We start from the raw sequence: 92364 nt of genomic DNA on the forward strand, positions 1-92364 counted from the left end.
GCGCACGGCGTGGACCTGCGGTGCGGGGTCAAGGTCACCCGGCTGGAGGGCGACGCGCAGGGCCGCCTGCGCCGGGCGCACTTCGACGACGGCAGCACCGTCGACGCCGATGTCGCGGTGGTGGCACTCGGCGGCATCCGCAACACCGAGTGGCTGCGGGAGTCGGGGCTGGCGGCGGGCAGTTGGGGGATCACCTGTGACACGGGCTGCCGCGCCCTCGACGTCCTAGGTCGCGCCCGCGACGACGTCTTCGCCGCGGGGGACGTGGCGCGCTGTCCGAACCCGGTCTACGAGTACCGGCTCATCTCGCTGGAGCACTGGGCCAACGCGGTCGAGCAGGCCGAGGTCGCCGCCCACAACATGGTCCACGGCCAGGCGGACCGCCGGCCGCACCTGGCCGTCCCGCTGTTCTGGTCGATCCAGTTCGGCGTCAACATCAAGTCCGTCGGCGTGCCGACCTTCGCCGACGAGGTGGTCGTCACCCAGGGCTCGGTCTCCGACCACCGGTTCGTCGCCGCGTACGGCTACCGGGGCCGCGTCACGGCCGCCGTGAGCTTCGACAACGGCAAATCGCTGAACCACTACCGACGGCTGATCGAGCGGGCCGCGCCCTTCCCGCCGCCCTGCCCGACGCCGGACCGGCCCGTCGACATGAAACCGGTGCCCGCCGGGTTTCCGGTACCCGCCACGTGCCCGGTGTCCGCCGGATTCCCGCCGCCCGCCGGCTTCCCCAGCCCCACCCCGGTCGCTCAGGGCGCCGCCGTGGTCGTCACCGGCCATGATCCGGATGAGCCCCGCAGCACGACCGCGCACCGGCATCGGCGGGTGCCGGGCCGGACGGTCACGTCCGGGAAGGTCACCTCCGGGAAGGTCACGTCCGGGAAGGTCACGTCCGGGAAGGTCACGTCCGGGACGCCGCCGGGCACGCTCCAGCGGATCTACGACCAGTCCTCCCGGGCCGACCCGTACCCGCTCTACGCCGAGCTGCGGCGGACGCCGGTGGCCCGTCAGGAGGACGGCAGTTACGTCGTCAGCACCTATCGCGAGATCACGGACGTACTGAACGATCCGCATCTGAGTTCCGACGCACGCCACCTGTCGAGGCCGTCGCCCCCGGCTGAGGGCGGAGTGACGTCGTCGTTCATCCACATGGACGCTCCCGAGCACGACCGGCTGCGGCGGATGGCGATGCGGCACTTCGGGCCCCCGCGCACGCCGGGCCTGGTGACCGGGTTCGAGGGGTTCCTCACCGCCGCCGTCGGCAACCTGATCGACGGTCTCGCGGAGAGGGAGCGGATCGACGTCGTCGACGATTTCGCCTTCCCCCTGCCCGTGACCGTGACCTGCCACTTGCTCGGCGTGTCACCCGAGGACGAGCCACGGTTCCACCTCTGGGTGAACGACATCATGAGCTCGGTCGACCACGACCCCGAGACCGACCCGAAGGAGAACCTGGACAAGGGCGTACAGGCCCGCGAGGACCTGCGTCGGCGCCTCGGTGAGCTGGTGGCACAGCGGCACGGCCGGCCGGCGGACGATCTGCTGTCACGGCTGGCCAACGACGACGGGCCCGACGGCCGGATGACCGACGAGGAAATCGTCGCCACCGCCAAAGTTCTCCTCGTCGCGGGTCACGAGACCACCGTCAACCTGATCACCAACGGGATGCTGACGCTGCTGCGCCACCCGCAGGTGCTGCGGCGGCTGCGCGACGAACCGGAGCTGGCCGTGCCGCTGGTCGAGGAACTGCTGCGCTACGAGCCCCCGGTGCAGATCATCCCCTGGCGGGCGGCGTACAGCGACATCACCGTCGCCGACACCGTCATCCCCAAGGGCTCGCGGATCATGCTGATGCTGGCCTCCGGCAGCCGAGACCCGGACCGCTTCCACGATCCCGACCGGTTCGACCCCGACCGGCGCGACAACCAGCACCTCGGTTTCGGCAGCGGCATCCACCACTGCTTCGGCAGTCCGCTGGCCCGCCGGGAGGCCCAGATCGCCCTCACCGAGCTGGTACGACGGCTCGACCACCCCAGCCTGGTCGTCGACCCGCCGCCGTACCGGCGCAGTCCCGTGCTCCGGGGTCCGATCCATCTGGACGTCGAGCAGGGGGGCGGGGTCGAGCAGGGGGACGGTTGACGCGGTCTCCGAGGGCGGTCGCGAGATCCGCTCAGCCTCGGTGTGCTGCCAGGGCGGCCGGCTCGCCGAGGAGTCCGGCCGCCGTGAGCCACGCGGCCGTCACCGCGCCGTGGGCCTCGGCGGTGCCCGCCGCCCGGTCTCCGGGCAGCGTGATCGGTGCCCCGACGTGGACGTGCAGGGACGGGCGGCGCAGCGGTGCGGTGACCAGTCCGGCGATCTGCTTCCCCGTCCTGCCCGAGGTGATGCGCCGGGCTCCCGCCTGGCCGACGGGGACGACGGGCGCGCCGGTGCGTGCGGCCAGCCGCGCCAGGCCGCCGCGGAAGGCGGCGGGCGCGGCTTCGGCGGCATCGGTACGGCGTGGCAGTCCGCCTTCGCCGTAGATGAGGACCATGCGCCCGTCGCCCAGGGCTGCCGCGGCGAGGTCGAGGCAGCGGGCGGCACGGCGGTCCCTGCGGTGCACCGGGATGTGGCCGTCCCGGCTGAGCACGCGGCCGAGGAGGGGGACGCGCCACAGGCCCGCGGCGGCCATGACGACCGGTTCGGCGCCAAGACGGCGGAGCGCCGCGAGAACGACGGCCGGGTCGGCGAGGGAGGTGTGGTTGGCGACGATGATGCTGCCCGGCGCCAGGGGGGCATCGGTGTCGGCGGTCACGGTGAGCCGGCCGACGGCCGGCACCAGGACGTCGGCGAGGCGGCTGAGCATGAGGTCTCCCGGTTTCCAGCGATGTGCTCTTCATCCTCGCGGACCGGAGAGGCCGGCACCTGAGCGCTTTCACTCAGCTTCACAGGTCCCCGTACTCAGCCTGGGCGGCACCTCCGCCCGAGCGGCGCGGAGGACCCGGTGCGTCTGCCCGGCCCGTGCCGGCAGCCGTGCTCAGCGGGCCGAGGCCCTGTGCATGAGTGCGTCGCGGTCGGAGACCAGCAGGAACGGCAGCAAGTCCCGCAGAGCGCTCGCGAACGCCCGTACCCTGACCTCCGTCAGGCGCGCGTTGGCGGCGGTCCCGGGCAGGTGGTTCGGCGGCCCGAGACCGCACTCGGCGTAGAGTCTCTCCACTTGCAGCCAGTGGCGTTCGGGGAGGGGCTCCGCCGTCGATTCCACGAACGCCGAGACCCCCACTTCGTGGATCCACAGGTGGTGGCAGACCGTGATCTTCAGGCCGTGACCGAGGTACGCGAGACCCCCGTCGACGTCGGAGGGCCCGCTGAACCCGGCCACCGTCAGGAAGTGCAGAGCCTCCCGCCCCACCCGGCGGACCACTTCCTCCCCCGTCTCCCGTTTCCCCATGCCGTCACCCTCCAGCGGAGCCGTCGCCACCGCCAGACCGTGCGCCGGGAAACTTGGCGGTCGCGGCAGCACCCCGTGTGGATCGTTCAGTTGACGGGCGGTTGCCTGGTGGGCCGGTGTTCGCGTCGGCCGTGGTCGGGGCGGCGCGGGTGAATGACCTCGTGCAGCCCTCTAGGCGTACCGACCAGTCGGTACTAGCCTCTGGCCACGTTCTCGGAGCCGGGCCGCCGCGCACCCTCGTCGCCCCGACGCAGGCACCGGTCTTCCGGGTTTCCCTGGGAGGAGCCGTATGTCCGCCACTACGACGCCGTTCGACGCCAACGGACCTGCGCCCGACGCAACCACCGCGCCCGCGCGCGGCCCGCTGGCCCGGCTGTACCGCCGGGAACTGGCGGACTACCCGCCCACCGGCCGCCGCATGGCGTACCTCGCGATCGTGGTCGTCACCACGGTCGTCCTGTACTACATGCTGTACATCCAGTACGCGGTGGCGACATCGATCATCACGCACTTCGGCATGACGTACCGCTACTTCATCTGGGTCTCGGTGATCGGCAACGCGATCGGGGCCTTCGCCTCGCTCGTGGCCGGTCTCGCGGACCGCTGGGGCCGGGCGAACCTGGTGGTCTACGGGCTGCTGACCGCGGCGTTGCTGGTCTTCTTCGGGCTGCCGCACGCCGCGGACAAGACCACCTATCTGGTGCTCTTCGCGCTCGTCAGCTTCGTCGAGGGCATCGTGCTGGTGGCGACCCCGGCGCTGATCAGGGACTTCTCCCCGCAACTCGGCCGGGCCACCGCGATGGGGTACTGGACGATGGGTCCGGTCATCGGCTCCCTGGTGGTCACCACCGTCACCAGCAACACCCTCGACAGCGCCACCTGGCAGGACGAGCTGCGCTACTCCGCGATCGCCGGGTTCGCCGTCTTCGTCGTCGCCGTCTTCGCGCTGCGGGAGCTGTCCCCGGCGCTGCGCGACCAGATCATGGTGACCCTCCGGGACCGGGCGCTGGTCGAGGCACGCGCCAAGGGGCTGGACACCGAGGCGCTGCGGCGCGGCGAGTGGCGGCAGATGATGCGCCTCGACGTGCTGGGCTCGGCCTTCGCCATCGCCGTGTTCCTGCTGCTGTACTACGCGGCGGTCGGCAACTTCGTCGTCTACTTCGCGACCGTCTTCGGCTACAGCGAGCAGCGCACCAACGCGCTGGCCAACTGGTACTGGGCGGCGAACGCCATCGCCCTGGTCCTGGTCGGCCTGGTCTCGGACCGGCTGAAGGTGCGCAAGCCCTTCATGATCGTCGGCGGTGCCGGCTCCGTGGTGGTGACCGCGGTCTTCGCCACCCGGGCCACCCATCTGACGACCGACTACTACACCTTCGCCTGGCTGTTCGTCGGCATCGGCGTCTTCAGCGGCATCGCCTACGCGCCCTGGATGGCGAGCTTCACCGAGACGGTCGAGAAGCACAACCCGGCGGCGACCGCGGCAGGTCTGGCGGTGTGGGGATGGACGGTGCGCATCGTGGTCGCCGTCTCCGCGGCCTTCATCCCGGTGCTGGTCACCTCCGTGACCCCGCTCGTGGAGCACGGCGCCGAGGTGACGGCCGCCTCGGCGCAGGCGGCGCCCGCGCTGGCCGTCGTCAAGGCGCACCCGGAGCTCTTCGCCGAGCTGAACAAGTACACCCCGGCCGCCGTGCCGCCCGCCCTGCGGGCCCGCGCCGTGAAGGAGGTCGGCGCCGCCGATCTCGCCGTCGTGCAGAAGGCGGCGCCACAGCTGAAGGTGCTCGACGAGTACGGCGCCAGAGTCCAGAAGGCCTCGAAGGACGGGCCGGGCGAGTGGCGCACCTGGTGGTGGATCTGCGTCGGCGGACAGGTGCTCTTCCTGCCCTTCGTCTTCGTGATGGCGGGCCGCTGGAGCCCGCGGAAGGCCCGCGTGGACGCCGAGGAGCACGAGGCCGCGGTCAGCCGCGAACTGGCCGCCCTCGCCGCCGAGAAGTGACCCGTCGCGTCCGGCCGTCCGTGGACAGGGCGGCCGGACGCGGCAACGGTCGCGAACGACGCGCGTGCCGTCGGCGCGTCGACGCCGGCCCAGGGCGCTCGGTGATCAGTTCGCGGCGGCTGGTGATCAGTTCGCGGCGGCTTTGGTATCGTCGGCGCGTCGGACCGCCCAGCGCCGCCGCGGTCCGCGGAACCACGGCATTCCCAGCCGGTGACACGGGACTTCGAACCGTCAGCCCGGCCCCAGTCGCCAGGACCAGGCGTGTCCGAGGCGGGGCATGCTCTCTCATCCAGAGGCAGACCGTCATGCGCAAGTCCCGGACCGGCTCCCGTCGTGCCGCCGTATCCCTCGCCGTCGTCCTCGCCGCGGCCTCCCTCTTGGCCGTCGGCTGCTCGGGCACCGGCACGGGCACCTCACCGAAGGCCCAGGGGGCGAGGGTGTCCGCGCCGCCCGTCCACGCCGGCGTCGACTACCAGCTCGGCGGCGCCTACACCCCGCCGAAGGGCGTCTCGGTGGTCTCCCGCGACCACACGGCGTCGCCCGCCCCGGGCCTGTACAACATCTGCTACGTCAACGCTTTCCAGGCCCAGCCCGGCGCGGAGCGGGAATGGGACGCCGACCTCCTGCTGCGGGACCGCTCCGGCAAGGTCGTCATGGACGAGGACTGGGGTGAGGCGATGCTCGACATCAGCACCCCGGGCAAGCGCGCGCGGATCGCCGAGAAGGTGGACGACTGGATCGACTCCTGCGCCGACAAGGGATTCGACGCCGTGGAGCCGGACAACTACGACAGCTACACCCGTGCCCCGCGCGGCCTGCTGACGGCCGCCGACGCCGAGGCGTTCCAGACCCTCCTGGCCCGCCACGCGCACGCCCGGCACCTCGCGATCGCCCAGAAGAACACCCTCGAACTCGCCGAGGACCGCAAGCGGGTGGGCCTGGACTTCGCGGTGGTGGAAGAGTGCGGTCAGTACGACGAATGCGGGTCCTACGTCGACGCGTTCGGTGACCACGTCATCGTCGTCGAGTACACCGAGAAGGGCATGGCGAAGGCCTGCGCGGGCTGGGGCGACCGGATCAGCGTCGTACGCCGGGACCTCGACGTCACACCGTCCGGCCACGACGGCTACGTACGCGAGACCTGCGACCGGCACTGACCACGGCCGGGGCCGAGAGACACGGAAGGGGCGGTGCCGAGCCGGCGCGCGATCCGGAACGTGCCCGGTGAGCCCGTGGAGCGGCCCGGCCGCCGCAGCGCGGGTTCGGACCCAGGGCCGTGCGGCGGATGGGCGGGGACTCAGTTGGTGAGCAACGTGCCGTTCGGCAGGCCGAGTTCGGTCTCGGCCACGGTGCGTGGCATGTCCGCCGTGGGTGTCCTGCGGTGATCGGCGCTGGTGTTGATGTACGCGCTGGCGCCGTCGATCGCGACGAGGATGCGGGTGGCCGCGCCCCAGGGGTCCGCGCAGGTGAAGGCGCCGGCCGCGGTCCCGGCGGCGATGAGCTCCTCCAGGCGCCGGCACCAGAGCAGTTCCTGCTTGATGACGTGCTCGCGCAGCACCGGGCGGTAGCGCGAGAGGTGCCGCGCGTTGAGCCAGAGCCTGCTGACGTCGTCGAACTCGACGCTCGACGTCTGGCCGAAGAAGCTCCGGAAGGCCGGTAGGGGGCCGGCCGGCTCCGGCGGCAGCAGGCCGTCGAGCTCCTTCATCGTGGCGTGGGTGAACGCCTCGGCCACCAGTTCGTCCGCCGCGGGGAAGTAGTGACCCACGAGTCCGGGCTGCACACCGAGCTCGTCGGCGATCCGGCGCAGGGTGATGCACTCCAGGCCCTCGGTGAGCCCGATCAGCGCCGCCGTGGCGACGATCTCGTTGCGGCGTTCGGCGGGCGCCTTGCGGACGCGCTTGCCGGGAGCTCTTGACGTCATGCGGCGAATGCTATTGAGTGGGCGACCAATAAAGCAATTGGTCACCCGCCCAATAAGCGGCATCGGCCGGAAACCACCCTTCGCGGAGGCCGCGGCGGCGCGGCGGCCGATCCGCGGCCGACCCCCGGCGGTCCGGGCTCGGCGGTCCGGGCTCGGCGGTCACCGCGGGCCGGCGGTCACCGCGGGCCGGGGGTCACCGCGGGCCGGTCGGCCCGTGCGGCAGCATCGTCAGGAGACCCATGTGAACGACTCCCCCACCGATGCCGGTGAGCTCGCCGAGTACGGCTACGAGCAGGAGCTGCGACGGACCCTGTCCGCCTGGGCCGTCTTCGCCATCGGCTTCGCGACCATCTCCCCGGTGGTCGGCATCTACGCCGTCGTCCAGCTGGGCTTCGTGTTCGCGGGCCCCGCGTGGATCTGGGCGGTGGTCGTCGCCTTCCTCGGCCAGCTGCTCGTCGCCGTGGTCTACGCGGAGCTGTCCTCCCAGTTCCCGATCACGGGCGGTGTCTACCAGTGGGTCCGCCGGCTGGCCGGGCCCCGGCTGGGCTGGCTGGTCGGCTGGATCTACCTCGCCTCGGCGGTCGCGTCGCTCACCACGGTCGCCTACCTCGGCGCGAGCTGGCTGTACCTGCTCCTCGCCGACGGCACACCCTCGGCGGCCGTCCACGTCCTGCTCGGCGTGGTCTTCGTCGCCGTGGCACTGGGGATCAACCTGCTCGGGGTCGATCCGGTCAAGCACTTCCTGAACGCCGGGATCATCGCGGAGGGTGTCGCTTCGATCGCGGTCAGCGTGTTCCTGCTGCTCTTCGCCCACCACAACGGCTTCGGCATGCTGTTCGACTCCCTCGGGGCGCAGGGCGCCTCCGGTGGCTCGGTGACGGCGGGTTTCCTGACCTGCGTCGCGGTGGCCGGCTGGGCCTTCCTCGGCTTCGACGCCACCACGCAGGTCGCCGAGGAGACCGAACAGCCCCGGCGCAGTGTCCCGCGCGCCCTGCTGCGCGCGTACCTCTTCGTCGCCTTCACCGTGCTGCTCACCGGGCTCGCCGTCACCCTCGCCCTGAAGCGTCCCGGCGACGCGGTGTCCGGCGCGGTCGTCGACCCCGTCTTCGAGGCGGTGACCACGGGGCTCGGCGGCTGGAGCGAGAAGCCGTTCATCGTCGTCGTACTGGTCGCGTTCTTCGCCTGCGCGATCTCCATCCAGACCTACATCGGCCGAGCCGTGTACGCCTTCGCCCGCGACCGCCAGCTGCCGTTCTCGCCGGTGCTGGCCACGGTCGGGGCCCGGCAGATCCCGTACGTCTCCCTCGCCGCCACCGCCGTCCTCGGCGCTCTCGGGCTGCTGCTGGGTCTCAACGGCAACGCCGCTGCCACCTTGATCTCGTTCGGCTCCGGCGGGTTCTACTTCGTGTTCCTCGCCGTCGCCGTGGTGGCGCTGGTCGCCCGGCTCAGCGGCCGCTGGAATCCGGCCGACGGCCAGGTACGGCTGGGGCGCACCGGGCTGGCGGTGAACGTGCTGGCGGTGGTCTGGCTGCTCTTCGAGGCCGTCAACATCGCCTGGCCGCGCACCGAGCTCGCCCCGGTCGGCGGCAGCTGGATCCAGGTCTGGGCCGTGGTCCTGGTCTTCTCGGTCCTCTTCCTCCTCGGCCTCGGCTACGTCCTGGTCGCCCGGCCCCACACCAGGCTCGCCGCTCCCGCCCCGAGCCACCGCACCGAAGAAGTGAAGGCCTCCTGATGTCGTCGCAACTCTCCCCGGCCGTCGTCCTCGACCCCGAGACGGGACTGGACACACGTGAGGTCGCGGTACGGCCCGCCGGACCCGGCGAGGTCGAGATCGAGGTCCGCGCGGCCGGTGTCTGCCACTCCGACCTGCACGTGGTGTCCGGCGACTGGCCGGCCGACCGGCCGCTGGTCCTCGGGCACGAGGCGGCGGGTGTGGTCACCCGCGTCGGCCCCGGCGTCACCTCCGTGCGGCCCGGCGACCACGCGGTGCTGTCCTGGTTCGCACCCTGCCGCCGGTGCCGTCGCTGCGTGGCGGGCCAGGCCTGGCTGTGCACCGGCACCAAGGCCGTCGCCAACACGCTGCCCGACGGGACCACGCCGTTCACCGGCACCGACGGCGCGCCGGTCTGGCCCTACCTCGGTCTCGGCGCCTTCACCGGCCGGCTGACGGTCCCGGAGAGCGCCGTGGTGCGCGTTCCCGACGAACTCCCCTTCGGTATCGGCGCGTTGCTCGGCTGCTCGGTGACCACGGGGGTCGGCGCGGTGGTCAACACGGCCGGGGTCCGGCCCGGCGAGTCGGCGGTCGTGATCGGCACCGGCGGGGTGGGGCTCTCCGTGGTGATGGGTCTGCGGCTGGTCGGTGCCGATCCGATCGTCGCGGTGGACCTCTCCCCCGAACGCCTCGCCGTGGCCCGCCGTTTCGGCGCCACCCACACCCTCGACGGCGCGCATGACGATGTCGTGGCCTGGTGCCAGGAGCAACTGGGCGGTGTGGACTACGCGTTCGAGGCCATCGGCAGTCCGAGGGTGATCGAGACGCTGCCCGGCATGCTCACCTCGGGCGGCGCCGCCGTGCTGGTCGGCATGGCCGCGACCGGCGCCACCGGCTCCTTCGACCTGTTCGACCTGGCCGACCAGGGCAAGCGCATCCTGGGCTGCAACTACGGCTCCAGCGTCGGGGAGATCGACATCCCGAAGCTGGCCCGCCTTTACCTGTCCGGCCGGCTTCCCCTGGACGAACTGATCGGCAGGAGCCGCCCGTTGAGCGAGGCCGCGGAGGCCTTCGACGACCTCAGGTCCAACACCGGGGTACGCACGATCCTCGAACCCTGACCGACTCTCCCGACACACCCCCCACTTGGAGGCACCATGTACGCCGTCACCGACCCGACCACCGGCGAGGTCGTCGAGACCTACCCGACCGCCACCGACGCCGAGGTCGCCGCGGCCGTCGACGCCGCCCACGCCGCCACCGCCTGGGGCCGGTCCGGCTCCGTGGCCGAGCGCGCCGCGCTGCTGCGCAGGCTGGGCGACCTGCACGCCGAGCACAGCGCCGAACTCGCCGCGAGCATCGTCCGGGAGATGGGCAAGCCGCTCGCCGAGGCGGAGGGCGAGATCGGCTTCTGCGTCGACATCTACCACTACTACGCCGACCACGCCGAGGAGTTCCTCGCCGACGAGCCCCTCGACGTCACCTCCGGCACCGGCACCGCCGTCGTACGGCGCGGTCCGGTGGGTGTGCTGCTCGGCATCATGCCGTGGAACTTCCCGGCCTACCAGGTGGCCCGGTTCGCGGCCCCGAACCTCGCCGTCGGCAACACCATCGTCCTCAAGCACGCCCCGCAGTGTCCGGGTACGGCGGCGCTGCTGGAGCGGCTGTTCGCGGAGGCGGGCTTCCCGGCGGGCGCGTACGTCAACGTGTACGCCACCAACGAGCAGATCGCCGACGTGATCGCGGACCCGCGGGTGCACGGCGTCTCCCTCACCGGCTCCGAGCGGGCCGGGGCCGCGGTCGCCGAGATCGCCGGACGGCACCTGAAGAAGGTCGTCCTGGAACTCGGCGGCTCGGACCCGTTCGTGGTGCTCTCCACCGACGACCTGGACTCCGTCGTCGAGGCGGCGGTGGCCGCCCGTCTCGACAACACCGGCCAGGCGTGCAACGCCGCGAAGCGGTTCGTGGTCGTCGCGGACCTGTACGACGCGTTCGTGGAGCGGTTCACGGCCCGGCTGCTCGACTCGGCCACCGGGGCGCCCCTCTCCTCGGCGGCGGCCGCCGAGACCCTGGCCCGGCAGGTCGGCGAGGCCGTGGCGGAGGGTGCCGTCCTGCACGGGTCCGGTGAGCGGCGGGGCGCGTTCTTCCCGGCGGGTGTGCTCACCGGGCTGACCACCGAGCACGCGGCGGCCCGTCAGGAGCTGTTCGGACCGGTCGCGATGGTCTTCCCGGCCGCCGACGAGGACGACGCGGTACGGATCGCCAACGACACGCCGTACGGCCTCGGTTCCTACGTCTTCACCACCGACCCGGAGCAGGCCGCGCGCGTCGCGGACCGCATCGAGGCCGGCATGGTCTTCGTGAACGGCGTGGGCGCGGAGGGCGCCGAGCTGCCGTTCGGCGGAGTGAAGCGGTCCGGCTTCGGCCGGGAGCTCGGGCGTCTCGGCATCGAGGAGTTCACCAACAAGAAGCTGATCCGCACGGTGGCCTGACCGGCACGGTGGAGCCGCGGTCCGGCAGGCCTGACCGGCACGGTGAATCCGCGGTCCGGCAGGCGTGACCGGCTCGTGCCTCACCGGTGCGTCGATCCATGTCGACGGCGGCTTCACCGTCCGGCACCCGCACTCGGCGGTGCCGGGGTCCGCACGGCGGCCCTGCGGGGAGCCCACCGACGCCGAGCCCGTTCCGGGCGGGCGGTCATGCGGACGTGGTCCCGGCGGGGCGACGCGCCAGTAGGGTGGGGAGGCTGTCGTCGTCCCCCCAACACCTCGTCCTTCACGGGGAGATGACCGACAGCGGTCAATCGGCTCACCGCGTAAGGATGAAGCAACAGGTGCGAATAGCGGGACGGTACCGGCTGAACGGCGTCATCGGGCGGGGCGCGATGGGAGAGGTCTGGCAGGCGTACGACGAGGTGCTCGGCGGCCCGGTGGCGGTCAAGCTCCTGCTCGCCCAGAACTCCGATCCCACCGCCCCCGCCCGTTTCCGCCTGGAGGCCCAGACCGCGGGCCGGCTCCGCCACCCCCATGTGGTCGGCGTCGTCGACTTCGGCGAGCACGAGGGCGGCCTGTTCCTGGTGATGGAACTGGTCGAGGGCGACAGTCTGGCCCGTGTGCTCGCCCACTCCGGTTCCCTGCCGGCCGGGGAGGTGGCTCGTATCGCCGCCCAGTCGGCCGCGGGGCTCGCCGCCGCGCACGAACACGGCATCGTGCACCGGGACATCAAGCCCGGCAACCTGCTGCTCGACGCCGACCGGTCCGTCAAGATCGGCGACTTCGGCATCGCCCGTTTCGTGGACGACCCGGGCGCCCTCACCGCGGCCGGCCAGATCGTCGGAACGAGTCTGTACATCGCCCCCGAGCGCGCCCTCGGCAAGCCGGCCGGGCCCGCGTCCGACGTCTACTCGCTGGGCTGCGTGCTGTACCAACTCCTCACCGGGCGCCCGCCGTTCCATGCCGAGAGCGCCATCGCCGTCCTCCATCACCACCTCGACACGCCGCCCGTGCCACCGCGAGAACTGGGCGTCCGGATTCCCCCCGCCTTCGAGAACTACCTGCTCGCGCTCCTCGCCAAGCGCCCCGAGGACCGGCCCACGGCGCGTCAGGCGGCCCAGTGGTTCGCCTCGGACGCCTGGCGGGGGCGTCCCGAGCCGCTGCCGGCGGCCGCACCGCGCCCCGTACCGCACTCGCGTGAAGCCCCCTCGGGGGCGCTCGCGGCGATGCGGGCCGGCACGGGCGTGCCGCTGGGTTCCGCGACCACGTACGCCTTCCCGGCCGGCGGTTCCGCCGCCGTCCACCGGACGCGGCGACGACAGCGCACCGGGCACCGTACCCTCGGCGTCCCCCGTTCGAGGCTGGTGGGCGCCGTCGCCGCCGTGGCGGTCTTCCTCGCGGCGCTGCTGGTCGGCCTGGCATGGCTGTCCCCCGATCACAGCTCGGCGGACACGCCGTCGGGTGACCGGCCGGGCGGCACGAACTCGGCCCCGGCCACGCCGTAGCCGCGAAGGTCCCGCGGCCCCGGTGGTCGCGTCGTCAGCGCGCGCCGGGTGTGCCCAGTGCCGTGAGGCAGTCGGCGACGGCGTCTGTCATGGCGTCCCGGGCCGGGGCCAGGTAGCGGCGCGGGTCGACCAGGTCCGGGCTCTCGGCCAGGGTGGCCCGGACCGCGCGGGTGAAGGAGACGTTGAGCAGCGTGCCGATGTTGATCTTCGTCATGCCGTGGGCCAGGGCGGCCCGCAGGGTCTCGTGCGGCACCCCTGACGAACCGTGCAGGACCAGCGGCACGGGCACCTCGTCCCTGAGCCGGGCGATCAGTCCGAGGTCGAGCGCGGCGGTCCTGGAGACCATCGCGTGGCTGCTGCCCACCGCGACGGCCAGGGCGTCCACGCCGGTCTCGGCGACGAACCGGGCGGCGTCCCCCGGGTCGGTGCGCGCTCCCGGGGTGTGCGCCGACCCCTTGCCGCCGATCTCGCCCAGCTCCGCCTCCACGAACAGGCCCTGGCCGTGCGCCCAGCGGACGGCCTCGCGCGTCGCCGCGATGTTCTCCTCGTCCGGCAGCCGGGACGCGTCGAACATCACCGAACTGGCCCCGCACTCGGCGGTGCGGTGCAACAGGGCGACGTCCTCGACGTGGTCGAGGTGCAGGGCGAGCCGGGCGTCGCTGCCGCCGGCGGCGGCGGTCGTGGCGGTCGCCAGCGGCATGACGTCGCCGCCGTGGTGGCGTACGGCGTTCTGGCTGATCTGGACGATCGCCGGCCGGCCGGTGCGCCGCGCGGCCTCGGCGACGGCCTGGACGTGCTCCAGGGTGATGACGTTGAAGGCGGCTATGCCGGAACCCGACGCGTGGGCTTCGGCGATCAGGTCCGCGCTGCGGCAGAGCATGACGTCCTTTCGGAGGGCGGGGCCCCGGACGGCCGGGGCCGCCGGGTGCCGGGCGCGCGGTCAGGAGGCGGGGCGGTCCAGGATCACGGAGCGGGTCAGGGCGCGCGGCCGGTCCGGATCCAGCCCCTTGCGCACGGCACTCGCCTCGGCGAGCCGCTGTACGCGCACCAGGTCGGCCTGCGGGTCCTCGGGATGGTCCACGAACAGCGCGCCGGTGGCGTCGACGTCCGCCCGGAGTCCGGCCTCGTCCGGGCCGAAGTGCCACACCAGGCGGCCGGGCGCGGCGATGGCGATCGGACCGTGCCGGTACTCCAGGGACGGGTAGGACTCCGTCCAGCTCTGGGTGGCCTCCCGCATCTTCAGGGACGCCTCGCGGGCGATGCCGTGTGCCCAGCCCCGGCCGAGGAAGGTGATCTGGCCGGCGGTGACCCACTCCTCGGGCAGCGGTGTCTCCAGCGCCGTGCGCGCGGCCTCCGCCAGCGGCTCGGCCGCCTCACCCAGTCCGGCACGCAGGGCGGTGAGCGCGGTGGTCGCGAACACGGTCTGCACGACGGACTTCTCGTCCGCGAAGGACAGGTCGAGGACATGGTCGGCGACGTCGACGACCGGTGTGGAGGTGTCGGCGGTCAGGGCGACCGCGGGGTACCGGCCGCGCCGCCGGTCGAGCAGTTCCAGGATCTCGGTGGTGGTGCCGGACCGGGAGATCGCCACCAGCCGGTCGTAGGCGCGTTCGTGCGGGAACTCGGAGGCCGCGAAGTGGTCCGTCTCGCCGAGGCCGCGCCGCTCGCGGAGCGCGGCGTACGCCTCGGCCATGAACCAGGAGGTGCCGCAGCCGACGACGGCGACCCGCTCGCCCGGCCGGGGCAGCAGGTCCGCGGCGTCGGCCGCCACGGTCGCGGCCTTGAGCCAGGTCTGGGGCTGGCGGGCGATCTCCTCGCCTATGAACGACATGCCGGTGCTCCTCGGTGTCTCGGTGTGCGGAAGGGCGCGCGTCGGCGGCCTCGGGGGCTGGACTCGATCGGGACGGGAGGGTCAGGGGGGCCGGGTGGCCGGTCCACGGGAACCCGGCTGGTGGCGCGCGAAGTAGTCGGCGAGGTCCGGGGCCAGGGCGGGCACCTGTACGGAGGTGCCGCCCGACCGCAGCGAGGTGGTGGCCGCGATGCCCGTGGCGACCGCCTCACGGGCGGCGACGGGCGAGGTGTCGGTGGCTCCGCCGTGCGCGACGAAGCCCAGGAACTCGTCGACGAGGGCCTGGTCCGCGCCGCCGTGGCCGGCGCCGGCGGTCTCGAAGGTCTCGGCGTCGAGGGTGCGGTCGGCCTCGGGCCGGTAGCCGGAGCGGCGCCGGTTCCACACCTTGACCACCGGTGGGTCGCCCTCGATGCCGTCGCCGAGGTTCTCGATGCGGCCCTCGTCGCCGATGACGGTGTAGTTGCGCCAGTAGTCGGGGGTGAAGTGGCACTGCTGGTAGCTGGTGAGCACCCCGTTGTCGAGGCGGGTCAGCACCATGCTGATGTCCTCGACGTCGACGACGGGGTTGAGGTCGCGCAGTGCGGACGGCGGCCAGACGCCCTCGTCGAACCAGTCCTGCACCCGCCGCGGGCCCTGTGGTCCCGAGCGGCGGTGCGCGTTGGCGCCGTAGACGGCCAGGTCGCCCAGGGCGGTGACGGTACGGGCGGTGCCGCCCGCCAGCCAGTGGATCGCATCCAGGTCGTGGGCGCCCTTCTGGAGCAACAGGCCGGTGGTGCGGTCCCGTTCGGCGTGCCAGTCCTTGAAGTAGTAGTCGCCGCCGTGGCCGACGAAGTGCCGGCACCACACCGCTCGTACGGTCCCGATCGCGCCTTCGTCGACGAGCCGGCGCATGGTGCGCAGGACGGGCAGGTGCCGCAGGTTGTGCCCGACGTAGAGCCGGGTGCGGGTGCGGGCGGCGGTGGCCAGTACCCGGTCGCAGTCGGCCAGGGTGACGGTCAGCGGTTTCTCGACGAACACGGCGACGCCGGCTTCGAGGAAGTACCGGGCGGGTGCGGTGTGCTGGTCGTCGGGGGTGAGGACGAAGACGGCGTCGAGGCCGTCCGCGAGCATGTCCTCGTACCGCTCGTGGATCCGTACGCCGGGGCCGAAGAGTGAGCGGGCGTCGGCGCGGCCGCGGGCGGCCGGGTCGGCGCAGGAGACCACGCGGGCCGTTCCGGGCCGGTCGGCCAGGGTGGCCAGGCCGGCGCGCAGGCCGACGCCGACCACACCCAGGCGCAGTTCGGGCGCGGGCGGCTGATCGGTCATGGGGCATCCCTTCGTCTTCGTCCCGGACCGGGAGAGGTGCCGGCGAGCTGACGTCATGACAGGCCCCGCACGGGAATCGGACTCCGGGTCCCGCCGTGGCACCCCAGACAATAGATGCTCGAAACTGCTCAATCAATGCCCCTATCGAGCATCTTCAAGCATTCCGGGGGCGGACCCGTCCGGTACGTGGCGCACCGGCACGTCTCGCGCCGCGGGACGCGGCGCGTTCGTTGACATCCTCATCGGCGCTCGCTTTACTCCCGGACTACGCAGGAGCCCCGCTCCGCGTCAGAGGTACGCCCAGCCGGTATGCGGGCCCCGTGCCGCGAGCCCGGCCCGAGTCGCCAGGACGCCCCAGGCGTCCGAGGCGGGGACGTGCCCTCTTCCCATGGAGCTCGATTCATGAGCCACCTGATGAACACCACTCCCCGGAAGGCCGTCGGCACGGCCGTCGGCGTCCTCGCCCTGGCCGGCGCCCTGCTCGCGCAGGCGAACCCGTCACAGGCCGCGGCCGTGACACTGCCGCCCGCCCATGTCGGCTTCGACTACCAGATCGGAGGCGCCTACACCCCGCCGTCCGGCGTCAAGGTCGTCACCCGCGACCACAGCGCCGCGCCGGTGACCGGGCTGTACAACATCTGCTACGTGAACGCCTTCCAGGCCCAGCCCGGCGCCGAGGGCGACTGGGCCCCGGACCTGCTGCTGCGCGACTCCGCGGGCAAGGTCGTCTACGACGAGGACTGGGGCGAGGCCCTCCTCGACGTCGGCACCGACGCCAAGCGCAAGCGGATCGCCGACCGGATCGGCGCCCTGATCGACGGTTGCCGGGACAAGGGCTTTCAGGCCGTCGAGCCGGACAACTACGACAGTTACACCCGCTCGGGCAAGCGCCTGACCGCGAACAACGCGCAGGCGTTCATCAAGCTGTTGTCCGCCCGCGCCCACTCGGACAGCCTGGCCATCGCCCAGAAGAACACCGCCGAGCTGGCCGCGAACCGCACCGCCAACGGCCTCGACTTCGCCGTGGCGGAGGAGTGCGGCGCGTACGACGAGTGCGGCGACTACACCAGCGCCTTCGGGAACAACGTCATCGTCATCGAGTACACCGACTCCGGCCGCTCGAAGGCGTGCAGGTCGTGGGGCGGCACGCTGAGCATCGTCCAGCGCGACGTCGACGTCTCACCGGCCGGCAGCGGCGGGTACGTCCGCAAGACCTGCTAGCCGGGTAGCGCAGGATGCCGTGGCGGCCCGTGGCGACCCGCCCGAGCCGCCACGGGCCTGATGCTCGATCATGCACGTTTCCTCGGTGTTTCGCGCAGATCCAAGCAGGCCAACCCCTTGACAGGGCATCGGGACGGTCGGTTGACTCCTGGCCAACGCCGCACGCGGTACGCGGCGGCAGAGGTACGCCCAGCCGGTAGCTGACCATGTGCCAGGAGCCCGGACTGAGTCGCCAGGAGCCCGCGGGCGTCCGAGGCGGGGCCGTGCCCACCAGGCTCGGGAGTCCGGCCATGAACCGAACCCGCGTGACCCGCCGCGGCCGGCCGGGCACCGCCGGCGTTCCGGCGACCGCGAGACGGACGGCGACACGACGACGGTTCCGGCACCGGCGCTGAGAGCACCCGCCGCCGCGCCGGGCCGACCTCTCCGCCCGTCCCCCCTCCTGCCGCACCGGGCCCCTCGCTTCGCACCGCGTGGCCGCAACCGCGCACGCCGGCCGCAACCGCACGCCCGCCGCGTCCCCGCACTGACTTCGCCTGTCCCACAGCTCCAACCGGAGGTACCCATGCAAGCGGTCTCCCGCTGCGCGCGGCCCGCCCGCCGCGACGTGCTGCGCGCCGGCGCAGGACTGGCCACGGCACTGACCGCGGGTGCGGCGGCCGCCGGCTGCGCGGCGGGCCGCGACGACGGCGTCGCCGCCGACGGCACCGTGACCATCGAGATGTGGCACGGGCAGACCGACACCGGCAAGAAGGCCCTGGAGTCCCTGGTCGCCGCCTTCGGCCGCAGCCATCCCCGCATCCGGGTCGAACTCGGCGGCGGTGTGCTCGCCGACGCGATGCTCCAGAAGGTGACGGCCGCCCTCGCCGCCGGCTCCTACCCCGACATCGCCTACGTCTTCGGCTCCGACCTGGCCAGCGTCGCCCGCAGCCCCCAGGTCGTCGACCTCACCGACCTGGTCAGGGACGCCCCCACCCCGTGGAGCAGCTACTGGGTGCCCGCCCGCAAGGCCGTCACGGTCAACGGCCGGGTGCGCGCCGCACCCGCCGTGCTGGACTCCCTCGCCGTCGTCTGCAACAAGAAGCTCTTCCGGCAGGCCGGCCTGCCGCTGCCCGAGGCGGGCTGGCGGTGGGACGACTTCGTCGCCACCGCCAAGGCCCTCACCGACACCGGCGGCGGACACTTCGGCACCGGCTGGCCCGGCGTCGGCGACGAGGACACCGTCTGGCGGCTGTGGCCCATGATCTGGGACCTGGGCGGCGACGTGGTCGCCGACGACGGAAAGCACATCGGCTTCGGCGACACCGGCACCCGGGCCCTGGAGGTCGTCGCCGAACTGGCCCGCGACAGAAGCGTCTACGTCGACCCGAAGCCCGGCAGCGAGCAGATGTACCAGGTCTTCATGTCCGGCCGCATGGCGATGGCCGTCACGGGCCCCTGGCAGCTCCCCGACATCCGGCAGGCGAAGATCGACTACCACGTCGTGCCGCTGCCCACCTTCTCCGGCCGGCCGATGACCATCAGCGGACCCGACACCTGGACCGTCTTCGACAACGGCGACGCCCGCAGGAAGGCCGCCAGGACGTTCGTCAGCTGGCTCATGCAACCCGCCCAGGACGTGCGCTGGGACATCCGGGCGGGCAGCCTGCCGCTCAGCCGCGGCACCCGCGACCTGCCCGCCTGGCAGCACAAGGAGGGCACCACCGAGGGCCTGGGGGTGTTCACCAAGGCCCTGGACTCCGCCCGGGTGCGCCCCGTGCACGCCGCCTACCCGCAGATCTCCCAGGCCCTCGGCCAGGCCGTGGTCGCCGTGCTGCTCGGCCGGAGCAGCCCCGCCAAGGCGATGCGCGCCTGCGCCGCCGACGCCAACGCCGCACTGCTCATCCCGCGTTGAGGAGCCTCCTTCATGTCGCGACTGCCCACCCCGATCACCGTGTCCCGGCCTCCGGACCAGCACCGCGCCCTGCGCCGCAGACGGGCCGGCGAGGCCGCCATGGCCTGGTCGTTCGTCTCGCCCTCCGTGGTCATCATCCTCGGGCTGAGCGTCGTACCGATCATCTGGTCGCTGCTGCTGTCCTTCCGGGCCGACGACCTGGTCACCCCCAGCCGTTGGGTCGGGCTGGACAACTACCGGGCCCTGGCCCAGGACCCGCACTTCAGCCAGGCCCTGCGCAACACCCTGCTCTACACCGCGCTGTACGTGCCGGCCAGCATGGTGATCGGCCTCGCCCTCGCCCTCAACCGGCGCATCCGCTTCGTCGGTCTCTACCGCACCCTGTTCTTCGTCCCGTTCGTGGTCTCCGCGACCGCTCAGGGCGTGCTGTTCTCCTTCATCCTCGACCCCGAGTTCGGCGCCGCCAACGCCGTGCTCCACCACCTCGGCATCCCGTCCCAGGGCTTCCTCACCGACCCCTCCCAGGCGCTGCCCGTGCTCGTCGCCGTCAGCCTGTGGAGCGGCACCGGGTTCTGCCTGGTCATCTACCTCGCCGCGCTCCAGGACGTGCCCGTCTCACTGATCGAGGCGGCCCGGCTGGACGGCGCCGGCCGCGGACAGCTCCTGCGCCACGTCACCCTGCCCGCGCTGCGGCCGGTCACGGTGTTCCTGCTGCTGTGGCAGGCCATCCAGGCGCTCCAGGCCTTCGACCTCGTCTACGTCACCACCAAGGGCGGCCCGCTCGGTTCCACCACGGTGATCGTCTACTTCATCTGGGAGCAGGCCTTCAAGAACGCCACCGCCGGATACGGGGCCGCCTCCGCCTATGTCCTCGCCGTGGCCCTGGGACTGATCGGCCTGATCCTCCAGGTCGTCCGCCGCCGCCTCCAGGGAGCCTCCGCATGACCGCCGTCTCCGCCCGGCCCGACGCCGCGCCCGCGGCCTCGTCCGCCAGCCGCCCCGGCACCCGTCGCCACCGGTCCCCGCTGCCGTTCAGCCCCTGGCACCTGCTGCTCGCCCCCATGGCCCTGCTCTTCGCGGTGCCGCTGGTCTGGCTGGCCCTCAGTTCGGTGATGAGCAACGCGGAGATCAACCGCTTCCCGCCCGCGCTCTGGCCCTCGCGTCTCGACCTGGGCGGCTACCGCTACGTGCTGGGCAATGCGATGTTCCCGCGCTGGTTCGCCAACTCCCTCCTCGTCAGCCTGGTCACCGTCGTCGCCAACCTGGTGCTCGGAACCCTCGGCGGCTACGCCTTCGCCCGCATGCGGTTCGCCGGCTCCCGGCTGCTGCTGGGCCTGATGCTGGCGACGATGGCGATCCCGTTCCAGCTGACGATGATCCCCACCTTCCTGGTGATGAAGCAGCTCGGTCTCATCGACACCCTCGGCGCGCTGATCGTGCCGTCCCTGGTCACCCCGTTCTCGGTGTTCCTGCTCCGCCAGTTCTTCCTCTCCCTGCCCCGGGAGCTGGAGGAGGCGGCCTGGATCGACGGGTGTTCGCGGCTGCGCGTGCTGTGGCGGATCGTGCTCCCGCTGTCCCGGCCCGCCCTCAGCACAGTCGCCGTGCTCACCTTCCTGAGCACCTGGAACGACCTCACCTGGCCGCTGATCGCCATCAACCACGACACCCAGTACACGCTCCAGCTCGGTCTGACGACCTTCCAGGGACAGCACCACACCCAGTGGGCCGCGGTGATGGCCGGGAACGTCATCACCGTGCTGCCCGTCCTGCTCGCCTTCCTCGGCGCGCAGAAGGCGTTCATCCAGTCCATCACCTCCACCGGTCTCAAGGGCTGACCCCGCGGACCGGCCAGACACACCACCAGCGACACACCACCAGGCAGGAACTCCGCGATGCCGCACACCTTCGACCTGCTCGTCATCGGTGACGCCAACCCGGACGTCGTCATCGGTCCCCTCGACACCCCGCTCGCCTTCGGCCAGCGCGAACAACTGGTGCCCTCCGGCACCCTCACCGTCGGGGGCTCCGGCGCGATCGTCGCCTGCGGAGCCGCGCGCCTGGGCCTGCGGGTCGCCTTCGCCGGCCGGGTGGGCGACGACGACGCCGGCCGCTACATGCGTGGCCGCCTCGACGCCCACGGCGTCGACACCGGGGCGCTGACCGTCGACCCGGACCGGCCCACCCCGCTGACCGTGGCCCTCACCCGCGGCGACGACCGGGCCATCCTGACCGCCTCCGGCACCCTGGCCGCCACCACCGCGGACGACGTGCCGCCCGCCCTGCTGGCCGCCGCCCGGCACGTCCACTCCACCTCGTACTTCCTGCTGCCCCGGCTCGCCCCCGCGCTCCCGGACCTGCTGCGCACCGCACGCCGGCACGGCGCCACCACCTCCGTCGACACCAACGACGACCCGGCCGGCCGCTGGGAACCCACCGGTCTGGACGCCGTGCTGGCCCACACCGACTTCCTGCTGCCCAACGCGGCCGAGGCTCGCCGGCTGGCCCGGACCGACGCAGCGGACCCGGCCGAGGCAGCCGCCCGGCTCGCCGCCCGGGGACCGGTCGCCGTCGTCAAGAACGGCGCCGACGGCGCGCTCTGCCACGACGGCGAACGCCTCGTCAGCACCCGGGGCATCACGGTCGAGCCCGTCGACGCGGTCGGCGCCGGCGACAGCTTCGACGCCGGTTTCATCGCCGGTCTGCTGCACGGGATGTCCCTTCCGGACGCACTCCGCCTCGCCGCGGTCTGCGGCGCCCTGTCCACCCGGGCCAGCGGCGGCACCGGCGCCCAGCCCACCTGGGACGAAGCCCTCACCCGCCTTCCCGAGACCGAGGAAACCCCCGTATGACCACCCTCAAGATCGTCTTCGTCGGCGCCGGCAGCGTCGTCTTCACCCAGGGTCTGCTCGCGGACCTGCTCGCCTTCGAGGAACTGAAGTCCGCGCACGTCGCGCTGCACGACATCGACGCCGAACGCCTGGCCACCGCGCACGCCGCCGCCCTGCGCATCGCCGACACCCTGGGCGCCGGACCCACCGTCACCGCGCACACCGACCGCCGCGAGGCCCTGGCGGACGCCGACTTCGTCATCAACATCGTGCAGATCGGCATGGCCGAGGCCACCCGCACCGACTTCGAGGTGCCCGCCCGCTACGGACTGCGCCAGACCATCGGGGACACCCTTGGCATCGGCGGCGTCTTCCGCGCCCTGCGCACCTTCCCGTTCCTCAGGGAACTCGGCCGCGACATCGCCGAGCTCTGCCCGCAGGCCTGGCTGCTGAACTACACCAACCCGATGGCCATGAACGTCCAGTACCTCACCGAGGCCACCGGCCTGACCCGCGTGGTGGGACTGTGCCACTCGGTCTACTGGACCATGCGTGACCTCGCCGACCTGGTCAAGGTCCCCTATGAGGAGATCAGTTACCACGCGGCCGGGGTCAACCACCAGGCGTGGGTGCTGCGCTTCGAGCACCAGGGCCGCAGCCTCTATCCGAAGCTGGACGAACTGATCGCCGCCGACGACCAGTTGCGCCGCCGGGTCCGCGTCGACATGTACCGCAGGCTCGGCCACTACCCCACCGAGACCAGTGAGCACTCCTCCGAGTACGTGCCCTGGTACCTGCCCCACACCAGCGAGGTCGAGCGGCTGCGGCTGCCGGTCGGCGAGTACCTGAAGATCGTCGACGAGAACACGGCCGAGTACGGCAGGACCCGCGACGCGCTGGCCGCCGGCGCCCCGATCTCCGTCGAGGGCACGATGGAGTACGCGCCCCAGATCATCCACAGCATGGTCACCGGCACCCCGCGCACGGTGTACGGCAACGTCCCGAACCGCGGTCTGATCGACAACCTGCCCGCGCACGGCGTCGTCGAGGTGCCGTGCCTGGTGGACTCGCTGGGTGTGCAGCCCACCCGGGTGGGCTCCCTCCCGCCCCAGCTGGCGGCGCTCAACCGCACCTACCTCAGCGCGAACGACCTGGTGGTGCGGGCGGCGATAGAGGACGAGCCGCGGCACATCAGGCATGCGGCGATGACCGACCCGGCCACCGCCGCGGCCCTGACGGTGGAGGACATCTGGCGCCTGTGCGACGACATGGTCGCCGCGCACGGCGACCTGCTCCAGCCGGGGCTGCGGGTCCGCCTCGGCTCCTGACGACCGGTGCCCGGCGGTCCGGCGGCCGCCCCCGGCCGCACGGCGGGGTCTCCGCGTCAGCCGGGGACGCGGACCGTCTCCACCCAGTCCGGCGGCTGGGGCGCGTCGGCGCCGATCAGAGCCGCGACGAGGCGGCACGGCGGGCTCTCGTCCGGCCACGGGGTGTACCCGTCGGTGAGGACGACGACGACGCTCGGGCGGTCCGGGACCGCCAGTGCCGCCTCGATGCCGACCCGCATGTCGGTACCGCCACCGCCGGCCAGGGTGATCTGCTCGGTCGCCGTCACCCGGGACACCGCGTGCACGTCGGCGTCGCACGCGAGCACGCTCACCCGGTTGCCGCGGATGCCCACCTCGCGCAGCACACCCGTCACCTCGGCGAGGGCGGCGCCCAGTTCGGCCTCCCCCATCGAACCGGAGGTGTCGATGACGACGGCCACCCGGGGCAGCGGACGGCGCAGGCTGGGCAGGACCACACCGCGCAGCGCCGGAGTCCGGCGCGAGGGGCGGCGGTAGGTGTAGTCGACCGCTCCGGCGGCCCAGGCGGCGGCCTCCCGGACCGCGCCGGTCAGCGCCCGCCGCCAGTCCACGGTGGGTTCGAGGGTCTCCTCCGCCCAGCGCTGCCAGCCCGCGGGCAGGGTGCCGCGGCTGCGCCGGTGGGCGCGCATCGCCTCGGCGGTCCGCCGGCGCAGGGCCTGCGCCTCGACCTCGCCGATCCGCGCGGGACCGGCGGAGTCGGACAGTTCCCAGGGCACGGGCCGGCCGTGGGCGCCCGATCCGCAGTCCGGTGTCCGCACGTGCGCGGGCAGCGCGTCGACGTACGCCTCGAACAACTGGCCTTCGGGCAGGCCGAAGAGCCGGGGTTCCATGCGCCCCTCGGGCAGCAGAAGGCCGTCGGCGAGCAGGTCGTCGTTGATCTCGCAGTCCTGCGCGACGTTGACGCGGTGCGGGTCGCGCTGGGTGGCGGCGGGCAGCCGGTCGGCCCGGCCGTGGTGGTCGCGCAGCAGGTGGGCCGCCTCGTGCACCCACACACCCGCGAGTTCGGGCACCGGGGTCGCGTCGACGAAGGCGGGCGACACGTAGCAGCGCCAGTGCCGGTCCACGCCCATCGTCGGCACGTCACCGCTCGGGACGACGGTCAGGGCGTACAGCGCGGACGCCAGGTAGGGCCGGTCGGTGGCCGCCCGGTAGCGGGCGGCCAGCAGTCTGGTCAGGTCCAGGGCGGCGCGGGGGTGCTCCGTCATCCCCGCGTCCTCACCGGCCGGCGCCGGGCAGCGCTCCGGACATCTGCAACAGGTCCAGGAAGGCGTCGATGCCGGGCGGTACGGGCCAGTCCAAGTGCCGCATCAGGGCGAGGTCGGTGGCGGCGCGGGCGGCCACGTCCGGTACGCCGGCGTCCACGGCCTTCGCCAGTACCGCCCAGCCCGCCTCCCAGCGGGGCCGGGTGAGGTCGTCCTGGACGGCGGCGACCACGGCGATGAGGAAGGCGAGTTGCCGGTCGCCCCGGTCGGGCAGGGCGAAGGCGTCCGGGTCGGCGAGGACCCGGTCGGGGTCGGGCAGGTCGAGGTGTTCGAGGTAGGACAGCAGCTCGATGCCGGCGCCGTCCCCGACGGCACCGGTGAGCGCGGCGGCAAGGGCCTCGCGGCCGGCGCCCGCCGCGTACCCGGTGGCGAGCAGCCTGAGGGCCATCTCCCAGGTCCGGGGCGACGGCCAGGACCGGCCGCGGCTCTCGGCGTCGCCGGGGATGTGATGGACGAGGCCGGGCCGGGCGGTGAGGAAGCCGGAGACCGCGCCGCGTGCCCGGGCGACCGCGCCGGGCACCCGGCCCGCGTCGACGACGGGTACGGCCACCTCCGGCCAGGTGCCGGCCATGCCGCGGGCGACCGTGCGGGGGTCGTGGGTCCATTCGAGGTGGACGAACCGGTTGGCGAGCGGCGGGCTGAGATGCCAGCCGTCCGCCGCGCTGGAGGGCGGGTTGGCGGCGGCGACGATGCGTACCGCGTCGGGCAGGACCAGGCTGCCGACGCGCCGTTCGAGCACCACGCGCAGCAGGGCCGCCTGCACGGCCGGCGGCGCGGAGGAGAGTTCGTCGAAGAAGAGCAGGCCCTGTCCGGCGCGGGCGAGGCGGACGGCCCAGTCCGGGGGTGCCATCGGCACACCGGTGACGGCGGGGTCGTCGCCGACGACGGGCAGTCCGGCGAAGTCGGAGGGCTCGTGCACGCTGGCGATGACGGTCTCCAGCGCCAGGCCGAGTCCGGCGGCGAGCTGTTCCAGGGCTGCCGACTTGCCGATGCCCGGTTCGCCCCAGAGCAGCACCGGCTGATTGGCCGTCACGGCGAGGGCCAGGGCCTCCAGTTGCGGGTTCGCGGCGGGCTCGGTGCGCCGCGTGCGCAGCCTGCGGTTGAGGTCGTCGGCGGCCGCCAGCGGGCCGGCGGACGTGGCGGAGGAGGCGGGCATGGCGGCGGGGGTGGCGCGGTCGGTGCGGTTGGTTCGGTCGGTGCGGTCGGTTCGGTCGGCTCCGTCGGCTCCGTCGGCTCCGTCGGTTAGGTCGGTTCGATCGGCGCTCACAGGGCCGGCTCCTCCTCGTCGTCGGGTTCGTCCGAGTCGTACCGCTCCCGCTCGTCCATGTGCTCGTCCCACCAGTCGGCGCCGATCCCCGGGTGCTCCGCCTCCACGCGGTCGCGGAGGAAGGCGAGGTCGGACCGTTTGTAGCGGCGGACGAGCTGGGCGAGGGACAGTTCGGACTCGTCGATCGCGTCGAGCCGCGCCCCGGCGGCGACCAGGGCCTCCACGAGCGCCTTGGAACCGAGGTCGTTGACCGCCGCGAACAGGGGGGTGCGCTCGCGCCGGTCGCGGGCCTCCAGGTCCGCTCCCCCGGCCAGCAGCCGGGGCAGCAGGGTCTCGTGGTCCAGGAGGTTCAGCACGTGCAGCAGGGTGCGGCCGCCGGCGTCCCGCACCCGGGGGTCCATACCGGCGTCCAGGAGTGCCAGGACACCGGGGGTGTCGCCGTGCTGGGCGCGCTGGAACAGTTCGCCGCGCTGGGCCCGCAGTGCCTTGGGCAGGCGGCCCTTCCCGGACGTCCAGGTCTGTTCCACGGCGAAGCAGCCGGCGACGGCACCGCCGAAGGCGCGCAGGGCTCGTTCGCGCTGCTGTTCGTCGTCGCTGTGCGGCATGCTCAGCGGGCCGCCGGGCCGGAAGCCGACCTCGTGCCACGCGCCGCGGCACCTGACCCGCACGGGCGCGGGGGCCGTCGGCGCGGGCGGGCCGCCCTGGTCCGCCGGGACCCGGAGGGCGGGGAACAGCGCCTCGCGGACCAGCGGGTGGAGGTGCTCCGCGGCGATCTCGCCGTCCCGCAGGAGATCGAGGTCGGGGAGCCTGCGCCAGAGGGCCTCGGCGAGGAAGGGCAGGCCCTCGGCGTCCTCCCGGTCGACGGCGCGGACGGCCAGCCCGGCGTCGTCGGTGAGCTCCAGCAGGATGTACGTCCGCCAGTGCGCGGCGATGAGGAATCGGTTGCCGGCGCCCGCGGCCTGCTGCCTGCGGATCTCCGGCTCCAGGCGGCCGTGGTTCAGCGGGATGCCGCTCAGCAGCCGCTCCGGGTCCGCCTGGTACCAGCCGGACTTCTGCGGAGGCGTCAGGTCCAGCCTGATCCCGGCCTCGGCGAAGGCGGCCGGCGACCCGTCCTTCCGGTGCGTCAGCATGATCCGCTCGGTCCGGGCCGCGGGGTCGTCGGCGCCGGGTCCGGCCGTCGGGAACTCGTCCGGGCCCAGGGCGGTGCCGTCGGCGTGGCGGAACGGCGACCGGTCCGGGCCGCCTCCGCATCGCTCGCGCAGTTCCGCGGCGTGCCGTGCGTCCCAGAGGTGCCGGGCGAGGCGCCAGTCGTCGGTGGTGGATCCGAAGACGCCGGCGGTCTGCTCGTCCCTGAGGGTCCGGAAGCGCAGCGCGATCCGCTGTGGTCCGTCGGCCATGGGTCCGGTGGTGACGTGCAGGTACGGCGTGGCCCGCGGGCCCTCGCCCTGGGTTCTCGGCCGGTAGCGCGCGAGGACGACCGTGCGGTCCGTGGCGAGCGTGGTCCGGCCGCCCAGGGTGCGCGGCAGGTGCCAGCGCAGCAGGTCGGGGGCGAGGTGCCGGAGGTCGGCCACGAGGGCGGCGGCGGTGTCGTCGCCGCAGTGCTCGGCGACCTCGGACAGGTCGAAGGCGACGTCCACGTTGGCCGCCGCGCAGGCGCCGCGCCAGTCACCGGCCAGCCGGCGCTCGGTGGCTCGCTCGATCATCCACCGGGGCACGGCGTAACGGCGTGCCCGGCGCCAGCCGGATGCCTCGTCCGGTGGGAGGCAGCGGAGTTCGGCCGGGGAGCTCACCGGTAGACACTTCCTATCGCGCGCAGGTCGGGGTGTGCCGCGCCGAGGGGCCGCAGCCGCCGGGTGAAGGACCGCTTCACCTTGCGGGGCAGGCCGGGGCCGAGGCCGACGTACTCCAGCGGCGAGTCGTCGGGTACCGCGGCCAGCAGGGTCTTGGCGCCCCGGCCGGTCAGGCCGGTGTGGCACAGTTCCAGCCGGCGCAGTGGGCTGCCCGGCAGTGCGGCGGCCAGCGCGTGGGCGCCGTCGTCGCCGGTGGTGTTGGCGGGGGCGCCGAGACTGCGTTCGGACAGGGGGCGGCCCAGGTCGAGGACCTCGATGCCGGCCAGGGAGCCGGCGAGGGCGCGGGCGCCGGCGGGGCCGATGCCGTTGCCGCCGAGGCCGAGGCGGACGGGGTGTACCGGGTCGGCCGCGGCCGCGAGGATCGCGGCGCCCTCGTCGCCGAGGTGGTTGGCGGGGAGGTACAGCTCGCGTACGCCCGCGTCCCGGATCAGCGCCGCGAGCAGCGGGGCGGCGTCCGCGGTCAGGCCGTTGCCGCCGAGGAAGAGGCGTTCCACCGGGGCGGGGCGGTCGGTGAGGGCGTCGAGCAGGGCGCGCAGGCCGTCGGTGGTCACCCCGGTGTTGACCAGGTCGAGGGTGCGCAGCGCGGTGTTGCGCCGGAGCAGCGCGGCGAGTGCGTGGGCGCCCTCGTCGCCGACCGGGTTGCGCTTGAGCCAGAGGGCCCGGACGGTGTCGTCGGCCGAGAGGGCGTCGGCGAGCGCGGCGGTGCCCCGCGGGCCGATGCGGTTGCAGCCGAGGTAGAGGGTGCGCAGGCCGTGGCCGTCGGTCAGCGCGTCGGCGACCGTGCGGGCTCCCTCGTCGCCGATGGCGTTGGTGCCGAGCAGGACGTGCGCGGCGTGCGGGGAGGCCGCGGCGACGGGCATCAGCCGGGCGGCACCGGCCGTTCCCAGGCCCTGCTTGCACAGGTCGACCCGGCCGTCCGCGCGGACGGTGCCGAGCGGGAAGGTCTCGTCGGTGTCCAGGGACGGCGCGGACCGCAGGCGGTCGAGCAGTGGTTCCAGCGCGGCGGGGTCGCTGATCGGGATGTCCGGGTGCTCGATCGCGGGGCAGCGTACGGGTGTCGGCTGCGTCATCACCACTCCACCGGTCCGTGGCCGGCGCCCGGGTGCCGGGGGCGGCCTCGCCCTCCGCCCGCCCAGGACGAACCGACGCCAGTCGACTTTCCTCCACGAATAGGCGGCAAGACCGGTCGGATTCGAACCGACGTCCTCCAGCTCGATGCTTGGGCGCGACGACCTCTGCGCTACAGCCTTGCCGCAGTGATCATAGCGGAGTTTCGGCCATGTGTTCGGTGTCGGCCGCGGGTCAGGCCACCAGCCCCGCGATGTGGGCGGTGACCGTGTCGAGGATGTCGGTCCAGGCCGACTCGTCGCCCAGGACCAGGTAGTTGAGGGTCAGGCCGTCGGTCACGGCGGCCAGGTAGCGGGCCAGTACGGAGACGGGGACGCGGAGTTCGAGGTCGCGGCTGCTGCGCAGGCGCTCGATCAGCTCGGCGTAGGCGATGCCGTACAGCTCGTACTGCCGTCGGGCCAGGTGCTCGAACCCCGGCTCGCGCAGGGCGTACTGGGTGAGTTCGTAGGTGAGCATGTGCTCGTCGGGGTGTTCGCGGACGTGGTGCCAGTACGCCTCGAAGCCGGCCCGGACGGTCTCCGCCAGCGTGCCCCTGGGCCGCAGCGCCTCCCGCACGACGGTCACCGAGTGGTCGGTGAGGGCGGTGATGACGGACTCGATCAGGGCCTGCTTGGAGTCGAAGCAGTAGTGGAAGACGCTCAGTGAGACGCCCGCCTCGGCGGCGATGGCCCGGGTCGTCGCCTTGGCGACGCCGTCCCGGGCCATCGTCCTGATGGCCGCTTCCGTCAGCTGTTCGCGCCGCTGTGCCGACGGCATGCGTGCCATCCGTGAACTCCCGCCTCAGGCGCTGTGGACCCCGACCTCGTACAGCGAGTATCCCCAGTCGGTGCCGCGGTCGAGGCCGTGCACCCGGACGTAGCGGGCCGGGGTCCCGGTGAACCGGGCCGTGTCCAGGCCGCCGTCACCGCTGGTGGTGGACCAGACGGTCGCCCAGTTCGTGCCGTCGGTGGAGAGTTCGATGCGGTACGCCTTGCCGTACGCGCGCTCCCAGTCGAGCGTCACGCGGGAGACCAGGTGGGTGGAGCCGAGGTCGGCCTGCCACCACTGGTCGTCGCTCCAGTCGCTGGCCCAGCGGGTGGTGTCGTCGCCGTCGGCGGCACGCCCCGGCTGGTAGCTGGTGAACGGGTTCGACTCGGAGGAACTGGCCGTCGCCGGCTGCCCCTTGGCGAGGTTCACCGAGGCCTGGTGCCGTTCGGTGGCCCCCCAGGTGTCCAGGTAGGACTCGGCGCCGCGGAACAGGTCGTTCACCACGTCCTGGCCGCCGGCCTGCCGGATGTCCTCGATCCAGTCGGGGATCATCCCCGCGTGGGCCGCGCCGTCGGTGTTGATGTCGAAGGTGCGCTCACCGGAGGTCTGCCGGTCGATGACGGAACCGCCGTCGACGCTTCTGAAGGGGTACGTCACCTTGTTCGCGGTGTCCGCTCCGCGGGGGGCGGGGTGGTCGCCGATGCCGTTGAAGTCGGTGCCGTAGCCGTAGCCCACGCCGTACTTGTCACGCAGCGCCTTGGTCCGGGCGGCTTCCGCGACGAAGCCCTCGGAGCCGTGCATGTACTGGGCGACGAAGCCGCCGAGGGCGTAGACCCGCTCGGTCCAGTCCAGGTCCATCCAGCTGTGCGAGGAGATCACGCCGGGGTAGGAAGCGGACTCCAGGATGTCGAGTGCCTGGCCGACGGCCTTGACGCTCATGTGGTCGATCTCCAGCATCATCTTGCGCTTCATCATGCCGCGCACGGCGTACTCGCCGAGTTCGGTGAGACCGCGTCTGTTGCACTGGGCGTCCGCGTCGTACGCGGGGACGTCCACGCCGGCCGGCAGGTCCGACTCCGCCGCCGAGGAGGCGCTTCCGATGGGGTTGTCGTGCTGCGGGCCGGTGCACTTCTCGGTCCCCCAGAAGGTGCCGGTGGACAGGAACTGGCCGACGTTGATGGCCGTTCCGAGGCCTCCGGAGTCGAAGCGGACACCGCACAGGGCGTTGTCGAACTTGTGGCAGAGGAACATGGAGCGGACGCCGAGCGCGTAGAGCTCGTCGAGGCCCTTGTCGATGTCCTCCTTGCCGCACTGCGGGATGTCCAGGATCTGCTTGCAGCCGAAGGGTTCGGAGGTCTCGACGCCGAGGACGACGGCGAGCTTGCCCTCCTCGATCACCTGCCGCGCCTGCGCGCTGTCGGTCACGATCCGGAACCAGCCCCTGCCCGTGCCGCCGTACATCTTGTCGATGTACGCCTGGAGCGCGTAGGTCATCCTCGCCTGCAACCGGATCGAGGTCATCTCGTCACAACTGCGGTCCTTGAAGGGGTAGATCGAGCAGATCATGCCGTTGGTGACGAGGTCGTTGACGAGCACCCGCTGTCCCCCGCGCCAGGCCCGCTCCACCCAGGCGTAGTAGTCGGCCTGGTGGGTCATCGAGTCGTACGCGGGCCAGTCCCTGAAGGTCGGCCAGCCGACGGGGTCGTGCTTGCCGTCGCCGCCGTGGGTGATGTAGTCGAAGAGCGCGAGACTGCCGTCGGGGTAGTGCTCGGGACAGTCCTTCAGGGCGTCGGCGACACCGGCCTCGGAGAAGACCTTGCCGCAGATCAGGCGGCCGCCGAAGGCCTCGTTGCCGAACAGGTGGTTGTGCGCGTCGACGAACCCGCGCACTTCCCCTGCCGAGTTCGTACCGGTGAACGGCTCGCCGGTGACGTTGATCTGGACGTCCGGGGCCGGTCGGGCGGTCGGGTCCCACCAGTTGTCGCCGGCCGCCGAACTCGGCGTGGGCCCGAGGGCCATGGTCAGTACCAGGAGCAGCAGCGACAGCATGGTGACGTTCCTGCGTCTGCGGTACGAGCGTCGAAACGGCGTCACGGCCCACGTCCCTCGGTCGGCGGGAGCGCGCGGTTGACGGAACCATGACGTTGTCATGAACCGCGCAATACCTGGGACGAGGATCGGGCCGCGCACCTACCGAGTCAAGTGTCCGGGACGCTTGACCTGATGACTCAACGGCCTTGCTCCCGGGCCCAGTCGGCCAGCACCGGGACGCATCGCTCGGCGAAGTGCTCGTAGTCGGCCGGGGTGTTGTAGACGTGCGCGGACACGCGCAGGTAGCCGATGCCGTCGAAGCTGGTGAAGGCGGCCTCGACGGCGAGTTCGCGGGCCGCCCGGTCGCGCAGCGCGTCGGCCTCGATCCTGCTGCGCCCGAGGCCGTCGGGCAGCCGCACCAGGCGCATGCCGGGGACCGGCATCCCGACGTGGGCCCGGCTGTCCTCGCCGCTGAGGCGGGTGACGGCGGCACCGATGACATGGGCGGCGTGGTCCGCGAGGCGGTCCAGGTGCCGGCGGGCGGCGGACCAGCCCCAGGTGTCCTCGACGAACGCGAGGGACGTCGGCGCCGCCAGGTAGGAGGTGGCGTCGAGGGTGCCCTGGTGGTCGAAGCGGACGGGATACGGCTCCGCGGCTCCCCAGGAGTCGATCAGCGGGCACAGCCGGTCCCGCAGCGGGCCGCGGGCGACCAGGGCCGCGGTGCCGCGCGGGGCGCAGCCCCATTTGTGCAGGTTCCCGGTCCAGAAGTCGTACGTCGCGTCGGCGAGCGGGGCGGCGAGCAGGCCGGGCGCGTGAGCGCCGTCGACGAGCATCGGCACGCCCCGGCGGCGTGCCTCCGCGCCGATGCGCTCGACCGGGAGGCGGCGCGCGGTCGCGGAGGTGATCTGGTCGACCACGACGAGGTCGGTGGCCTCACCGAGTTCGGCCACGACGGCCTCGTACGCCTCGTCCTCGTCGGCGCCGAGCGGTACCCGCGCCGTGCGCACCCGGCCGCCCCAGCGGCGGGCCAGCCGCTCGGCACCCATGGTGACGGCCCCGTAGCCGTGGTCGGTGACGACGATCTCCCCGCCGGCACGGCGTTCGAGCGCGTTGAAGACCACGCTGGCGCCGGCGCTGGCGTTCGGCACCAGGGCGAGGTCGCCGGCGTCGACGCGCAGGAAACGGGCGAGGTCGGCCCGGGTGGCGGCGAGCCGCTGCGGCAGCTCCGGGAACCACACCACCGGCGCGCGCTCCATCTCGGCGCGCAGCTCCGCCTGCCGCTGCTGCGCCACCAGCGGGACGGCACCGAACGATCCGTGGTTCAGGTGCAGCAGGGCGGGGTCCAGCGACCACGCCGCGGCGGCGGGCCTGCCGTCGGGCAGCAGCAGGGGGTGCGGCGCGAGGGCCACCTCGGTCTCGGTCACGCGGCAGGCCTCCGGAAGCGGGGGGTGATCTCCCGGCATCCTGACACGGTGGTGACCTGCGGCCACGCGCCGGGGTCGCCGCACCGCGGCGCGCTCAGTCCACGGGCCAGGTGTGCGCGGCCGCGTTCAGATGCATGTAGTCCATGTACGCGGCGGTCATCCGGCGCAGGGCCTCCCGGCGGTCGTGGACGCCGGTCCGTTCCAGGTGGTGGACCGTCTCCGCCTGCCACAGGGCGCCGTTGCGGCCGTCGACACAGCGCCGCTCGATGATGCCGAGCATCGGCTCGCGCCAGGAGGCGTCCAGTCCCGCCAGCTCCAGGCCCCGGTGCGCCAGGGGCAGCAGTCGTCTCAACACCAGTTCGGTGACCGGCACTTCGCCCGTCCCGGGCCAGTAAAGGCGGGCGTCGATGCCGTCGCGGGCGGCCGCGTGCAGGTTCTCCTCGGCGACCGCGAAGGACATCCGGGACCAGACCGGACGGTCCTCGTCCACGAGGGCACGGGTCAGGCCGTAGTACAGGGCGGCGTTGGCGATGGTGTCGGCGACGGTCGGGCCGGCGGGCAGCACGCGGTTCTCGATGCGCAGGTGGGGACCGCTGTCGGTGACGGCGTAGACCGGGCGGTTCCAGCGGTAGATCGTGCCGTTGTGCAGGGTGAGTTCGCCCAGCTGCGGCACCCCGCCGGCGGCGAGGGTCCGCTGCGGGTCCTCGTCGTCGCACAGCGGCAGCAGCGCCGGGAAGTAGCGGACGTTCTCCTCGAACAGGTCGAAGACACTGGTGATCCACCGTTCGCCGAACCACACCCGCGGCCGTACCCCCTGGGCCTTGATCTCCTCGGGGCGGGTGTCCGTGGCCTGTTCGAACAGGGGGACGCGGGTCTCACGCCACAGTTCCCTGCCGAAGAGGAAGGGCGAGTTGGCGGCCAGGGCGATCTGCACGCCCGCGACGGCCTGGGCCGCGTTCCAGTAGTCCGCGAACTCCTTCGGGGCGACCTGGAGGTGGAACTGCGTGCTGGTGCAGGCGGCCTCGGGGGTGATCGCCTCGGCGTACATGGAGAGCCGGTCCACGCCCTCGAGCCGGATCCGCAGGTCCTCGCCGCGGGCCGCGAAGATCTGCTCGTTGAGCAGTCGGTAGCGGGGATCACCGGACAGGGACGCCTCACCCACGTCCGACTCCCCCAGCGTCGGCAGGATCCCGATCATGATGAGGTGGGCGCCCACGGTCGCGGCGCGGTCCTCGGCGTGGTTGAGCGCGTCCCGGATGGTCTGCTCCCAGGCACCGGGGCCGCCGGACGTCAGCTGCCGGGGCGGGATGTCGATCTCCAGGTTGAAGCGGCCCAGCTCGCTCGACCAGGCGGGGTCGGCGATCGCCTGGAGCACCTCGGTGTTGCGCATCGCCGGGAGCCCGTCGTCGTCCACCAGGTTGAGCTCGATCTCCATGCCGACCTGGGGGCGCTCGCTCTCGAACCCCGATCCGCGCAGCATCTGCGCCAGTACGTCGAGACAGCCGTGCATCTTCTCGCGGTACCGGCGCCGGTCCTCGCGGGTGAACACCCGGGCCGGAACATCACGTCCCATCGGCCCCTCCCGAGTTCCCTCGGCGGACGTTTCTCGTCCCAGCGTCGCACCTCACCGCGGTCCCGGACACTCGTCGGCTGCTCCGCTCACCCGGCGCGCCCGCGGGGCGGGCGCAGAGTGACCGGAGCGGTCGGTGACGAAGGCGGACCCGGCGGGTCCGCCGCTACGGCCCCTCGGCCGCCACGCCCAGTTCGGTCGCCGCGCGCACGGCGAACCAGACCTCGGTGAAGGCGGCGGTCGTGGCCAGGTCCCGGCCGGTCACCTCGCTGAAGCGGCGCAGCCGGTAGGAGAGGGTGTTGGGGTGGACGTGGAGGGCCGCGGCGGCGTCCTCGGTCCGGCGGTCGCGCTCCATCCAGGTGCGGACGGACACCAGCAGCTGTGATCCGTGGGCCTCGTCGTAGCGCAGGGCCTCGCCGAGGACCTGCTCGACCAGCGCGGCCAGCAGCCGCCGGTCCTCGGGCAGCCAGCGTCCGGTGGCGTCCTCGCCGTAGTGGACGAGCGGCTTGCCCGCCTCCGCGGCGCGTCCGGCCGCCCACTCCGCCTCCTGGCGGGCCACCCGCAGCGGCTCGCCGACGGTGAAGGGGCGGCTCACCCCGCACACCGCGCCGGGCAGGCCGGCCAGGGCCTCGGTGAAGCCGGGTTCGGCCAGGACCAGCCGGTCGTCGCCGCGGCGCAGGGTCAGGTGGGGGTGGTCGGAGAGCGCCACACCGAGCTGCTCGTCCGGGGCGCTGCGGACCACCGCGAGGACGACCGGCCGCCGCGCGTCCAGGCCGTGGTGGGCCAGCCGGCGCTGGGCGCCGGCCGGGTCGAGGGTGTCCTGGAGCATCTCGGCGAGGGTCTCCGCGCCCTCCCGGCGGAGCACCTCCCGCTCCTGGCGGACCATCGCGAGCCGCAGGGCCGCGACGGTGGCGAGGTGCTGGACGACGGCCAGACCGGCGGGGCGGGCACCGGCCTGTTCCAGGGCGACCAGGTAGCCGGCGGCGCCGCCCGGGCCGAGGACCGGGAGCACGAAGCCGCCGGGCACGGTCGGCGGGGCGTCCGGGTCCTCGGGCAGCACCGAGAGGTCCGCGGGCGCCGCGACACCGGGCAGCAGGGGCCGGCCCTGGGTGGTGCACAGGAAGATCCGGTAGCCGCTGAGCTGTTCCAGGCGGTCGAAGAGCGCGGGGATGTCCAGGTTCTCCTCGGCCATCCAGCGCAGCGCGCCGAACACCTGGAGCTGGGCGCCCAGCCGCTCGGCGGACTTCTCGCTGACGGCGGCGGCGACCTCCTGCGCGATGGTGACGAAGGGCACCGTGAGCGGGACCTCGAGGACCGGGAAGCCGCGCTCCTCGGCCGCGGCGAGGAAGACCTGCCGCAGTGGCGGGGTGCGCAGCTGGGTGCTGAGCACCAGCGCCGCGACGCCGGCGTCGTCCAGCCGTTCCAGGTAGCGCCGCTGCGCCTCGCCGGCGCGGGGCACGGCGAGGCCCACGGTCATGATGACCTCCGAGCCCTGGAGCCAGGGGGTGGGGTCCTCCAGTTCGCTGACGTGCGCCCAGGAGACCGTTCGGCCCAGGCCGCCGCCGCCCGCGAGCAGCCGCATCTGGAGCGCCGGGAAGGACAGCAGGTCGCCGACGGTCAGGACGGAACGCGATGTGGCTTTGTGGTCGGGCACAAGACAACTGTAGTTCTTGGTGCCGTCAACAATTGACCCTGGCCTTCGGCCGTCCGCACACTGAGGCATCCCCCGCTAGCGGAACCACTCACTCCGCCTCGGGGTCCGCCCACCCGGCGGGTACGCCCCCGTACGACCCCCACACGACAGGAAGGTGCCCGATGACGACCCAGCCCCGTGGACCCGTGGACTCCTCGCGCGTCCCCCGCTACGCGGGACCGGCGACCTTCGCCCGGCTGCCGCGGCTGGACGAGGTGCCCCGCGCGGACATCGCCGTCGTCGGCGTCCCCTTCGACACCGGCGTCTCCTACCGGCCCGGCGCCCGGTTCGCCCCGGCCGCGGTGCGCGAGGCGTCCCGGCTGCTGCGCCCGTACCACCCGGGCCTCGACGTGTCGCCGTTCGCGGCCGCGCAGGTCGCCGACGCCGGAGACATCCCGGTGAACCCCTTCGACATCAACGAGGCGATCGGCACCGTCGAGGAGGAGGCGTCCCGCCTCCAGTCCGACGGCACGAAGCTGGTCACCATCGGCGGCGACCACACCATCGCGCTGCCGCTGCTGCGCGCGGTCGCCAAGCGGCACGGCCCGGTCGCCGTGCTCCACTTCGACGCCCACCTCGACACCTGGGACACCTACTTCGGCGCCGAGTACACCCACGGCACCCCGTTCCGGCGCGCCGTCGAGGAGGGCATCGTCGACACCGAGGCGCTCAGCCACGTCGGCACCCGCGGCCCGCTGTACGGCAAGCGTGACCTGGAGGAGGACCGCCGCCTCGGGTTCGGCATCGTCACCTCCTCCGACGTGCTGCGCCGTGGCGTCGACGAGACGGTGGACGCGCTGCGGCAGCGCATCGGCGACCGGCCGCTGTACGTGTCCGTCGACATCGACGTCCTCGACCCCGCACACGCCCCCGGCACCGGAACCCCGGAAGCCGGCGGCATGACCTCGCGTGAGCTGCTGGAGATCCTGCGCGGCCTCGCCGGGCTCAACCTCGTCGGCGGCGATGTCGTCGAGGTCGCCCCCGCCTACGACCACGCCGACATCACCTCCGTCGCCGCGTCGCACGTCGCCTACGACCTGATCAGCCTGTTCACCCTGGACTCCGCCGGCCCTCGCGAGGAGCAGACATGACCACCAGCCCCCAAGCGGAGCAGCACGACGCCCCGTCGCTGACCGAGATCGAGACGTACGGGGTGGAGCGCATCCCGGACGCCGATCGCACCGCCCGGCCGCTCGACCTGTTCCGGGTCGCCTTCGGCGGCGCGAACACCTTCGCCACCTGCGTCCTCGGCGCCTTCCCGATCCTGTTCGGGCTGTCCTTCTGGCAGGGCCTGGCGGCCACCGGCCTCGGGCTCGCCGTCGGCGCGCTGATCCTCGCGCCGCTGGCCCTGTTCGGTCCGCTCAACGGCACCAGCAACTCGGTGTCCTCCTCCGCCCACCTGGGCGTGCACGGCCGGGTCGTCGGCTCCTTCCTCTCCCTGCTGACGGCGATCGCCTTCTTCTCCATCTCAGTGTGGTCCTCCGGCGACGCCCTGGTCGGCGGCGCCCACCGGATGTTCCACCTGCCCACGAACGACGGTGTGTACGCGCTCGCGTACGGGCTGTTCGCGGCGCTGGTGCTGACGGTGTGCATCTACGGCTTCCGGTTCATGCTCTTCGTGAACAAGATCGCGGTGGCCGCGGCCTCCCTGCTGTTCGTGCTCGGCGCGTTCGCGTTCGGCGGCGACTTCGACGCCGGCTACCAGGGCAGCTTCCATTCGCTGAGCACGCCCGGCTTCTGGCCGGCGTTCATCGGCTCCGCGCTGATCGTGCTCTCCAACCCGGTCTCCTTCGGAGCGTTCCTCGGTGACTGGGCCCGCTACATCCCCGCCGACACCCCGCGCCGCCGGGTGATGGGCGCGGCCTTCCTCTCCCAGATCGCGACGGTCCTGCCGTTCTTCTTCGGCCTGGCGACGGCCTCGATCATCGCCGCGAAGGCGGGCAAGTTCCTCGACCCGAGCGCCCCGGACTACGTCGGCGGGCTGCTGGCCATCTCGCCGTCCTGGTACTTCCTGCCCGTGTGCCTGCTCGCGCTGATCGGCGGCATGTCCACCGGCACCACCTCGCTGTACGGCACCGGTCTCGACTTCGCGAGCGTCTTCACCCGGTTCAGCCGGGTGCAGGCCACGGTGTTCATCGGCGTCCTGTCGATCTCCTTCATCTTCGTCGGCCGGTTCGCCGCGAACCTGACCCAGTCCATCTCCACCTTCGCGACGCTGATCATCGTCTGCACCGCGCCGTGGATGGTCATCATGACGCTGGGCTTCCTCACCCGCCGCGGCTGGTACGACCCCGACTCGCTCCAGGTCTTCAACCGCCGGCAGCGGGGCGGACGGTACTGGTTCACGCACGGCTGGAACTGGCGCGGCATGGCCGCCTGGCTGGCCTCCGCCCTGCTCGCGGTCCAGTTCGTGAACCTCCCCGGCCAGTTCGTGGGTGCCCTGGGCGACCTCGCGGGCGGCGTGGACATCTCCCTGCCGGTCGGACTGGGCCTGGCCGCGGTCAGCTACCTGGCGCTGCTGTGGCTGTTCCCCGAGCCCCGCGCCGTCTTCGGCCCCGAGGGCCCGCGGCTGGTGCGGGCCGTCGACACCCCGGTGCCGCCGATCACCGCCGCCGACGGCGCGCCCGTGGGCGCTCCCGAGCCGGCCGAGGTGTGACCGGGATGCGGCTGATCGACCTGTCGGTGCCACTGCGCACCGGCATGCCGGTCTACCCCGGCGACCCTCAGGTGGACATCCGGCCCGCGCTGACCGCGGCCCGGGACGGCGTCAACGTCCTCCAGGTGCACATGGGCTCGCAGTCCGGCACGCACGTGGACGCCCCCTCCCACATCGAGGACGGCCTGTCCGCGCTGGACCAGCTGCCGCTGGACCGTTTCGACGGCCCCGCCCACGTCGTCGACGCCCGGGGTCTGCCGCCCCGGGCGGCCATCGGGGCGGACCTGCTGGCCGCCGTGCCCGAGGGCCGGATCGTGCTGGTCGCCACCGGCTGGTCCGCCCACTGGGGCACCGACGCCTACCACGACCACCCGTACCTGACCCCGGAGGCGGCCGGGCTGCTCGTCGCCCGTGGTGTGCGCACCGTCGGGATCGACGCGCTCAGCGTCGACCCCACGCCCGGCGAGACCCTTCCCGCCCACCGGGTGCTGTGCGGCGCGGACGCCGTCATCGCCGAGAACCTCACCAACCTCGCCGAGGTCCTCGGCGCCCAGCTGGCCGGCCACGCCGTCCACGTCAGCCTCTTCCCCCTCCACCTGCCCGGCGCGGACGGCGCACCCGTCCGCGCCGTGGCCCGGATCCCGGAGCCCCAGCCATGAACAACGACCACGAGACCGCCCTCGCCGCGGCCGACGCGCTGATCGCCGCCTTCGCCGAAGGTCGTACCGACGACTACTTCGCCGCCTTCGCGGCCGAGGCGAGCTTCGTCTTCCACACCACCGACCGGCGTCTGGACTCCACCGAGGAGTACCGCGGCCTGTGGCACAGGTGGAGCGAGGAGGACGGCTTCCGCGTCCTCGCCTGCGAGTCGAAGGACCGGCGGCTCCAGTTGCTCGGCGACACGGCCGTGTTCACCCACTCGGTGACCACCCGGGTCGCCACCCGGGCCGGGGAGGAGACGCTGCACGAGCGCGAGACCATCGTCCTCCACCGCACGGGCGACGGCACCTGGCTCGCCGTCCACGAGCACCTGTCCCCCGACCCGGCGGCCACGGCCGCCTGACCGGGCACCCGCCTGCCCCCCTCAGCTCGCTTCGGCGCGGGGCGGTCAGCGGATGGTGGGAGCGGAGGGGTCCGGGGTCGGGTCCAGGCCGGTCATCTGTTCCGCGAAGGCCTGCGCGGCCGTGGGAGAGGTGAAGAGGCGGTGCAGGCGGGCGCGGGCGAGGTTGCGCAGGAACGGGCCGCGGTGGGTGTCGTCGCCGGCGTCGTGGACCGTCCGGGTCAGCCAGTGGGAGAACTCCTGGTCGTTCCAGACGCGCCGCAGGCAGCGCCGCGAGTAACTGCGCAGCGCGGTGTCGTCCTGGTCGCGGACGTGGTCGCGGACGGCGCGGGCGAAGAGATCGGCGTCGTACAGGGCGAGGTTCATGCCCTTGCCCCCCATGGGGGACACGATGTGGGCGGCGTCCCCGACGAGGAACAGCCGGCCGTACTGCATGGGGTCGTGGACCAGGCTGCGCAGCCGGAAGGTCTCGCGGTCGGTGATCGGGCCGGCGGTCAGGGCGGGATCGGCGAGCCTGGTGCGCAGTGCCTCCCAGACGCGGTGGTCCGGCCAGGCCTCGGGCCGGTCGTCGGGCGGGCACTGGAGGTAGTAGCGGCTGCGCTGCGGCCCGCGGGGGAAGTGCGCGGCGAAACCCTGCGGGCTGACGGCGAGCAGGGGGTGGGCAGGGGGCGGTGCGTCGGCGAGGACGGTGAGCCAGCCGACGCCGTGGTCGAAGCCGTGGGCGCTGAGGACACCCTCGGGGACGGCGGCGCGGGTGACACCGTGGTCACCGTCACAGCCGGCGACGAAGTCGCAGGTGATCGAGTGCGGGGTGCCGTCGGCGGAGCGGTAGCGGACGGTGGGGCGGTCTCCGGTCAGGCCGTGCAGGGAGACGTCGGCCACCTCGTAGCGGATGTCACCGCCGTCGGCGAGATGGGCGGCGGTGAGGTTGGCGACCAGGAGCTGCTGCGGGCAGAGCCGTGCCCCGGGCCCCTCGGAGCCGTCGTTGTCGTCCACGAGGTGGGTCTCGCCGTCCACCCGGAACTCCAGGATGCCGTCGTGCGGTGCGCCGCCCAGCACCAGGTCGGCCAGCCCCCAGGTCTCGAACATCCGCACGGCGCGGCTCTCCACGATGCCCGCCCGCTGCCGCTGCGCCACGTACTCGCGGCTGCCGCGCTCCAGCACGACGCAGTCCACCCCGCAGGTGCGCAGCAGGTTGGCGACGGTCAGCCCGGCCGGGCCCGCGCCGATCACCACCACCGTCGTGGACCGCGACGCCCCGCCCGGCTCGTTCTCCCCCAGGACCACTTGGCACCTCCCGGTTCAGCGTAGCCGAGTGCGCCCGAACTCCGGTGTCGTCACGCGGCGTTGACAGACCCGCGGATCGGCGCGACGGTGATGTCCCGTCCGTGGGCCGAGTCCGGAGGTCGTCCGTTGGCCGGTACGTCAGCACCTGGTTCGGGCACCGGTGGCACCGGTCTGGTCGAGCGCGTCCGCGCGCTCCAGCCGCTGATCCGCTCGCACGCCCTGCGCGCGGAACAGGAGCGGCGGGTGACGGGCGAGGTCGTCCAGGCACTCGCGGGTGCCGGGATCCACCGTATGAACGTCCCGCGTCGTCACGGGGGTTACCAGTCCTCGTTACGGACCCAGGTCGACGCGCTGAGCGCGGTCTCCGCCGCGTGCGGGTCGGCCGGGTTCATGGCGCTGATCCAGGCCGGGTGCGCCTTCATCGCGGCCCTGTTCCCCGACGAGGCCCAGGACGAGATCTTCACCGGTCCCGATGTCCGGGTGGGCGGCACCCTCGTACCGGGTTCGAGGGCGGTGGCGGTGGACGGCGGTTACGTGGTGAGCGGGAACTCCCCGTTCGCGACCGGCTGCCAGGACGCCGACTGGCATCTGCTGACCGCGCTGGCCGACACAGCGGACGGTCCGCCGGAGATGCTGTGGCTGGCGATCCCGATGGCGGAGCTCAAGGTGCTGGACGACTGGAACGTCACGGGTCTCGCCGGCAGCGGGAGCAACACCGTCGTCGCCCAGGACGTGCACGTGCCCGCCCATCGCGTCCTGCCGTTGGGGCCGTTGCTGTCGGGCGCGTTCCCGTCGCTGCGCAACGGCGGCGACCCGTTCTACCGGATGCCGGTGCTGCTGCTGTTCTGTGCCTGGACGGCCGCGAACGCCCTCGGTCTGGCACGGGCGGCCCTGACGGAGTTCGGTGAGCGCATCCATCAGCGGGGCATCACGTACACCTGCTACGAACGCCAGCACGAGGCACCGGTGACGCATCTCCAGTTCGCCGAGGCCGAGATGAAGGTGTCGTCCGCGGAACTGCTCGCCGCGGACCTCATCGGGCTGATCGAGTCCAGGGCGGCCACGGGCGAGCCGTACACGACGCTGGAGCGGGCCCGGATCCGGGCGCAGTGCGGGTACCTGACCCGGTCGTGCAAGGAGGCCGCCGACCTGGTCGGGTCCGCCTCGGGCGCCTCCTCTTTGCACCGGGAGGCGCCCGTCCAGCGGATCGTGCGGGACCTGAACGCCCTGAGCCTGCACTCGTTCGTCAACCCCGCCGCCAATCTGGAGCTGTACGGCAGGGTGTTGTCAGGCCTCGACGCCGGGACGCCGTTCCTGTAGGACGGCGCCCCGGGCCGGGAGGCACCGGGCCGGGAGGCACCGGGCCGGGAGGCACCGGGCCGGAGGTCACCGGGCGGGCTCACGGCTTCGGGCGGGGGCCGACGAGTTCCTCGTACAGGGCCCGGCGTTCCTGCGAGCCCTCCTCCGTCCGGGCGAGCGCCTTCTCCCAGTCCTGCTGGACCTCGTCCAGGTAGGCACGCCAGTCCCCGTCCGCGCGGGACGCGCCCATCTCCCGCAGGTCGACGAAGCGTTCGTTCTTGCCGAGACCGCCGGAGCCCACCTTGTCGCCCTTGTGGCCGTGCAGGACGGACTCCGGGTTCGAGGTGGCCTCGGTGGACCGGAAGTCGTGCTCGTAGCCGACCGGGCTGTCGGCGTGCGGCTTGATGGTCTCGATGCCGATCTGGAGCGAACCGTCGCGTTCCATGGTGGGGCGGTGGTAGACCAGCAGGATGTGGCCGTAGGAGCCGTTCGGCAGCACCATGTCGCCGTTCCAGTCCTTGGAGCCCAGGCCGCCGCCGGAGAAGTCCTGTCCCCACAGTTTCGGGCTGGCCGCGCCGACCGCGAGCTTGTTGGTGACGGACGCCATGATGCCGCCCTTCTCCTTGAACGTGCCCGGCTGGTCGCCCTTGTTGGCGCCGATGGAGGTGCGGTGGGTGGCGAAGTCGCGCTCCGAGACGTCCTCGGCGGTCTCGCCCTTGGTCGCGTCCTTGGTGACGCCCAGGAAGTGCGGCAGCCAGTAGGCCGCTTCGTCCTTCGAACTGAGCGCCGGGATGCGGACGTTGACGCGGCCGCCGTGCGCCAGGGCGCGGATGACGTCCTGTTCGTGATCCACCTTGTGCGTGCCCAGCGCCGGGTCGTAGAGCTTCAGACCGCTGCGCAGGACCAGCAGGATCTTCGTGAGCATCTCGCGGGCCCTGGTGTCCTTGCGGACGTAGTCGGGCGCCTTCTCCTTGCCGCCCTTGCCGATCGGGCTGCCCGGTGCCGGCAGGGCACCGTCGTGCCGGCGCTCGGGGGCGATGCCCGCCGGATACAGGGAGTCGACGGCGGTGTCACGGATCTGCTGGTCCCGTTCGGCTTCCAGGAGCTTGCGGTCGTCGGCCGAGGTGCCGGGTGCCTGGGTGAGCATGAACCGGCCGAGCGTGTAGTCGGGGCTGATCGGCGGTGCGGCGGCCGCGCGGACGGCCGGGTGGTTCGCGCGGACGGCCAGCGTGGCGGTGAGGACCCGCTTGCCCGCGCTCAGTTGCAGCCAGTCCTTGAAGTCTCCCTTGAGGTAGGCCTCGGCGTCCGCGTAGGTGCCGATGCCCACGGCCTTGAGCCACTTCGGGTTGACGTCGGAGAGCTGCCGGATGTCGCTCAGGTCCTGGTCGTTGAACGCCTCTCCGCGCAGCACGCGCCGGTCCAGGGTCTTGCGGAGCCGGGTGGGGCCCTCGACCAGCCACTGTTCGGGCCACCAGGTGCCCGGGGCGAAGATGTTCCGCTTCGACTTCGTCTGGACGGTGTGCAGTTCGATCGAGCTGCTGAGCCTGGCGATGATCTCCTTGCCCGACCCGCCGCCGTCCTCGGCACGGCCGGATTCCTCGGTGTGTCCGGCGTCCTCGGCGGTGGACCGGCCGGCCGTGTCCGAGGCCGTCACGCGCTGGACGGTGGGGGTGCCGGGCCGGTCCTGGTCGTGGGCGTGCGCCTGACCGGTGTCCTCGCCCGCGGCGACGCGCCGGATGTGCCGCAACCACGCGCCGTTCAGGTCCGTCGGCGGTGCCACCGCACGTGGCGTGTCCGGGCCCCGCTCGCCAGGGTGGTGGTGATCCCGTGTGACGGGGCGCATGGACCGTCCTCCTCGCCGACTCTGCTGCCCGGCTCTCTGTTCTAGGCCGGCGGGCCGGCGGTGCGGAAGGACCTCAGGGGCAGACCCCGGTGCCTAACGGTCCCCCGTCCGCTCCTCCCGCGACGGGGGCCGGTGCCCCGTCAGGAGACGTACCACGGCCGCGTTCCCGGCGGTCCGCTGCAAGGAGTCGAGGCGTGCGGCGGCGGCGCTGTCGGGCGGTGCCGCCACCACCCGGCTCCGGCGGCACCGTGTCCCGGGTTCCGCGCGCCCGCCCGCCGTACCGGGCTCGTCCGGCGCGGTGGCACTCGTCCCGGTGGTCACGTCACGCCCCCGTCTCGGCCTCTCCCCCGGGCACCACCTGTGCACCTCTCAGGGTTCTCCCGTCGTTCAACTTACCGCCACCGGCACCCGCACGGACCGACACCCGCACGGACCGACGGCCGTACCGGAACCGCCGCCCGCGGCGGCGCCTGGAATCGGCCTGCGCGTCGACGCCGGGCCGGGCGAGAATGAGCGGATGATCGCCGAACCGCCCCGGGGCCCCGTCGAGTTGCCGCGCGTCGTCGTCGACCTCGCGGCGGGGCGCCCGACGCGCGCCGTGTGGCGGAACGAGGCCGGCGGACTGACGTTCCAGGTCGGCCTGGGCGAACAGCGGTGGTTCGTGAAGTGGACGCCGGCCGGCAGCGGTGTCGACCTCGCGGCCGAGGTGACGCGTCTGCGCTGGGCGGCGAGGTTCACCGCGGTGCCGCACGTACTCGACGCGGACGCCGACGACACCGGGTCCTGGATCGTCACGCGCGGCCTGCCGGGACGTTCGGCGGTGGACGACCGGTGGAAGCGCGACCCCGGCACGGCGGTACGCGCGGTCGGGGCCGGGCTGCGCGCGCTCCATGACACGCTGCCGGTCGCGGACTGCCCGTTCTCGTGGTCGGCCGGGAGCCGGCTGGAAGCGGTGCGGTCACGGGCGGCGGCCGGGCGGATCGATCCGGCGAACTGGCCTGAGGATCTACGGCACTTCGGCACCGTCGAACGCGCGCTCGGCGTCGTCTCGGACATTCCGCCGGTGGACACGCTCGTCGTCTGTCATGGCGACGCCTGCGCCCCCAACACCCTGGTCGGCGACGACGGCACGCACGCCGGGCACGTCGACCTCGGCGCGCTGGGTGTCGCCGACCGGTGGGCCGACCTCGCCGTCGCCACCTGGAGCACCCGCTGGAACTACGGGCCGGGTTGGGAGGATCCGCTGCTCGAGGCCTACGGGGTCGAGCCGGACCGGGAGCGGACCGCGTACTACCGGCTGCTGTGGGAGCTGTCCGACTGACCGGCGGCCCGCGCACACGGCCGAGGGTGTCACAGCTTCCAGTCGCGCAGCCGGTCGGCGACGTCCTGGACGCCGATACGGGTGTCGCGGACCTTGCGCACCAGATCGGACAGGGCGCCGTACGGCGGGTCGATGCCCTCGCCGGCCTGCGCCATGTACTGGGCGGCGATGAACGCGGCGTACAGGCTGTTGCGGTGCGGAAGCGGCTCCAGGCGCACGATCGTGTGCAGGAGCGCCGCCGCACGCCACGCCGCGTCCGGGTCGGCGGCCGCGAGCGTGGGCAGCCGGGTCCGGTGCCGGGCCACGGCGGCCACCAGCGCCGAGTAGTCCGAGACGGTCAGGTCCTCGTGGCCGAGGGCGTTCTCCTGGACGTCCAGCAGCCAGGAGACGTCTATGTAGAGAGGCGGCATCAGGCGGCGGCAGCCCCGTCGCCGCGCTCGGCGGGCGGCACTTCGTCGGGGAAGGCCTCGTCGAACTCGCCGCGCAGCCGGTCGGCCCACTCCGTCGCACCGGCGACGAACCGCTTGCGCTGCATCTCGCGGACTCCGAGGTCGTGCAGGTACTGCTTGAGGCTCTTGCCCTCGGCGGCCGCCGCGGCCCGGACGCCCTCGAGTTCCTCGTCGGTGAAAGACACGTTCAGGGAAGGCATGACAGTGATGGTACCTACTTGGTGCCAGGCGGGTAAAGCCGGGCGGAGGGGCGGGGTGCCGGGCCCGGTCAGTGCTCGCGGGAACGCAGGCGGCGCAGCATGCGGGGGTCCTCGAAGCCGACCGCGCGGGCGGCCGCGTCGACCGTGGCACCGTGGCCGATCAGGTGCTCGGCGCGTTCGACGCGGAGGGTCTGCTGGTAGCGCAGCGGGGTGAGACCGCCGGTGGCGCGGGTGAAGAGGCGGGTGAGGGTGCGTTCGCTGACGCCGACGGCCGCGGCCAGGGCGGACAGTGGCAGGGGCTGGTCGAAGCGGGCGTCGAGCAGGTCCTGGGCGCGGTGGACGGTGTCGTCGAGGTGGGAGCGGTGTCTGAGCATGGCGCTGGCCTGCGGCTCGTGGCCGTTGCGCCGGGCGTAGACCACCATGTCCCGGGCCACCTGGGCGGCGACCGCGGGGCCGTGCCGGGTGGCGACCAGGTGCAGGGCCAGGTCGATGCCGCTGGCGATGCCGGCCGAGGTGACCACCCGGTCGTCGGCGGTGTACAGCACGTCGGGGACGACCGTCGCCCGGGGGTACCGGCGGGCGAGTTCGTCCTGCACGTCGTGGTGGGTGGTGCAGCGGCGGCCGTCGAGCAGGCCGGCCCGGCCGAGCGCCTCGGCTCCGGCGCAGACACTGGCGACGGTGCCGCCCCTGGCGTGGTGGTCCCGGAGCGACCGCAGGGCGGCCGGGCCGGGGGCGGGGCCGCCGGCGAGGGTGCGGGCCCGCCAGCCGGGGACCACGATCAGGTCCTCGGGGCCGAGCTCGGGCCAGTCGCATCGGGCCACCAGCGGCAGGCCCTGGGCGGTGGTGACCAGCGGCTGCTCGGCGACGTAGCTGAGTGTGCAGGGGTACCCGAAGTCGGCGGCCGTGGCGAAGACCTGCGCGGGACCCGCCAGATCCAGCAGATGGACTCCGGGCACCAGAAGGAAGACGATGTGGTTCACGATCCGGTCATCATGCCCGGGGTCCGGCCGCGGCTTCCAGTTCCGCCACGGTGGCGATGGTCGCGAAGCGTCCGGCCAGGGCGTACTCGGTGCGCCTGATGATCTCCTCGGCGCTCAGGGTGCGGGGGTCCGACAGCAGTTCGGCGACGCTCCGGCCAGCGGGGGCGTCACGGTGCGGTACGGGGTTGGTGGCGGTGGCGTCGACGACGAAGGTGACCTGGTAGCCGAGGTCGCTCGCGACGCGGGTGGTGGTCTCCACGCACTGCTCGGTCCGGATGCCGCAGACGGTCAGTTCGCGGATGCCGTGCCCGGTGAGGAGTTGTTGCAGGTTGGTGGTGGTGAAAGCGTTGTGCGAGGTCTTGTGGACCAGCGGTTCCGTGTCCAGGCGCCGCAGCTCCTCCATCAGCCGGACGTGGCCGAGGGCGGGGTCGAAGACATCACCGCTGCCGGGCTCGGAGTGCAGCACCCAGACCACCAGGTCGCCCGCCTGGCGGGCGAGCCGCACCAGGCGGTCCACCCGCTCGGTGATCTTCGGGTCGGAGATGGTCTCCCACAGCGGGCGGGCGCGGAACGATTCCTGGACGTCGATGACGACGAGTGCTCGGGTCATGCCCCAAGCCTGACCGGCGGGACGGGCACGGCGACAGGCCGCATCGGGTCCGCGTGCGGACCGATCCGGTCACACTAGAGGGCCGCCGGCGAGGGGCGTCGGGAGGTCCGTTCCCGGTGTGCCGGGCCCTTCGGTGGCCCTCGCCAGTTCGGGCAGGGTGAGGTGCAGGGTGCGCAGCAGCGCCACCGTCTGCCGTCCGTCACCGGTCCAGGTGTTCCGCAGCTCGGCCCGTTCGTACTCGGCGGTGTCCATCCCGATGGCGTGGGCCAGCTTCGCCGTGCTGAACCGGCGGGCGAGACGGTGCTCCGCGAGGGTGCGTGGAGCCTCGATCTCCATCAGGTCCGTGGTCCGGCACCAGAGCACGTCCGCGAGGACGAACAACTCGTCCTCCGTCGGTCGGTACTCGCCGACCTCCCATGCGTGGATCATCGAGATGTCGACGGGGACCCCGCACGCGTTCATCTGTTCCGTCACCTGCTGGGGCGAGAGGCCCAGGCTCTGTCTGGCCGACATGGCGACGACGGGTGAGAACGGCGGTCTGTTCACGGGCCGGGCCTTTCCTGTTGCCGGTGTCGCGGACCGCGACCCCGGTCACGATCTTGAGCAGAGTCTCGCGGCTGGGCGCCCCGGCCCGCGACCCGTGCGCCGCACTCCTGCGCGCACGCACCCCACCCCTGCCTCACCGGCCGCCGTGCGGGCCGCCACGCTGCCCCGAAGGGCACGGCCGGCCCGCGCGCCGGGGCAGCGACGGGCTGCGCGGGTACCCCGTGCGACCGGCCGGCCGATCGGCTCAACGACCGCGCAGAGCCGTGCTGATGGCCCGTCCGGTCTGCTGGACCGCGCCCACGAGCCGGTCCAGGCTGTGCGCGGGATCGGTCACCACGGCGAGGGACGCCAGCGGTGTTCCGTTCGGGCCGTGCAGGGGTACGGCCACACAGCAGACGCCGGCCAGTACCGTCTGCCGGTCGAAGGCGACGCCGCGGGCCCGGATCGCCGCGGCCTCCCGTTGCCAGGTCGCGGGCAGCGGACCCGGCGGGAGCTGCGGAGGCGTCTCGGCCACCAGCACCTTGCCCGCCGCGGTGAACCACGGATGGGTCACGCCGTCGGGGGGCCGGGTGACCGCGCCGGCGCGGTCACCGGTCGTCGAGTCCACGACCAGGGTCCGCCCCTCCCGCAGCACGTTGACGGTCACGGTCGCGCCGGTGAGGGCCGCGAGGCGCCGGGCCGGCCCGCGGGCCGCGGCACGCAGGCCGGGATGCGGCTGCCAGCCCTGCCCGAGCCGGAAGATCCGCGGCCCCATGCGGTAGCCCCCGCCCCTGCGTTCGACGGCCCCCAGCTCGGCCATCTGTTCCAGGAGGCGGTACGCGGTCGTCTTGGGCAGCCCGCACTCCGCGGCGAGCCTGGTCAGGCCGGCCCCCTCGGCCCGCTCCACCGCTTCCAGCAGGGCGAAGGCGCCCGCCAGCACACTCCTTCCGCCGCCGTCCGCCACCGCCCGGGCCGGCGGCTCCCCCGTTCTGGCCGTCCGGGCCGGCGGCTCCCCCGTTCTGGTCGCCCGCGCCCGCGGCTCCCCCGTTCTGGCCGCCGTCGCCGCTTCCCGCAGTCCGTGCTGTCCGTTCACTTTCCGCCCCCCGGATACCGCCCGGCCGGCGCCGTGCGCCGCCGTTCCCCGTGTGCGGTGCGCCGCCGTGCCTGGCGGCTCCCCGTCCCAACAGACTGAAGTCCGTGTCATGAGACTGGGGTTCGAGTGTGGCTGGGAACGTTGTCGATAGGTTGTCGCCCCGCGCGAGAATGTGTGCGTGGGGTGAAGACGAACCGCGCGGGGAGTGTGGACATCGTGGTGGAACTGCGTCTTCTCGGTCCGGTGGAACTCTCCGTACAGGGCCGGACCATCGAGGTCGGACCACCGCAGCGGCGTACCGTGCTCGCCGCGCTGGCGGTGGATTCCGGCCGGCCCGTACCGGTCGACGTGCTGATCATGAGGGTCTGGGGCGCCGAGGCACCGGACGGGGCGCGGCGCGCGCTGCACGCCCACGTGGCCAGGCTGCGCCGGCTGTGCGAGCGGACCGCCGCGGCCGGGGAGCCCCCGCTGCACCTGGTGCGCCGCTCGGGCGGATACCTGCTGGAGGCCCTTCCGGAGCAGGTGGACGTCCACCGGTTCCGGCAGCTGGCCGACCGGGCCCGGGAGGCGGGGCGGCCCGACGGGGAACGGGCGGCGCTGCTGCGCGAGACGCTGGGGGTGTGGCGCGGTGAACCGCTGGCCGGCCTGAGCGGGCCGTGGGTGGCGCGGGTGCGCGAGGCGTGGCGTCGGCAGCACGTGGACGCCGCCGTGGCCTGGGCGCACGCCGAGTCGCGGGTCAGCGACCCCGTCTCCGTGATCGGTCCGCTCACCGAACTCCTGGACGAGTACCCGCTGGTGGAGCCGTTGGCCGAGGCACTGATGCGGGCGCTGCGGGCCGCCGGGCGCGGTGCCGAGGCCCTGGACGCCTACGCGGCCGTCCGCAGACGACTGGCCGAGGAGCTGGGTGTCGACCCCGGTACGGAACTACGGAAGATCCACGAGGCGATCCTGCGGGGAGGGTCCGCCGAACCCGTCGTACCGGCGCTGTCCAGGAGCCCGGAGCGGGCCGCTCCCCCGGCGCGGCCGCCATCCGGTGCGGTCGCCTGGCCGGGCGCCCTTCCCGGTCAGCTCCCCATGGGCGTACAGGGTTTCACCGGGCGGGACCATGAACTCGCCGAGCTGGAGGACATCTTCGCCGCCGCGGCGGACCAGCCGTCCGCGGTGGTGATCACGGCGGTGTCGGGCACGGCCGGGGTGGGCAAGACCGCGCTGGCCCTGCACTGGGCGCGCCGCGCCCAGCATGCCTTTCCCGACGGCCAGTTGTTCGTGAACCTGCGCGGGTTCGCGCCCGGCGGCTCGGTGATGGGCCCGGCGGAGGCGGTACGCGGGTTCCTCGACGCCCTGGGGGTGCCGCCCGCCCGGATCCCGGTCGGCCTGGAGGCCCAAGTGGGCCTTTACCGCAGTCTTCTGACGGGGCGCCGGGTACTCGTGGTGCTGGACAACGTGCGCGACGCCGAGCAGGTGCGTCCGCTGCTGCCGGGGGCCCCGGGCTGTCTGGCGCTGATCACCAGCCGGCGGTCGCTGACCGGGCTGGTCGCCACCGAGGGGGCACGGCTGGTGACCCTCGGTCTGCTCGATCCCCGCGAGGCACAGGAGTTGCTGGTCGCCCGGCTCGGCGCGCACCGGGTCACGGCCGATCCGGACGCCGTGCGGGAGATCATCGGCCGGTGCGCGGGGCTGCCCCTGGCGCTGGCGATCGTCGCCGCGCGGGCCGCCGCCCAGCCGGACCTGCCGCTGGCGGCTCTCGCCGCGGAACTGCGCCGCGCCGACGGACGGCTGGACGCGCTCGACGGCGGGGAGGCCAGCAGCGAGGTACGGGCGGTGTTCTCCTGGTCGTACCAGGCGCTCGACCCGGGGACCGCCCGGCTCTTCCGATTACTGGCGCTGCATCCCGGGCCGAGCGCCGCGCTCCCCGCGATCGCCGCCCTGGCCGGCCTGCCGGCCGCCCGCGCCGGGGCCCTGGTGCGGGATCTGGTCCGCGGCCATCTGCTCACCGAACAGCCCGCGGGCCGCTACGCCTTCCACGACCTGCTGCGCGCCTACGCCGCCGAACTCGTCGCCGCGCACGACGACGAGGAGGCCCGGCGGAGCGCCGCGCGCCGGGTGTACGACCATTACCTGCGCACCGCCCGCCGGGCGGACGCCCTGGTGACCCCACGTGCCGAACCGGCCCCGCGGCCGGACGCCCAGGACGGCGCCCCGGCCGAGGAGTTGTCCGGGCACCGGCAGGCGCAGGCGTGGTTCGCGGCCGAACGTCCGGTCCTGCTCGCCGCCGTGGAACAGGCACGCGAGACGGGTTTCCCCGGCCACAGCTGGCGGCTCGCCTCGGCGCTGACGACCTACCTCGACCGGCACGGCCACTGGCGCGCGTTGTCGGCCGCGCACACCACGGCGCTGGCCGCCGCCCGGCGCGGCGGTGACGCCGTCGGGCAGGCCGAGGCCCTGCGCGGACTCGGGCTCGCCGCCGACCGGCTGGACCGCCCCGACGAGGCCCGCGCCCACTACCTGGGCGCGCTGGACCTGTTCGGCGAGGCCGGCAGCCACGCCGGGCAGGCCCGTATCCACCAGCACCTGTCCCGGATGTCCGAGGCGCAGGGCCGGCACCGGCAGGCGCTCGGCCACGCCCATGACAGCCTCGCCCACCACCGGGCCGCCGGCGACCTGGCCGGGCAGTCCGCGGCGCTGAACCACATCGGCTGGATCCTCGCCCAGCTCGGTGACCACCAGGAGGCCCTGGCACACTGCCGGCAGGCCCTCGAACCGGCCCGGCGGACGGGCGACCTCAACGGACAGGCCCACATCCAGGACAGCCTCGGCTACATCCACCACCGGCTGGGCCGGCACGCCGAGGCCCTGGACCACTACGAGCAGGCCGTCGTGCTGTTCCACCAGACCGGCGACCGGCACGGCGAGGCCGCGGCCCTGCTCCCTCTCGGCGACCTCCACGACACCGCCGGACGTCCGCTGCCCGCGCGCACGGCATGGGTCCGGGCGCTGGCCCTCACCACCGAACTCGGGGTCCCCGAGCTGGATCCGCTGCGGGTACGCCTCCGGGAACGGCTCGATGCCGACGCCGCCCGGACTTCCGCCGCGCAGCGCCCGCGGCCCGCACCGGCCTGACCCGGTACCGGCCGCCCCACCACCCACGGACGACACGACGGGGGTCCGGAGCCGGACCTCAGCGGTAGCGGAGCAGCAGCATGGCGGCGTCGTCCTGGAGGGGGCCGTCGACGTGCTGGAGCAGGTCCTGGCGCAGGGTCTCCAGGGCGGTCTCGGGGTCGTGCTCCTTCAGCAGGTGGGCGCGTTCGGCGAGGGGGTAGAAACGGCCGCCGCGGTCGCGGGCCTCGATGATCCCGTCGGTGTACAGCAGCAGTTGGTCACCGGGGCGGAAGCTCTCCCGGTACGGCTGCGGCCGCTCGGTGCCGTGGGCGCCGAGGCCGAGCGGCAGCGCGTAGGTCCCCGGTTCGGGCAGGTCGACCGTGCCGTCGTCGCGGACCAGCATCGGCGCGGGATGGCCGAAGTTCAGGAAGGTCACCTGGTGGGCGCTCACCTCGGCGAGGACGGCGGTGACGAAGCGCTCGCCGTCCAGCTGCCGGTCGACGGAGCGGGCCAGTCTGCCGCCGACCTCCTCCAGGCCCGCCTCGTCGAGGGCCGCCTCGCGGAACGCCCCGAGGACCAGCGCCGCCGTCTCCACCGCCTCCAGCCCCTTGCCCTGGACGTCCCCGACGATCACCCGTACGCCCTGCGGCGCGGCGACCACCTCGTACAGGTCGCCGCCGATCCGGGCCTCGGCCACGGCGGACGTGTAGGAGACGGCCGCCCGCAGCCGGCCGGCGAGCTTCGGCACGGGCTTGAGCAGGACCCGCTGCGCGGCCTCGGCGATCGACCGGACGCTCTCCAGTTCGGCCTCCCGCCTGCGGCGCATGGACACGGCCACCAGGCCGGCGACGGTGACCCCCACGACCGAGCCGAGGGCCATGGCGCCGCGCCGCATGTTGGTCAGGTCGTCGACCCAGCCCAGTGCGAGGCACAGCAGCAGGGAGAGCGCGCCGACGCACGCGGTGCGCTTCCAGCCGCCCACGAGCGGGGCGAAGGCGGGGCCCACCGACACCAGCGGCAGGAAACCCAGCGACGGACCGGCCACCACGTCCGCGACGGCGACCGCGCCCATCACAGCGAAGGGCAGTACGGACAACACCCGCTGCTGCCGGGTGTGTTGACGGCTCTGTACGGACACGTCCCCGGACCCCCTCCCCGCGCGACCCGACCGGCACGGCGCATCATCGCAGACGTACCCGCTGTTGTCCGTGAATAGACGACAGGTCCGCCGGTACGGCGTCGCCCTGGTGCGAACCGGACGCGCGTGCGGCGCGCGGGTCAGCGCCCGTCGCCCCGCGAGCGGCCGCGGGACGGGCGGGGGGCGCGGCGGGGGCGCCGGGCGGGCGCGGCGTCGGCCGGCCCGGCGGCCAGGGACGAGAAGCCACCCGGGATGCCCGGCCGCGCGGGCGCCGGCGCCTCGGCCGCGGTCCGCTCGGCAGCCGGCCGCCCGGCAGCCGGTCGCTCGGAGGTACGGCTCGGGCGCTGGGCGCGGGCCAGGACACTGATGTGAGGAAGCACCCGGGCGCACGCCTCGCAGATCTCCTCGAGCGTCCAGACGCGGCCGACGGCCGGATCGTGCTGGAGGACGAGCACCACGGCGCCTGCGCACTGCGTCCTGGTGTCCGGGTGCGCCTCGCACTGCTGCGCGCCGCAGTGGCAGCGCGCGTTGGCACGGACGGTGGCCGCCCTGGCGTGCGCGGCCGCGTGCCCGGCGGCGAACGCGCGCAGCGCCGCCAGGTCCTTGGAGCGCGGCGGCATCCGGCAGGCCGTGGTGCTACAGGTGACGGTGGCCGTCCGGTCGGCGTGTCCGGTCAGCCGGACCGTCCAGACCCGCCCGGGGACGCGCTCCGTGGGTGATTCGCTGTACGCAGTCGTCACGTGCGTCCGTTCTGATTGATCGACAAAGGCCCTCTACTATGTGCTACCCGTCTCGGCGAAGGACAGCACGTTTCCACGGTGATCGGTTCCGGGAGCGGTGCGCCGACCGCCCACTCCTGCGGGTGATTGCCGGGACCTGGTCGCGTGGAGTCCGCCTGCGACGGGCCGCCGGCCGTTCCCCCTGAAGAGGTACGCCCTGAGCTTCGGCAGGTGTTCCGAGGACAGTATCGAGCACCGGCGGGGCGGTGTCAGGGTCGGGGGCCGTCCAGGAGCACCACCTGCACCAGGTACGGCAGCACCTCGTGGACGTGCGGGTCCTGGTCCGGGAGTACCGCGACGGGGGTCAGTCCCTGGGCGCGCAGGGCGTCGAGCGGCCGGGACCAGTGCACGGGGGCGGGCGGTACGGGCCCGGCGGGGCGGAGTTCCCGGTCCGGGCCGAGCGGGGGCAGGGTGCGCGGGCCGCCGCCCTCGGGGGCGGTCAGGGAGCGCAGGGCACGGGCGGTGGCCCGGCGGACGGCCTCGGTGCGGGTGGCGCCGGTGGCCAGGACCGTGCCGGGGCGGGGGGCCACCCGGATCGCGCAGGCGGGCAGGGAGAGCAGCGCGGACAGGTCGTGCGCGACGGGCTCGCCCGCCGTGTACAGCGACCGTGTGGCGCCCGTGGCGCCGGTCCCGCAGCCGTCGACGGAACATCGGCCGTCACACCTGCCCGTGAGGCACAAGCGCGGCACGCGGGTGCCCGGTTCGGTGAGGCGCCGGGCCAGCAGCGCCTCGCAGTGCGCGGTCATGCCCGCCTCCAGGGCGCCCACCCAGGTGAGGCCCGCCGCCACCCCCACCTGGGCGGGCCCGGAGGGGCCGGCGAGCCGGCCCGCGGGCACCCGGCGCAGGGTGCCCGTGTCCAGGTCCAGGCCCCACACGGCGGACCGCCCGGGGACGCCGCCGGGACGGGCCGGGCCGGTCAGGTGCGCGGCCAGCGCCGCCAGCAGCGCGGTCACGTCCTCCTCGTCCCGTCCGCCGGTGCGGTCCCCGGTCCCGCCGCCCCCGGCGACGGGGTACGGCAGCAGGGCCGCCGCCCGCGCCACCAGTTCCCCGGCGTCCGCCGCCGCGCCCGCCGCCCGGGACACGAAGGCGGCCCGGGCCTCCTCCTCGGTGGGAGGGTGGGTGAACTCCTCGGTCGTCATGCCTGGTCGTTTCCTCTCCGGGCTCCCCCGTCGGAGACCCTCGTCGGTCGATGAAACCCGGAGGCGATCTACAGCGGATGGACGCTCGATCCCGCCATCTGTCCGGTGGCCGGGCGGTGTTCGGCGCGGGTCAGTCGGGTGCGGGGCGGTCGCGGATCTCGAGGGTGCAGCACTTCACGCTGCCGCCGCCCTTGAGCAGTTCGGACAGGTCGAGGCCGACGGGTTCGAAGCCGCGCTCGCGCAGCCGCCTGGCCACGCCGTCGGCCGATTCGGGCAGGACGACGTGCCGGCCGTCGCTGACCGCGTTGAGGCCGAAGTGCTCCGCGTCCGCCTCGTCGACCAGGATCGCGTCGGGGAACAGGCGCCGCAGGACGGCCCGGCTGTGCGGGGCGAAGGCGCCCGGGTAGTACATGATCTCGTCGTCGTCGAGGACGGTCAGGGCGGTGTCGAGGTGGTAGAAGCGCGGGTCCACCAGTTCCAGTCCGACGACGGTCCGGCCGAGGACCCGCTGGGCCTCGGCGTGGCTCGCGGGGGTGCTGCGGAAGCCCGTTCCGGCCAGCAGCCGGTCGCCCGCCAGCAGGAAGTCGCCCTCGCCCTCGTTGACGTGCACGGGGTCGTGCACCCGGTAGCCGCGGTCGCGGAACCACTCCAGGTAGGCCGGTCCCTCGGCGGCCCGCTCGACGTCGCGGAACCGGGCCCCGAGGACCGTGCCGTCCACCACCGTGGCGCCGTTCGCCGCGTACACCATGTCGGGGTAGCCGGGCAGCGGGTCGATGAGCTCGACGTGGTGGCCGAGCCGGCGGTGCAGGGCGAGGAGCTGTTCCCACTGGGTGACGGCGAGTCCGGTGTCCACCGGTTTGCCGGGGTCCATCCAGGGGTTGATCGAGTACGTCACGTCGAAGTGGGTCGGTCGGCACATCAGGTAGTGCCGGGGGCGGGCGGAACGCTGCGGACGGTGTTCCATGACGGGCGTCACTCCTTACGACATCCGGGGCAGGTTACGGAGGGTGCGAAGAGGGCTCGCGAGCAGGACGAGGGCGGCGGTCAGCAGCACGGCCGACATGATCCAGATGGTGGGCCGGCTGCCGACGGCGCCGCCGAGCCAGCCGCCGAGCAGGGCGCCGACGGGGATCGCCCCGTAGTTGACGGTCGAGGCGCTCGCCCGGACCCGGCCGAGCAGGTGGGAGGGGCAGTACGTCTGGTAGAAGCCGGCGACGATGACGTTGCCCGCGACCACACCGCACACCGCCACGCCCCAGGCCAGGGCGCTCACCATGAGCGGCAACTGCCGCCCCGCGAAGGGCAGCAGGAAGATGAAGGGGGCCACGACCAGCATGCACAGCAGCAGTCCGCGGGCGGTGCCGAACCAGCGGGCGACCCGGCCGGCGACGGCCGCCCCGGCCAGTCCGCCGACGCTCACGACGGCGAACACGGTGCCGACGGCGCCCGGCTGGAGGCCGACGTCCCGGACGAGGAAGACGGTCTGTACGGCCTGGATGCCGTTGAGGGCCAGGTTGGCGAGGGCGCCGAAGCCCGCCAGCGTCCGCAGGTACGGGTCGCGGGCCACGAACCGGACGCCTTCGGCGATCTCCCGCCGCAGCGCCCTGCGCTCCCCCGGCTCCGGCGGTTGTTCCCGTACGTCGATACCGCCCAGGCAGAACGCGGAGACCAGGTAGGTCGCCGCGTCGAGGAACACACCGACGACCGTGCCGAAGGCCTGGGTGACCAGGCCCGCCACGCCGGGTCCCGCGACGTCCGCGGCCGATTCGGCGCCGTGCAGCTTGGCGTTGGCCTCCAGCATGTCGTCGTCGGCCACGAGAGCGGGCAGCAGCGCGGTGTAGGCGGTGCTGAAGAACACCTTCGCCGCGCCGGAGAGCAGGGCGACGAGCACGACCTGGGTGAGGGTGAGGACGCCCAGCCAGGCGGCCACCGGGACGCTGCCGAACAGGACCGTCAGTGCCAGGTCGCAGACCAGCATGACCCGGCGGCGCGGCCAGCGGTCCACCCAGGCGCCGGCCGGGAGCCCGACGAGCAGCCACGGTGTCCAGGCGGCGGCGGTCAGGACGCCCATCATGAACGGGGAGGCGTGCAGCACGACCACCGCGACCAGGGACAGCGACACGTGGCCGACCGCGGTGCCCAGGCCGCTCGTGGTCTCGCCGAGCCACAGCCTGCGGAAGTTCCGTTCGGCCCACAGGCCCCAGGGTCCGCGGGCGGGCCGTTCGTCCTCTCTCCCGGGCGCGGTGGGGCCCGCGTAGGCGCGGCTCACCGGTGCTCTCCCGGGCGTGTGGCGCGGAGCTTCTTGGCGACGGCTTCCGCGATCAGGGCGATCGGTCCGGGCCCGGTCATCGCGCCGTGCTCACAGTCCAGCCGGTCGTGTTCGATCAGACCGGTGACGTACGGCCGCCAGGCGCTCTCGTACGGCCAGTCGGCGGGCTTGTCGAGCGTGGCGCCGATGAACAGGACGTCTCCCCGGTGGACGCCCGGCACGTGTGCGGCCAGGAGTCGGTCGTGGTCGGCGAAGACCCGGGGCAGGGTGTCGGCGGCGTCGCCGAGCATGGCCCGCAGGGCTGCCGGAACGCGGTCCGTGCCGTCACCGTCGTCGTCGACGGCGTAGCCGAGCGAGGTCAGCAGGGCCGTGAGCGGGTCCGCCGGTTCCCCGGGCGCGCCGAGGGCGCCGGGGCCGGGGGCCGGAGGGTAGCCGTCCAGCAGCGTGAGGGAGCCGGTCTCCTCGCCGTCCGCGCGGAGCCGTACGGCCATCTCGTGGGCGACGACGGCTCCGAAGGACCATCCGAGCAGGTGGTAGGGCCCGCGGGGCTGGACGGACCGGATGTGCCGCAGATAGGTCTCGGCCAGCGCGCCGACGCTGTCGGGGGTGGCGCCTAGCAGGCCGGGGGCCTGGAGGCCGTAGACCGGATGCGCGGCGTCGAGGTGGCGCAGCAGACCGGAGTAGACCCAGCTGATGCCGGCTCCCGGGTGGACGCAGAACAGGGGTGCCGCGGTGCCGCCGGTGCGCAGCGGCAGCAGGGTCCCGAGGGAGTCCTGCGGTCCGCTCTCGGTGTCGAGGCGGCGGGCCAGGCCGGCGGGGGTGGGGTGTTCGAACAGGGCGCGGATGCCGATGTCCCCCCCGAGTACGGCGCGGATCCGGCTCAGCAGCCGGGTCGCCAGCAGCGAGTGGCCGCCCAGGGCGAAGAAGTCGTCGTCGACCGAGACCGACTCGACGTCCAGGACCTCGGCGAACAGACCGCACAGGGTCTCCTCGCGCGGGCTCGCGGGCGCGCGTCCGGCGGCCGATCCCGCGAACCGCGGGGCGGGCAGTGCCGCGCGGTCCAGCTTGCCGTTCGCGTTCAGGGGCAGCGCGTCCAGCACCGTGACCACCGCCGGGACCATGTACCCGGGCAGCACACCCGCCGCGAACTCCCGTACGGCGGGGCCCGGCGTCCGGCCGGTCACATAGCCGGCCAGGCGCCCCTCGTGGGCGGTCACCACGGCCTGCGCCACGCCGGGGCAGCGCGACAGCACCGCCTCCACCTCGCCCAGTTCGATGCGGAACCCGCGGATCTTGACCTGGTGGTCCGTCCGTCCCAGGTACTCCACCGCGCCGTCCGGGCGGCGGCGGACCAGGTCGCCGGTGCGGTACATCCGCTCCCCCGCCGCGAACGGATCGGCCACGAACCGTTCGGCGCTCAGGCCGGGGCGGTTCAGGTAGCCCCGGGCGATGCCCGCGCCCGCGAGGTAGAGTTCCCCCGCCACGCCCACCGGGACCGGGCTCAGCCCCTCGTCCAGCACGTGGGCCCGGGTGTCGGTCAACGCCGAGCCGATCAGCGGGGTCTCGTGTTCGGCCAGCCGGGCGTGCAGGGCGTCGACGCTGTACTCGGTGGGGCCGTAGAGGTTGTGGCCGGTCACTCCGGGGGTCTCGCGCAGGGCGGTCCACAGGGCCGGCCCTGCGGCCTCGCCGCCGAGCATCAGGACCGGCAGCCGGCGCCGCTCCAGCAGCCCTTCCTCCAGCAGTTGTTCGGCGTAGGTGGGGGTGACGTCCATGGCGTCGACGCCGGCTTCGGCCGCGTAGCGGACCACGGCGGCCGCGTCACGCCGGCAGTCGTCGTCGAGCAGGTGCAGTTCGTGCCCGGCGACCATCCACAGGAGCCCCTCCCAGGAGGTGTCGAAGGACAGCGAGGCGGTCAGCGCGAACCTGAACCGCCGTCCGGGGTGGGCGCGTTCGGCCTCCGCGATGGTGGTGGCCCGGTGGAACGCGTAGAGGTTGGCGACACCCCGGTGCTCGATCACCACGCCCTTGGGACGGCCGGTGGAGCCGGAGGTGTAGATGAGGTAGGCGGCGTTGCGCGCGCCGGCCCGGGGCGCGGCCGGGCCGGCGTGTCCGGCCGCGAAACCGTCCCCGTCGTACCTGACACCCCCGTCGCCCCTGACTCCCCTGGCACCTCCGTCGCCCCTGGCACCCCAGTCGCCTCCGTCGCCCCTGTCGTCGTTCTCGTCGTTCTCGTCGACCGGCAGTCGGCGCAGGCCGTCCAGGATCCCCGGGAGGGGCCATGCGGCGTGGGTCAGCGCGAGCAGCGGGGCGGTGTCGCGGAGCATGTGGGTCAGGCGGTCGGCCGGGTGGTCGGCGTCCAGCGGGAGGTAGGCACCGCCCGCCCTGAGCACGGCGAGGATCGCGACGACCGACGCGGCGGAGCGGTCCAGGGCGAGGGCGACGACCTGTTCGGGTCCGACGCCGGCGGCGACCAGCCGGTGGGCCAGGGCGTCGGCGCGGGCGTCCAGTTCACGGTAGGTCAGCCTGGTGCCACCGCTGACCAGGGCCACGGCGTCGGGGGTCCGGGCGGCCTGGGCCGCGAAGACCTCGGGCAGCAGGGCGGGCTGGGCGGGGCCGGCGGTGTCGTTCCAACGCTCGATCGCCGCACGGTCGTTCGCGGTCAGGACGTCCAGGCTGCCGATGGGCCGGCCGGGATCCTCGGCGATCTGACGGAGCAGACCGGTGAGGGCGGTGGTGAGCCGTTCGGCGGTGTCCCGGTCGAACAGGTCGGTGGCGTACTCGAGTGCGCCGCCGAGTGCGGTCGTGGTCCCGTCGGGGCCGTGGCGTTCGGTGACGTTGAGGCACAGGTCGAAGGGGGAGGTCGTGAAGTCGGTGGCCGCGTGCTCGGCGTGCACGCCGGGGAAGGCGAGGTCGGCCTCGGTGGTGTTGTCGTAGGCCAGCATCACCTGGAACAGCGGGTTGCGGGCCGCGGAGCGGACCGGGTTGAGCTCTTCGACCAGCCGTTCGAAGGGCACGTCCTGGTGGGCGTAGGCGGCGAGGTCGGCGGTGCGGATCCGGGTGAGCAGTTCGGTGAAGGTCGGGCGGCCCGACAGGTCGGTGCGGAGCACGAGGGTGTTGACGAAGAATCCGACCAGGTCGTCCAGGGCGCCGTCGGCCCGGCCCGCCACGGGGGTGCCGATCGGGATGTCGTTGCCGGCCCCGAAGCGGTGCAGCAGGGTGGCGAACGCGGCCTGGAGGACCATGAACAGGGTGCTGCCGTGGGCGCGGGCCAGTGCGGTGAGCCGGGTGTGGAGCGCGGGGTCGAGCGCGAAGGGGACGGTGTCGCCGCGGTGGCCTGGCACCGCGGGGCGGGGCCGGTCGGCGGGCAGGCTCAGTTCGTCGGGCAGTCCGGCGAGGGTGTCCTTCCAGAAGGCGAGTTGCCGGGTCAGGAGGCTGTCGGGGTCGCGTTCGGTGCCGAGCAGGTCCCGCTGCCACAGCGCGTAGTCCACGTACTGGAGGGGCAGCGGGCGCCAGTCGGGGGCGGTGTCCGCGCGGCGGGCCCGGTAGGCGGTGGCGAGGTCGTCGAAGAGCGGACGCAGGGAGGCGCCGTCGGCGGCGATGTGGTGGACGACCAGGACGAGGAGCTGCTCGTCGGGTCCGTCCGGGATGAGGTGGGCGTGCACGGGCACGTCCGTGGCCAGGTCGAAGACATGGCCCGCGGCGACGGCGACGGGCAGTTCGGCGACGGTCAGCAGGGGGGCGGGCGGCTCGTCGAGGACGTGCTGGTAGGGGATGCCGCCGAAGGTGCGGTAGACGGTGCGCAGGGCTTCGTGGCGGGCGACGACGTCGCGGAGGGCGGCCTCCAGGGCGGTGGTGTCCAGGGGGCCGCGCAGCCGCAGGGCGAGGGAGACGTTGTAGGTGGCGCTGGGGCCCTCGGCCTGGCCGATGAACCAGAGCCGCTGCTGGGCGAAGGAGAGCGGCAGCCGCTCCGGCCGGACGGCGGCCGTCCGTGGCTCCGGGCGGGCCGGGGCGTTCTGCGTTCCGTCGGCGCGGCGGTCCGTGAGGCGGTCGGCGAGGCCCGCGGGCGTGGGTGCCTGGAACAGCTCCGCCAGCGGGATCTCGGTGCCCAGGGCCGTGCGGATGCGGCTGACCAGCCGGGTGGCGGTCAGGGAGTGGCCGCCGAGGGCGAAGAAGTCGTCGTCGACGCCGACCGCGGGCAGGCCCAGCAGTTCGGCGAACAGGCCGCACAGGATCTCCTCGCGGGGTGTGCGGGGGGTGCGCCCGCCGGCCGGTCCGCCCAGGTCGGGGGCGGGCAGGGCGGCGCGGTCCAGTTTGTCGTTGGCGGTCTGCGGGAGCCGGTCGAGGACCATCACGTGCGGGACCATGTAGCCGGGCAGGGTGTCGGCGGCGTACCGGCGCAGCGCGGCGGCCAGGCCGGGCCGGTCGTCGGCGGGGGTGCAGTAGGCGACCAGCCGTTTCTCGCCGTCGTCCGCGCGGACCAGCACGGCCACCTGGCTCACGCCCTCGTGCCGGGCGAGCACGGCCTCGATCTCACCGGGTTCGATCCGGAAGCCGCGGATCTTGACCTGGTCGTCGGTACGGCCCAGGAACTCGATGGTGCCGTCGGGGCGGCGCCGTACCAGGTCGCCGGTGCGGTACATGCGCTCGCCCGGCTCGAACGGGCAGGCCACGAACCGTTCGGCGGTCAGGTCCGGCCGGTTGGCGTAGCCGCGGGCGAGGCCGGCGCCCGCCACGTACAGTTCGCCGTCCACGCCTGCCGGGACCGGGCGCAGGCCGCCGTCGAGGACGTAGGCGCGGGTGTTGTCGAGCGGGGTGCCGATCGGTACCCGCGTACCGGCGAGGTCGTCCTCGGTGATCCGGCGGAAGGTGGCGAAGGTGGTGGTCTCGGTGGGGCCGTACCCGTTGCCCAGGACCAGGCCGGGGCAGGCGTCGAGGACCCGGCGCAGCATGGCCGGCGCGGCCGCGTCGCCGCCGGTGGTGACCGCGCGCAGGCCGGCGAGGGCCCGCGGGTTCTCCTCGGCGACGACGTCGAACAGGCCCTTGGTGAGCCAGGCCGCCGTCACCGCGTGGCGTTCGGTGACCTCGCGCAGGGTGGCGGGGTCGAGGTGGCCGGGCGGTGCGACGACGACGGTGCCGCCGGACAGCAGGGGCGCCCACAGTTCGTAGGTGGCCGCGTCGAAGGCGTGCGGCGAGTGCAGCAGCACGCGGCGGTGGTCGTCGCCGTGCCAGCGGTGGTCGGTGGCGAGGGCGACGACGTCGCGGTGGCGGACCGCGACGCCCTTGGGCGCCCCGGTGGAACCGGAGGTGTACATCACGTACGCCAGCTGGCCGGGGTGGGCCGCGGGTGCCGTGAACCCGGGGACGGGATCGCCGTCGGGCCGCATCACCAGGGCGTCCGGGACGAAGCCGAGGTCGTCGCGGTCCGTCAGCAGCACCGGAGCGCCGGACCGGGCCAGCACCCACTCCAGCCGGTCCGCCGGCAGGGAACCGTGCAAGGGCACGTACGCCCCGCCCGCCAGGACGATCGCCAGCGTGGCGACCACGACCTCGGCCGACCGCTCCAGCAGCATCGCCACGGGCGTCTCCGGCCCCACGCCCAGCGCGCCGAGCCGGGCCGCGAGGCCTTCCGCGCGGGTCCGCAACTGCGCGTAGGTGTAGGTGACTTCGTCGGAGACCACCGCGGCGGCGAACGGCGTGCGCGCGACCTGCCGGGCGAACGCCTCGGGCAGCGTCCCGTCGCCGGGCACCGGACGCGCGGTGTCGTTCCACTCCCCCAGGACGCGGGCCCGTTCCGCCTCGCCCAGCAGGTCGTACCGGCCGATCGGTGCCTGCGGGTCGGCGACGGCCGCCCTGAGCAGCCGCTCCCAGCGGGCGGTGAACGCCGCGACCGTGGCGGTGTCGAACAGGTCGGCCGCGAACTCGACGGAGCCGGTGATGCCGGCCGGGGCGCCGTCCGGGGTGCGGCGCTCCGCCATGCCGATGTTGAGGTCGAACTTGGCGACCCTGATCCCCAGCGGTTCGGGCGTGAACTCCAGGCCGTCCGGGCCCGCCTGGCCCTGGGGCGCGTTCTCGTCGTCCTGGAGGACGGCCAGCACCTGGAACAGCGGGTGCCGGGCCGTCGAGCGGACCGGGTTGAGCTCCTCCACCAGCCGTTCGAAGGGGACGTCCTGGTGGGCGTGGGCCTCCAGGTGGGTCTCCCGGACACGGGCGAGGAGTTCGGCGAAGGACGGGTCGCCGGAGACGTCGGTGCGCAGCACCAGCGTGTTGACGAAGAATCCGACCAGGTCGTCCAGCGCCTCCTCCGAGCGGCCCGCCACGACCGAGCCGACCGGCACGTCGGTGCCGCCGCCCAGCCGGGAGACCAGCGCGGCCAGGGCCGCCTGGAGCACCATGAACAGGGTCACCCGGTGGCCGCGGGCCAGGTCCAGCAGCCGGGCGTGCAGCTCCGCGTCCAGGCGCAGGGGCAGCGCGTCGGCGCCGCCCCCCAGAGCGCGGGGCCGGGGTCGGTCGGTGGGCAGGGTCAGTTCCTCCGGAAGCCCAGCCAGTTTGGTCCGCCAGTAGTCGAGTTGACGGGACATCAGACTGTCCGGGTCGCGGTCGCTGCCCAGCAACTCCCGCTGCCACAGCGCGTAGTCGGCGTACTGGACGGGCAGCGGCTCCCAGTCGGGGGCCCGGCCCGCGCGCCTGGCCCGGTGGGCGGTGGCCAGGTCGCGCAGGAAGGGCCGCCGGGACCAGCCGTCGCCGGCGATGTGGTGGAGCACGGTCAGCAGCACGTACTCGTCCGGTGCGAGGACGAACACCCGGATGCGGATGGGGAGTTCGCCGCGCAGGTCGAACGGTTCGGCCGCCGCCGCGTCGCGCAGCGCCGGGTATCCGTCCGGGTCGGCCGTGCAGTCGACCACCGTGAAGGAGAGATCCGCCGCCGCCTGCCCGGCGGGCACCACCCGCTGCTCGGGGACGCCCGCCACGGCCGGGAAGACCGTGCGCAGCGCCTCGTGCCGGGTGACGACGTCCACGACCGCGGCGCGCAGGGCCGCCGGGTCCGGTTCGCCGCGCAGGCGGACCGCGAACGGCAGGTTGTAGAGCGGGCCAGGCCCTTCGATCTGGTCGGTCAGCCACAGACGCTGCTGCGCGAAGGAAACCGGGATCACGGATCTGTCCTTACGTCACGGGCCACGGGGGCTGGTCAGGCGGTGGGCAGGGGTGCGGCGCGGAACGCGGCGGGCGGCACGCCGGGCCGGCAGTCCAGGACGTCGACGGGCGATCCCATGGCGACGGCGATCTTCCGGTCGCCGCGGAACGGGTCGCGGCCGTGGGCGGCGAGGATGTTGTCGACGAGCATCACGTCGCCCCGCTGCCAGGGCTCGCGGACGGTCGCCGCCTCGTAGACGGCGTTGAGGGTCTCCACGTCGTCCCGGGTGAGGGGGGCTCCGTCGCCCGCGCCGGTGTTGAAGGGCAGGCCGTCGGGCCCGAACTCGTCGATCAGGGCCTCGCGGATCACCGGGTCCAGCGACCACTCGTTCCAGAACGCGAGATGGTTGAACCAGACCTCCTCACCGGTCTCCGGATGGGTGATCGTGGCGGGACGCAGCTGGCGGGTGCGCAGCCGGCCGTCCTCCCGCCACTCCCAGGAGACGAGGTTCTCCGCGCAGTACTCCTCCACCTGCTGCGGGTCGTCGGTCGCGAAGGCCGTGCGCCAGTCCAGGGACACGTACTCCGAGTAGTTGCGGGTGAGTGTCCAGCCGGCCGCGCGCAGCCGGTCCACGAGGGCGGCGGGCAGGTTCGCCAGGACCTTGCGGCAGTCCACGACGGGGGTGGCGCCGCCCTCGGCGGGGGCGGTCAGGCAGGCGAAGAGCAGCTTGCCGGGGAAGGTCAGCGTGTAGCTGTTCTCGTTGTGCATGCGGATCGACTGGTGGGGCGGCAGGTCGGTGGAGGAGAAGACCCCGTGGCCGAAGTCGCTGCGGGGGGTGGCCTTCTCCCGGTAGGGGGTGGGCTCGGGCAGCAGCACGTCACGGACCCGGGCGACGTCCTCGCTGCCGGTGACCGGCAGGCCCCTCAGGAAGATCGCGCCGTGCTCGGCGAGGGCCGCCCGCAGCTGCGGGCCGTTGTCCTGGAGCCAGTCGACGGCCGCGGCCATGTCGTGGACGCCGGTCACGCGCGTCAGGGCGGGGCGGCCCGGGGCGGTCTCCCAGTGCGGTGTGGTCGGTGCGGTGGGCACGGCGGGGCCTCCTAGCGGCCGAGGGCGGCGAGCAGGCTCGCCGGGCGGATGTCGGTCCAGTTCTCCTCGATGAAGGCCAGGCAGGACTGCCGGTCGGCGTCACCGAGGACGACGGTCCAGCCGGCCGGGACGTCGATCCACGCGGGCCACAGGGAGTGCTGGTTCTCGTCGTTGACGAGCACCTTGTAGGTGCCGTTCTCGTCCTCGAAGGGATTCGTCATGATGGTCTTTCCTCCGTCGTGCGCGGGGAATTGATGGGTTCCCGGAATGGTGAATTCGCGGAATTCCGTGCGGCGATCCGAAGTTATCGGCGCCCGTTGCCGCCGAGCGGCAGGAGTTCCGGCAGGAGAGGGGAAGTTCAGCGGGCGACGAGACGCACCGGGAAGTGGTCCAGGCCGAAGTTGATGATCGAGCGGTTGTACTGCACCGGCCCGGTCGGCTCGATCCGCTCGACGCCCTCCAGCAGAGCCGTGAACAGCGCGCTCAGTTCCGTCTTGGCCAGCGGGGCGCCGATGCAGTAGTGCGCGCCGAGGCCGAGCGCCACGTGCCGGTTGGGGCTGCGGTCGAGGACGATGTCGTGCGGGCGGTCGAAGGCGGCCGGGTCGTGGTTGGCCGCCCAGGTCCAGACGACGACCCGCTCCCCCCGCCGGACGGCGTGCCCGCCCAGCTCGGTGTCCCGGGTCGCGGTACGCAGGGTGTGCAGGCCGACCGAGGTCCAGCGCAGCAGTTCGTCCAGGGCCGGCCCCATGGCGGCCTCGCCGCTCTGTAGGAGCTGCCACAGCTCCGGGTGCCGTACCAGTGCGAGCAGCCCCATGACGGCGGTGTGACGGACCGTCTGCACACCGCCGACGACGATGTTGTCCAGGTTGAGGACCACGTCCTCGACGGGCAGCAGCCGGCCGGCGATCCGGTAGGTGGCCATCGTGCTGATGAGGTCGTCCCGGGGGTCGGCCCGCCGTTTCATGACCTGGTGCATGAGGTACGGGATGAGCCGCTGGTGCCCGGCCCGGCGCTCCTGCGCGGTACGGCCGAGGAACGCGTCGTCGCAGACCTGGACGACCATCGCGCGGTCCTGGTCCGGGACGTCGAGGAGGTCGCACATCACGGTCAGGGGCAGGGTGGAGACGACGTCGACGAGGTCGGCGTCGCCCTGTTCCAGGGCCGCGGCGACGATCCGGCGGGACAGTTCGGTGATGCTGGGTGTGGCGCCGCGCGCCCCGCCGGGTGACAGGAACGGGGTGGCGGGCGCCCGCAGTTCGCGGTGCCGGGGCGGGTCGGTCAGGGCCATCATGCGGCCCGCGCCGACCGGTGTGTTCCCGGCGCCGGCCCCGAGCAGCGAGCCGCCTTCCGAGCTGTAGGTCGCCGCGTCCTTGAGGACCTCGACGGCCAGGTCGTAGGAGAGCACCGACCAGACGGGCCCGTCGTCGGCGGTCTCGGTGCGCTGCACGGGGCCCGCGGCCCGTAGTCCGTCGACGACGGCGGGCAGGTCGGGGCGGGTCCACAGCCCGGGGTCGCTCAGGTCGACGGCGGTGGCCGGCGTCCGGCCGGTGGTCAGCGGACGAGGGACTGTGCTCGTGGCCATCGGGACTCCCTGGGGGTCGGATCGGGCTCGGGCCCGATGATCGAGGTCAGCAGGCCCACCGGTCCGGGCCGTTGTACGGTCGTCAGCAGATGGCCGCCGGGAACCACCGTCAGGCCGAAGGCGCCCGAGGTGTGTTCCGCCCAGCCCGCGAGCACGGTGGCGTCGAGCAGTTGGTCGGCGTCGCCGGCGACGGCGTGCAGGGCGGTGTCGAGCAGGGGGGCCGGCCGGTAGCGGTAGGTGTCGCGCACGGCCAGGTCGCTGCGGATGGCCCGTAGCGCCAGCTCCCGCAACTCCGGTTCCGCGTCGACGAGTTCGCCCATACCGCAGGTCCGCAGCAGTTCTTCCGCGCCGTATTGGGGCGGGGTCGGCGCGGCCCAGGAAGCGGGTGCGGACGCCGAGCCGGCGATCACCACCTCCGGGCGGTGTCCGGCGGGCAGGGCGCGCGCCACCTCGTAGGCCAGCAGCGAGCCGAAGCTCTGTCCGTAGAAGCCGAAGCGGCCCTCCAGGTGCGGGCGCAGGGCGTCGGCCACCGTCCGCACCAGCAGGTCGAAGGTGGCGGGCATCGGGTGGCGGCTGCGCCCGCCCCGGGCCGGCATGCGCAGCGCCCATACCTCGGCGGCCGGGGCGAGCGCCTGGGCCAGCGGGGCGAAGGCAGTGGCGTCACCGCCGGCGTGCGGGAAGCAGAACAGCCGGTAGGGCCGGTGTCCTTGGGGTGCGGGCACCAGCAGCCAGTCCCCCTCGATCCGTGGCCGTGGCGGGGTCACCGGGCACCCGCCGCACCGCCGACGAGGGCGGGCCGCCGGGCGGCCGGGGCCTGGCCGGCCGTGCGCACCGCCTCCGTGAAGTCGGCGAGGTCCCGGGCGTCCAGCAGGTGGCGCAGCTGGAGTTCGATGCCCAGGGTGCGGCGCAGGATGTGGATGACCCGCAGCGCGGCGAGCGAGTGGCCGCCGAGGGTGAGGAAGTCGTCGTCGGGTCGGATGTCGTCCCGGCCGAGAACGGTCCGCCAGACACCGGCGACCTGCTCCGCCAGACCGGTGCCCACCGGGTCCGTTCCGGCCGAGGCGGCTCCGGCCGAGGCGGTTCCGGCGGGGGCGGCTCCGGCCGACGCGGCTCCGGCCAGGGCGGCTCCGGTGGCGGTGTGTCCCGTCGTGCCGGGTGCCGGGGGCCGCAGGGCGGCGCGGTCGAGTTTGCCGTTGGGGGTGAGCGGCAGCGCGTCGAGGACGACGGCCGCGGCCGGGACCATGTGGGCGGGCAGCAGCGTGCGGGCGTGCGCCAGGATGCCGTCGGGGGCGAGGTCCGGGGTGCCGGACGTGGTGGCCGAGGTGGACACGGTGACGTACGCGGTGAGCCGCTGGTCTCCGGGGGCGGCCTCGTGCACCTTGACGGCGGCCTCGCGGATCCGCGGATGGCGGGTCAGCGCGGCCTCGATCTCGGCCGGTTCGATGCGGAAGCCGCGCAGCTTGATCTGGTCGTCGGCGCGGCCCGCGAACTCCAGGGTGCCGTCCGGGCCGCGGCGGGCCAGGTCCCCGGTACGGTACATGCGCGCGCCGGGTACGAAGGGGCAGGCGACGAAGCGTTCGGCGGTCAGGTCCGGCCGGCCGACGTACCCGTGGGCGACGGCGGGGCCGGCCAGGTACAGCTCCCCGGTGGCGCCGGGGGCCACCGGCCGCAGCGCCGGGTCCAGCAGGTGCAGGGCCACGGCGGGCAGCGCGTCGCCGAGGTGCGGGCGGGGCCCGGCGATCCGGGCGACGGTGGAGTCGACCGTGCACTCGGTGGGGCCGTACAGGTTGAGGGCGTCGGTCCCGCCGCCGCCGATCTCGTCCCAGGTCGCCTGCGGCACCGGTTCGCCGCCCATGAACAGCCGTACCGGGCGGCCGGCCAGCGGCTCGCGCAGCAGCTCCCAGTGGGAGGGCGTGAGGTCGAGGTCGGTGACGCCGTGCTCGTCGAGCAGGGCGGCCAGCCGCTGCGGATCGGTGCGGGTCGGGTCGTCCACCACTACGACGGTGTCGCCACGGCAGACCCGCGCCCACTGCTGCACGGAGGCGTCGAAGGACACGCTCGCGCTCCAGCCGACCACACCCGGCTCGGGCCGGTACACGCCGCGTTCCTCCAGGCCGGCCAGGAGAGCGGCGACCCCGCCGCGGGTGGCCTCGACGCCCTTGGGCCGGCCGGTGGAGCCCGAGGTGTAGATGACGTAGGCGGCGTCCCGCGCGGTGACCGGGGTGTCCGGTCCGGTGCCGCCGGTGGCGTCCGGGCCGAGGACCGGGACACCGTCGGGCAGTGGGACGGCGCCCGGTTCGGTCGTCAGGAGCAGGGCCAGGCCCGCGTTCTCGGCCATGAAGGCGAGCCGGTCCCGTGGGTAGGCGGGGTCCAGCGGTACGTAGGCCGCGCCGGCCCGCCACACGGCGAGCAGCGCCACCGGCAGGTCGGTGGTGCGACGCAGGTGGACGCCGACCCGGTCGCCGCGGCCGATGCCGTGGGCGCGCAGGGCACCGGCCAGCTCCGCGGTGCGGCGGGCGAGTTCGGCGAAGCTGAGCCGGCCGTCGACGGCCAAGACCGCGGTGCGCCCGGGGGCGGCGTCGGCGGCAGCCAGGAACCGGACCAGCGGGTCGGCCGCACGGGAGCGGTCGGCGTCGGTCGCCGAGGTGGCGTCGGTCGCCGAGGTGGTCTCGGTCATGGAGGTGGCGTCGGTCATGGAGGTGGCGTCGGTCATGGAGGTGGTCTCGCTCTCTTGTCGGACCGGGTGGGCGGTCATGTGGCCGCGGCCATGTCGTGCAGGGCCTGCTCGTAGGCGTCGAGGTAGGCCTCGGCGCGGGCGTCCGGCACCACGGACCGCTGGTGGTCGACGGCCAGCAGCACACGGTCGGAGACGGGGTCCTGGATCAGTGAGGCGCCGAAGGCGAAGCTGTTGGGTTCATGGCGCATGGTGGGCTCGCAGCCGATCCGGTCGTCCTCGATCCGGGCGGTCTTGAGCGAGCCGAGGGCGTGGAAGCGCAGGAAGCCGAACTGGCTGTCCAGCCGGGTGCCGGTCATCAGCCGGGCCAGCCGGGCGATCGGGACCCGGCGGTGCGGCATCATGTCCAGTTCCTCGCGGTGCACCTCGCGCACCAGGGCCGGCAGGTCGTCGTCGGCTCCGTCCCCGCCGCCGGTTCCGGCCACCAGGGGAACGATGTTGAGGAAGAGCCCGTACACCTCGGTGCCGCCGCGCCGCTCCAGGCGGCCGTTCATGGCCAGGCCGGTGGTGATCCGGTGACGGCCGGTGATCTCACGCAGGGCGCGCACATGGGCGGCGAGCGCCACGGACTTGACCGGGACACCGGTGGCGTCGGCGACGCGGCGCAGGTGACCGGGGGCTTCGGGCAGCACCCGTTCGACGGTGCGGGCCAGTTCGTGGGTGCGGCCGGCGCCGTCCCACAGTTCGCCGCTGACGCCGTGGAGTTTGCCGCGCCAGTACGCGAGGGAGTCCGGATCGGTGGCGGCCTCCCGTTCGACGGCCACGAAGTCCCGGTAGCGGGAGCCCGGCAGGGCGGCCGGGGCGCTGTCCGGGTCGGCCGCCAACTCGGCGTGGCGTTCGAGGAGTTCGGCGAGGAGCGAGGTGAAGCTCCAGCCGTCGAGGATGGCGTGGTGCTCGGCGACGGTCAGCTGGAAGGAGGTGTCGGTGAGCCGCTGCACGGTGATCCGGAACAGCGGTGGCTCCAGCAGGTCGAAGGGGGTCCGGCGGTGGTGTTCGAAGACCGCCGTGACCGCCGCGTCCCGCTCCCGGCCGGCCAGGTGCCGCAGGTCGTCGAAGGCGACGGGCGGCGCCAGTTCGCCGTGCACGAGCTGGAGGGGTTCGCCGTGGCCGGAGATGTCGAGGCTGGTCCGCAGGACGGGGTGGCGGGTCATCGCCTCGGCGACGGCCCGGCGGAACGCGTCCTCGTCGAGCGGTGCGCTGATCCGGTAGCTGTTGACGTTGTGGTAGCTGTCGGTCGAACCGGCGATCTCCATGTGGAAGACCATGCTGAGCTGCATCGACACCATCGGGTACGCGTCCACCACGTCGGCCGGGAGGGCCGCCCGGGTCTCGGCGTCCACCAGCGAGAACGGTTCGCCCGCGGTGTCCGGTCCGGCGACCGGGCGGGCCAGCGGCACCAGGGCGGCGATGGTCGGCGCGTTGAAGATGTCCCGCAGGGTGACCGTCCAGCCCGCCTCGTGCAGTTCTCCGGAGAGCTGTACGGCGCGGATCGAGTCGCCGCCGAGGTGGAAGAAGTCGTCGTGCACGCCGATGCCGGTGACGCCCAGGACGCGTGACCAGACGGTGGCGAAGTCCCGTTCGGTGCCGGTGCGGGGGACCACGTGTCCGGCCCCGGTGCCGGTGGGCGCGGCGGTGTGCGGGCTCGGGTCGGGCAGCGCGCGGCGGTCGACCTTGCCGTTGACGGTCAGCGGCAGGGCGTCCAGGACGGTGACGGTCGCCGGGATCATGTAGTCGGGCAGCGAACGGGCCAGGAACTCCCGCAGGCCGGCCGGTTCGCGGCCGGTGACGTAGGCGGCCAGCCGCTCCTGGTGGACGGTGACCACGCAGGTGTCCACGTCGGGGTGGGCGGCCAGCGCGTTCTCGATCTCGCCGAGTTCGATGCGGAAGCCGCGCAGTTTCACCTGGAAGTCGGCCCGTCCCACGTACTCCAGACCGCCGTCGGGCAGCCTTCTGGCCACGTCCCCGGTGCGGTACATCCTGGCTCCGGGGGCCACGGCGTAGGGGTCGGCGACGAAGCGTCCGGCGGTGAGGCCGGGCCGGTCCCAGTAGCCGTGCGCGAGGCTGCCGCCGCCGATGTACAGCTCGCCGGGCACGCCGGCCGGGCAGGGCCGCAGCCAGTCGTCGAGGACCATCGCGCTCAGGTGCGGCAACGGGGCGCCGATCAGGCTGCGTTCGAAGTCGTCGGCGGACGGCCCCAGGTCGTGGGCGGTGACGTGGACGGTGGTCTCGGTGATCCCGTACAGGTTGCACAGCCGGGCCGGGGGCAGCGGGTCGAGGTCGTTCCAGCGCCGTACCACCGCCGGGTCGAGTGCCTCCCCGCCGAGCATGATCTGCTTCAGCGCGGGCAGGGCGCGCGGCCGTTGCCGCAGGGCGAGTTCGAGCTGGCGCAGTGCGGACGGGGTCAGGCACAGGTACGAGACGCCCTCGGTGGCGAGCAGTTCCGTGAACTCCTCGGGCGAGCGGCTGGTCAGGTACGGCACCACGACCAGCCGTCCGCCGTGCAGGAGTGCGCCCCACAGTTCCCAGACGGTCCAGTCGAAGGCGTAGCTGTGGAAGAGGGTCCACACCTCGCCGGGGCCGAAGGCGAAGTGCCGCGCGCCGGCCGCCATCAGGCGGGTGACGTGTTCGTGGGCGACCGCGACACCCTTGGGACGGCCGGTGGAGCCCGAGGTGAAGATGATGTACGCGGTGTCCGAGGAACGCACGGCGACGGCGGGGCGGGTGGCCGGAAGCGCGGCCAACTCCGCCTGTTGGAGCGCCGGTTCGAATCGTTCCCACGGTCCGTCCGGGACACGGTCGGGCCGGTCGGTGACGACGACCCTGACCCCGGTGTCCCCGAAGACCATCGCGGCCCGGTCGGCGGGGGCGGTCAGGTCCACCGGTACGTAGGCGGCGCCGGTCTTGAGCACGCCGAGTACCGAGACGGGGATCTCGTCGGTGCGGTCCAGGAGCAGGCCCACCCGGTCGCCGGGGCGGACCCCGCGGGCGATCAGCGCGTGGGCCAACCGGTTGGCCCGCCGGTCCAGTTCCGTGTAGTCGAGGGACCGGGTGCCGAAGGTGAGGGCCGTGCGGGTGGGGTGGGTGTCGGCCGCGGCCTCGAACAGCCGGTGCAGGCTGCGGCCTTCGGGGGTGCGGACCGGGGCGGCGGGCGGCCGTGGATCGGCGGCGCGGGTGAGGTCGCGAACGGTGCGGCCGGGGTCGTCGAGGGCGGCGGTCAGCAGGGCCCGCCAGTCGTCGGTCATCCGGCGCACCGTCGCCGTGTCGAAGAGGCCGGAGCTGAACTCCACCTCGCCGCGGAGTTCGCCGTCGTCGTAGACGGACCAGGTCAGGTCGAACTTGCTGGTGCCGTTGGAGTGCACCCGCCGGTCGGCGGAGGCCGGCCCGAACGTGAGCGGCGTCCGGTCCTCGGTGTGCGAGCCGAACACGACCTGGACGAGCGGCGGGTGCGCGGCGCTGCGGTCCGGGGCGAGCTGGTCCACGATCGTGTCGAAGAGCACGTCGAGATAGCCGTAGGCCTCGAAGGCCGTGTCCGAGACGTCGGCGAGCAGTTCACGGAAGGTGGTGCGGGCGCCGAGCCGGATCCGCAGGGGCAGCAGGTTGACGAAGTAGCCGACCAGGTTCTCCAGTTCGGGCCGGTCGCGGGTGGTGACCGGAGTGCCGATCACCATGTCGTCGGCGCCGGTGTGGCGGTTCACCAGGAGCGCGAAGGCGGCCAGTTGCACGATGAACGGCGTCACCCCCTCGGTCTCGGCCAGTGCGCGCACCCGGGCCGCGGTGCCGGCCGGCAGGTCGAAGGGTTCGGTGCGGCCGAGGTGGGCGCGTTCCGCCGGGCGCGGGCGGTCGGCGGGCAGTTCCAGCAGGCCGGGGGCGCCGTGCAGTTGTTCCTTCCAGTAGGACAGGTGGTCCTCGAAGGACCTGCTCTGCTCCTCCGTCGCGAAGTCGGCGTATTGGGCGACCAGTTCGGGGAGCCGGGGCGGGCGGTCCTCGGTGAGGGCGGTGTAGGTCTCCGCGAGTTCCCTCTCGAAGACGTCGGCCGACCAGCCGTCCCACACGATGTGGTGGACGACGAGGACGAGCGTGGTCTCGGTGTCCGACCGCAGCAGGGCCGACGCCCTCAGCAGCGGTCCGGCGGTGAGGTCGAAGGGTGCCGCGGCCTCGGCGGCCAGCCGCTGCCCGGCCTGCCGTTCCCGCTCGTCGGCCGGCAGGTCCCGCAGGTCGACGACGGCCAGCGGGATCCCGAGGCCGGCGTGGACGAGCTGGCGGGGGCCTTCGGGACGCAGGGCGAACGTGGTGCGCAGCGCCTCGTGGCGGGCGACCACGGTGTTGAGGGAGCGTTCCAGGAGCGTCGGGTCGAGGGGGCCGGTGAACTCGAAGACCCAGGGGGTGTTGTAGGTGGCGGTCCCGGGGTTCCAGCGGTCCAGGAACCACAGGCCTCGTTGGAGGCCCGAGAGCGGTGCGGTCCGCACCGGTACCGCCTCGGGCGGCGGAGCCGTGTCCGTGGGCGAACTCACTGTCGTCCTGCCTTCCTTGTCGGGGAGCTGGGGTGCCGGTCCGTCGCACGGCCGGCGGCGCCGGCGCGGTCGCGCCGGCTCACGGGCGGGCCGCTCAGGCCGGCAGCAGTTCGGCGATCGCGCTCACGGTCCTGGCCCGGAACACCAGGTGCGGCGGGACACGGGTCCCGGTCTCACGGGACAGGCGCATCGCGACGCGTACGGCCGACAGGGAGTTGCCGCCGATCCGGAAGAAGCTGTCGTGGCGCCCGACCTCGTCCAGGCCGAGGACCTCCCGCACCACGTCGGCCACCAGGCGTTCCCGGCCGGCCAGGACGGCGTCGTCGCGGTCCTCACCAGGTCCGGCGACGGCGGCCGGGGCGGGCAGGGCGCGGCGGTCGGCCTTGCCGTTGGGGTTCAGGGGCAGCGCGTCCAGGATGTCGAGGGTGGCGGGGACCATGTACTCCGGGAGCAGTCCGGACAGGTACTGGAGAAGGGCGTCGGGACCGGCCGATCCGGAGCCGTCGGGACCGGCCGCACCGGAGCCATCGGGACCGGCCGCACCGGAGCCATCGGGACCGGCCGCACCGGAGCCATCGGGACCGGCCGTTCCGGAGCCGTCGGGGACGGTCGTGACGTAGGCGGCGAGCCGTCGGTCTCCGGGAGCGGGCTCGTACACGGTGACGACGGCCTCCCGTACGTCCGGGTGCCGGGTGAGGAGGTCCTCGATCTCTCCGGGCTCGACCCGGAACCCCCTGATCTTGATCTGGTCGTCGGCGCGGCCGGTGATCTCCAGCGTGCCGTCGGCGGTGCGGCGCCCGAGGTCTCCGGTCCGGTAGAGCCGCCGCCCGTACCCGCCGGGGTCGGCGACGAAGCGGGTGGCGGTGAGGCCGGGGCGGCCCAGGTAGCCGAGGGCCAGGCCCTGGCCGGCCGTGTAGAGCTCGCCGGTGACACCGGGTTCGACGGGCCGCAGCGCTTCGTCGAGGACGAGGACGTCCTTGCCGTACAGCGGCCGGCCGATGGGGATGGAGGTGGTGGTGACGTCCCGCGGTACGACGGTGTGGCAGGTGGTGAGGCCGAGGCTCTCGACCGGGCCGTAGCCGTTGGCGACGCGCAGGCCGGGGAACATCTCCAGCGCCTTGGCGACATGGGTGACCGAGGCCCGCTCCCCGGCGGTGAAGGCGGTGCCCAGGCCGGCGAACGTGTCCGGGAACTCCTCCAGGAGGAAGTTGAACAGGCTTGCGGAGAGCTGGAGTTGGGTGACTCCGTGACGGCGGGTCAGGTCGGCGATGGTCTCCGGGTCGGGCCGCTGCCCGGTGTGCAGGACGCAGGTGCCGCCGAACATCAGGGCGCCGTAGAGCTCCAGGGCGAAGGCGTCCCAGGACACCGGGGAGCACTGGAGCCAGACCTCGTCCGGGCCGAACCGGGCATAGTCCTGGCCCGCGTAGGTGCCGGTCAGGGCGCGGTGCGGCACGGCGACGCCCTTGGGACGGCCGGTCGAGCCGGAGGTGAACATGACGCAGGCCAGGTCCTCGCCGGTGACGGGCAGCCCGAGGTCGTGCCCCGGTTCTCGGGTCAGTTCACCGGCGGCGGCGTCCAGGTCGAGGTGCGGGCCCTGCCAGTCGAAGGGTATCCGCCGGCCCCGGTGGGTGATCAGATGTCCGGCACCGCTGTCGGCGACCGCCCCGGCGAGCCGCTCGGCCGGGAAGCCGGGGTCCAGCAGGGTGTATCCGGCGCCGGTCTTCAGCGCCGCCAGCAGGGCCACGACGAGGTCGGGGCCGCGCTCGACGAGCACCGCGACGACCGTTCCGCGCCCGGCGCCCCGGGCTGCCAGGTGGTGGGCGAGCCGGTTGGCCCGCGCGTTCAGCTGCCCGTAGCTGAGCTCCTCGTCGCCGGCGATCAGCGCGGTGGCGTCCGGGGTCCGGGCCGCGGCGGCCTCGAACAGGGTGTGCGCGGGGGCGGCGACGGCCGCTGCCAGCGTGCCCAGCCAGCTGTCGCAGAGCTCCGCCATGGTCCGCGCGTCGAACAGGTCGCTGTCGTACTCGAACCGGCCCGTGAAACCGGTGCCGAGGTCGTCCACGGAGACCGACAGGTCGAACCGGGAGACCCCGTGCATGTGCAGTTCGCGGCTGACGGTGATGCCGTCGACCTCCAGCGGCCGGTCATCCAGCGGATGGAGTTCGAGCAGGACCTGGCAGAGCGGGTTGCGGTCCCGCGGCGGGTCGGTGACGGTCCGGTCGACGATCGCGTCGAAGGAGGCGTCCTGGTTGCGGTAGGCGCCCACCGCCACGTCCCGGACGTGGCGTACGAGGTCACGGAACGGCAGGCCGGAGTCGACCCGCAGGCGGAGCGGCAGCAGGTTGACGAAGTAGCCGATCATGCCGGCCGCTCCGGCCCGGCCGCGTACGTTCACCGGTGATCCGATGACCATGTCCCGCTCCCCCGAACGCCGGTGCAGGGTGGTCGCCAGCGCGGCCAGCAGCACCATGTAGGGGGTGGCGTCCTCCTCGCGGGCCAGCTCGCGCACCGCTCGCGCGACCGGCTCCGGCATCGCGAAGCCGTGGTGGGCACCGCGGAACGCCTGGAGTTCGGGACGGGGGTGGTCGGCGGGCAGCGCGGCGGCCCGCGGGGCGTCCGCCAACTGCTCCGCCCAGTAGGCGAGCTGGGCGTCGGTGGCGGCGGCCACGGTGTCGTCGTACTGCCAGGCGCTGTAGTCGGCGTACTGCGCGCCGGGCTCGGCCAGCCGGTGCGGACGGCCGGCCCGCAACGCCTCGTAGATCTCCTTGAGTTCGGCTTCCAGGACCGGCAGTGAGCCCTCGTCCCACACGATGTGGTGCAGGACCAGGACGAGGACGGTCCCGCCGTCCGGGGCGCGCAGGGCGTGGGCGCGCAGCAGCGGTCCGGTCTCCAGGTCGAAGGGTTCGGCGGCGGTCGCCGCGATCAGCTCGGCGGTCCGCCCGGTGGGCGCCTCGGTGACGGTGAAGGGCACGGTGACGCTCGCCCGTACGACCTGACGGGGGCCGGTGTCACCGAGGACGAAGCAGGTGCGCAGGCTCTCGTGCCGGGCCACCACGGTCTCCAGGGCCCGGTGCAGCAGGCCGAGGTCGGGCGCCGCGTCGAAGCGGAAGACCCAGGGCACGTTGTAGGTGGCCGAGCCCGGGTTCCACTGGTCGAGGAACCACAGGCCGCGCTGGTACGCGGACAGGGGTGCCTCGGTGCGCCCCGAGCGGGTCAGGGGCGGGAGCCGGTCGCCCTCGGGGGCGGTGGCGACGGCGGCGAACTCCGCGAGCGTGGGCGCCTCGAAGATGGCGTACGGGGAGACCACGCCGAAGACGTCCGCGACGCGCCCGACGACCCGTACCGCGGTGAGCGAGTCGCCGCCGAGGTGGAAGAAGTTGTCGTGGGCGCCGACGTCGGGCACGCCGAGGACGTCGGACCAGACCCCGGCGAGCAGCCGCTCGGCCTCGGTGCTCGGGGCGACGTACCCGTCCCGCACCGGCCCGTTCCCGGCGTCCGGGCCCGGCAGGGCCGCCCGGTCGATCTTGCCGCCCGCGGTGAGCGGGAAGGCGTCCAGGACGGTGAGGCTGCCCGGGATCATGTGCTCGGGCAGCCGGTCCGCCAGGAACGCGCGGACCTCGCGGTACTCCGGGGGTGTCGCCCCGCTGGTGGTGGCGTGGGCGGCGAGCCGGCCCTCGTGCGCGGTCACCACGCAGGCGGCTACCGACGGGTGCGCGGCCAGCGCCTGTTCGACCTCGCCGGGCTCGACCCGGAAGCCTCGGATCTTCACCTGGTGGTCGGTGCGCCCGACGAACTCCAGCGCACCGGAGACCCGCCGCACCAGGTCGCCCGTGCGGTACATGCGGGCACCCGGTACGCCCGAGAACGGGTCGGCCACGAAGCGTTCCGCTGTCGCCGCTGGGCGTCCCCAGTAGCCGGACGCCAACAGCGGCCCACCGACGTGGAGTTCACCGGCGGTACCGTCAGGCACCGGGCGCAGGGCGTCGTCCAGTACGTACAGGGCGCGGTCGCCGAGGGCCTCGCCGATGGGGACGCCGTGCTCGCCGTCCGCCGGGCCGGCCGGCGCGTGGACCTCCTGGACGGTGGCGGTGACCGTGGTCTCCGTCGGCCCGTAGGCGTTCAGCAGCGGGACGCCGGTGAGTCCGGTCCAGGCGGCGGCCGTCTCCGGGTACAGCCGGTCGCTGCCGGAGATCATCAGCCGCAGTGACCCGGGGACGCGGGCGCCCGCCTTCAGGGCGGCGACGACCTCCTGGAAGTAGCCCGCGGACAGGTTGGCGACCGTGACGTCCTCGGCCGCCAGCAGGTCGAGCAGTTCACCGGCCGCCAGCAGTCCGCGTTCCGGTACGACCAGGCAGGCGCCGGTCGTCAGGGCCGTCAGGACCTGTTCGACCGCCACGTCGACGGAGGGCCGCGCCAGGTGCAGGACGACGTCCTGGTGGGTGATGCCGAACCGGGTGACGGCGGCCTGGATGTGCTCCGCCAGCACGGACGCCTCGACGTGCACGCCCTTCGGGCGGCCGGTGGTGCCCGAGGTGTGGACGAGATAACCCGAGCCGCCGGACGGGCCGGGCCCAGGGGTGCCTGACGGGCCTGGCACCGGGGCGGCGGCGGTGAGTTCACCGTGCGTCAGGAAGGCCGTCGCCCCGGCGTCCCGGACGATGAACTCGGCGCGTTCCGGCGGAGTGTCGGCGTCGACCGGCAGGTGGATCCCGCCGGCCCGCAGCACGGCCAGCAGTCCGAGGACGTGGTCGAGGCGGTCCCGGCCGGTGACGGCGACGACCTGGCCCGGCGCGATGCCCGCCGCCAGGGCGCCGGTCAGCGCGTCGAGTTCGGCGTAGCTGAGGGTCCGGCCCGCGGCGCGCACGGCGGGCCGGTCGGAATGGCGGCTGACGGCCGCCGCGAATGCGAAGGGAATACCGCGTGAGGACATGGGTTCACCCCGATGATGGAAAAGCCCACGGAACGGGCGACGCGGGAAACGCTAGGTCCCGCTCACCCGGTGGACGGGCAGATGGAGAGGAAGAAGGACGGCAATATCGAAGGACCGGTCAATCGCCTTCCGGGGACCAGACGTCCTGCTGGTCCAGCGCGTCCGGGGAGTACTTTCCCAATGCGCTGACGAGCAGCCGCATTTCCAGGGCGAGGCATTCCGCGAAACGGATCAGTCCCTGTTCCGGGTCCTCCGCGACGGCCAGCAGCGCGGCCCGGCCCAGACCGACCGCCCGCGCGCCCAGCGCCAGGCTCTTGACGGCGCGGGCGCCCTCCCACATCCGGCCCGACACGAGCAGACACGGCGGCGGGTCGGCGGCCAGGCGGCGCAGGCAGGCGGCGAGCGGCAGTCCGACCCGGCCGGCGAACGCGACGGGAGCCCAGCCGGTGCCGCCTTCCGCGCCGTCCACCGTCACCGCGTCCGCGCCGGCGGCCACGGCCACCCGCGCCGCCTCGGCGACATCGCGGCCGGGGTGGAGCTTGACCCAGACCCGGGCCCGGGGGAAGTTGTTGCGCATCAGCCGGATCTGCTGGCGCAGGATCTCCGCCGTGAACGTGCCGGGGCTGCTGGAGCGCAGCACGTGCCGCCCGCCGAGGGCGGCCGCGTCGAGGCCGTAGCGGTCGCCGAACCGGGCCGCGGCCGCCGTGTCGAGGACGGTCATCCCGCCGAGCCCGGGCTTGGCGCCCTGCCCGGTCTTGAGCTCGAAGGCGAGCCGTCCGGAGTCCAGCAGGGGCCGGGCGGCGGGATCGCTGTAGACGAGGTTCCAGACCTCGGCGTCGGCGTCCTCGGTGCTCTGCTGCACGGCCAGCCCACCCAGTCCGTCCGGCAGTTCACCGGCGTAGGCGCGCAGCCGGCCGAGCAGCGTGGTCGGAAGACCACCGCCCGGCCCCTGGCGGACGTCAGGGGCATCGGGGGTCCCGGGCGTCTCCGGGCCCTCCAGGCGGCCGTAGCCGTGCACCGGGACGACGTTCTCCCCGATGACCATGGGCAGTCCGAGCCGGGCGGCCTGGCGGCTGAGGGCGAGGCCCAGGTCGCCGCCGGCGGCGCTGGTGGAGCCCAGCGCAGACACGTACACGGGCAGTGCGGCGGTGAAGCCGCCGATGCCGGTGGTGAGTTCGACGTCGTCGTACATCGGCTCGCGGCCCAGCTCGATGAGCTTCTTCAGCCGGTCCGCCATGAAGACCGGCGGGACGAGACGCATCCGGTCCAGACCGTCCTCGGGGCCGGCGGCCGGGGCGGCGCCGAAGAGCACGCGTCCGTAGTCCTCGGCGGCGGGGAACGCGGCCGCCGCTCCCGACCGGGCCCGGCGGCGGACCTCGTCCTCGGGGAAGGCGGGGGCGGCGGGGCCGCGGCTCACGGCGAGACCACCCCGGGCAGCTTGGGGAAGGCGCTGGCCTGCCACACCGCGTCCCGTCCGGCCACGTAGCGGGTCAGACGTTCGACGCCGATGCCGAAGCCCGCGCTGGCGGGGACGCCCTCGCGCACCAGGTCCAGGTACCAGCGGTACTTCTGCGGGTTCTCGCCGGTCTCCCGCATCCGGGTGACGATCTGCGCGTAGTCGTTGGTCCGCTCGCTGCCGCTGCACAGCTCGCCGTAGCCCTCGGGGGCGATGAGGTCGAAGTTGCGCAGCACTCCGGGCTCGGTGCGGGACTCGCGGTCGTAGAAGCCGCGGGACCCCTTCGGGTAGTCGGTGACGAAGAACGGGCGGCCGGCCTTCGCCGACAGCAGTGCCTCGCCCGCCCAGTCGATCTCGGCGTCCGGGTTCTGGTCGTGGCCCACCGTCCGCAGTTCGGCGACCGCCTCGGCGTGCGTGCGCCGGCCGAACGACCCCCGCAGCAGTTCGGTGAAGGCGTCCGTGTCCCGGCCGAGGAGTTCGAAGTCGGCGGGCAACGCGTCGCGGGTGGTGCGCACCATGTGGACGACGAGCTCCTCGACGAGCCCGGTGATCCGGTCGCGGTCCGCGCCGGCCATCTCGACGTCCAGCTGGTGGAACTCCGCGAGGTGCCGGTCCGTGTCGGCGGTCTCCAGCGGTTCGAGACGGACGTTGGGAGCGATGCAGAAGATCTTGTCGAAGGCCAGCAGGGAGGCCTGCTTGTAGAGGATGGCGCTGGTCATGAGCTTGTAGCGGTGGCCGTAGAAGTCGATGTCGACCTGCTTGGAGCCGCGGCTGCCGGGGTCGGTGACCGGTCCGACGACCGGCGGCAGGAGCTCGGTGAACCCGGCCGCCGTCAGGTACTCACGGGCCGCCGCGATGAGCCGGTTCTGGATGCGCAGGGTGCTGCGGGTGGCCGGGGACGTGAGGTGCGTCCGCGGTTCGGGCGGGGACGGCGGGGCGGCGGGCGTGTCGTGGTTCATGTCTGGTGTTCCCCTCTGTCGGTCGTCTGGGTGATGCGCGGGTCGCGCGGGTGCCGGGCGGACTCCGTCCGGGCGCGCCGGTCGAAGGTCCGCTGTACGTACGACAGGGCGGCCATCAGTCCGTCCGAGCCGAGGATCGGAGGGCTGCCCCGTTCGGGGCGGGCGGGCAGCGGCATGGCGCCGGCGGCGGACCAGTAGAGGCGGCCGTCGGCGTCCAGACCGCTGCGGGTGCGGCCCGCGTTGTCGGGGTGGAGGCAGAACGGCACGTCCAGGTAGCCGCGGGCGAAGGCCGTCACCAGGGCGCGGCCGATGTCCGGGTCGAGGTCGAGGACGGCGTCGATCAGGGCGCTCGCCTCCGCGTGGATGCCGGTGTCCGGGGCCTCGGCGGCCGGGGACCCGGCGGTTGGGGACCCGGCAGGCAGGGCCTCGACAGGCCGGGACCCGACGGGCGGCGGTGCGGACGCCCGCGCCGAACTCGCCCTGCTCGCCGCGCCGGCCGCGCTCGCCGCCGTCTCCAGGGCCGTCACGTTCTCCGCGACGGTGGGGATCCGGTGCGCCTCCGCCGTGGTCTTCACGATCAGCCGGGCCGCCCCGGTGCGGACGGCTAGCCGGGCCGCCTCCCGCAGCAGCAGTCGTGCGCCGCCGGGAGTGAGCGGGTACATCCCCATGTGCGCGTAGACGACGATGTGCCATTGGACGTCGGGCAGCAGTGCGGCGGCGAGCCGGGACAGCGCGATGACCGACTCCTCGTCCTGGCGGGCGTTGGCCTGTTGCGCGTAGCTGAGGGAGACGCTGCGCAGACCGTGCTGCCGGAAGAAGAGGGCTTCCAGCACGCTGAGCGCGATCAGCAGGCCGGGCGGGCAGAGCTGGCCCATCATGCAGCCGCCGAACGTCTCCAGATGCGGTCGTGCGCCGGTCCGCTGGGCCTCGGCCAGCAGTGCGCAGCCGCGTTCCCAGGCGGCCACCGCCACGTTGAGCGGGACCCGGCTGTAGGGCAGGCAGTACGAGACGGGGCCGCCCTCGGTGGCGTCCAGTCCGGCGGCCAGCAGCGCGGCGACGATCTCCTCGGGGCGGGCGGACCCGTGCCGGACCTGCACCGGGAAACCGTCGTCGGCGATGCCGCGCAGCACCTGCCGGGTCACGGCCGGCTGGTGGACGGTGATGGGGTAACCGTTGAGCGCCAGCCCGCGGGCGACGGCGCGCCGGGCCGCCGCGGTGTCGCCGGTCCTCGTGTAGCTGTCCACGGTGATGGTGCCGACCGTGCTGGCCGCGGCACCGCGGGTGGCCCGCAGGCCGGCCCGCATCCGGTCGGGGCGGCTCATCCCCATCCGGGGTTGCACCACCAGGCTGCCCCGGGCGTGCGCGCGGGCCACGTGGTCCCCGAACGGCACTGTCGGGGAGGCGGGTTCGGCGGTCATACCGGTACCGCCGCCGACAACGCGCGGACGAAGGAGCGCAGTTCGTCGGCCGACGCGTGTTCCTCGAAGACCTCGTCGAAGCCGGCCGCCCGCAGGGTCCGCGCGACCGATCCGTCGTCCGTGCCCGTGATGCCGAGCTTTCCGCCGATCACCACCCGGGTGCGCAGCAGTTCGGGACAGGCCCGCAGGCCGGGGATGACCCGCTGGGCGTCGATGAACCCGTGTCCGTTGACGCTGCTGAGGACGATCAGGTCGGGAGCCAGCCGCCGGCACTCCGCCACGAGTTCGGTGTCGGGGACGCAGGCGCCCAGGTTGGTGACACGGTGGCCGAGTTCCTCAAGCAGCAGTTGCAGGAAGACCAGGTTCCATGTGTGCGCGTCCGACGCCATGGTCGAGACGACGACATCCAGGCCGACGCGCTCGGCCTTGCCCAGTTCCACGAAGATTCCTCGTTGGTTCAGTAGGGATGGGGAGGTGGGGGGGATCCGGGGCGGTCAGGGGTCAGGAGACCAGCGCGGCCGGGTACGGCGTCCGGGGCAGCGGCACCCGCCCGGGGGCGTCGTTCGGTTCGCGGCACACGGTGCGGACGAGGTTCAGTACGGCGAAACGCGCCGTGTCCTGCCGGCCGGTCAGGCGGAGCAGACCGCGGACGAGCAGTCCGTGCACGGTCTGGTGGCAGTGGGGTGCGCTGTGGCCGCTCACCGCCGCGGCCTCCTCCAGTGACCAGTCGGGTGCCGCGTCCGACAGCAGTCGTACGAGGGCCAGTTGGTCGGCGGTCAGCGAGCGCAGGGCCTCGTCCAGGGCCTCGCGCACGTCCCCCCGTTCGCAGTGCGTCACCGGCGGGGCGGCCAGGCCGAACGGGGAGGCGGCCAGCCGTCGCGTCAACCGGTCCGGGGATTCGAGCAGCGTCCAGCCGGCCGCGTACTCCAGTGCCCGGGGCAGCCCGTCCAGGTAGGCGCAGAGCCCGGCGATGGCCAGCGTGTCGGCCGGTTCCAGGGTGAGGCCGGGGCGCAGCCGTCGCATGTGGGCCAGCATGAGCCGGACGGCCGGCACCTCCGCCAGGTCCCGCGGTGCCGTGTCGGGGCCGGGGGTGGCCAACGGCGCGAGCGGCACCACCTGTTCGCCGTCCAGGCCGAGCGGGGCGCGGGAGGTGATCAGCACCCGCAGGCCGGGGAGGCGGTGGAACAGCCCCTCCAGCAGGGCCGGGTCCAGGCTGCCGTCGGCACCGTCGAGCACCAGCAGGGCGGGCCGGTCCGCGGCGCCCTCCAGGTCGGCACCGTCGGCGAGCGCGGCCAGGGTGCCGCGCTCGCCGCAGGGCACCCAGTGCACCGGCCAGCGTTCCGAGCGGTGCGTGTGCCAGGCGGCCGCCAGGGCCAGCCGGGTCTTGCCCACCCCGCCCAGGCCGACGACCGACACCAGCCGGTCGCCCTCCCCGGTCAGACAGTGCGTGAGCGTCGCCGTCTCCTGTTCGCGCCCGACGATCGCGGTGCGCGGGGCGGGCGGGGCCGCGGGCTCCGCGGCCGGGGGCCGCCGGGACGCCGCCGCCTCGAAGGCGGTGCGCGTACGGCCGGTCAGCCGCAGCGCGTCGGCCACCAGTCGTACGGTCTCGTGCCGGGGCCGCCGCACCCGGCCGGCCTCCAGGTCCCGTACCGCACGCACGCTCAGCGTCGCGTGATCGGCCAGGCACTGCTGGGTCATTCCGGCGCGTTCACGCTGGTCTCTGAGCAGTTCGCCGAAGCCGGACACCGGCTGACCACCATCCATGCCGATTTCCCTTCACATCACCACACCGACGTTCCGGCCGAGTCCGGGTGCCGGTCTCCGCCTGGCACCGATGGTGGTGGCGACGGATATACGGGGGATCGCCGGCCGTCGACGGGGGTGCGGGCGCCGTGGTGATCGGGCCTCCATCCTGTGTAGATCGGCCCTCGGCAGTCTCGAAGCAGAACGAGGCACACGGCCTCACCGGGCACTTCCCGGCACCCGAGACCCAGCCCCTGGGTCCGATCCCGAAGGCGGACGGCACCTGATGAAGCGATTCCCGAAGTCACCGGTTGCGCGTAAGGCAGCGGTCCTGTTCGCCACCCTGGGGTGCGCCGCCGCGCTGACCGTGACGGTGTCGGTGAGCACGCACACGGAAGGCCCGAAGCCGGACCACTCCACGACCGTACTGGCCGGTGGCGGCGACCCGGACGAGTGGAACAGCACAGGCTGACCCGAGACGTCCCGCCCGCGACAGCGCGGCCCACGAACGTACGGCCCAGCCGAACCCCGGCTGGGCCGTTCTTTCTTTCAACGCCTGTTCCGTGTGCGGGAGTTCAGTGTCTCACGGGGTGCCGGTGCCGTCCGGCAGGCGGGCCGCCAGGTGTTCTGCCTCGGCGGCGTCGGGAAGGCCGAGGCGGGTGAAGACGGCGTGCGCCTGGTGCGCCCGGGCCAGTGCCGCCGGGTGGTCGCCGAGGTCGGCCAGGGCCCGGCCCAGGACCAGCAGGGCGTTGCCCTTCTCCCGTTCGGCGCCGAGTTCCTCGCACAGGGTCAGCGCCGTCTCCCCCTCCGACAGGGCGAGGTCCGGCTTGCCCATCACCCGCCAGGTGGCCGCGAGCCGGGACCGGGCCTGGGCCTCCCGGCCCCGGATCCCGAAGCCCGTGCAGGTGTCCAGGCACCGGGTGTAGCTGGTGACGGCGTCGGTGTGGCGCTCCAGTTCGTGCAGTGCCATGCCGTGGACGTACCAGGCGTACGAGGTGCCGTGCGGGTCCCCCACCTCGCGCAGTTCGGCCAGCACCTCCTCGCAGATGAGCACCGCCTCCCCGGCTCGGCCGCTGCGCAGCCGTGCCTGGGCGGCGTTCAGCCGGGTCACCAACTCCCCCGAGCGGTGGCCCAGTTCCCGGGCCAGTTCGATCGCGCGGTCGTAGGAGTCCACCGCGTCGGCGTACCGGTGCTGGAACTGGGCTATCAGGCCGCGGTCGTTGAGGATCTGCCGCAGGATGACGGTGTCCTCGGCCCGCCGGCAGGCGTCGGTGGCCAGCCGGGTCTGCGACTCGGCCTCGGCGAGCTGGGTGTTCTGTAGCGCGGCGTTGCCGCACACGAACCGGGCGCGGCCCTCGGCCTGGTCGTCGCCCCGCACGGCGGCGGCCTCGGCCACCACCCGGGCCGCCATGGCCAGCTGCGCGTAGGGGATGTCCCGGCCGAACGGGGTGAGCGCGACCAGCAGATCGGTGGCCGTGCGCAGCATGGGGGTGGCGCCGCCGAGCGCGAGCCGGGCGGCCGCGGTCACCGCGTTCGTGGTGCAGTCGAACTCCGAGGTCACCCAGGCGCGTGCGTCGGCGAGTGTGGCGAAGCGGTGCCCGGGGGTGGTGCCGCCGCCGAGGATGGCGCCGACCGGATCGCCGGGCACCATGCACTGGAAGGCCGAACAGGCCCCGTCCAGCAGGTGGTCGAGGAGCCGTCCCAGGGCGGCGGTGCCTTCCGCGCCCGCCGGCTCTCCGGCGCGGTGTGCGGCCGCGGGGCTCGTCAGCTGGAGCGCGAAGGACCGCAGCAGGTCGTGGTAGCGGTACCGGCCGGGCTGCGGTGCCTCCAGCATGGCCGCGTCGACGACCGACTCCAGGAGTTCCTCGGCCTCGTACTCGTCGAGTTCGAGGACCACCGCGGCGGCCTCCAGGCCGATGCCGGGCCGGGCCAGCGGGGCGAGCAGCCGGAACGCCCTGGCCTGGTCGTCCGTGAGCTGGTGATAGCCGAGTTCGAAGGCCGCGGCCACCCCCAGGTCCCCGGCGCGCAGTTCGCCGATGCGCAGCCGTTCGTCGGCGAGACGGGCGGTCATGGCCTCGATCCGCCAGCGGGGGCGGGCGGCGAGGCGTGACGCGACGATCCGCACGGCCAGCGGCAGGTGTCCGCACAGGCCGACCAGTTCGGCGGCGGCCTCCGGTTCCTCCGCGACGCGCTGCGCACCGGCGATCGAGCGGAGCAGGGAGAGTGCCTCGTCGGTGTCGAAGACGTCCAGGTCGGTCTGGAGGATGGTGGGCAGGCCGCTCAGCCTGCCCCGGCTGGTGATGATCACTCCGCAGTCGGCGGAGCCGGGCAGCAGCGGCCGGACCTGGGCGGGATCGCGGGCGTTGTCCAGCATGAGCAGGATGCGACGGCCGTCGAGGGTCGTACGGAAGAGGCGGGCGCGGTCCTCGGTGGCGGCCGGGAGGCTGTGTCCGGGGGTGCCGAGCGCGGTGAGGAAGCTGCCCAGGACGGCTGCCGGGTCGGCCGGTTCCAGTCCGTTGCCGTGCAGGTCGGCGTAGAGCTGGCCGCCGGGGAAGTCGGGTTTGGCCCGGTGCGCGCCGCGCAGGGCGAGGGTGCTCTTGCCGATACCGCCCATGCCGCTGATGGAGACGACGGGCAGGGCGACCCGGGCGGGGTCGGTGAGCGCGTCGCACAGCGCCTCGACCTCGGTGCTGCGCCCGGTGAAGTCGGCCGCGTCGGCGGGTAACTGGGCCGGCCGCAGGGGCAGTGCGGGTGCGGGTGCCTCGGCCGGTCCGGCTGCCTCGTCCGGTTCCGTCTCGGCGTCGGCGTCGGACGGGGCGGCCTGGGAGGTCCGGCCCGCCTGGGTGGCCCGGTCGGTCCGGGTGCCCCGGTCGGTCCGGAGGGCCCCTTCGGTCTGGAGGGTCCGTTCGGTCAGGGGAGCTCGGGTCGCCTGGGAGGCTCGGGGCGCCCGGGCGACCGGGTTGGTCCGCCGGGCGGAGTCCGGGCCGCTGTCGTCCGCCGCCGGCCCCATGAGCTGCGGGTCGCCCGCGAGGATACGGGCGTGCAGGCCGGTCAGTTCCGGGCCCGGGTCGATGCCCAGTTCCTCGGCCAGTACCTGACGCGCCCTGCCGAACACCGCCAGCGCCTCGGCCTGGCGTCCGACCGCGTAGAGCGCGCGCATCAGGAAACCGTAGGGTCTCTCCTGCATCGGATGCTCGTGCGTGAAGGCGATCAGGTCCGGGATGACCAGCCCGTGCTGCCCCTCCCGGAGGCGGTGCTCGAAACGCTCCTCCAGCAGGGTGAGCCGCAGGGCGCCGAGCCGGGAGCGCTGCTGTTCGGCGAACGGACCCGGCACACCGGTCAGGGGTTCACCGCGCCACAGGGCGAGCGCCTCGTTCAGCAGGCCGCCGCACTCGGCCTCGCGGCCCGCGTCCCGGGCCCGGACGGCCTCGGCGGCGAGTGCCTCGGCGCGCACGGCGTCCACCGACTCCGGCGGGACCGCCAGTTGGTATCCGTCACGCAGGGACACCAGGAGTTTGGGTGCGGCCCGGTCCTCCTCCATGACCTGCCGCAGTCTCCACGCGTAGGTGCGCAGCGTGGACAGGGCGGAGTCCGGCGGCTCCTCGCCCCAGACCGCGCTGATCAGCTCGTGGGCGGAGGCCGCCCGGCCGGATCTGAGCAACAGGGCGGCGAGCAGCGCCTGTTGCTGCGGGGACCTGGTGGGGAGGACCGCCCCGTTCCGGAGCACCTGCACGGCCCCGAGCACGACGAACCGGATGCCCTCGGCCATTCCCCTCCCCTGACCCCCAGCCTCCCCGCCGGGCGCATCCCGATGCTCGACCAGGCTTCACGCACCTGCAAGCCGCCTGACCGATTATCGAGATCTTTTGACCGAAAATAGCACTGATCCGCCGGGTCTTGTGCCGGTGAACCGGTGATTCCGCAGGCCAGGATCGTCCCCGGCCGTGCGGGACGGGCTGTTCCGAGACGCGGAGCGCGTCTCGGAACAGCCCGTCGGGGTGACGGGTCCTGGCGAGGTCAGGGCACGAGCCGCCACTGCTCGATGTAGCCGACGTCGATCGCGGCACGGTCCTGGACCCGGAGCTTCCAGGTGCCGTTCAGGGTCTGCGCGGAGGCGTCGACGGTGAACGTCTGGTCGACGTTGTCCGCGGAGCCGCCGCTGCGGTTGAGGAGGGAGTAGGCGGTGCCGTCGGGGCCGACGAGGTCGACGGTCAGGTCACCGCGGTAGGTGTGGATGATCTTGACGTAGACCTGGGTGGTGGCGGAGGCGTTCCCGGTCCGGCCGGTCACGGTGACCGGCGACTCCACGGCGGCGCCGTTGTCGGGGATGTCGACCCGGGTGGCGTTGGCGTAGACGTAGGCGATCCGCCAGGAGAACCGCTGGGTCGCGGAGGCGCCCGTGTCGTCGGTGACCGTGACGGTGACGTCGCTGGTCCCGAGGGTGGTGGGGGTGCCGGATATCAGTCCGGTGTCGCTGATGGTCAGTCCGTCCGGCAGTCCGGTCGCGGTGTACGTGAGGCCGGCGCCGGAGTTGGTGGTGTAGGCGTCCGCCTGGAGGGACACCGCCTGCCCGACGCCGCTGATCTGGTCCGCGATCGGTGCCACGTTCACGCCGAGCGCGATCCGGCTGCCCACGTTGATGGCCGCCCAGGCATCGGCCACGGCGAGGTAGGAGGGGCTGTAGGCGCCGAAGAGGTCGGCCGCGGCCCGGAGGGTGGCGGTACGGGCGCCGGCGTAGTCCGTGCTCGACGTCATGTAGGTGGTGAGCGCCCGGTACCAGACGCGCTGGGCGTTCTCGATGCCGATGCCGGTCACCGGCTGACCGTCGTAGGTGGGGCTGTCGTACGACACCCCGTTGACGGTCTTGGCTCCGCTGCCCTCGGAGAGGAGGTAGAAGAAGTGGTTGGCGGGGCCCGACGAGTAGTGGACGTCGAGGCCGCCGAGCGACGAGCTCCAGGAGTCCTTGGACGCGCCGTCCTTGGAGGGCTTGTCCATGTAACGCAGCGGAGTGCCGTCGCCGTTGATGTCGATCTTCTCGCCGACCAGGTAGTCCGGGACGTCGGCCGGCAGGTTCTCGTAGAACTCGACGGCCGCGGCGAAGATGTCGGAGGTCGCCTCGTTCAGACCGCCCGACTCGCCGGAGTAGGTGAGTCCGGCGGTGGCCGCGGTGACGCCGTGGCTCATCTCGTGCGCGGCGACGTCGAGCGCGGTCAGGGGGTGGGTGTTGCCGGAACCGTCCCCGTAGGTCATGCAGAAGCAGGTGTCCGACCAGAAGGCGTTGACGTAGTTGTTGCCGTAGTGGGCCCGGCTGTAGGCGGCGACGCCGTCGTTGCGGATGCCGTTGCGCCCGAAGACGTTCTTGTAGAAGTCCCAGGTGGCCGCCGCGCCGAAGGCGACGTCGACGCCCGCGGTCTGCCGGTTGGCGGGGGTGCCGTCGCCCCAGACATCGTTGTCGTCGGTGAAGAGCGTGCCGGTGCCGGAGGTGCCCTGGTTCAGGTCGTAGGTGCGGTGTCCGGCGCGGTCGCCGTCGACGAGCTGGTACGTCGAGCCGGAGAGCGTGGTGCCGAGGGGCACGGTCCCGTTGAACTGTCCGGTGCCGGTGCCGGTCTCGATCCCCTGGTAGCGGAAGAGCTGCTTGCCGGAGACCGCGTCGGTGATCACATGGAGTTCGTCGGGGGTGCCGTCGTCCTGGAGTCCTCCGACCACGGACTCCCAGGCCAGGGCGGGTTTGCCGGAGGCGGCCCAGACGACGAGACGGGGACTGGCGTCGAGCGTGCCGTGCACGGCGCCCGCCTTCGCGGCGGCGGTGAGGGCGCGGGCCTCGGCCGTGGCCGCGGAGACCTTGGCCTTGACGGACGGGACCGCGAGGTCCGCCTCGGCGGCCCGGGAGACGGTCAGTCGGCCGGCGCTGTCGTGGACGACCAGGTCGCCGCCGAGGACGGGCAGTCCGGCGTACGTGCGCTCGTAGCGGGTGTGCGTCGTGCCGTCGGCGTCCCGGCTGACGTCCTTGACGACGAGCTTCTCGTCGGCTCCCAGGCCGAGCGTCTTCGCGGTGGCGGGAGCCTGGGCCGTGGCGCTCTTCAGCAGGGCCGTGCGCCGGGCGGGTGAGAGCGGGGCGGGGGCCGCGCCGGCCCTCGGGGTGGCGTGGATCCTGGCGGGGGCGGGTTCACCGGCCGCGGCCAGGGCGGTGCCTTGCTGGAGTCCGGCCGCGAGCAAGGTGGTTGCCGCGGTCAGCGCCAGGGTGACGCTGTGTCTGACACGACGGTGGTGACGGTCCTGCCGGGACATGGCGTTCTCCTTCTGTGGGGTGGTCGGACTCGGTGGAGCCCGGGAGAGCGGAGCGGCTGGGTCGAGCCGTCCGGCGCCGTGCGGGTGAAGGGAAGGGGGGAACAGGGGGCACGGGGGGGAACAGGGGGCACGGGGTGGAGCCGGGCGGGGCGCGGTGCGACGGAGTGACGTCTGCTCGGCCGCGCCCTGACGAGGTGCCGGGAAGTACCGCGAGGCACCGGGAAGTGGGGGCAGAAGATGTGGATGTCGCGTGAGGCTGCTGTGCGTTCGCGGTGAACGCCCGCAGAGCAGACTGACAC

The 92364-nt window shown here is 73.6% G+C and carries 63 protein-coding genes, 1 tRNA gene and 2 pseudogenes; 22 read left to right on the top strand and 44 right to left on the bottom strand.

Annotated elements, in window-relative coordinates:
* Positions 1–789 (top strand): annotated as a pseudogene (locus tag AAW13_RS44335) (FAD-dependent oxidoreductase); the annotation flags it as partial.
* Between the two features lie 375 nt (positions 790–1164).
* A pseudogene (locus AAW13_RS29520) lies at positions 1165–2139 on the top strand (cytochrome P450); the annotation flags it as partial.
* 31 nt (positions 2140–2170) lie between these two features.
* Here AAW13_RS29520 and AAW13_RS29525 read toward each other — a convergent pair.
* Entirely contained in the window at positions 2171–2842 is a 672-nt protein-coding gene (locus AAW13_RS29525) for a lysophospholipid acyltransferase family protein (protein ID WP_046726998.1), read from the bottom strand.
* A gap of 171 nt (positions 2843–3013) precedes the next feature.
* Positions 3014–3454 (bottom strand): hypothetical protein, encoded by a 441-nt coding sequence (locus AAW13_RS29530; protein ID WP_240528777.1) that lies wholly within the window; start codon positions 3452–3454, stop codon positions 3014–3016.
* Between the two features lie 259 nt (positions 3455–3713).
* Between AAW13_RS29530 and AAW13_RS29535 the strand changes: the two genes are divergently transcribed.
* On the top strand, positions 3714–5417 hold the full coding sequence (locus AAW13_RS29535) for an MFS transporter (protein WP_046727000.1): 1704 nt from the start codon (positions 3714–3716) through the stop codon (positions 5415–5417).
* A 305-nt stretch (positions 5418–5722) separates the two neighbouring features.
* Complete coding sequence (locus tag AAW13_RS29540; RefSeq protein WP_046727001.1) at positions 5723–6574, top strand: endo alpha-1,4 polygalactosaminidase; 852 nt, start codon at positions 5723–5725, stop codon at positions 6572–6574.
* A 140-nt stretch (positions 6575–6714) separates the two neighbouring features.
* Here AAW13_RS29540 and AAW13_RS29545 read toward each other — a convergent pair whose 3' ends face one another.
* Positions 6715–7338 (bottom strand): TetR/AcrR family transcriptional regulator, encoded by a 624-nt coding sequence (locus AAW13_RS29545; RefSeq protein ID WP_046727002.1) that lies wholly within the window; start codon positions 7336–7338, stop codon positions 6715–6717.
* 241 nt (positions 7339–7579) lie between these two features.
* Between AAW13_RS29545 and AAW13_RS29550 the strand changes: the two genes are divergently transcribed.
* The 4 genes from AAW13_RS29550 (at position 7580) to AAW13_RS29565 (ending at position 13046) form a co-directional block, all read left to right on the top strand.
* Complete coding sequence (locus tag AAW13_RS29550) at positions 7580–9070, top strand: APC family permease (protein WP_046727003.1); 1491 nt, start codon at positions 7580–7582, stop codon at positions 9068–9070.
* Positions 9070–10170, top strand: coding sequence for an alcohol dehydrogenase catalytic domain-containing protein (locus AAW13_RS29555; RefSeq protein WP_046727004.1), 1101 nt, complete (start codon positions 9070–9072; stop codon positions 10168–10170). Before AAW13_RS29550 ends, AAW13_RS29555 begins: the two co-directional genes overlap by 1 nt.
* Positions 10171–10206: 36 nt before the next feature.
* Positions 10207–11541 carry an NAD-dependent succinate-semialdehyde dehydrogenase gene (locus tag AAW13_RS29560; RefSeq protein ID WP_046727005.1) on the top strand — a complete coding sequence of 445 codons (1335 nt, stop codon included), beginning with the start codon at positions 10207–10209 and terminating at the stop codon, positions 11539–11541.
* A gap of 341 nt (positions 11542–11882) precedes the next feature.
* Positions 11883–13046 (top strand): serine/threonine-protein kinase, encoded by a 1164-nt coding sequence (locus tag AAW13_RS29565; protein ID WP_052768435.1) that lies wholly within the window; start codon positions 11883–11885, stop codon positions 13044–13046.
* 34 nt (positions 13047–13080) lie between these two features.
* On the opposite strand, the gene AAW13_RS29570 is transcribed toward AAW13_RS29565, so the two are convergent.
* The 3 genes from AAW13_RS29570 to AAW13_RS29580 form a co-directional block, all read right to left on the bottom strand.
* Positions 13081–13926 carry a class II fructose-bisphosphate aldolase gene (locus tag AAW13_RS29570; RefSeq protein ID WP_046727007.1) on the bottom strand — a complete coding sequence of 282 codons (846 nt, stop codon included), beginning with the start codon at positions 13924–13926 and terminating at the stop codon, positions 13081–13083.
* Between the two features lie 60 nt (positions 13927–13986).
* A complete protein-coding gene (locus tag AAW13_RS29575; protein WP_046727008.1) occupies positions 13987–14877 on the bottom strand; it encodes an SIS domain-containing protein in 891 nt (296 codons plus the stop codon).
* Positions 14878–14958: 81 nt separating this feature from the next.
* Positions 14959–16200: a Gfo/Idh/MocA family protein gene (locus tag AAW13_RS29580; protein ID WP_046727009.1), complete on the bottom strand. Its 1242-nt coding sequence runs from the start codon at positions 16198–16200 to the stop codon at positions 14959–14961.
* A gap of 402 nt (positions 16201–16602) precedes the next feature.
* On the opposite strand from AAW13_RS29580, the gene AAW13_RS29585 reads away from it, so the two are divergent.
* The 6 genes from AAW13_RS29585 (at position 16603) to melA (ending at position 23471) form a co-directional block, all read left to right on the top strand.
* Positions 16603–17421 carry an endo alpha-1,4 polygalactosaminidase gene (locus tag AAW13_RS29585; RefSeq protein ID WP_046727010.1) on the top strand — a complete coding sequence of 273 codons (819 nt, stop codon included), beginning with the start codon at positions 16603–16605 and terminating at the stop codon, positions 17419–17421.
* A gap of 565 nt (positions 17422–17986) precedes the next feature.
* Positions 17987–19315 carry an ABC transporter substrate-binding protein gene (locus tag AAW13_RS29590; RefSeq protein WP_046727011.1) on the top strand — a complete coding sequence of 443 codons (1329 nt, stop codon included), beginning with the start codon at positions 17987–17989 and terminating at the stop codon, positions 19313–19315.
* A 12-nt stretch (positions 19316–19327) separates the two neighbouring features.
* The gene (locus AAW13_RS29595; protein ID WP_046727012.1) at positions 19328–20260 is read left to right on the top strand and encodes a carbohydrate ABC transporter permease; all 933 of its coding nucleotides are present in this window, start codon (positions 19328–19330) and stop codon (positions 20258–20260) included.
* A complete protein-coding gene (locus tag AAW13_RS29600; protein ID WP_046727013.1) occupies positions 20257–21150 on the top strand; it encodes a carbohydrate ABC transporter permease in 894 nt (297 codons plus the stop codon). Before AAW13_RS29595 ends, AAW13_RS29600 begins: the two co-directional genes overlap by 4 nt.
* Positions 21151–21207: 57 nt before the next feature.
* Entirely contained in the window at positions 21208–22164 is a 957-nt protein-coding gene (locus AAW13_RS29605) for a carbohydrate kinase family protein (RefSeq protein WP_046727014.1), read from the top strand.
* Positions 22161–23471 carry an alpha-glucosidase/alpha-galactosidase gene (gene melA / locus AAW13_RS29610; protein ID WP_046727015.1) on the top strand — a complete coding sequence of 437 codons (1311 nt, stop codon included), beginning with the start codon at positions 22161–22163 and terminating at the stop codon, positions 23469–23471. The genes AAW13_RS29605 and melA overlap by 4 nt, the downstream gene beginning before the upstream one ends.
* Positions 23472–23527: 56 nt before the next feature.
* Here the strand turns inward: melA and AAW13_RS29615 are convergent, their stop codons facing one another.
* The 10 genes from AAW13_RS29615 to AAW13_RS29655 all read right to left on the bottom strand — a co-directional run bounded on the left by AAW13_RS29615 (position 23528) and on the right by AAW13_RS29655 (position 36443).
* Positions 23528–24715, bottom strand: coding sequence for a vWA domain-containing protein (locus AAW13_RS29615; RefSeq protein ID WP_046727016.1), 1188 nt, complete (start codon positions 24713–24715; stop codon positions 23528–23530).
* Positions 24716–24725: 10 nt separating this feature from the next.
* On the bottom strand, positions 24726–25928 hold the full coding sequence (locus tag AAW13_RS29620; RefSeq protein ID WP_046727149.1) for an AAA family ATPase: 1203 nt from the start codon (positions 25926–25928) through the stop codon (positions 24726–24728).
* A gap of 107 nt (positions 25929–26035) precedes the next feature.
* A complete protein-coding gene (locus tag AAW13_RS29625; protein ID WP_046727017.1) occupies positions 26036–27829 on the bottom strand; it encodes an ankyrin repeat domain-containing protein in 1794 nt (597 codons plus the stop codon).
* A complete protein-coding gene (locus AAW13_RS29630; protein ID WP_046727018.1) occupies positions 27826–28959 on the bottom strand; it encodes a leucine-rich repeat domain-containing protein in 1134 nt (377 codons plus the stop codon). The genes AAW13_RS29625 and AAW13_RS29630 overlap by 4 nt, the downstream gene beginning before the upstream one ends.
* 107 nt (positions 28960–29066) lie before the next feature.
* A tRNA-Arg gene (locus AAW13_RS46075) sits at positions 29067–29139 on the bottom strand.
* 52 nt (positions 29140–29191) lie between these two features.
* Positions 29192–29782 (bottom strand): TetR/AcrR family transcriptional regulator, encoded by a 591-nt coding sequence (locus tag AAW13_RS29635; RefSeq protein ID WP_046727019.1) that lies wholly within the window; start codon positions 29780–29782, stop codon positions 29192–29194.
* A gap of 15 nt (positions 29783–29797) precedes the next feature.
* Entirely contained in the window at positions 29798–31813 is a 2016-nt protein-coding gene (locus AAW13_RS29640) for a galactose-binding domain-containing protein (protein WP_046727020.1), read from the bottom strand.
* Positions 31814–31992: 179 nt separating this feature from the next.
* Positions 31993–33219: an aminotransferase class V-fold PLP-dependent enzyme gene (locus tag AAW13_RS29645; protein WP_046727021.1), complete on the bottom strand. Its 1227-nt coding sequence runs from the start codon at positions 33217–33219 to the stop codon at positions 31993–31995.
* A gap of 94 nt (positions 33220–33313) precedes the next feature.
* Positions 33314–34792 carry a glutamate-cysteine ligase family protein gene (locus tag AAW13_RS29650; protein WP_046727022.1) on the bottom strand — a complete coding sequence of 493 codons (1479 nt, stop codon included), beginning with the start codon at positions 34790–34792 and terminating at the stop codon, positions 33314–33316.
* A gap of 163 nt (positions 34793–34955) precedes the next feature.
* Positions 34956–36443: a PucR family transcriptional regulator gene (locus tag AAW13_RS29655; protein WP_240528778.1), complete on the bottom strand. Its 1488-nt coding sequence runs from the start codon at positions 36441–36443 to the stop codon at positions 34956–34958.
* 161 nt (positions 36444–36604) lie between these two features.
* Between AAW13_RS29655 and speB the strand changes: the two genes are divergently transcribed.
* Genes speB through AAW13_RS29675 form a run of 4 tightly spaced genes read left to right on the top strand, consistent with a single transcriptional unit; the run spans position 36605 to position 40201 of the window.
* A complete protein-coding gene (gene speB, locus AAW13_RS29660) occupies positions 36605–37573 on the top strand; it encodes an agmatinase (RefSeq protein WP_046727023.1) in 969 nt (322 codons plus the stop codon).
* A complete protein-coding gene (locus AAW13_RS29665) occupies positions 37570–39138 on the top strand; it encodes a purine-cytosine permease family protein (RefSeq protein WP_046727024.1) in 1569 nt (522 codons plus the stop codon). Before speB ends, AAW13_RS29665 begins: the two co-directional genes overlap by 4 nt.
* 5 nt (positions 39139–39143) lie before the next feature.
* Positions 39144–39797 carry a cyclase family protein gene (locus AAW13_RS29670; RefSeq protein ID WP_046727025.1) on the top strand — a complete coding sequence of 218 codons (654 nt, stop codon included), beginning with the start codon at positions 39144–39146 and terminating at the stop codon, positions 39795–39797.
* Positions 39794–40201, top strand: a complete 408-nt coding sequence (locus tag AAW13_RS29675) for a YybH family protein (RefSeq protein ID WP_046727026.1) — start codon at positions 39794–39796, stop codon at positions 40199–40201. The genes AAW13_RS29670 and AAW13_RS29675 overlap by 4 nt, the downstream gene beginning before the upstream one ends.
* A 45-nt stretch (positions 40202–40246) precedes the next feature.
* Here AAW13_RS29675 and AAW13_RS29680 read toward each other — a convergent pair whose 3' ends face one another.
* Positions 40247–41485 (bottom strand): 4-hydroxybenzoate 3-monooxygenase, encoded by a 1239-nt coding sequence (locus AAW13_RS29680; protein ID WP_046727027.1) that lies wholly within the window; start codon positions 41483–41485, stop codon positions 40247–40249.
* A 126-nt stretch (positions 41486–41611) separates the two neighbouring features.
* Between AAW13_RS29680 and AAW13_RS29685 the strand changes: the two genes are divergently transcribed.
* The gene (locus tag AAW13_RS29685; protein ID WP_046727028.1) at positions 41612–42805 is read left to right on the top strand and encodes an acyl-CoA dehydrogenase family protein; all 1194 of its coding nucleotides are present in this window, start codon (positions 41612–41614) and stop codon (positions 42803–42805) included.
* 79 nt (positions 42806–42884) lie between these two features.
* On the opposite strand, the gene AAW13_RS29690 is transcribed toward AAW13_RS29685, so the two are convergent.
* A complete protein-coding gene (locus tag AAW13_RS29690) occupies positions 42885–44627 on the bottom strand; it encodes a PE-PGRS family protein (protein WP_046727029.1) in 1743 nt (580 codons plus the stop codon).
* A gap of 517 nt (positions 44628–45144) precedes the next feature.
* Between AAW13_RS29690 and AAW13_RS29695 the strand changes: the two genes are divergently transcribed.
* The gene (locus tag AAW13_RS29695; protein ID WP_046727030.1) at positions 45145–45948 is read left to right on the top strand and encodes an aminoglycoside 3'-phosphotransferase; all 804 of its coding nucleotides are present in this window, start codon (positions 45145–45147) and stop codon (positions 45946–45948) included.
* A gap of 29 nt (positions 45949–45977) precedes the next feature.
* On the opposite strand, the gene AAW13_RS29700 is transcribed toward AAW13_RS29695, so the two are convergent.
* The 6 genes from AAW13_RS29700 to AAW13_RS29725 form a co-directional block, all read right to left on the bottom strand.
* Positions 45978–46358 carry a hypothetical protein gene (locus AAW13_RS29700; RefSeq protein ID WP_046727031.1) on the bottom strand — a complete coding sequence of 127 codons (381 nt, stop codon included), beginning with the start codon at positions 46356–46358 and terminating at the stop codon, positions 45978–45980.
* Complete coding sequence (locus AAW13_RS29705; RefSeq protein WP_046727032.1) at positions 46358–46597, bottom strand: hypothetical protein; 240 nt, start codon at positions 46595–46597, stop codon at positions 46358–46360. The genes AAW13_RS29700 and AAW13_RS29705 overlap by 1 nt, the downstream gene beginning before the upstream one ends.
* A gap of 68 nt (positions 46598–46665) precedes the next feature.
* A complete protein-coding gene (locus AAW13_RS29710) occupies positions 46666–47577 on the bottom strand; it encodes a GlxA family transcriptional regulator (RefSeq protein ID WP_046727033.1) in 912 nt (303 codons plus the stop codon).
* A gap of 10 nt (positions 47578–47587) precedes the next feature.
* Complete coding sequence (locus tag AAW13_RS29715) at positions 47588–48187, bottom strand: isochorismatase family protein (protein WP_046727034.1); 600 nt, start codon at positions 48185–48187, stop codon at positions 47588–47590.
* A 69-nt stretch (positions 48188–48256) separates the two neighbouring features.
* Complete coding sequence (locus tag AAW13_RS29720; RefSeq protein WP_063777035.1) at positions 48257–48733, bottom strand: helix-turn-helix domain-containing protein; 477 nt, start codon at positions 48731–48733, stop codon at positions 48257–48259.
* A gap of 244 nt (positions 48734–48977) precedes the next feature.
* Entirely contained in the window at positions 48978–49805 is an 828-nt protein-coding gene (locus tag AAW13_RS29725; RefSeq protein WP_240528779.1) for an IclR family transcriptional regulator, read from the bottom strand.
* A gap of 183 nt (positions 49806–49988) precedes the next feature.
* On the opposite strand from AAW13_RS29725, the gene AAW13_RS29730 reads away from it, so the two are divergent.
* Positions 49989–52925: an AfsR/SARP family transcriptional regulator gene (locus AAW13_RS29730; protein ID WP_240528780.1), complete on the top strand. Its 2937-nt coding sequence runs from the start codon at positions 49989–49991 to the stop codon at positions 52923–52925.
* A 58-nt stretch (positions 52926–52983) separates the two neighbouring features.
* On the opposite strand, the gene AAW13_RS29735 is transcribed toward AAW13_RS29730, so the two are convergent.
* From AAW13_RS29735 to AAW13_RS29820, 18 genes are all read right to left on the bottom strand, one after another.
* On the bottom strand, positions 52984–53976 hold the full coding sequence (locus tag AAW13_RS29735; RefSeq protein WP_046727036.1) for a PP2C family protein-serine/threonine phosphatase: 993 nt from the start codon (positions 53974–53976) through the stop codon (positions 52984–52986).
* A gap of 206 nt (positions 53977–54182) precedes the next feature.
* Entirely contained in the window at positions 54183–54782 is a 600-nt protein-coding gene (locus tag AAW13_RS29740; protein ID WP_046727037.1) for a hypothetical protein, read from the bottom strand.
* A gap of 248 nt (positions 54783–55030) precedes the next feature.
* On the bottom strand, positions 55031–55960 hold the full coding sequence (locus AAW13_RS45640; RefSeq protein WP_046727038.1) for a hypothetical protein: 930 nt from the start codon (positions 55958–55960) through the stop codon (positions 55031–55033).
* Between the two features lie 130 nt (positions 55961–56090).
* Positions 56091–56924, bottom strand: a complete 834-nt coding sequence (gene ddaH / locus AAW13_RS29750) for a dimethylargininase (RefSeq protein WP_046727039.1) — start codon at positions 56922–56924, stop codon at positions 56091–56093.
* A 15-nt stretch (positions 56925–56939) separates the two neighbouring features.
* A complete protein-coding gene (locus AAW13_RS29755) occupies positions 56940–58229 on the bottom strand; it encodes an MFS transporter (RefSeq protein WP_107483441.1) in 1290 nt (429 codons plus the stop codon).
* The gene (locus tag AAW13_RS29760; RefSeq protein ID WP_052768436.1) at positions 58226–65380 is read right to left on the bottom strand and encodes an amino acid adenylation domain-containing protein; all 7155 of its coding nucleotides are present in this window, start codon (positions 65378–65380) and stop codon (positions 58226–58228) included. The genes AAW13_RS29755 and AAW13_RS29760 overlap by 4 nt, the downstream gene beginning before the upstream one ends.
* A gap of 35 nt (positions 65381–65415) precedes the next feature.
* Positions 65416–66447, bottom strand: coding sequence for a TauD/TfdA family dioxygenase (locus AAW13_RS29765; RefSeq protein WP_071659722.1), 1032 nt, complete (start codon positions 66445–66447; stop codon positions 65416–65418).
* Positions 66448–66458: 11 nt separating this feature from the next.
* The gene (locus AAW13_RS29770; RefSeq protein WP_046727041.1) at positions 66459–66668 is read right to left on the bottom strand and encodes an MbtH family protein; all 210 of its coding nucleotides are present in this window, start codon (positions 66666–66668) and stop codon (positions 66459–66461) included.
* A gap of 137 nt (positions 66669–66805) precedes the next feature.
* On the bottom strand, positions 66806–68029 hold the full coding sequence (locus AAW13_RS29775) for a cytochrome P450 (RefSeq protein WP_046727042.1): 1224 nt from the start codon (positions 68027–68029) through the stop codon (positions 66806–66808).
* Positions 67999–68793 carry a thioesterase II family protein gene (locus tag AAW13_RS29780; RefSeq protein ID WP_063777036.1) on the bottom strand — a complete coding sequence of 265 codons (795 nt, stop codon included), beginning with the start codon at positions 68791–68793 and terminating at the stop codon, positions 67999–68001. Before AAW13_RS29780 ends, AAW13_RS29775 begins: the two co-directional genes overlap by 31 nt.
* The gene (locus AAW13_RS29785) at positions 68790–70742 is read right to left on the bottom strand and encodes a non-ribosomal peptide synthetase (protein WP_063777037.1); all 1953 of its coding nucleotides are present in this window, start codon (positions 70740–70742) and stop codon (positions 68790–68792) included. The genes AAW13_RS29780 and AAW13_RS29785 overlap by 4 nt, the downstream gene beginning before the upstream one ends.
* Before the next feature lie 38 nt (positions 70743–70780).
* Positions 70781–75274 (bottom strand): non-ribosomal peptide synthetase, encoded by a 4494-nt coding sequence (locus AAW13_RS29790; RefSeq protein WP_046727043.1) that lies wholly within the window; start codon positions 75272–75274, stop codon positions 70781–70783.
* A gap of 94 nt (positions 75275–75368) precedes the next feature.
* Positions 75369–80201, bottom strand: a complete 4833-nt coding sequence (locus tag AAW13_RS29795) for a non-ribosomal peptide synthetase (RefSeq protein ID WP_046727044.1) — start codon at positions 80199–80201, stop codon at positions 75369–75371.
* A gap of 118 nt (positions 80202–80319) precedes the next feature.
* A complete protein-coding gene (locus AAW13_RS29800) occupies positions 80320–81618 on the bottom strand; it encodes a glutamate synthase-related protein (protein WP_046727045.1) in 1299 nt (432 codons plus the stop codon).
* Complete coding sequence (locus AAW13_RS29805; protein ID WP_046727046.1) at positions 81615–82616, bottom strand: asparagine synthetase A; 1002 nt, start codon at positions 82614–82616, stop codon at positions 81615–81617. The genes AAW13_RS29800 and AAW13_RS29805 overlap by 4 nt, the downstream gene beginning before the upstream one ends.
* Entirely contained in the window at positions 82613–84034 is a 1422-nt protein-coding gene (locus AAW13_RS29810) for a methylaspartate mutase (protein ID WP_063777038.1), read from the bottom strand. The genes AAW13_RS29805 and AAW13_RS29810 overlap by 4 nt, the downstream gene beginning before the upstream one ends.
* Positions 84031–84474 carry a cobalamin B12-binding domain-containing protein gene (locus tag AAW13_RS29815; RefSeq protein ID WP_276207608.1) on the bottom strand — a complete coding sequence of 148 codons (444 nt, stop codon included), beginning with the start codon at positions 84472–84474 and terminating at the stop codon, positions 84031–84033. The genes AAW13_RS29810 and AAW13_RS29815 overlap by 4 nt, the downstream gene beginning before the upstream one ends.
* Before the next feature lie 61 nt (positions 84475–84535).
* Positions 84536–85798 (bottom strand): helix-turn-helix domain-containing protein, encoded by a 1263-nt coding sequence (locus AAW13_RS29820; RefSeq protein WP_046727048.1) that lies wholly within the window; start codon positions 85796–85798, stop codon positions 84536–84538.
* Between the two features lie 265 nt (positions 85799–86063).
* Between AAW13_RS29820 and AAW13_RS29825 the strand changes: the two genes are divergently transcribed.
* A complete protein-coding gene (locus tag AAW13_RS29825; protein WP_046727049.1) occupies positions 86064–86249 on the top strand; it encodes a hypothetical protein in 186 nt (61 codons plus the stop codon).
* Between the two features lie 111 nt (positions 86250–86360).
* Here the strand turns inward: AAW13_RS29825 and AAW13_RS29830 are convergent, their stop codons facing one another.
* The gene (locus tag AAW13_RS29830) at positions 86361–89546 is read right to left on the bottom strand and encodes an AfsR/SARP family transcriptional regulator (protein WP_046727050.1); all 3186 of its coding nucleotides are present in this window, start codon (positions 89544–89546) and stop codon (positions 86361–86363) included.
* 248 nt (positions 89547–89794) lie between these two features.
* Positions 89795–92065, bottom strand: coding sequence for a M4 family metallopeptidase (locus AAW13_RS29835; protein WP_046727051.1), 2271 nt, complete (start codon positions 92063–92065; stop codon positions 89795–89797).
* Positions 92066–92364 lie beyond the last annotated feature (299 nt).

It is taken from the genome of Streptomyces humi, from assembly GCF_001005085.2.
GTDB lineage: Bacteria > Actinomycetota > Actinomycetes > Streptomycetales > Streptomycetaceae > Streptomyces > Streptomyces humi.

Coding starts and splice junctions, on each gene's coding strand:
- AAW13_RS29525 (WP_046726998.1), bottom strand. CDS start 2,842: ATGCTCAGCCGCCTCGCCGACGTCCTGGTGCCGGCCGTCGGCCGGCTC.
- AAW13_RS29535 (WP_046727000.1), top strand. CDS start 3,714: ATGTCCGCCACTACGACGCCGTTCGACGCCAACGGACCTGCGCCCGAC.
- AAW13_RS29540 (WP_046727001.1), top strand. CDS start 5,723: ATGCGCAAGTCCCGGACCGGCTCCCGTCGTGCCGCCGTATCCCTCGCC.
- AAW13_RS29545 (WP_046727002.1), bottom strand. CDS start 7,338: ATGACGTCAAGAGCTCCCGGCAAGCGCGTCCGCAAGGCGCCCGCCGAA.
- AAW13_RS29555 (WP_046727004.1), top strand. CDS start 9,070: ATGTCGTCGCAACTCTCCCCGGCCGTCGTCCTCGACCCCGAGACGGGA.
- AAW13_RS29560 (WP_046727005.1), top strand. CDS start 10,207: ATGTACGCCGTCACCGACCCGACCACCGGCGAGGTCGTCGAGACCTAC.
- AAW13_RS29570 (WP_046727007.1), bottom strand. CDS start 13,926: ATGCTCTGCCGCAGCGCGGACCTGATCGCCGAAGCCCACGCGTCGGGT.
- AAW13_RS29575 (WP_046727008.1), bottom strand. CDS start 14,877: ATGTCGTTCATAGGCGAGGAGATCGCCCGCCAGCCCCAGACCTGGCTC.
- AAW13_RS29580 (WP_046727009.1), bottom strand. CDS start 16,200: ATGACCGATCAGCCGCCCGCGCCCGAACTGCGCCTGGGTGTGGTCGGC.
- AAW13_RS29585 (WP_046727010.1), top strand. CDS start 16,603: ATGAGCCACCTGATGAACACCACTCCCCGGAAGGCCGTCGGCACGGCC.
- AAW13_RS29590 (WP_046727011.1), top strand. CDS start 17,987: ATGCAAGCGGTCTCCCGCTGCGCGCGGCCCGCCCGCCGCGACGTGCTG.
- AAW13_RS29595 (WP_046727012.1), top strand. CDS start 19,328: ATGTCGCGACTGCCCACCCCGATCACCGTGTCCCGGCCTCCGGACCAG.
- AAW13_RS29600 (WP_046727013.1), top strand. CDS start 20,257: ATGACCGCCGTCTCCGCCCGGCCCGACGCCGCGCCCGCGGCCTCGTCC.
- AAW13_RS29605 (WP_046727014.1), top strand. CDS start 21,208: ATGCCGCACACCTTCGACCTGCTCGTCATCGGTGACGCCAACCCGGAC.
- melA (WP_046727015.1), top strand. CDS start 22,161: ATGACCACCCTCAAGATCGTCTTCGTCGGCGCCGGCAGCGTCGTCTTC.
- AAW13_RS29615 (WP_046727016.1), bottom strand. CDS start 24,715: ATGACGGAGCACCCCCGCGCCGCCCTGGACCTGACCAGACTGCTGGCC.
- AAW13_RS29620 (WP_046727149.1), bottom strand. CDS start 25,928: ATGCCCGCCTCCTCCGCCACGTCCGCCGGCCCGCTGGCGGCCGCCGAC.
- AAW13_RS29630 (WP_046727018.1), bottom strand. CDS start 28,959: ATGACGCAGCCGACACCCGTACGCTGCCCCGCGATCGAGCACCCGGAC.
- AAW13_RS29635 (WP_046727019.1), bottom strand. CDS start 29,782: ATGGCACGCATGCCGTCGGCACAGCGGCGCGAACAGCTGACGGAAGCG.
- AAW13_RS29640 (WP_046727020.1), bottom strand. CDS start 31,813: ATGCTGTCGCTGCTGCTCCTGGTACTGACCATGGCCCTCGGGCCCACG.
- AAW13_RS29650 (WP_046727022.1), bottom strand. CDS start 34,792: ATGGGACGTGATGTTCCGGCCCGGGTGTTCACCCGCGAGGACCGGCGC.
- speB (WP_046727023.1), top strand. CDS start 36,605: ATGACGACCCAGCCCCGTGGACCCGTGGACTCCTCGCGCGTCCCCCGC.
- AAW13_RS29665 (WP_046727024.1), top strand. CDS start 37,570: ATGACCACCAGCCCCCAAGCGGAGCAGCACGACGCCCCGTCGCTGACC.
- AAW13_RS29670 (WP_046727025.1), top strand. CDS start 39,144: ATGCGGCTGATCGACCTGTCGGTGCCACTGCGCACCGGCATGCCGGTC.
- AAW13_RS29675 (WP_046727026.1), top strand. CDS start 39,794: ATGAACAACGACCACGAGACCGCCCTCGCCGCGGCCGACGCGCTGATC.
- AAW13_RS29690 (WP_046727029.1), bottom strand. CDS start 44,627: ATGCGCCCCGTCACACGGGATCACCACCACCCTGGCGAGCGGGGCCCG.
- AAW13_RS29695 (WP_046727030.1), top strand. CDS start 45,145: ATGATCGCCGAACCGCCCCGGGGCCCCGTCGAGTTGCCGCGCGTCGTC.
- AAW13_RS29700 (WP_046727031.1), bottom strand. CDS start 46,358: ATGCCGCCTCTCTACATAGACGTCTCCTGGCTGCTGGACGTCCAGGAG.
- AAW13_RS29705 (WP_046727032.1), bottom strand. CDS start 46,597: ATGCCTTCCCTGAACGTGTCTTTCACCGACGAGGAACTCGAGGGCGTC.
- AAW13_RS29715 (WP_046727034.1), bottom strand. CDS start 48,187: ATGACCCGAGCACTCGTCGTCATCGACGTCCAGGAATCGTTCCGCGCC.
- AAW13_RS29735 (WP_046727036.1), bottom strand. CDS start 53,976: ATGGGCGCGGTCGCCGTCGCGGACGTGGTGGCCGGTCCGTCGCTGGGT.
- AAW13_RS45640 (WP_046727038.1), bottom strand. CDS start 55,960: ATGACGACCGAGGAGTTCACCCACCCTCCCACCGAGGAGGAGGCCCGG.
- ddaH (WP_046727039.1), bottom strand. CDS start 56,924: ATGGAACACCGTCCGCAGCGTTCCGCCCGCCCCCGGCACTACCTGATG.
- AAW13_RS29770 (WP_046727041.1), bottom strand. CDS start 66,668: ATGACGAATCCCTTCGAGGACGAGAACGGCACCTACAAGGTGCTCGTC.
- AAW13_RS29775 (WP_046727042.1), bottom strand. CDS start 68,029: ATGGCCACGAGCACAGTCCCTCGTCCGCTGACCACCGGCCGGACGCCG.
- AAW13_RS29785 (WP_063777037.1), bottom strand. CDS start 70,742: ATGACCGACGCCACCTCCATGACCGACGCCACCTCCATGACCGAGACC.
- AAW13_RS29795 (WP_046727044.1), bottom strand. CDS start 80,201: ATGTCCTCACGCGGTATTCCCTTCGCATTCGCGGCGGCCGTCAGCCGC.
- AAW13_RS29805 (WP_046727046.1), bottom strand. CDS start 82,616: ATGAACCACGACACGCCCGCCGCCCCGCCGTCCCCGCCCGAACCGCGG.
- AAW13_RS29810 (WP_063777038.1), bottom strand. CDS start 84,034: ATGACCGCCGAACCCGCCTCCCCGACAGTGCCGTTCGGGGACCACGTG.
- AAW13_RS29820 (WP_046727048.1), bottom strand. CDS start 85,798: ATGGATGGTGGTCAGCCGGTGTCCGGCTTCGGCGAACTGCTCAGAGAC.
- AAW13_RS29825 (WP_046727049.1), top strand. CDS start 86,064: ATGAAGCGATTCCCGAAGTCACCGGTTGCGCGTAAGGCAGCGGTCCTG.
- AAW13_RS29830 (WP_046727050.1), bottom strand. CDS start 89,546: ATGGCCGAGGGCATCCGGTTCGTCGTGCTCGGGGCCGTGCAGGTGCTC.
- AAW13_RS29835 (WP_046727051.1), bottom strand. CDS start 92,065: ATGTCCCGGCAGGACCGTCACCACCGTCGTGTCAGACACAGCGTCACC.